The sequence below is a fragment of the Geodermatophilus sp. SYSU D01186 genome (assembly GCF_054050215.1).
This window is the reverse complement of the sequence record NZ_JBJGYW010000025.1, coordinates 1-82,802: the sequence shown is the minus strand read 5'-3', so window position 1 is coordinate 82,802 and position 82,802 is coordinate 1. Positions and strand designations below refer to the sequence as shown.

At 75.1% G+C, this 82,802-nt stretch carries 81 protein-coding genes and 1 pseudogene; 41 read left to right on the top strand and 41 right to left on the bottom strand.

Features of this window, described 5'->3' with window-relative positions:
• The 3 genes from ACI784_RS18005 to ACI784_RS17995 form a co-directional block, all read right to left on the bottom strand.
• Nucleotides 1–125, bottom strand: a 125-nt coding sequence (locus tag ACI784_RS18005; protein WP_456923886.1) for a CoA-transferase, incomplete at its 3' end; no start/stop codon positions are given.
• Between the two features lie 29 nt (nucleotides 126–154).
• Complete coding sequence (locus ACI784_RS18000; RefSeq protein ID WP_456925155.1) at nucleotides 155–1,396, bottom strand: MFS transporter; 1,242 nt, start codon at nucleotides 1,394–1,396, stop codon at nucleotides 155–157.
• Nucleotides 1,393–2,202 carry an IclR family transcriptional regulator domain-containing protein gene (locus ACI784_RS17995; RefSeq protein WP_456925154.1) on the bottom strand — a complete coding sequence of 270 codons (810 nt, stop codon included), beginning with the start codon at nucleotides 2,200–2,202 and terminating at the stop codon, nucleotides 1,393–1,395. Before ACI784_RS17995 ends, ACI784_RS18000 begins: the two co-directional genes overlap by 4 nt.
• Nucleotides 2,203–2,422: 220 nt before the next feature.
• Here ACI784_RS17995 and ACI784_RS17990 point away from each other — a divergent pair, with 220 nt between their 5' ends.
• From ACI784_RS17990 to ACI784_RS17970, 5 genes are all read left to right on the top strand, one after another.
• Nucleotides 2,423–2,578, top strand: a complete 156-nt coding sequence (locus tag ACI784_RS17990; RefSeq protein ID WP_457014388.1) for a hypothetical protein — start codon at nucleotides 2,423–2,425, stop codon at nucleotides 2,576–2,578.
• Nucleotides 2,575–3,435 carry an ABC transporter permease gene (locus ACI784_RS17985; RefSeq protein ID WP_456925153.1) on the top strand — a complete coding sequence of 287 codons (861 nt, stop codon included), beginning with the start codon at nucleotides 2,575–2,577 and terminating at the stop codon, nucleotides 3,433–3,435. The genes ACI784_RS17990 and ACI784_RS17985 overlap by 4 nt, the downstream gene beginning before the upstream one ends.
• On the top strand, nucleotides 3,435–4,208 hold the full coding sequence (locus ACI784_RS17980) for an ABC transporter permease (RefSeq protein WP_456925152.1): 774 nt from the start codon (nucleotides 3,435–3,437) through the stop codon (nucleotides 4,206–4,208). Before ACI784_RS17985 ends, ACI784_RS17980 begins: the two co-directional genes overlap by 1 nt.
• 49 nt (nucleotides 4,209–4,257) lie before the next feature.
• The gene (locus ACI784_RS17975) at nucleotides 4,258–5,073 is read left to right on the top strand and encodes an ABC transporter ATP-binding protein (RefSeq protein ID WP_456925151.1); all 816 of its coding nucleotides are present in this window, start codon (nucleotides 4,258–4,260) and stop codon (nucleotides 5,071–5,073) included.
• 162 nt (nucleotides 5,074–5,235) lie between these two features.
• Nucleotides 5,236–6,447: a cytochrome P450 gene (locus ACI784_RS17970; RefSeq protein WP_457014387.1), complete on the top strand. Its 1,212-nt coding sequence runs from the start codon at nucleotides 5,236–5,238 to the stop codon at nucleotides 6,445–6,447.
• Nucleotides 6,448–6,697: 250 nt separating this feature from the next.
• On the opposite strand, the gene ACI784_RS17965 is transcribed toward ACI784_RS17970, so the two are convergent.
• From ACI784_RS17965 to ACI784_RS17945, 5 genes are all read right to left on the bottom strand, one after another.
• Nucleotides 6,698–7,687 carry an ABC transporter substrate-binding protein gene (locus tag ACI784_RS17965; protein ID WP_457014386.1) on the bottom strand — a complete coding sequence of 330 codons (990 nt, stop codon included), beginning with the start codon at nucleotides 7,685–7,687 and terminating at the stop codon, nucleotides 6,698–6,700.
• Nucleotides 7,688–7,802: 115 nt separating this feature from the next.
• The gene (locus tag ACI784_RS17960; protein ID WP_456925148.1) at nucleotides 7,803–8,570 is read right to left on the bottom strand and encodes an IclR family transcriptional regulator; all 768 of its coding nucleotides are present in this window, start codon (nucleotides 8,568–8,570) and stop codon (nucleotides 7,803–7,805) included.
• A gap of 13 nt (nucleotides 8,571–8,583) precedes the next feature.
• Complete coding sequence (locus ACI784_RS17955; RefSeq protein ID WP_456925147.1) at nucleotides 8,584–9,441, bottom strand: 5-oxoprolinase subunit C family protein; 858 nt, start codon at nucleotides 9,439–9,441, stop codon at nucleotides 8,584–8,586.
• Complete coding sequence (locus tag ACI784_RS17950; protein ID WP_456925146.1) at nucleotides 9,438–10,049, bottom strand: 5-oxoprolinase subunit B family protein; 612 nt, start codon at nucleotides 10,047–10,049, stop codon at nucleotides 9,438–9,440. The genes ACI784_RS17955 and ACI784_RS17950 overlap by 4 nt, the downstream gene beginning before the upstream one ends.
• Nucleotides 10,049–10,810, bottom strand: coding sequence for a LamB/YcsF family protein (locus tag ACI784_RS17945; protein WP_456925145.1), 762 nt, complete (start codon nucleotides 10,808–10,810; stop codon nucleotides 10,049–10,051). Before ACI784_RS17945 ends, ACI784_RS17950 begins: the two co-directional genes overlap by 1 nt.
• Before the next feature lie 60 nt (nucleotides 10,811–10,870).
• Here ACI784_RS17945 and ACI784_RS17940 point away from each other — a divergent pair, with 60 nt between their 5' ends.
• On the top strand, nucleotides 10,871–11,662 hold the full coding sequence (locus ACI784_RS17940) for a putative hydro-lyase (RefSeq protein ID WP_457014385.1): 792 nt from the start codon (nucleotides 10,871–10,873) through the stop codon (nucleotides 11,660–11,662).
• A gap of 109 nt (nucleotides 11,663–11,771) precedes the next feature.
• Here ACI784_RS17940 and ACI784_RS17935 read toward each other — a convergent pair whose 3' ends face one another.
• Complete coding sequence (locus ACI784_RS17935; protein WP_457014384.1) at nucleotides 11,772–13,301, bottom strand: acyl-CoA synthetase; 1,530 nt, start codon at nucleotides 13,299–13,301, stop codon at nucleotides 11,772–11,774.
• Nucleotides 13,298–14,161: an amidohydrolase family protein gene (locus ACI784_RS17930; RefSeq protein ID WP_457014383.1), complete on the bottom strand. Its 864-nt coding sequence runs from the start codon at nucleotides 14,159–14,161 to the stop codon at nucleotides 13,298–13,300. The genes ACI784_RS17935 and ACI784_RS17930 overlap by 4 nt, the downstream gene beginning before the upstream one ends.
• A gap of 70 nt (nucleotides 14,162–14,231) precedes the next feature.
• Here ACI784_RS17930 and ACI784_RS17925 point away from each other — a divergent pair, with 70 nt between their 5' ends.
• From ACI784_RS17925 to ACI784_RS17890, 8 genes and pseudogenes are all read left to right on the top strand, one after another.
• Nucleotides 14,232–14,687 (top strand): MarR family winged helix-turn-helix transcriptional regulator, encoded by a 456-nt coding sequence (locus ACI784_RS17925; RefSeq protein ID WP_457014382.1) that lies wholly within the window; start codon nucleotides 14,232–14,234, stop codon nucleotides 14,685–14,687.
• Nucleotides 14,688–14,781: 94 nt separating this feature from the next.
• A complete protein-coding gene (locus ACI784_RS17920) occupies nucleotides 14,782–15,756 on the top strand; it encodes an ABC transporter substrate-binding protein (protein WP_456925140.1) in 975 nt (324 codons plus the stop codon).
• 9 nt (nucleotides 15,757–15,765) lie between these two features.
• Nucleotides 15,766–17,004, top strand: coding sequence for an MFS transporter (locus ACI784_RS17915; protein ID WP_457014381.1), 1,239 nt, complete (start codon nucleotides 15,766–15,768; stop codon nucleotides 17,002–17,004).
• 94 nt (nucleotides 17,005–17,098) lie between these two features.
• On the top strand, nucleotides 17,099–18,172 hold the full coding sequence (locus tag ACI784_RS17910; protein ID WP_456925138.1) for an aromatic ring-hydroxylating dioxygenase subunit alpha: 1,074 nt from the start codon (nucleotides 17,099–17,101) through the stop codon (nucleotides 18,170–18,172).
• Complete coding sequence (locus tag ACI784_RS17905) at nucleotides 18,169–18,486, top strand: hypothetical protein (protein WP_456925137.1); 318 nt, start codon at nucleotides 18,169–18,171, stop codon at nucleotides 18,484–18,486. Before ACI784_RS17910 ends, ACI784_RS17905 begins: the two co-directional genes overlap by 4 nt.
• A 48-nt stretch (nucleotides 18,487–18,534) precedes the next feature.
• Nucleotides 18,535–19,521, top strand: a pseudogene (locus ACI784_RS17900) (PDR/VanB family oxidoreductase); the annotation flags it as partial.
• The gene (locus ACI784_RS17895) at nucleotides 19,518–20,360 is read left to right on the top strand and encodes an IclR family transcriptional regulator (RefSeq protein WP_456925156.1); all 843 of its coding nucleotides are present in this window, start codon (nucleotides 19,518–19,520) and stop codon (nucleotides 20,358–20,360) included. The pseudogene ACI784_RS17900 and the gene ACI784_RS17895, both read left to right, overlap by 4 nt.
• Nucleotides 20,361–20,385: 25 nt before the next feature.
• A complete protein-coding gene (locus ACI784_RS17890; protein WP_457014380.1) occupies nucleotides 20,386–21,489 on the top strand; it encodes an NAD(P)-dependent alcohol dehydrogenase in 1,104 nt (367 codons plus the stop codon).
• A gap of 47 nt (nucleotides 21,490–21,536) precedes the next feature.
• Here ACI784_RS17890 and ACI784_RS17885 read toward each other — a convergent pair whose 3' ends face one another.
• Nucleotides 21,537–21,944, bottom strand: a complete 408-nt coding sequence (locus ACI784_RS17885) for a four-helix bundle copper-binding protein (RefSeq protein ID WP_456925135.1) — start codon at nucleotides 21,942–21,944, stop codon at nucleotides 21,537–21,539.
• A 130-nt stretch (nucleotides 21,945–22,074) separates the two neighbouring features.
• Here ACI784_RS17885 and ACI784_RS17880 point away from each other — a divergent pair, with 130 nt between their 5' ends.
• The 10 genes from ACI784_RS17880 to ACI784_RS17835 all read left to right on the top strand — a co-directional run bounded on the left by ACI784_RS17880 (nucleotide 22,075) and on the right by ACI784_RS17835 (nucleotide 33,251).
• Nucleotides 22,075–24,525 (top strand): molybdopterin oxidoreductase family protein, encoded by a 2,451-nt coding sequence (locus ACI784_RS17880; protein WP_457014379.1) that lies wholly within the window; start codon nucleotides 22,075–22,077, stop codon nucleotides 24,523–24,525.
• Entirely contained in the window at nucleotides 24,522–25,004 is a 483-nt protein-coding gene (locus tag ACI784_RS17875) for a hypothetical protein (protein WP_457014378.1), read from the top strand. Before ACI784_RS17880 ends, ACI784_RS17875 begins: the two co-directional genes overlap by 4 nt.
• Nucleotides 25,004–25,666 carry a hypothetical protein gene (locus tag ACI784_RS17870; protein ID WP_457014377.1) on the top strand — a complete coding sequence of 221 codons (663 nt, stop codon included), beginning with the start codon at nucleotides 25,004–25,006 and terminating at the stop codon, nucleotides 25,664–25,666. Before ACI784_RS17875 ends, ACI784_RS17870 begins: the two co-directional genes overlap by 1 nt.
• Before the next feature lie 144 nt (nucleotides 25,667–25,810).
• Nucleotides 25,811–26,698, top strand: coding sequence for a diacylglycerol/lipid kinase family protein (locus ACI784_RS17865; protein WP_457014376.1), 888 nt, complete (start codon nucleotides 25,811–25,813; stop codon nucleotides 26,696–26,698).
• A 124-nt stretch (nucleotides 26,699–26,822) separates the two neighbouring features.
• The gene (locus tag ACI784_RS17860) at nucleotides 26,823–27,941 is read left to right on the top strand and encodes a glycosyltransferase family 4 protein (protein WP_456925130.1); all 1,119 of its coding nucleotides are present in this window, start codon (nucleotides 26,823–26,825) and stop codon (nucleotides 27,939–27,941) included.
• Nucleotides 27,938–28,909 carry a Gfo/Idh/MocA family protein gene (locus ACI784_RS17855; protein ID WP_457014375.1) on the top strand — a complete coding sequence of 324 codons (972 nt, stop codon included), beginning with the start codon at nucleotides 27,938–27,940 and terminating at the stop codon, nucleotides 28,907–28,909. The genes ACI784_RS17860 and ACI784_RS17855 overlap by 4 nt, the downstream gene beginning before the upstream one ends.
• 11 nt (nucleotides 28,910–28,920) lie before the next feature.
• Nucleotides 28,921–30,030, top strand: coding sequence for a zinc-binding dehydrogenase (locus ACI784_RS17850; RefSeq protein WP_456925128.1), 1,110 nt, complete (start codon nucleotides 28,921–28,923; stop codon nucleotides 30,028–30,030).
• Between the two features lie 112 nt (nucleotides 30,031–30,142).
• Nucleotides 30,143–30,754 (top strand): hypothetical protein, encoded by a 612-nt coding sequence (locus ACI784_RS17845; protein ID WP_456925127.1) that lies wholly within the window; start codon nucleotides 30,143–30,145, stop codon nucleotides 30,752–30,754.
• 43 nt (nucleotides 30,755–30,797) lie between these two features.
• The gene (locus ACI784_RS17840; protein ID WP_457014374.1) at nucleotides 30,798–32,222 is read left to right on the top strand and encodes an NADP-dependent succinic semialdehyde dehydrogenase; all 1,425 of its coding nucleotides are present in this window, start codon (nucleotides 30,798–30,800) and stop codon (nucleotides 32,220–32,222) included.
• Between the two features lie 63 nt (nucleotides 32,223–32,285).
• On the top strand, nucleotides 32,286–33,251 hold the full coding sequence (locus ACI784_RS17835) for a quinone oxidoreductase family protein (RefSeq protein WP_457014373.1): 966 nt from the start codon (nucleotides 32,286–32,288) through the stop codon (nucleotides 33,249–33,251).
• Here ACI784_RS17835 and ACI784_RS17830 read toward each other — a convergent pair.
• Entirely contained in the window at nucleotides 33,241–34,146 is a 906-nt protein-coding gene (locus tag ACI784_RS17830; protein WP_457014372.1) for an alpha/beta fold hydrolase, read from the bottom strand. The genes ACI784_RS17835 and ACI784_RS17830 overlap by 11 nt on opposite strands.
• Before the next feature lie 69 nt (nucleotides 34,147–34,215).
• On the bottom strand, nucleotides 34,216–35,067 hold the full coding sequence (pdxY, locus tag ACI784_RS17825) for a pyridoxal kinase PdxY (RefSeq protein ID WP_456925123.1): 852 nt from the start codon (nucleotides 35,065–35,067) through the stop codon (nucleotides 34,216–34,218).
• Between the two features lie 95 nt (nucleotides 35,068–35,162).
• On the opposite strand from pdxY, the gene ACI784_RS17820 reads away from it, so the two are divergent.
• The 3 genes from ACI784_RS17820 to ACI784_RS17810 all read left to right on the top strand — a co-directional run bounded on the left by ACI784_RS17820 (nucleotide 35,163) and on the right by ACI784_RS17810 (nucleotide 37,806).
• On the top strand, nucleotides 35,163–36,338 hold the full coding sequence (locus ACI784_RS17820; RefSeq protein WP_457014371.1) for a cysteine--tRNA ligase: 1,176 nt from the start codon (nucleotides 35,163–35,165) through the stop codon (nucleotides 36,336–36,338).
• Nucleotides 36,339–36,415: 77 nt separating this feature from the next.
• Nucleotides 36,416–36,925, top strand: coding sequence for a hypothetical protein (locus tag ACI784_RS17815; RefSeq protein WP_457014370.1), 510 nt, complete (start codon nucleotides 36,416–36,418; stop codon nucleotides 36,923–36,925).
• Between the two features lie 191 nt (nucleotides 36,926–37,116).
• Nucleotides 37,117–37,806: a response regulator gene (locus tag ACI784_RS17810; protein ID WP_456925120.1), complete on the top strand. Its 690-nt coding sequence runs from the start codon at nucleotides 37,117–37,119 to the stop codon at nucleotides 37,804–37,806.
• Nucleotides 37,807–37,832: 26 nt separating this feature from the next.
• Here the strand turns inward: ACI784_RS17810 and ACI784_RS17805 are convergent, their stop codons facing one another.
• The 4 genes from ACI784_RS17805 to ACI784_RS17790 form a co-directional block, all read right to left on the bottom strand.
• Nucleotides 37,833–39,557, bottom strand: coding sequence for a GAF domain-containing protein (locus tag ACI784_RS17805; RefSeq protein ID WP_456925119.1), 1,725 nt, complete (start codon nucleotides 39,555–39,557; stop codon nucleotides 37,833–37,835).
• Nucleotides 39,558–39,605: 48 nt separating this feature from the next.
• Nucleotides 39,606–40,097 carry a pyridoxamine 5'-phosphate oxidase family protein gene (locus tag ACI784_RS17800; RefSeq protein WP_457014369.1) on the bottom strand — a complete coding sequence of 164 codons (492 nt, stop codon included), beginning with the start codon at nucleotides 40,095–40,097 and terminating at the stop codon, nucleotides 39,606–39,608.
• 188 nt (nucleotides 40,098–40,285) lie between these two features.
• Nucleotides 40,286–40,813: a flavodoxin domain-containing protein gene (locus ACI784_RS17795; protein ID WP_457014368.1), complete on the bottom strand. Its 528-nt coding sequence runs from the start codon at nucleotides 40,811–40,813 to the stop codon at nucleotides 40,286–40,288.
• Nucleotides 40,814–40,826: 13 nt separating this feature from the next.
• Nucleotides 40,827–41,720, bottom strand: a complete 894-nt coding sequence (locus ACI784_RS17790; protein ID WP_457014367.1) for a universal stress protein — start codon at nucleotides 41,718–41,720, stop codon at nucleotides 40,827–40,829.
• 225 nt (nucleotides 41,721–41,945) lie between these two features.
• Here ACI784_RS17790 and ACI784_RS17785 point away from each other — a divergent pair, with 225 nt between their 5' ends.
• A complete protein-coding gene (locus ACI784_RS17785) occupies nucleotides 41,946–42,839 on the top strand; it encodes a universal stress protein (RefSeq protein WP_457014366.1) in 894 nt (297 codons plus the stop codon).
• Here ACI784_RS17785 and ACI784_RS17780 read toward each other — a convergent pair.
• Nucleotides 42,796–43,476 (bottom strand): phosphatase PAP2 family protein, encoded by a 681-nt coding sequence (locus ACI784_RS17780; protein WP_457014365.1) that lies wholly within the window; start codon nucleotides 43,474–43,476, stop codon nucleotides 42,796–42,798. The two genes, ACI784_RS17785 and ACI784_RS17780, sit on opposite strands and share 44 nt — an antisense overlap.
• Nucleotides 43,473–45,872, bottom strand: coding sequence for a phosphatase PAP2 family protein (locus ACI784_RS17775; RefSeq protein WP_457014364.1), 2,400 nt, complete (start codon nucleotides 45,870–45,872; stop codon nucleotides 43,473–43,475). The genes ACI784_RS17780 and ACI784_RS17775 overlap by 4 nt, the downstream gene beginning before the upstream one ends.
• Nucleotides 45,873–46,170: 298 nt before the next feature.
• Between ACI784_RS17775 and ACI784_RS17770 the strand changes: the two genes are divergently transcribed.
• The 3 genes from ACI784_RS17770 (at nucleotide 46,171) to pgi (ending at nucleotide 50,310) form a co-directional block, all read left to right on the top strand.
• Nucleotides 46,171–47,715 carry a DUF4389 domain-containing protein gene (locus ACI784_RS17770; protein WP_457014363.1) on the top strand — a complete coding sequence of 515 codons (1,545 nt, stop codon included), beginning with the start codon at nucleotides 46,171–46,173 and terminating at the stop codon, nucleotides 47,713–47,715.
• A 132-nt stretch (nucleotides 47,716–47,847) separates the two neighbouring features.
• The gene (locus ACI784_RS17765) at nucleotides 47,848–48,591 is read left to right on the top strand and encodes an ANTAR domain-containing protein (RefSeq protein ID WP_457014362.1); all 744 of its coding nucleotides are present in this window, start codon (nucleotides 47,848–47,850) and stop codon (nucleotides 48,589–48,591) included.
• 75 nt (nucleotides 48,592–48,666) lie between these two features.
• Entirely contained in the window at nucleotides 48,667–50,310 is a 1,644-nt protein-coding gene (gene pgi, locus ACI784_RS17760) for a glucose-6-phosphate isomerase (RefSeq protein ID WP_457014361.1), read from the top strand.
• 12 nt (nucleotides 50,311–50,322) lie between these two features.
• On the opposite strand, the gene ACI784_RS17755 is transcribed toward pgi, so the two are convergent.
• From ACI784_RS17755 to ACI784_RS17720, 8 genes are all read right to left on the bottom strand, one after another.
• Nucleotides 50,323–51,945, bottom strand: coding sequence for a peptide chain release factor 3 (locus ACI784_RS17755; RefSeq protein ID WP_457014360.1), 1,623 nt, complete (start codon nucleotides 51,943–51,945; stop codon nucleotides 50,323–50,325).
• Nucleotides 51,946–52,123: 178 nt separating this feature from the next.
• On the bottom strand, nucleotides 52,124–52,561 hold the full coding sequence (locus tag ACI784_RS17750; RefSeq protein ID WP_457014359.1) for a VOC family protein: 438 nt from the start codon (nucleotides 52,559–52,561) through the stop codon (nucleotides 52,124–52,126).
• A 38-nt stretch (nucleotides 52,562–52,599) separates the two neighbouring features.
• On the bottom strand, nucleotides 52,600–53,766 hold the full coding sequence (locus tag ACI784_RS17745) for an alpha/beta hydrolase family protein (protein ID WP_456925370.1): 1,167 nt from the start codon (nucleotides 53,764–53,766) through the stop codon (nucleotides 52,600–52,602).
• Nucleotides 53,767–53,788: 22 nt separating this feature from the next.
• The gene (locus ACI784_RS17740) at nucleotides 53,789–54,541 is read right to left on the bottom strand and encodes an SDR family NAD(P)-dependent oxidoreductase (protein ID WP_456925371.1); all 753 of its coding nucleotides are present in this window, start codon (nucleotides 54,539–54,541) and stop codon (nucleotides 53,789–53,791) included.
• Nucleotides 54,538–55,500 carry a fumarylacetoacetate hydrolase family protein gene (locus ACI784_RS17735; RefSeq protein ID WP_457014358.1) on the bottom strand — a complete coding sequence of 321 codons (963 nt, stop codon included), beginning with the start codon at nucleotides 55,498–55,500 and terminating at the stop codon, nucleotides 54,538–54,540. Before ACI784_RS17735 ends, ACI784_RS17740 begins: the two co-directional genes overlap by 4 nt.
• Nucleotides 55,500–56,438 carry a VOC family protein gene (locus ACI784_RS17730; RefSeq protein ID WP_456925373.1) on the bottom strand — a complete coding sequence of 313 codons (939 nt, stop codon included), beginning with the start codon at nucleotides 56,436–56,438 and terminating at the stop codon, nucleotides 55,500–55,502. The genes ACI784_RS17735 and ACI784_RS17730 overlap by 1 nt, the downstream gene beginning before the upstream one ends.
• Before the next feature lie 88 nt (nucleotides 56,439–56,526).
• Complete coding sequence (locus ACI784_RS17725) at nucleotides 56,527–57,657, bottom strand: FAD-dependent oxidoreductase (RefSeq protein ID WP_457014357.1); 1,131 nt, start codon at nucleotides 57,655–57,657, stop codon at nucleotides 56,527–56,529.
• An 11-nt stretch (nucleotides 57,658–57,668) separates the two neighbouring features.
• Nucleotides 57,669–58,676 carry a cyclase family protein gene (locus tag ACI784_RS17720; RefSeq protein WP_457014356.1) on the bottom strand — a complete coding sequence of 336 codons (1,008 nt, stop codon included), beginning with the start codon at nucleotides 58,674–58,676 and terminating at the stop codon, nucleotides 57,669–57,671.
• A gap of 86 nt (nucleotides 58,677–58,762) precedes the next feature.
• Here ACI784_RS17720 and ACI784_RS17715 point away from each other — a divergent pair, with 86 nt between their 5' ends.
• The 3 genes from ACI784_RS17715 (at nucleotide 58,763) to ACI784_RS17705 (ending at nucleotide 62,014) form a co-directional block, all read left to right on the top strand.
• The gene (locus ACI784_RS17715) at nucleotides 58,763–59,683 is read left to right on the top strand and encodes a LysR family transcriptional regulator (protein ID WP_456925376.1); all 921 of its coding nucleotides are present in this window, start codon (nucleotides 58,763–58,765) and stop codon (nucleotides 59,681–59,683) included.
• A gap of 121 nt (nucleotides 59,684–59,804) precedes the next feature.
• Entirely contained in the window at nucleotides 59,805–61,049 is a 1,245-nt protein-coding gene (locus ACI784_RS17710) for an MFS transporter (protein WP_457014355.1), read from the top strand.
• A gap of 212 nt (nucleotides 61,050–61,261) precedes the next feature.
• The gene (locus tag ACI784_RS17705) at nucleotides 61,262–62,014 is read left to right on the top strand and encodes a glycerophosphodiester phosphodiesterase (protein ID WP_457014354.1); all 753 of its coding nucleotides are present in this window, start codon (nucleotides 61,262–61,264) and stop codon (nucleotides 62,012–62,014) included.
• A 35-nt stretch (nucleotides 62,015–62,049) separates the two neighbouring features.
• Here ACI784_RS17705 and ACI784_RS17700 read toward each other — a convergent pair whose 3' ends face one another.
• The 5 genes from ACI784_RS17700 to ACI784_RS17680 all read right to left on the bottom strand — a co-directional run bounded on the left by ACI784_RS17700 (nucleotide 62,050) and on the right by ACI784_RS17680 (nucleotide 67,007).
• A complete protein-coding gene (locus tag ACI784_RS17700; protein ID WP_457014353.1) occupies nucleotides 62,050–63,549 on the bottom strand; it encodes a flavin-containing monooxygenase in 1,500 nt (499 codons plus the stop codon).
• A 25-nt stretch (nucleotides 63,550–63,574) separates the two neighbouring features.
• On the bottom strand, nucleotides 63,575–64,390 hold the full coding sequence (locus ACI784_RS17695; protein WP_457014352.1) for an alpha/beta fold hydrolase: 816 nt from the start codon (nucleotides 64,388–64,390) through the stop codon (nucleotides 63,575–63,577).
• 142 nt (nucleotides 64,391–64,532) lie between these two features.
• Complete coding sequence (locus tag ACI784_RS17690) at nucleotides 64,533–64,658, bottom strand: hypothetical protein (protein WP_457014351.1); 126 nt, start codon at nucleotides 64,656–64,658, stop codon at nucleotides 64,533–64,535.
• A gap of 91 nt (nucleotides 64,659–64,749) precedes the next feature.
• Nucleotides 64,750–65,313 carry a TVP38/TMEM64 family protein gene (locus tag ACI784_RS17685; RefSeq protein WP_456925382.1) on the bottom strand — a complete coding sequence of 188 codons (564 nt, stop codon included), beginning with the start codon at nucleotides 65,311–65,313 and terminating at the stop codon, nucleotides 64,750–64,752.
• An 8-nt stretch (nucleotides 65,314–65,321) separates the two neighbouring features.
• Nucleotides 65,322–67,007 carry a ribonuclease J gene (locus ACI784_RS17680; protein ID WP_456925383.1) on the bottom strand — a complete coding sequence of 562 codons (1,686 nt, stop codon included), beginning with the start codon at nucleotides 67,005–67,007 and terminating at the stop codon, nucleotides 65,322–65,324.
• 70 nt (nucleotides 67,008–67,077) lie between these two features.
• On the opposite strand from ACI784_RS17680, the gene ACI784_RS17675 reads away from it, so the two are divergent.
• Entirely contained in the window at nucleotides 67,078–67,614 is a 537-nt protein-coding gene (locus ACI784_RS17675) for an N-acetyltransferase family protein (protein WP_456925384.1), read from the top strand.
• On the opposite strand, the gene ACI784_RS17670 is transcribed toward ACI784_RS17675, so the two are convergent.
• Nucleotides 67,560–68,618 (bottom strand): NAD(P)H-dependent flavin oxidoreductase, encoded by a 1,059-nt coding sequence (locus tag ACI784_RS17670; RefSeq protein ID WP_457014350.1) that lies wholly within the window; start codon nucleotides 68,616–68,618, stop codon nucleotides 67,560–67,562. The genes ACI784_RS17675 and ACI784_RS17670 overlap by 55 nt on opposite strands.
• Nucleotides 68,619–68,777: 159 nt before the next feature.
• On the opposite strand from ACI784_RS17670, the gene icmF reads away from it, so the two are divergent.
• Both icmF and ACI784_RS17660 read left to right on the top strand, forming a co-directional pair.
• Nucleotides 68,778–72,023, top strand: a complete 3,246-nt coding sequence (gene icmF / locus ACI784_RS17665) for a fused isobutyryl-CoA mutase/GTPase IcmF (RefSeq protein ID WP_457014349.1) — start codon at nucleotides 68,778–68,780, stop codon at nucleotides 72,021–72,023.
• A 2-nt stretch (nucleotides 72,024–72,025) separates the two neighbouring features.
• The gene (locus tag ACI784_RS17660; protein WP_457014348.1) at nucleotides 72,026–72,781 is read left to right on the top strand and encodes a helical backbone metal receptor; all 756 of its coding nucleotides are present in this window, start codon (nucleotides 72,026–72,028) and stop codon (nucleotides 72,779–72,781) included.
• A gap of 4 nt (nucleotides 72,782–72,785) precedes the next feature.
• Here the strand turns inward: ACI784_RS17660 and ACI784_RS17655 are convergent, their stop codons facing one another.
• The 4 genes from ACI784_RS17655 to ACI784_RS17640 all read right to left on the bottom strand — a co-directional run bounded on the left by ACI784_RS17655 (nucleotide 72,786) and on the right by ACI784_RS17640 (nucleotide 74,804).
• Nucleotides 72,786–73,016 (bottom strand): hypothetical protein, encoded by a 231-nt coding sequence (locus ACI784_RS17655; RefSeq protein WP_457014347.1) that lies wholly within the window; start codon nucleotides 73,014–73,016, stop codon nucleotides 72,786–72,788.
• A 22-nt stretch (nucleotides 73,017–73,038) separates the two neighbouring features.
• Complete coding sequence (locus tag ACI784_RS17650; RefSeq protein ID WP_457014346.1) at nucleotides 73,039–74,106, bottom strand: DUF2332 domain-containing protein; 1,068 nt, start codon at nucleotides 74,104–74,106, stop codon at nucleotides 73,039–73,041.
• The gene (locus tag ACI784_RS17645) at nucleotides 74,103–74,246 is read right to left on the bottom strand and encodes a hypothetical protein (RefSeq protein WP_457014345.1); all 144 of its coding nucleotides are present in this window, start codon (nucleotides 74,244–74,246) and stop codon (nucleotides 74,103–74,105) included. Before ACI784_RS17645 ends, ACI784_RS17650 begins: the two co-directional genes overlap by 4 nt.
• 90 nt (nucleotides 74,247–74,336) lie before the next feature.
• Complete coding sequence (locus ACI784_RS17640) at nucleotides 74,337–74,804, bottom strand: VOC family protein (protein ID WP_457014344.1); 468 nt, start codon at nucleotides 74,802–74,804, stop codon at nucleotides 74,337–74,339.
• A 180-nt stretch (nucleotides 74,805–74,984) separates the two neighbouring features.
• Here ACI784_RS17640 and ACI784_RS17635 point away from each other — a divergent pair, with 180 nt between their 5' ends.
• Nucleotides 74,985–76,115, top strand: a complete 1,131-nt coding sequence (locus ACI784_RS17635) for a serine hydrolase domain-containing protein (RefSeq protein ID WP_457014343.1) — start codon at nucleotides 74,985–74,987, stop codon at nucleotides 76,113–76,115.
• A gap of 1 nt (nucleotide 76,116) precedes the next feature.
• On the opposite strand, the gene ACI784_RS17630 is transcribed toward ACI784_RS17635, so the two are convergent.
• Nucleotides 76,117–76,572 (bottom strand): MaoC family dehydratase, encoded by a 456-nt coding sequence (locus ACI784_RS17630; protein ID WP_457014342.1) that lies wholly within the window; start codon nucleotides 76,570–76,572, stop codon nucleotides 76,117–76,119.
• A 54-nt stretch (nucleotides 76,573–76,626) separates the two neighbouring features.
• Between ACI784_RS17630 and ACI784_RS17625 the strand changes: the two genes are divergently transcribed.
• The 3 genes from ACI784_RS17625 (at nucleotide 76,627) to ACI784_RS17615 (ending at nucleotide 80,001) form a co-directional block, all read left to right on the top strand.
• On the top strand, nucleotides 76,627–77,781 hold the full coding sequence (locus tag ACI784_RS17625) for a CaiB/BaiF CoA transferase family protein (protein WP_457014341.1): 1,155 nt from the start codon (nucleotides 76,627–76,629) through the stop codon (nucleotides 77,779–77,781).
• 50 nt (nucleotides 77,782–77,831) lie between these two features.
• Nucleotides 77,832–78,596 (top strand): crotonase/enoyl-CoA hydratase family protein, encoded by a 765-nt coding sequence (locus tag ACI784_RS17620; RefSeq protein ID WP_457014340.1) that lies wholly within the window; start codon nucleotides 77,832–77,834, stop codon nucleotides 78,594–78,596.
• A gap of 112 nt (nucleotides 78,597–78,708) precedes the next feature.
• The gene (locus tag ACI784_RS17615) at nucleotides 78,709–80,001 is read left to right on the top strand and encodes an MFS transporter (RefSeq protein ID WP_457014339.1); all 1,293 of its coding nucleotides are present in this window, start codon (nucleotides 78,709–78,711) and stop codon (nucleotides 79,999–80,001) included.
• 3 nt (nucleotides 80,002–80,004) lie between these two features.
• On the opposite strand, the gene ACI784_RS17610 is transcribed toward ACI784_RS17615, so the two are convergent.
• The 3 genes from ACI784_RS17610 to ACI784_RS17600 all read right to left on the bottom strand — a co-directional run bounded on the left by ACI784_RS17610 (nucleotide 80,005) and on the right by ACI784_RS17600 (nucleotide 82,668).
• On the bottom strand, nucleotides 80,005–80,379 hold the full coding sequence (locus ACI784_RS17610) for an ester cyclase (protein ID WP_456925397.1): 375 nt from the start codon (nucleotides 80,377–80,379) through the stop codon (nucleotides 80,005–80,007).
• A gap of 63 nt (nucleotides 80,380–80,442) precedes the next feature.
• Nucleotides 80,443–81,684, bottom strand: coding sequence for an acyl-CoA dehydrogenase family protein (locus ACI784_RS17605; RefSeq protein WP_456925398.1), 1,242 nt, complete (start codon nucleotides 81,682–81,684; stop codon nucleotides 80,443–80,445).
• A 153-nt stretch (nucleotides 81,685–81,837) separates the two neighbouring features.
• A complete protein-coding gene (locus ACI784_RS17600) occupies nucleotides 81,838–82,668 on the bottom strand; it encodes an IclR family transcriptional regulator domain-containing protein (protein ID WP_456925399.1) in 831 nt (276 codons plus the stop codon).
• Nucleotides 82,669–82,802: the final 134 nt, after the last annotated feature.

The following is an 82,802-nucleotide window of genomic DNA, read 5'->3' as shown; positions in this document are numbered from 1 at the left end:
CGCTCCAGGAGCGCGTCGATCAGCGCGTACGGGATCCCGCACAACCCGAACCCGCCCACGGCCAGCACCGCACCGTCCGGGATGTCGGCCACCGCCGCGGCCGCACTCTCCACCACCTTGTCCATGCGCTCCTCCTCGTCGGTGTTCCGCTCGCTCAGGGTCGTGCGGTGGCCGGCTCCTCGGCCGCCACCGGCGATCTCTCGGTGACCAGGCGCGGCCGGCCGGCGTACACCCCGGCGGCCATCTGGAGGCCCAGCAGCACCAGCAGCAGGACCAGTCCGGGCCGCCACCCGCCGAGCGCGTCGTGCAGCAGGCCGACGGCCAGCGGGCCGGTGGCGGCCAGCAGGTACCCGGCGCTCTGTGCGGCGGCCGACAGCCGGCCGGTCTGGGCGACGTCCCGCGTGCGCACCAGGACCAGCGTCATCGCCAGCGGGAAGCACAGGCCGGTGCCGAGGCCGTAGAGGACCGCCCACAGCACGGGGGCCGCGGTGGGTGCCAGCAGCAGGCCGACGATCCCGACCGCGGTCGGCAGCGAGCCGCCGATCACCCAGGGGACCTGGCTCGGCCGCCGGGCGGCCAGCGGGGGGACGACGAGCGCGCAGGGGGCGCCGAGCGCGGCCGCGGCGGCGACGATGGCGCCGGCACCCACGGCCGTGACGCGGGCGTCGTCCTCGAGGACGTCGGCCATCCAGGTGAGCATCGCGTAGAACGACAGCGACTGGAGGCCGAAGAACACGGTGACCGCGATGGCCACCCTGTCCCGGAGGACGGCGACGACCGGCAGCCGGGTGGCCGCGGAGCCCGGAGGCCGGCGCCGGCGCGCGGCGAGCACGCCGACGCACGCGGTGGCGGCCACCACCGGGACCAGCCACAGCGCGAGGCCCGCGACCGCGCTGCCGGCGGCGGTGGCCATCGGCTGGGCCAGGCCCGCACCGAAGCTGGCCGACAGGGCCATCGAGGCCGTCGTCGCGCCCAGGACCGGGGCGCTGCGCGGCCCGTACTCCGCACGGACCGCCGCGGGCAGCAGCACGTTGACCACCGCGATCCCGCCGCTGAGCAGGACGGTGCCCGCGAACAGGCCCCAGGTGCCGGCCAGCCGCAGGGCCACGCCGGCGGTGAGCAGGAGGGCCCCGGCCAGGACGGCGCGGTGCACACCGAGGCGCGCCGCGAGTGCCGGGACGGTGGGGGAGAGCAGGCCGAAGCAGATCAGCGGCAGCGCGGTCAGGACCGCCAGGGCCGAGGTCGAGACGGCGAGCTCCTCGCTGAGCTCGCCGAGGAGCGGGCCGACGGCGGCGAACGGCGCCCGCAGGCACAGCGCCATGAGGACCAGGACGGCGGCGGGGGCGAGCCACACCCACCAGGGGCGGGGACGGCGGCCGGGTGCGGGCGGGGTCACGACCCGGGACGCCGGGTGCGCTTGAGGTCCAGCTCGATGTCCTGCGCCGTCTCCAGCAGGGTCGGGACCAGCTCGTGCTCCAGCTCCGCCATCGACGTCCGGCTGGCGTGGACGGAGACGTTGAGGGCGGCGACGACCTCGCCGTCGGCGTCCCGGACCGGCGCGGCGGCCGACCGCAGGCCGTGCTCCAGCTCCTGGTCGACGACGGCGTAGCCCTGCCGGCGGACGAGCTCGACGGCGGCCCGCAGCTCGACCGGGTCGGTGACGGTGTGCTCGGTGAAGCGCGTGAACACCGCGCGCTGCAGGTAGGCGGCGAGCTCGTCGTGGGGCAGGCCGGACAGCAGCACCCGGCCCATCGACGTGGCGTGCGCGGGGAATCGGGTGCCGACGGCGATGAGGACGGTCATGATCCGCTTCGTGGGGACCCGGGCCACGTAGACGATGTCGTCGCCGTCGAGCACCGACAGCGACGAGGACTCGTGCACCCGCGACACGAGCGTCTCCAGGTGCGGCTCGGCGACCTCCGGCAGCGTGAGACCGGACAGGTAGGAGTACCCGAGCTCCAGCACCCGTGGCCGGAGGGAGAACTCGCGGCCGTCCACCCGGACGTAGCCCAGCTGGACCAGGGTCAGCAGGAAGCGGCGGGCCGCAGCGCGGGTCAGGCCGGTGGCCCGCGCGACGTCGGAGAGGTTCAGGCGCGGGTGCTCGGCGTCGAAGGCGCGGATCACGGCCAGTCCTCGGTCGAGCGACTGCACGAAGGTACTGTCGCGCGCCGGCAGGGCGGCCTGCTCCTCGGCGGTCTCCAACGCAGTTCCTCCTGAAGGCTGTGACGCCGGTCGCGTCTGTGGGACATTGTGCGCAGAGTGAACCGCTGTTCGGCAAGCGTCGGTTACAGGCGATCACGGCGTGGTCACGGCCACGGTGCCGCGCTTGACGGTGAGTGGGGTCACCTGTTTCCGTTCTCAGGAAGAACAGTGGTTCGCGCTGCGAACACAAGCCACCCGTCCGACTCACCGTGGAGCCTCCATGCGCCGACCGGTCACCGCCCTCGCGGCGGGCCCCCTGTTGCTCCCCGCCGCGCGCGGCGGGCCCGACGCCGACGGCGGTGCCGCCGGAGGCCGCGGAGCCCCAGAGGGCGCACACTGCGACCACACCCCGGACCTGGAGGGCTTCCTGCCGTGACCGAGTCCCCCGTCACCGTCTACGAGCCGGCCGCCGACAACGCGGCCGCCGGCGTCGCCCCCAAGCCACCGGCCCGCCGCTCGTACGGCAGCTCGCCGGTCCTGCTCGGCACCATCGGCCTGGTGGGCCTCGTCCTGCTCTTCGAGATCCTGCCCCGCATCGGCGTCCTGCCCCACCAGTTCTTCCCGACGTCGTCGGAGATCGGTGCCGCGCTGCTCGACCAGCTCGCCGATCCCGCCTTCTGGACGGCGCTGCTGGACACCATCTACGGCTGGGCCCTGGGCCTGGTCATCGCCGCGGTCGCCGGCGTGGTCCTCGGCATCGTCATCGGCAGCTCCCACTTCCTGCGCGAGCTGACCGCCTCGACCATCGAGTTCCTCCGGCCCATCCCGTCGGTGGCCCTGATCCCGCTGGCGGTGCTGCTGTTCGGCACCGCGATCGAGAGCAAGCTCCTGCTGGTCGTCTACGCCTCGTTCTGGCCGGTGCTCATCCAGGTGCTCTACGGCGTGCAGGACGTCGACCCGGTCGCGGCGGACACCGCGCGGGCCTACCGCTTCCCGCTCGTCGCCCGCATCCGGTACGTCATCTGGCCGACCGCGCTGCCCTACATCATGACCGGGCTGCGGCTGTCGGCCGCGGTCGCGCTGATCCTGGCCGTGACGTCCGAGCTGGTCATCGGCAACCCGGGCATCGGCAACCGGATCGCAGTCGCGCAGAGCAGTGGCGCGATCGAGGCCACCTACGCCCTCGTGGTCGTCTCCGGCATCCTCGGCGTGATCGTCAACCTGGTCTTCCGGTACATCGAGCGACGGACCCTCAGTTGGCACCCGTCCCAGCGAGCAGAGGTGGCGCTCTGATGGCAATCCTCCGGCGCCTTGGCTTCGCCCTCGGCCTGCCCCTCGTCCTGTTCGCCCTGTGGTGGGTGACGTCGGCGAACAGCACGAACTTCTACTTCCCGCCGCTGTCGAAGATCATCGACAGCCTGGTCGCGGAGTGGTTCGGACCACGACTGGCCGACGACGTCCTGCCGAGCCTGCTGCGGCTGGCGGCCGGCTACTTCCTGGCCGCGCTGATCGGGATCACCCTCGGCGTGCTGATCGGCACCTACAAGCGGCTGCGCGACCTGCTCGAGCCGGTTCTCGAGTTCTTCCGGGCCATCCCGCCGCCGGTCATCGTGCCGATCCTGATGCTGATCTTCGGCATCGAGAACACCATGAAGATCGTGGTGATCGCCTTCGGCTGCATGTGGCCGATCCTGCTGAACACCGCCGAGGGTGTGCGGGCCGTCGACAGCGTGCTGTCCGACACCGCCCGGACCTACCGCATCTCCGGTGCGGCCCGGCTGCGGAACCTGATCCTGCCGGCGGCCAGCCCGCAGATGGCCGCCGGTCTGCGCCAGGGCCTGTCGGTCGCGATCATCCTGATGGTCATCAGCGAGTTGTTCGCGGCCAGCGACGGCCTGGGCTTCGCGATCGTCCAGGCCCAGCGCAGCTTCGCCATCCCGGAGATGTGGGCGGGCATGATCATGCTCGGCCTGCTCGGCTTCCTGCTGTCCCTCCTGTTCCGCCTCGTCGAGAACCGCTGGCTGGCCTGGTACCACGGCCTGCGCCGCGCCCAGCGCGCGGGATGACGGCCGTGCAGACCCTGTTCCTGAACCCCCGATCGGAAGGCGCAACACGATGCTCGAGGTGAACGGCGTCAAGAAGGTGTACGAGGGCAAGTCGCGCACCGTCGAGGCCGTGCGCAACCTGACCTTCACGCTGCAGGAGGGCGAGTTCGCCTGCCTCGTGGGACCGTCCGGCTCCGGCAAGACGACCCTGCTCAAGATCATGTCCGGGCTGCTGGACCCCACGGCCGGCGAGGTCCTCCTGAACGGCAAGCGGGTCGACGGCCCGCCGCCGGGCATGGCCATCGTCTTCCAGGAGTACGGGCGCAGCCTGTTCCCCTGGATGAGCATCCGGGAGAACGTCGAACTGCCGCTCAAGCAGAAGAAGGTCCCGGCCGCCCGCCGCAAGGAGCTCGTCGACGAGTCGATCGCGGCGGTCGGCCTGGCAGACGTGCACACCGCCTACCCGTGGCAGCTGTCCGGCGGCATGCAGCAGCGCGTCGCGATCGCCCGCGCGATCGCCTACGAGCCGCAGGTGCTGCTCATGGACGAGCCGTTCGCCGCGGTCGACGCGCAGACCCGCGCGGACCTCGAGGACCTCGTCCGCGACCTGTGGCACCGCTTCAAGGTGACCACCCTCTTCGTCACGCACGACATCGACGAGTCGGTCTACCTCGGGCAGCGGGTGATCGTGCTGTCCAGCTCGCCCACGGTCATCCGCGACGACGTCGCCATCGACCTGCCCGACGAGCGCAACCAGTTGCACACCCGGTCCTCCCCGCGGTTCGCCGAACTGCGTGCCCGGGTCTTCGAGCAGATCCACCGGCCGAAGGAGGAGACCCCCGGCGCGGTCGACCCGCACGCTCCGGCGGTCATCGGCCAGAGCTGAGCCCGAGCGCACCCGCACCGGCCCCCGTCCACCCCTGGTGGGCGGGGGCCGGCGCGTTCCCCCGGTGCGCTCCTCTCATTGGTCGAGAGAGGGCTGGGGGAGCCCGGTGACGGCGGTCACGCTGGACGCAGCCGCGACCCCCGAGCCGCACCGGAGTGCCCCGTGACCGTCGACAGCCCGCCCACCACCGACGTCCCCGTGCTGGACGACGACCCGTTCGGCACCGAGGTGCTGACCGATCCCTACGACTTCCACCGCCGCCTGCGCGACGCCGGCCCGGTCGTGTACCTCGAGCGCTACGGCATCTACGCGATGGGCCGCTTCGAGCACGTGAAGGCCTCCCTCGTGGACTGGGAGACGTTCGTGTCCAGTCGCGGTGCGGGGCTGGCCGACTTCGCCAAGGAGAAGCCCTGGCGGCCGCCGAGCCTGCTGCTGGAGGCCGACCCGCCGGACCACACCGTCGTCCGGACGGCGATGAACGGCGTCATCTCCCCGCGCGGCATGCGGGCGCTGCGGGACCGGTTCGCCGCCCCCGCCGCGGAGATCGCCGACCGGCTGGTCGAGCAGGGCACCTTCGACGTGGTGGCCGACCTGGCCGAGGTCTACCCGCTGCGGGTGTTCCCCGACGCCGTGGGCCTGCCCGAGGAGGGGCGGGAGAACCTGCTGCCCTACGGCGGCCTGGCCTTCAACGCCTTCGGCCCGGACAACGAGCTGCGCCGCAACGCGCTGGCCACGGCCGCGCCCGTGCAGGCCTGGATCTGGGAGCAGTGCCAGCGGGAGAACCTCGCCCCCGGCGGCTTCGGCGCGCTGATCTGGGAGGCCGCCGACCGCGGCGAGATCAGCCACGAGCAGGCGCCCATGCTGGTCCGCTCACTGCTGACCGCCGGGGTGGACACCACCGTCTACGGCATCACCAACACCCTCTACGGCCTGTCCCGGCACCCCGACCAGTGGGCGCAGCTGCACGCGACCCCTGCCAAGGCCAAGTTCGCCTTCGACGAGGCGCTGCGCTGGGAGTCCCCGGTGCAGACCTTCTTCCGCACCACCTCCCGCGAGGTGGAGGTCGCCGGGACGGTCATCCCCGAGGGCACCAAGGTGCTGCTGTTCCTGGGCTCGGCCAACCGCGACCCGCGCCAGTGGGGCGAGGACGCCGACGTCCTCGACATCGGCCGCCGCGCCGCGGGCCACGTCGCCTTCGGCATGGGCATCCACCAGTGCGTCGGCCAGCCGGTGGCCCGGTTGGAGACCGAGCTGGTGCTCACCGCTCTCGCCGAGCGGGCCCGCGCCCTCGAGCCGGCCGGCGACCCGGTGCCGAAGCTCAACAACACCCTCAAGGGCTGGGGGAGCGTGCCGGTCCGCGTCACGCCGGCGTGAGTTCGACAGCGAGGTGACTCGCGGGTGGAACGAGGGCTCTCACGGTGTTGCGCACGCTCGTGCGGCACCGCAGCGCCGCACGAGCGTGGAGGACACCGCGGGACCTCGGCCGCACCGGAGTCCGGTGAGGTGCCCGACGTCTTCTCCCACCTCGACGTCATCCCGCTGCCGAACTCACGCCGGCCCGAGCCCACACGGCGGCGGCCCCGGAGGGAGATCCCCCCGGGGCCGCGTCGTCGTGAGGAGGGGGCTACTCCGCGATCATCGTCTCGACGTCGAACTCCTCGCTGATGATCCCGTACTCGAGCATCAGGTCGCTCATCTTCTGCAGCTGCTCGGCGTCGACCTCGGCGTCCCACTCCGGCAGCTCCACCTGCTCGACCACCTCGGCCGGCACCTGGCTGTAGGTGGGCACCAGCCGGACCAGCTCCTCGCGGTTGCCCTGCAGCTGCTCCATGGACGCCGCCATCGCCGTCCGGAAGCTCTCGATGACCTCCGGGTTCTCCTCGGCGTACTGCGCGGTGGTCAGCCAGCCGGCGACGGGCATGTCCTCGACCGGGCCGCTGAACAGCGGGAACAGCACGCGGGCCCCGCTGGCCTTGGCCGCCGCCTGGAACGGCTCGACCTGCCAGATGGCGTCGACGTCCCCGGAGTCGAGGGCGGCGGCCATGTCCGGCAGGGGCAGCTCGACGAACTGGATGGTGGAGATGTCGACGCCGGCGTCCTCCAGGACCGCGTTGACCGCGACGGTGCCGATGTTCTGCAGGTTGTTCACCGCGATGCGGGCCCCGGCCAGGTCCGCGGCGGACTGGTAGGGGGAGTCGGCCGTGACCATGATCGCGTGGTCCTCGGCGCCGACGTCGTTGCCGGCGATGATCTGCACGGGCAGCCCCTGCTGGGCGGCCAGCAGCGCCGAGGTGTAGTTGCCGTAGGTGATGTCGTACTCCCCGGCGATCAGTGACGGGATCGCCTGGGCGCCGCCGGAGGTCTGCTCCAGCGTGACGTCGAGGTCCTGCTCCTCGAACAGCCCGGCCTCGTCGGCGTGGACGGCGCTGGCGGTGTGCACCAGCGGGAAGTAGCCGACCGTCAGCTGGGCCGGGCCCTCCCCGCCACCGGAGGAGGTGCCGCCCTCGTCGTCGGAGCCGCACGCGGCCAGCGCGAGGGTGGCGACGCAGCCGAGCGCGAGGCCGGTGAGGCGGCGGGGGACACGGCGTCCGGTGGGTGCGGGCGCAGCGGTCAAGGAGGGGCTCCCTTCGGTGCTCCGCAGGCGACGGCCGCCTGCGGACGTGACGGGGATCATGCGATCCCCGTCACAGCCGCTCCCAGTGTCCTCTCGAAGAGTGAGAGTCGCCGTCTCAGCGCAGCCCGGCCTGCGGCCCCGCCGACAGCGACCGGGTCACCCCGCGCGCCGCGGCGAGCAGGGCCGGCACCTGGGCGGCGGCCCGGCCGTCGTTGGGCACGATCACCGAGAGCGCGGCCACCACCTCCTGCAGGCCGTTGCGCACCGGCACGGCGACCCCGGTGGCGTCCGGGTGCACGTGCCCCGGGGTGATCACGTAGCCCTGCCGGCGGACGTCGGCGAGCGTCGCCCGCAGCCGCTGCGGGGTGGTGATCGTGTCCGGGGTGTGCGGCTCCAGCGGCCGGGACACGATGCGCTCCTGCAGCTCCGGCGGGCCGTAGGCGAGGAGGACCAGGCCAGAGGAGGAGATGTGCAGCGGCAGCCGGCCGGCGATGCGGGAGAAGTTGACGACCGCGTCGCGCGCCGACAGCCGCTCGAGGAACAGGACGTCGTCGCCGTCGCGGACCCCGAGCTGCGCGTGGTGGCCGACCACGGCGTGCAGGTCCTCCAGGTAGGGCATGGCGGCGTCCCGGAGGGAGAGGGTCAGCGAGGCCCGGGAGGCCAGCTCCCACATCCGCACGCCGACCCGGACCTCGCGGTCGGGGCCCCGCTCCAGCAGCCCGTGGGAGACCAGCTCGGCGATGAGCCGGGAGGCGGTGGCCACGTGCAGGTCGGTGCGCCGGGCGATCTCTGACACCTGGAGCACCTTCTCCTCGGGGGAGAAGGCGTCGAAGATGCGGATCGCCCGGGACAGCACCGACTCCCCGGTCTTGACCCGCCCCACGCAGGGCAGTGTCTCATCTGCCGAGAGGCGCTCCCCGGAACCGCAGGGCCTGCCCCGGTCGCAGCTGCCCGCAGCGGTCGACGTCGGCGTCGTCGACGTAGCCGACCACCGGGTAGCCGCCGGTGACCGGGCCGTCGGCGAGGAAGAGCACCGGCAGGCCGGACGGCGGCACCTGCAGCGCGCCGCGGACCATGCCCTCGCTGGCCAGCTCACCGGTGCGCACGCGTTCCAGCGGCGGCCCGTCGAGGCGCAGCCCGATCCGGTTGCTCTCCCCGGTGACCGTCCAGGTGGTGCCGGTCAGCACCGCGACGGCGTCCTCGGTGAACCAGTCGGTGCGCGGACCGGGCAGCACCCGCACGGTCACCTCGCCGCCGGGCGGGTCGGCGACGGGGGCGAGGTCGACCCCGGGCAGCGGCCCGCCCGCCTCCCCGACGGGCAGGACGTCGCCGGCGGTGAGCACGGGCGGGCCCAGCCCCGAGAGCAGGTCGGTGGCGCGGCTGCCCAGCACCGGCTCGACCGCGATCCCGCCGCGGACGGCGAGGTAGGTGCGCAGGCCGGTCGCGGGCAGGCCCAGCCGCAGCTCGTCGCCCGCCGCCAGCCGGTGCGGGGCGTTGTGCGCGGGGGAGCCGGGGCAGCGCGCGCCGGTGGTGGCGACCAGCAGGTCGGTGTCGGCGCGCAGGGCCAGCCCGCCGAGGGTCACCTCGAGCACCGCGGCGTCCGGGGCGTTGCCGACCAGCCGGTTGGCGAGGGCCGCCGCGCCCCGGTCGCACACCCCGGAGCGGCCGATGCCCAGTGCGCCCTGCCCCGGCCGGCCGGCGTCCTGCACGGTCGTGAGCGGGCCGGGGGCCAGCACCGTCAGCGCCCGGCTCACGACGCCGCCACGAACCGCACCCGCACCCCGGGGCGCAGCAGCGCCGCGGGGTCGCGGGACAGGTCGAACACCGGCACGTCGGTGCGGCCGATCAGTTGCCAGCCGCCGGGGGACTCCCGCGGGTAGACGCCGCTGAACTCCCCGGCCAGGGCGACCGCCCCGGCCGGCACCCGGGTGCGGGGGGACTCCCGGCGCGGCACGTGCCACGGCTCCCCGTCGGGGGTGCAGTAGCCGAAGCCGGGGGCGAAGCCGCAGAAGGCCACCGTCCACCCGGTGCCGGTGTGCCGGCGCACCACCTCGTCGGGCGTGACGCCGAGGTGCGCCGCGACGTCGGCGAGGTCCTCCCCGTCGTAGACCACCGGCAGCTCGACGTGCTCGGCGTGCCCGGCGCGGTCCGCCCGTGGACGGCGCCCGCGCACCGCCCGCTCGACGGCGCCGAGGGTGGTCCGCGCCGGGTCGACGACCAGCAGCACGGTGCGGGCCGCGGGGACGACGTCGACCACGCCGTCCACCGGCTCGTCGGTGAGCGCGGTGTACAGCCCGAGCACCTCGTCGAGGTCGGCGAGCTCGACCAGCAGCGCGGTGGAGCCGCTCGGCAGGACGCGCATCAGCCCGTGAACGGCGCCGGCTCGACGCCGGCGTCGGTGAGGGCCGCCCGGACCCGCCGCGCGATCGCCACCGCGCCCGGGGTGTCGCCGTGCACGCAGATCGAGTCCGGACGGACCAGCAGCGGGTCGCCCTGGACGTCGCGGATGGGCTCCCCGCGAGCCATGGCGACGCAGCGGGCGGCGATCTCGTCGGGGTCGTGCAGCACCGCGCCGGCCAGCCGGCGGGAGACCAGCGCCCCCTCGGGGGTGTAGGCCCGGTCGGCGAAGGCCTCGCGGACGGCGGTCAGGCCCGCCTCCTCCGCCAGCCGCAGCCACGCCGACCCGGGCAGGCCCAGGACCGGCAGCGTGCGGTCGTACTCGACGACGGCCCGCACGACCGCGGCCGCCTGCTCCTCGTGGCGCACGATCGCGTTGTACAGCGCGCCGTGCGGTTTGACGTAGCGCACCCGCCCGCCGGCGACCCGGGCGAAGGCCTCCAGCGCGCCGAGCTGGTACAGGACGTCGGCGGTCAGCTCGTCGGGCTCGACGTCCATGAACCGGCGGCCGAAGCCGGCCAGGTCGCGGTAGGAGACCTGGGCGCCGATCGCCACGCCGGCCTCGACGGCCCGCGCGCAGACCCGCCGCATGATCGTCGGGTCGCTCGCGTGGAAGCCGCAGGCGACGTTGGCGCTGGTGACGATGCCGAGCAGCGCGTCGTCGTCCCCGAGCTGCCACTGGCCGAAGCCCTCACCGAGGTCGGAGTTGAGGTCCACGGGGTCCATCCTGCTGGCCGGACGGCGCGACGACCGGTCGAGACGCCTCCCGGGGGGCAGCATGGCGCCATGACGCAGCAGACGGTGTCCGCGGCCGGCCCGGCCGAGGTCCGGGCGGCCTGCCGGGACGGGGCGGCGGTGCCCACCTCGGGGCTGGCGCCGGGGTTCACCCAGGCCAACCTGGTGGTGCTGCCCCGCGACTGGGCCTACGACTTCCTGCTGTTCGCTCAGCGCAACCCGCAGCCGGTGCCGCTGCTCGACGTCACCGACGCCGGGTCGCCGCGCACCGCCCTCGCGCCCGGCGCCGACCTGCGCACCGACCTGCCGCGCTACCGGGTGTGGCGGGACGGCGAGCTGGCCGACGAGCCGACCGACGTGGCCGGCCTGTGGACCGACGACCTGGTCGCCTTCCTCGTCGGCTGCAGCTTCAGCTTCGAGGCCGCGCTGCTGGACGCCGGCGTCCCGGTGCGCAACATCGAGCAGGGCCGCAACGTGTCGATGTACCGCACGGACCGCGCCTGCCGGCCGGCCGGGCGGCTGTCCGGGCCGCTGGTGGTCACCATGCGGCCGGTCCCGGGCGAGCTGGTGACCACCGCGGTGCAGGTGACCGCCCGCATGCCGCAGGTCCACGGCGCGCCGGTGCACGTCGGCCCGCCGGAGGCACTGGGCATCGCCGACCTCGCCCGCCCGGACTTCGGGGACCCGGTCGATGCCGCCCCCGGCGACGTCCCGGTGTACTGGGCCTGCGGGGTCACCCCGCAGGCGGCGCTCATGGCCTCCCGCCCGCCGTTCGCGATCACCCACGCGCCCGGCCACATGTTCGTCACCGACGTCCCGGACGCCGCCTACCGCCGGCTGTGAGCCCTCAGCCGGCGAGCCGGCCGAGTGTGCAGTTGTCGTCATCGCAGGCGGCGTGTCGGCACGCGTCGACGACGGCAACTGCCCACTCGCGACTGACCGGGGTGAGCCCTCAGCCGGGGAACCGCTCCCGCAGCTCGGGCTTGCGGATCTTCCCGGTCGCGGTCTTGGGCAGCTCGTCGACGAACTCCACGTGCCTGGGCACCTTGAAGCCGGCCAGCCGCTCCCGCAGCGCGGTCCGGACCGCCTCCGCGTCCCGGTCCGCTCCGGGCGCCGGGACGACGACCGCCATCCCGACCTCGCCCCACCGCGGGTCGGGGACGCCGATGACCGCCGCCTCCACCACGCCGGGCAGCTCGAGCAGGGCCGACTCCACCTCGGCCGGGTACACGTTCTCCCCGCCGGAGATGATCATGTCCTTGTAGCGGTCGCGGATGTAGAGGAAGCCCTCGGCGTCCAGCGACCCGGCGTCCCCGGTGTGGTACCAGCCGTCGCGCAGCACGGCGGCGGTCTGCTCGGGGTCCTCCCAGTAGCCGGCCATGACGTTGGGACCGGAGACGACGACCTCGCCGATCTCGTCGACGTCGGCGTCGGTGCCGTCGGGGCGCACCACCTTGACGTCGGTGAAGAACACCGGCTTGCCGGCCGAGCCCACCTTGCGCTCGGCGTCGGCGGAGTCGAGGACCGTGCAGCCGGGTGCGGCCTCGGTCATGCCGTAGGCCTGCTGCATCGTGACGCCGCGGTCCAGCCAGGTGCGCAGCGTCGGCAGGGGCACCGCGGCGCCGGCGGCGCCGATCGAGCGCAGCGAGGACAGGTCGCGGCCGGCGAAGCCGGGCTCGCGGCTCATCGCGTCGAGCATCGTGGGGACGGCGAAGAACGAGGTGACCCGCTGCTCCTCGATGACCTGCAACGTGCCGGCCGGGTCGAACCGCCGCACGATCACCGCGCAGCCACCGCGCAGCAGGGTCGGGTTGACCGTGCCGTTGAGCCCGCCGATGTGGAACAGCGGGGCCAGGGCCAGGGTGCGCTCGTCGGCGGCGAAGTCGAAGCCGAGCAGCTGGTTGGTCGCGTTCCACGTCATGTTGCCGTGGGTGAGCACCGCGCCCTTGGGCCGGCCGGTGGTGCCCGAGGTGTACATGACCAGGCACGGGTCGTCGAGCGCGACCGGCTCGTCGCGGGCCTCCGGCGAGCTGTGCGCGAGCAGCTCCTCGTAGGGCAGCGAGCCGGCGCCCCCGGCGACCGGCGGCTCGGCGGCGATCCACGCGCCGACGCCGGGCAGCCGGTCGTGCAGGGCGTCGGCCAGCTCGCCGTGGTCGCGGCCGTGCACCACGACCGAGGCGCCGGAGTGCTCCAGCACGTACTGCGCCTCGGGGGCGGTCAGCCGGGCGTTGACCGGGACCCACACGGCACCCAGCTGGCCGCAGGCGTAGAGGGTCTCCAGCGCCGAGGGGTGGTTGGTGCCGGTCCACGCGACCCGGTCGCCGGAGCGCACGCCGAGGGCGGCCAGCGCGCCGGCGGTGCGGCGGACGCGGTCGGCGAACCCGCGGTGGGAGGTCGTCGTCCCCTCGAACGAGATCGCGTCGCGGTCGGGGGAGATGCGCAGCCGGCGCTCCGGCCAGGAGCCGAGCCCGGCGTTCCTCACTGGAGCCCCAGCGCCCGGATCGCGTTCTCCTTCATGACCAGCGGGCGGACCTCGTCACGGATCTCCAGCGCCGCGAAGTCGCGGATCCAGCGCTCGGGGCTGATCAGCGGGTAGTCCGAGCCGAACAGGACCTTCTTCATCAGCAGCGTGTTGGCCGCGCGGACCAGCTGCGGCGGGAAGTACTTCGGCGACCAGCCGGACAGGTCGATGTAGACGTTGGCCTTGTGCTGGGCGACGGAGATCGCGGCGTCCTGCCACGGCACCGAGGGGTGGGCCATGATGATCGTCAGACCAGGGAAGTCGGCCGCGACGTCGTCGAGCAGCATCGGGTCGGAGTAGCGCAGCTTGATGCCGCGCCCGCCCGGCAGGCCCGAGCCGATGCCGGTCTGGCCGGTGTGGAACAGCGCCGGGACGCCGAGGCTCTCCAGCTCCTCGTACAGGGGGTAGACGCGCCGGTCGTTGGGCTCGAAGGCCTGGATCGACGGGTGGAACTTGAACCCGCGCACCCCGTGCTCGGTGACCAGCTTCCGGGCCAGCCGGACGCCGGAGCGCCCCCGGGCCGGGTCGATCGAGCCGAACGGGATGAGCACGTCGGGGTGGGCCGCGGCGGCGTCGGCGATCTCCTCGTTGGACAGCGTGGGGTGCCCGGTGGCCAGCTCGCTGTCGACGGTGAACACGACGGCGGCCATCTGCTGCGCCCGGTAGTGCTCGGCGATCTCGGGCACGGTCGGGTGGTGCGGCTCGCCCTTGAAGTAGGCGGCCGCGGCGTCCAGCAGCTCGTCGTCCATCGACAGGTGCCCGTGCAGGTCCTGCTCGACGTGCACGTGCACGTCGATGGCGACCAGGGTCGAGAGGTCCACGGCTGGCTCCAGGCGCGAGAGAGGGAGTGTGACGCACGACGCTAAGCCGTTATCGTGGAGGACGTCAACGATGGAGGTCCTCATGGACGACACGCTCACCGACGACGTCGGGTACCTGCTCACGCGCGCCAGTGCCCTGCTCGTCCGCGCCACGAACGCCGCGCTCGCCGACCACGGGCTGCGGGTGCGTTCCTACTCCGCCCTGCTGCTCGCCTGCGACTCCAGGGACGGCATGTCCCAGCGGGACCTCGCCGAGGCGCTCGGCCTGGACCCGAGCCAGGTGGTCCTCCTCGTCGACGAGCTGACCACCGCCGGCCTGGTCGAGCGGCGTCCCTCGACGACCGACCGGCGGGCCAAGCTCGTCTGCGCCACCGCGGCCGGGCGCGCGGCCCGCGCGTCGGCCCAGCGGGCCGCGGCCGCCGCGCACGCCGAGCAGTTGCAGGAGCTCAGTGACGACGAGCGCGACCAGCTGCGGGGGCTGCTGGGGCGGCTGGTGCGGGCCGCGCAGCCGACGGTGCCCGGTTGATCGGGGTGGGGACTTGTCCCCGGACCCTGTGACGTGCATCATCCCGAATGTCAACCGTTGAGGTTGTCACCGATTTCTAGTCTGGGAGAACGCAATGCTCCGCAAGTGGGTGCCCCTGCTGGCCGCGTCGACGCTGGTCCTCGCCGCCTGTGGGGGAGGCGACGAGGAGGCCGCCTCGGGTGGCTCGGCCGGCGGCAGCGGGGAGCTGCGCCAGGTGACCGCCGGCCTGCTCCCCGTGGCGGTGACCGGCGCGCTGCAGGGCGGCATCGAGCAGGGCTTCTTCGAGGACCACGGCATCGAGGTCACCATCGAGACCGGCCAGGGCGGCGCCGCGCTGCTGCCGGCGGTCGCCTCCGGCCAGATGGAGTTCGCGACCAGCAACCCGGTCTCCCTGCTGCAGGCCCGCGACCAGGGCCTCGACGTCCGGGTCATCGGCCACTGGACCTCCACCCACGCCGAGGGCGAGGACGTCAACGGCGTCGTCGCCGGCACGAACTCCGGCATCACCTCCGCGGCCGGCCTGGCCGGGAAGCGGATCGCGGTCAACACCCTGAACGGCATGGGGCAGCTGACCATCGACGAGGCGGTGCGCAACGACGGTGGCGACCCGTCGGGCATCCAGTACGTCGAGCTGGGCTTCCCCGACATGCCCGCGGCCCTGGACGCCGGCAACGTCGACGCGGTCTGGGTGCCCGAGCCCTTCCTGTCCCAGCTGCTGTCGTCCGGGCACCCGCTGGCCAGCTACTCCAGCCAGGAGTCGGTGCCCGGTCACCCGACCCAGCTGTTCTTCACCTCCGGCCAGCTGGCCGAGTCCGACCCGCAGCTGGTCGAGGACTTCACCGCCGCCCTCGAGGAGACCCTCGAGTGGGCCGACGCCAACCCCGACGCGGTCCGCACCGAGGCCGAGGAGTTCCTCCAGACTCCTGCCGGGGCGCTGGCGGAGGTGGGGATCGAGGAGTTCGGCACCGACCTGCGCCGCGAGCAGCTCGAGCAGATGGCCCAGCTCATGGTCGAGGCCGGCCTGCTCGACAACGACCCCGACCTCGACGGTCTCCTCCCGCAGGAGTAGTTCTCAGGGGTGCCCTCGGAACCTCTGTCGCAGGCCCGTCCGGACTCCCGGGCGGGCCTGCGGCCGTCCCGCGCCCCGGGCGGCCTGCTGCTGGCCGCCGTCCTGCTGGCCGGCCTGAACATGCGCGGCGCGATCGCCGCGGTCTCGCCGGTGCTGCCGGAGATGCGCGCCGAGCTCGGCCTCTCGCCGACGCTGGCGGGCCTGGTCACCACGCTGCCGGTGCTGTGCTTCGCCGTCCTGGCGCCGCCGGCCGCCTGGCTCGGCCGGCGGATGGGCGCCGAGGCGGCGGTGTGCGCCGGTCTCCTCGCGATCGCCGCCGGCACGGTGCTGCGCGCGGTCGACGGCGCCCCGCTGCTGCTGGTGGGGACCTCCGTCGTCGGCGCCGGCATGACGCTGGGCAACGTGCTGCTCCCCGCCGTCACCAAGCGGGAGTTCGGCGCGCGGGCCGGGACGGTCACCGGGCTCTACACCGCGGCCCTGTGCGCCGGGGCGGCCCTGACGGCCGCGCTCACCGCGCCGCTGGCCGCCCTCACCGACTGGCGGACGGCGCTGGCCGCGTGGGCGGCCCTCGCGGTCGCGGCCGCAGTCCTCTGGGTGCTCGCCACCCGCCGGCGGGGGGACGGGGCGCACGCCGAGAGCGGGCCGCTGACGGCTCCGGCGGTGTCGGCCGCCCCGGTCTGGCGCTCGCCCGTCGCGTGGGCGGTGGCCACCGTGCTCGCCCTCCAGTCGGTCCTCTACTACGCGATCACCGCCTGGCTGCCGACGCTGCTGCTCGACGAGCTGGGCCGGGGGCTGCGGCCCGGGGCGGTGGCCGCCGCCCTGTTCCAGGTCCTGGGCATCGCCGGGAGCCTGCTGGTGCCGGCCGTCCTCGCCCGGCGGTCCCGGGAGGGACAGAGCGGCCTGGGTGTCGTCGTCGCGGCGTCCTGGGCCGTGCTGGTGCTGGGGCTCTGGATCGCCCCCGGTCTCTGGGTCCTCTGGGCGGCGCTGGGCGGCGTCACCCAGGGTGCGGGCATCGCGTTCGCCTTCACCGTCCTGGTGCTGCGCTCCGCCGACGACGCCGCGGCCCGTCGGCTGTCGGGCATGGCGCAGCTGGTCGGTTACGGCGTGGGCGCCACCGGGCCGCTGGTGGTGGGCGCGGTGTACGCGGCCACCGGCGGGTGGGCCGCGCCCCTGGCCCTCCTGCTGGGGGTGGCCGCCGTGCTCACGGTGGCGGCGGCGCTGGCCGGCCGCCCGAGGACGGTCGGCTGACATCGACTTCCACAATGTGGAAGTCGGCTATCCGGGGCCGGGTGATGGCGGTCACCGTGGGTATGAGCTGTGGAGCCCGAGCCTGGAGGCATGCATGACGTCGATCGTCCAGAACCAGTGGTACGTGGCCGCGTACGGCCGCGAGATCGGTCGCGAGCTGTTCAGCCGCACCATCTGCGGTGAGTCGATCCTGTTCTGGCGGACCGAGGCCGGACAGGTCACCGCGATGAGCGACCGCTGCGTGCACCGCCGGTTCCCGCTGTCGGAGAAGCCCAGCCACCTCAACGGCGACACCGTCGTCTGCGGGTACCACGGCTTCACCTACGGCGCCGACGGTGTCTGCGTCGCCGTCCCCGGCCAGAAGCGCGTCCCGCGCACCGCGCGGCTGAAGTCCTACCCCGTCGTGGAGCAGGACTCCTTCGTCTGGGTCTTCATCGGTGACCCGGACAGGGCCGAGAGCACCCGGATCCCGCGGGTGCCGTGGCTGGACCAGGAGGGCTGGACCGTCGTCAGCGGCATGGAGCCCCTCAAGGCCCGCGCCAGCCTGCTGATCGACAACCTCATGGACCTCTCCCACGAGACCTACCTGCACGGCGGGTACATCGGCACCCCCGAGGTCGCCGAGACGCCGATCACCACGGAGGTCGACGAGGAGGCCGGCATCGTCTACGTCAGCCGGCACATGGCCGATGCGGAGTGCCCGCCGTTCTACTCCAAGAGCACCGGCATCCAGGGCCGCATCACCCGCTGGCAGGACATCGAGTTCACCCCGCCGTGCCTCTACAAGCTGCACAGCCGGATCGCCCCGGTCGGCGTGCTGCCCAACGAGGACGGCACCGACCCGGACGCCTTCCACGTCGAGGTCGTCTACGCGATCACCCCGGAGACCGAGAACTCCACCCACGACTTCTGGGCCGTCGCGCGCGACTTCGCCCTCGACGACGAGGAGGTGTCGGACTTCCTGCGCGAGAACAACCGCACCGTCGTCCTGCAGGACGTCACCGCCCTCGACGTGCTGGAGCAGGTCCTGACCGGTGAGCCGGACGGCTACCAGGAGCTGTCGATCAACATCGACACCGGTGGTCTGGCCGCCCGCCGGCTGATCGCCGCCATGGCCGCCGAGGCCTCCGGCACCCCGGTCGAGCAGCCGGCGGCGACCGCCCGGTGAGCTCGGCCAACGGCAGCAACGGCACCGGAGGGAACGGCATGACCCTGCCCCCGCCGCGCGAGGTCCTCGTCGGTGAGAAGGTGTTGCGGATCAACTGGCTGCCCGGCTCCGACCGGCTGCGGGGCCTGTGCCACTGCGGAGCCGAGGCCGAGGGGGAGGACCCGATCGAGATGTGGGAGTGGCTGCTCGCCCATCCGAACCACCCCGCCGGCGGACCGACGGTGACCCCGTTGCCCGACGTGCTCCCACCCCCGCCGGCACACCGGGTGACCGATCCGTCCATCATCCGGACACGGACACCGGTCCTGGTCTGAGCACCCCCGTCCCCGGTCCGCCACCACGGCGGGCCGGGGACGTCGCCTGCCTACATCGAACGGAGTGACACCGTGCACAGCACGCACGACGAGGTGGACCTGCGGCTGCAGGTCGCGTCCCGCACCGAGGGGGCCGAGGGTGTCGTCGTCCTCGAGCTCCGCGACCCCTCCGGTGCCGACCTGCCCGCCTGGGCCCCGGGGGCCCACCTCGACCTCGAGCTGCCCAACGGGCTCACCCGCCAGTACTCGCTGTGCGGCGACCCCGACGACCGGTCGGTCTGGCGGATCGGGGTGCTGCGTGAGCCCGAGGGCCGCGGCGGCTCGGCGTACGTGCACGACGAGCTGACCGAGGGCGTCGAGATCGACGTCCGCGGGCCGCGCAACAACTTCCCGCTGGTTCCCGCGCCGCGCTACGTGTTCATCGCCGGCGGCATCGGGATCACCCCGATCCTGCCGATGATGGCCGCGGCCCAGGCCGCCGGCGCGGAGTGGGAGCTGCACTACGGCGGGCGCAGCCGCCGGTCGATGTCGTTCCTCGAGTCCCTGGAGGAGCTCACCGGCACCCACGTCACCCTGCACCCGCAGGACGAGGTCGGCCTGATCGACCTCGAGGCGATCCTCGGCACCGCGAAGCCGGACACCCTCGTGTACTGCTGCGGGCCCGAGCCGCTGCTGCAGGCGGTCGAGAAGCAGTGCGCCACCTGGCCCCAGGATGCGCTGCACGTGGAGCGGTTCAGCCCCAAGGAGTTCGGCGAGCCGCTGCTCCAGGGCGCCTTCGAGGTCGAGCTGGCGACCAGCGGCATGACCCTCACCGTGCCCCCGGACAAGTCGATCCTCGAGGTGGTCGAGGAGGCCGGCGTGCCGGTGCTGTCCTCGTGTCAGGAGGGGACGTGCGGCACGTGCGAGACGCCGGTGCTGGAGGGCGAGGTCGACCACCGCGACTCCCTGCTGACCCCGGCGGAGCAGGAGGCGAACGACACGATGTTCATCTGCGTGTCCCGGGCGGCCTGCCCCAAGCTGGTGCTGGAGCTCTGACACCGGTCCGTACGCCCGACGTCGACGCCGTCGCCGGGGCCGCGGCCCGGGCACGGACGTCGGGCGGCAAGCTGCTCGCCGTCCTCGACGCGTTCACCCGCGAGCGGCCGGCGCTCACCCTGTCCGAGATCGCCCGCATCGTGGACGTGCCGCTGTCCACCGCGCACCGGCTGGTCGCCGAGCTGCGCCGCTGGGGCGGCCTCGAGCGGGACGCCGACGGCCGCTTCCGGGTCGGGCTGCGGCTGTTCGAGCTCGGCGCGCTGGCTCCCCGCGGCCTCGCGCTGCGGGAGGCCGCGCTGCCGTTCATGGAGGACCTCTACGAGGTCACCCACCAGAACGTGCAGCTGGCCGTGCGCGAGGACGTCGAGGTGCTCTACGTCGAGCGCTTCGCCGCCCGCGACGCGGTCATGGTGCTCACCCAGGTCGGCGGCCGGTTCGCGCTGCCGCCGACCGGGGTGGGCCTGGTGCTCCTCGCGCACGCGCCGCTGGAGGTCCAGGAGCGGGTGCTGGCCGCCCCGCTCAAGCGCTACACCCCGCACACCATCACCGATCCGCGCCAGCTGCGGCGGGTGCTCGCCGAGGTGCGGCGCACCGGCGTGGCGGTCAGCGACCGGCAGGTCACCAAGGACGCGGTCTCGGTGGCCGCGCCCATCGTGGGCCCGGACGGCGTCGTGGCGGCGCTGTCGGTCGTGGTCCCCGGTGACTCCGCGGCCGCCGTCCGCGCGGTCACCCCCGGCGTCCGGGCCGCCGCACGCGGCATCTCCCGGGTGCTCACCCAGTCCGCCGGCGGCGGGTGGCCGGTGGGGACACCGGCGTCCGCAGCCGACGAGGTCCGCTGAACCCACCCTGCTGAGAGGAACCCGCGTGGAGATCACCGCTGCCGTCGTCGAGGAGCTGCACGGCCCGTTCGTCATCCGGGACGTCGAGATCGACGAGCCAGGTCCCGGCGACGTGCTGGTGAAGGTGGCGGCCACCGGCTTCTGCCACACCGACGGCATCGCCCGCGACGGCGACCTGCCCTTCCCGCTGCCGGGCGTGCTCGGCCACGAGGGCGCCGGCACGGTGGTCGCGGTCGGCGAGGGCGTCACCGGCGTCCGGGAGGGCCAGGCCGTCGTCCTCGGCTGGCCGTACTGCGGCGACTGCCGCAACTGCCTGGCCGGTCAGCCGCGCTACTGCCTGCGCACGGGCGAGCTCGTCGGCGGCGGCACCCGGCTCGGCGGTGCCTCCGCGCTGCGCACGCGGGACGGCAAGCCGCTGGCCAGCCACTTCTTCGGCCAGTCGTCGTTCGCCACCTACTCGATGACGACCGCGTCGTCGCTGGTGCCGATCCCCGCCGGGCTGCCGGTGGAGCTCATGGGCCCGCTCGCCTGCGGCCTGGCCACCGGGGCGGGTGCGGTGCTCAACACCCTCCGCCCGGAGCCGGGCAGCTCGATCGTCGTCTACGGTGCCGGCACCGTGGGGCTGGCCGCGGTGATGGCCGCCCGCAGCTCCGCGGCGACGACGATCATCGCCGTCGACCGGCACGCCTCCCGGTTGCGGCTGGCCACCGACCTCGGCGCCACGCACGTCGTCGACGCCACCGACACCGACGCGGTGCAGGCGGTGACCGACATCTGCAGCGGCCCGGCCGACGCGGCGCTGGACTGCACCGGCGCCCTCCCCGTCATCCGCCAGGCCATCGACTCGGTCGGCATGCTCGGCACGGCGCTGCTCATCGGCGGGGCGCCGGCGGGGGCGGAGTTCAGCGCCGACCACATGACCACGCTGTGGGGCAAGACGATCCGCGGCACGCTCGGCGGCAGCGGGCACGGCCAGGTGCTGATCGCCGCGCTCATGGAGCTGTACGCCCAGGGCCGGTTCCCCTTCGACCGCCTCGTCGAGTACTTCCCGCTCGACCGCATCGAGGACGCCGTCGAGGCCTCCTACAGCGGCGCCGTCGTCAAGCCCGTCCTCCGCATGCCGGAGTGATCGGCGCCCGGGGCAGGGGCCGCACCGTCCCTGCCCCGGGGCGCGGGTCACCCGAGGGACGCGATGAGGTCGCGGCAGGCCTGCTCACAGCGGCGGCACACCTCGGCGCAGACGCGGCAGTGCTCGTGCATCTCCGCGTGGCGGGCACACTCGTCTCCGCACGCTCGGCACGCGACCGCGCACGCCTCCAGCACCGCGCGGGTCAGGTTCGCGTCGTAGCCGGTGTGGCGCGACAGCACGCGCCCGGTCGTGTCGCAGACGTCGGCGCAGTCGAGGTCGGTGCGGATGCACGTCCGGAGCTCGGCGACCATCTCCTCGCCCAGGCATGCGTCGGCGCAGGCGGTGCAGGCCTGGGCGCACTCGACGCACGCCTCGATGCAGGCCCGCAGCCGCTCCCGGTCGATCGCGCCGAGGTCCTGCGGGTACGTGTCGAGCATCCGGTCGACGACGGTCATGGCTGTCCTCTCGACGTGGAGCAGGGCGAGCCGGGCCCCTACCCGGGACACCGACGGGCACGCCCGCCGTCACGAACCCGTCATGTGCGCAGCGGGGGAGCAGCGGCGCGAGTCGGGTAGGGCAACGGTCATGTCACGCATCGACCGGATCGCCGAGCCATGGGGGACGCGGACGCCGTACGGGCCGGGGGAGACCTGGCCGACGCGGGTGGACTCCTACCTCGACGACGGCCTGACCGAGGACGACGTCGACCGGTGGGTGCAGTCGGCGACGATCCTGCACAGCAACGGCGACGGCCTGGACATCGCGGTGAAGGACGGCCGGATCGTCGGCGTCCGCGGCCGGGCGGTGGACCGGGTGAACCACGGCCGGCTGGGACCCAAGGACCTGTTCGGGTGGCAGGCCAACAACTCACCCGACCGGCTCACCCGGCCGCTCGTCCGGCGGGACGGCGAGCTGGTGGAGACCGACTGGGACACCGCGATGGACGCCGTGGCCGGCCGCTGCCGCCAGCTGCTCGACGAGCTCGGCCCGAGCTCGATCGCGTTCTACACGACCGGGCAGCTGTTCCTCGAGGAGTACTACACCCTCGGGCTGATCGCGCACGGCGGGATCGGCACCAACCACGTCGACGGCAACACCCGGCTGTGCACCGCCACGGCGGCCGCGGCGCTCAAGGAGTCCTTCGCCTGCGACGGGCAGCCCGGCTCCTACACCGACATCGACTCCGCGGACGTCATCGCCCTGTACGGGCACAACATGGCCGAGACCCAGACGGTGCTGTGGACCCGGGTGCTCGACCGGCTGGCCGGCCCGAACCCGCCCGCGGTCGTCTGCGTCGACCCGCGGGAGACCCCGGTGGCCCGGGCGGCGACCGTGCACCTGGCGCCCCGCCCGGGGACGAACGTGATGCTGATGAACGCCCTGCTGCACGAGATCGTCGGCAACGGCTGGATCGACCGGGCGTACGTGGACGCCCACGCCGTCGGCTTCGCCGAGCTCGAGAAGCGGGTGGCCGACTACACCCCCGAGGTGGCCGCCGAGGTCTGCGACGTCCCGGTGGGGCAGATCCGCGAGGCCGCGCGCGTTATCGGGCAGGCCGAGCGGCTGGTGTCCACCGTGCTGCAGGGCTTCTACCAGTCGCACCAGGCCACCGCGGCCGCCGTGCAGGTCAACAACGTGCACATCCTGCGCGGGATGCTGGGCAGGCCTGGGTGCGGGATCCTGCAGATGAACGGCCAACCGACCGCGCAGAACACCCGGGAGGCCGGGGCGGACGGCGACCTGCCGGCGTTCCGCAACTGGTCCAACGAGTCACACGTCCAGGACCTGGCGCGGGTGTGGAACGTCGACCCGATGGACATCCCGCACTACTCACCGCCCACCCACGTGATGCAGCAGCTGCGCTACATCGAGGAGGGGTCGATCCGGTTCTTCTATGTCACCGCCACCAACCCGGTGGTGTCGCTGCCGGAACTGCGCCGGGTGCGCGAGCTGCTGAGCCAGGAGCGGCTGTTCCTCGTCGTGCAGGACGTCTTCCTGTCCGAGACCGCGCAGCTGGCCGACGTCGTCCTGCCCGCGGCGACCTGGGGGGAGAAGACCGGCACCTTCACCAACGTCGACCGCACGGTCCACCTGTCGGAGAAGGCCGTCGACCCGCCCGGCGAGGCCCGGCCCGACCTGGACATCCTCATCGACTTCGCGCACCGCCTCGGCCTGCGGGACGAGGACGGCGCCCCGCTGGTGAAGTGGACCGACCCGGAGGGAGCCTTCGAGGGCTGGAAGGAGTGCTCCCGCGGCCGGCCCTGCGACTACACCGGGCTCAGCTACGACAAGCTGCGCGGAGGCAGCGGCATCCAGTGGCCGGTCACCGAGCAGCACCCGGACGGCACCGAACGCCTCTACGCCCACGGCCGGTTCTGGGCCGACCCCGACCACTGCGAGAGCTACGGCCGCGACCTGGTCACCGGGGCGCCCCTGGACGAGACGGAGTACCGGGCGCTCAACCCGTCGGGCAGGGCGGTCCTCAAGGCCGCCGAGTACCTGCCGCCGCACGAGCTGCCGAGCCAGGGGTTCCCGTTCCAGCTGATCACCGGCCGGACGCTGTACCACTTCCACACCCGCACCAAGACCGGCCGCGCGCCGCAGCTGCAGGCCGCCGCTCCGGAGGTGTGGGTGGAGATGGCCGCCTCCGACGCCGCCGACCGTGGCTGGGCCGAGGGCGACCTGCTGGAGGTGACCACGCCGCGGGGCAGGGTGGTCGTGCGGCTGCGGATCAGCGGCATCCGCCCCGGAGTGCTGTTCCTCCCGTTCCACTACGGGTACTGGGACGGGCCGGGCGGTCACGAGCCGGAGGGCACCGGACGGGCGGCCAACGAGCTCACCCTCACCGACTGGGACGCCTGCTCGAAGCAACCCGTCTTCAAGACGGCGGCGGCGCAGGTGGGGCTGCTCGAGCGTGGGACGGGGGGACCCGCGCCCGCGCCCACGACGACCGGCTCCCGGCCGGTCACCGGGGACGTGCCGCCGACCCGCGGCGGCGAGGCCGCGCTCGCGACCGAACAGGAGGTGGCCGGGTGAAGCTCCACCTGGCGATCGAGGAGTTGCACCGCTCGGAGAACCACCTGCACCGGGTGCTGCTGGCGGTCTCCGACCGGCACAAGGCCGACCACGAGGTGTTCTACGTGGCCCGCGACATCGCCCGGTGGTCCGGCCGGCACGTCACCGAGCTGGCCCGCATCGGCACCGACTTCGGCCTCGACCTCGATCCGGAGCCGGTGGGCGAGCCGGGGATCCTGGAGCGGGTCCAGCAGGCCACCTCGGACCTGCTCGGCCGGCGCCCCGAGCCGGGTCTCCTGCTGCTGGCCGACCTGCGCCACGTCCACCGGGAGGCCGCCGGGGTGTCGCTGGACTGGGAGCTGCTCGCCCAGGCTGCCCAGGGCGCGCGCAAGCGCGAGCTGCTGGCGCTGGCGGAGCGCTGCCACCCCGACACGCTGCGGCAGATGCGCTGGGCGAACGCCAAGCTCAAGGAGTCCGCGACCCAGGCCCTGGTGAGCTGATGGGGGAGCCCCAGACCCGCGTCGTCCTGCGCCCGGTTGCCACGCCTCTCCCGCTGGGCTTCCTCGCGCTCGCCCTGGCGACGGTCGTCTTCGCTGCCGTCCAGCTCGGCTGGGTCACGCCGGACCAGGGCCGCATCGCCGGCTTGACCGCCCTGGCGGCCACGGTGCCACTGCAGCTCACCGCCGCCCTCGTCGGCTTCCTGGCCCGTGATCCGGTCGCCGCCACGGGCATGGGCGTGCTGACCGGCACGTGGGCCACGGTCGCCCTCGCGACGCTGACCTCGCCGCCAGGGGCGACCAGTGCCGGCCTCGGCGTCCTGCTGCTGACCGCCGGACTGGCCATGCAGGTGCCGGCCGTGTCCGCCGCGGCCGGCAAGCTCGTACCAGCGGCGGTCATGTGCCTGGCCGGGATCCGCTTCGCCGTCACGGGGACCTACGAGCTCACGGGCTCGGCGGCGTGGCAGGCGGCAGCCGGCTGGGTCGGGCTCGCGCTGGGGGTGCTGGCGCTGTACGCGGCGCTCGCGCTGGAACTGGAGGGCAGTGAGGGCCGCACCGTGCTGCCGCTCGGCCGGCATGGCGCCGGGCGGGCCGCCGTCCGCGGAGAGGGGCCACTGGCTCCCACGGACCTGGCCGCCGAGGCCGGGATCCGCCCGCAGCTGTGACCTCGTCGCAGGCGTGGCGGCGGAAGGCAGGACGGGTACCGCGCGGGGGAGGACCAGCGGCGCCGTCCCTACGTCCTTCTTCCGGACGCCGATCGACGCGGGGCCAGTGCGGCTGCGCTGACCGGACCGGGGTAGGAGCGGGTGGTGCGCCGGCTGCTCGTGGTCGTCAACCGGTCGGCGGGCACCGCGGACGACGAGGCGGTGGCCGCCGCCGTGGCCGAGCTGCGCCGGGACGCGGACGTCACGGTCGCCGCCACCGGGGACGAGGACGACCTCGACGAGGCCGTGGCCGCGCGCGGCGACCGCGGGGTCGTGGTCGTGGGCGGGGACGGGTCCGTGCACGCGGTGGTGCGCGCACTCGACCGTGCCGGGGCCCTCGACCCTGCCGACCCCCTCGGGATCGTCCCCCTCGGTACCGGCAACGACCTCGCCCGGGCCCTGGGGCTCCCCCTGGACCCGGTCGAGGCGGCAGCGCTGGTCCGCACGGGCGTACGACGGCCGCTGGACCTCCTGCGGGACGACGCGAGGGGTCTCGTGGTCAACGCCGTCCACGCGGGCGTCGGGACGCGGGCCTACGCCGCGGCCGCCCGGGTGAAGCCCGTGCTGAAGCGGGCGTCCTTCCCGGTCGGGGCGGTGTTCGCCGGGATGACGACGACCGGCTGGGCCCTCCGGGTGGAGGTCGACGGCCGGGCAGTCGGCACCGGGGCCGGACGCGTCCTCATGGCAGCGGTGTGCAACGGCCCCACGATCGGCGGCGGCCGGCCGCTGGCCCCGGACGCCAGGCTCGACGACGGCCTCGCCGACGTGGTCCTCTGCGCGGCGACCGGGCCGGTCGCCCGGGCCGCGTTCGCGCTCGCACTGCTCTCCGGCCGGCACACCGCGCGGGACGACGTCCTCGTGGTGTCCGGCCGCGAGATCACGATCGCCGGCGAGCCCGTCGCGCTCGACGCGGACGGCGAGCTCGGGGACCCGGTCCCGTCCCGGACCTGGCGCGTGCACCGCTCCGCCTGGGCGGCGATCACGCCGCGCTGACCGCCCGGCCGGTGCGTCCGGCCGGCCGCTGGGCGTGTCGGTGATCCCGCCGTGCGACGGCCTCCGGACGGCGATAGCTTCCACGTCCCGGAGCCGACGGGCCGCCGGGCCGGAGGAGGTGCCGATGCCGGGCCGACGATCGATCTGCCTGTACACGCCCTCGACCGACCCCTCGGGCATGGGCGCGCACATGGTGGACCTGCTCGCCGAGTACGCCGGGACGGCGGACCTGGCGCTGATGATGCGGCCGACGACCGGGGGGCGGCGGCTGCTGGACCGGGCCGCCGAGCTGGGCTCCCGCACCGTCGAGCTGCCCTCACCGCGCGACCCGGCCTTCGCCGAGGTGGTGACCGGGTTCCTCACCGAGCACCCGGCCGACGTCTTCCACTGCCACGTCGGCACCGGCGCCGAGGACTGGGACGGCGTCCGGCTGGCCCGCCGCGCCGGCTGCCGGGCGGTCCTGCAGACCCAGCACCTGCCCTACCTGGTGGCGCACCCCCGCAAGCGGCGGGCCTACTGGCACGGGATCGAGGAGGTGGACCGGCTGATCGCGGTCTCCGAGGGGCTGCGCCGCACCTACCACCGGATCGGCGTGCCGCCGGAACGGTTCACCACCGTGCCCAACGGCGTCGCGCCGCTGCGCGACCGGATCGGCCGGGACGCCGCCCGCGCCGCCCTCGGCCTGGACCCGCGGCAACCGGTCGTCATGACCCTCGGCCGGCTGACCCACATGAAGGGCCAGTGGCACCTGGTCGACGCGGTGCCCGGGCTGCTGGCCCGCTTCCCCGACCTCGCCGTCGTCCTGGTCGGCGACGGGCCGCTGCGGCAGGCGCTGGAGAAGCGGGCGGCCGCGCTCGGCGTGGCCGGCGCCGTCCGGTTCGCCGGGCACCGGACCGACGCCCGGCAGCTGCTGGACGCCGCCGACGTCTTCGTGCTCCCGTCGCGACACGAGGGGATGCCGCTGGTGGCGCTGGAGGCGATGGAGGCCGGCCTGCCGGTCGTGGCCACCCGGGTCATCGGCAGCGAGGAGGTCGTCGTCGACGGGCGGACGGGGGCGCTGGTCCGGCCTGGGGACCCGCAGGCGCTCGGTGCCGCGCTCGCGCGGCTGCTGGCCGACCCCGGCCTGCGTCGCCGGCAGGGCGCCGCCGGCCGGTGCCGCTACCTGGCCGCGTTCACGCGCCAGCGGATGGCCGCGGACACCGCGGCGGTCTACGAGGCGACCCTGCGCGGGGCGCGGCGGTGAGCCGGCTGCGGGTCGGGGTCGTCGGCACCGGGTTCATCGCCGGCCGGCACCTGGCCGCGCTGGCCGGGTTCGACGACGTCGAGGTCGTCGCCGTCGCCGACCCGGTGCGCGAGCGGGCCGAGGTGGCGGCCGCCCGCGTCGGTGCCCGCAGCCACGCGGACGGGGCGACGCTGCTCGACGCCGAGGAGCTCGACGCGGTGTGGCTGTGCGTCCCCCCGTTCGCGCACGGTCCGCTGGAGGCGGCGGCCGCCGCCCGCGGCCTGCCCTTCTTCGTCGAGAAGCCGCTGGCCCTCGACCTGGACACCGCCCGCGCCGTCGCCCGGCAGGTCGAGGACGCCGGCCTGACCACCGCCGTCGGCTACCACTGGCGGCACCTGGACGTCGTCGCGCGGGCCGCGGAACTGGTGCCGCCCGACGCGGTCGCCCTGGTCACGGGGTCGTGGCTGGACCGGACCCCCGCGGCGCCGTGGTGGTCGCGCCGGAACGGGTCGGGCGGGCAGGTGGTCGAGCAGACCACGCACCTGTTCGACCTGGCCCGGCTGCTGGCCGGCGAGGTGGTGTCGGTCGCGGCCGCCGAGCGGCCGGCCGCGGTCGACGGCGAGGTGCCGACGGCCGCGGCCGCGGTGCTGACCTTCGCCTCGGGAGCGGTGGGCAGCATCGCCTCGACGCGGGTCCTCGGCCGGCGGCACGCGGTGGGCCTGCAGGTGGTCGCCGAGGGGCGCGTGGTGGAGCTGTGCGAGCGCAGCCTCGACGACCACGAGCTGCGGGTGGTCACCTCCGACGGCGAGGAGGTGCACTCCACCGGGGCCGACCCCGTCGCCCTCGAGGACCGGGAGTTCCTCGACGTGCTGCGGGGCCGGGCCGAGCGGGTGCGGGTGCCCTACGACGAGGCGTTGCGGACGCACGCGCTGGCCTGCGCCGCCGACGAGGCCGCGCGCAGCGGGGCGTCGGTCCGGCCGGACTGCTGAGGGAGCGGGGCATGGGGGAGCGGCCGATCCGGTCGATCGGCGTGGTGGCGCCGGGGCGGCCGGAGCTCATCGACGACGTCGAGCCCGAGCCCGGGCCGGGGCAGGCGTGGGTGCGCACCGAGTGGAGCGGGGTCAGCGCAGGCACGGAGGTGGCGCTGGTCCGCGGCACCGATCCGCAGCACCGGCTGCACTGGGACCCGGAGCTGCGCGTCTTCGACCCGGACCGGGAGCCCGCGCCGTACCCGGTGCGCTCCCTCGGCTACATGGAGGTCGGCCGGGTCACCGAGAGCCGCACCCCCGCCCTGACCGAGGGCGCCCTCGTCGCCATGGCCTACGGGCACCGCACCGGCCGCTGCGCCGACCCGGCCCGCGTGCCCGTGCTCCCGGTGCCCGACGACCTCGACCCGGTCCTCGGCGTCTACCTCGCCCAGATGGGCCCCATCTGCGTCAACGGCCTGCTGCACGCCGCCGCCGACCTGGCCGGCCCCGCCGCCGGGGTGGACGCCGGCGTGCGCGACCGCTGCGTGCTGGTCACCGGCGCCGGGGTCATCGGGCTGCTGACCGCGCTGCTGGCGGTGCGGCACGGGGCCGCGGACGTGGTCGTCGCCGAGCCGTCCGCCGCGCGCCGCGCCGTCGCCGGGACCCTGGGCCTGGCCACCCTGGACGATGCCGGCGGGACGGCCTGGCGGGCGGTGAAGCAGCGGTGGCGGCACGGTCCGGGGGACGCCGGCGCCGACGTCGTCCTGCAGTGCCGGGGCCACGACGCCGCGCTGGCCACGGCGCTCAAGGCGCTGCGCCCGCAGGGCACCGTCGTCGACCTGGGCTTCTACCAGGCCGGGGCCGAGGCGGTGCGACTCGGGGAGGAGTTCCACCACAACGGCCTGGCCGTCGTCTGCGCGCAGATCGGCCGGGTGCCCCGGGGCATGGCCGACGCCTGGCCGCGGGCCGCCCTGGCGGAGGTCACCCTCGACCTGCTGCGCGCCCGCGGCGACGACGTCCGCACGCACCTGGTCACCGACGTCCTCCCGTTCGAGGAGGGCCCGCGGCTGCTGGCCGACCTGGCCGGGCGCCGCCTGGCCGCGCCACCCCTGCAGGCGGTGCTGCGGTTCCCGCCCGGCTGAGCGTCCCGTGACGGACCCACTTGTTCCGGATTCTCCGAAGGGGGATCGTCCGTGCCAACGCCGCGGACGCCGGGGTGCCGGGCTGCGCGGCGGCTCCAGGGGAGGGGCCGTCATGGGGTGGGGCATCGCCAGCGTCGTCGGCTTCGCGCTCGCCACCGGGCTGGTGATCGTGCTGGCCCGGAGCAACACCGCCCGGTGGGAGCGGGACCGCCGTGCGGCCCGGGCCACGGTACCGCCACCGGAACCCACCTGGCCGCAGCTCGCCACGGCGCGCCTGCAGGCCGGCCTGGCGCACCGGGTCCACCTGCCGCACGTCCCGCACCCCCGGCTCCACCTGCCGCACGGGCGGATCCCGGTGCGCCTGCACCGGCCGCACCTCCCGCACGGGCGGCTCGCACTGCACCTGCCGCACCTGCCGCACGTCCCCCACCCGGTCCTCCGGGTGCCGCACCTGGCGGTCCGGCGGCCGCACCTCCCGCGCGGGCTGCACCTGCCGCACCGGCCCTCCGCGCGTGTGCGCCCGGGCCGATCGGGGAACCGGACCGGCATGTCGAAGAAGCCCAACCAGGAAGAGCAGCAGGCGGCGGCCCGCCAGGCGAAGAAGGAGGGGATGTCGCCGAGCGAGGCCGGCGCGACCACGGGAGCCTCGAAGCAGATCCGCCACGTCGAGCACGGCGAGGACCGGCACGAGCACTCCAGCGCCCAGGGCAAGAGCAAGACCTGAGCCTGGAGACGCCGGCACCAGCAGCACCCGACGAGAGGACCCCATGGCCATCGCCACCATCAACCCGGCCACCGGCGAGACGCTCAAGACCTACGAGCCGCTGACCGACGAGGCGCTGGAGGACAGGCTCGCCCGCGCCGCCGCCGCCTTCGCCGGCTACCGGCTGACCACGGCGGCGCAGCGCGCCGGCTGGCTGCGGGCCGCGGCCGACGTGCTCGAGGCCGACACCGACCAGGTCGCCGAGCTCATGACCACCGAGATGGGCAAGACGCTGGCCTCGGCGAGGGCCGAGGCCACCAAGTGCGTCTCGGCGCTGCGCTACTTCGCCGAGCGCGGCGAGGAGTTCCTGCAGCCGCGGCCGGCGGACGCGCGGAAGGTCGGGGCGGTCGAGGCCTACGTCGTCCACCAGCCGCTGGGCGTGGTGCTGGCGGTCATGCCGTGGAACTTCCCGCTGTGGCAGGCGATGCGCTTCGCCGCGCCCGCGCTCATGGCCGGCAACGTCGGCCTGCTCAAGCACGCCAGCAACGTGCCGCAGACCGCGCTGTACCTGGAGGAGCTGTTCCGCAAGGCCGGCTTCCCCGCCGACGTCTTCCAGACGCTGCTCATCGGCTCCGGCGCCGTCGAGCGGGTGCTGCGCGACGACCGGGTGGTGGCCGCGACGCTGACCGGGAGCAACGCGGCGGGCGAGGCGGTGGCGCGGGTCGCCGGGGACGTCGTGAAGAAGACGGTGCTCGAGCTCGGCGGCAGCGACCCGTTCATCGTCATGCCCTCGGCCGACCTCGACAAGGCCGCTGAGGTGGCGGTCACCGCGCGCTGCCAGAACAACGGGCAGAGCTGCATCGCGGCCAAGCGCTTCTTCGTGCACACCGACGTCGCCGAGGAGTTCACCCGCCTGTTCGCCGAGAAGCTGGCCGCCCTGACCGTGGGCGACCCCATGGACGACGGCACGAAGGTGGGCCCGCTGGCCACCGAGTCGGGGCGCGACGACGTCGAGCGCTACGTGCAGGACGCCGTCGACAAGGGCGCGACCGTGGTCACCGGCGGGAAGCGGGTGGACCGGCCGGGCTGGTTCTACGAGCCCACCCTGGTGACCGGCGTGACCCCGGAGATGGCGATGTACTCCGAGGAGGTGTTCGGCCCGGTGGCGGCGCTGTGGACCGTCGCGGACCTCGACGAGGCGCTGCGGATCGCCAACGACCACGTCTACGGCCTGGGTGCCAACCTGTGGAGCGAGGACCACGGCGAGCGGCTGCGGTTCATCCGCGACGTCCAGTCGGGCATGGCGTTCGTCAACGGCATGACCACGAGCTACCCCGAGCTGCCCTTCGGCGGGGTGAAGCAGAGCGGTTACGGCCGCGAGCTGACCGAGGTCGGCATGTACGAGTTCACCAACGCCAAGACGGTGTGGATCGGCCCGCCCAGCCGCCAGCAGGGCGAGGGGGACACGGGCGCGGCGGCCTCGGAGTGACGTCGTCCCCGGTCCCCGCGGGGGCCGGGGAACAGCGTGCCGGACGGCGCGGTTGGCGCGCGCATGACCGCTGTCGTGCTGGCCCCCGCCTACGGCGGGCCCGAGGTGCTCTCCGTCGTCGACGAGCCGGTGGGTGACCCCGGCCCGGGCGAGGCCCGGATCGAGGTCCGTGCCGCGGGGGTGAACCCGGCGGACTGGAAGAGCTACGCCGGCGCCTACGGCACCGACCCGGCGCTGTTGCCGCGGCGCCTCGGCTTCGAGGCGGCGGGGGTGGTGACCGCGGTCGGGCCGGACGCCGTCGGCCCGGCCGGCCCGGTGTCGGTGGGCGACGAGGTCATCGGCTTCCGGCTCAGCGGTGCCTACGCCGCGGAGCTGGTGACGCCCGCGGCGACGCTGGTCCCCAAGCCGGCGTCGCTGGGCTGGGAGCAGGCCGGTGGCCTGATGCTCGCCGGGGCCACGGCGGTGCACGCGCTCACCGCCACCGGGGTGGGCGCCGGCGACACCGTGCTGGTGCACGGCGCGGCCGGGGGCGTCGGCCTCATGGCCATCCAGCTCGCCGCCCTGCGCGGGGCGCGCGTCATCGGCACGGTCGGAGCTGACAGCGGCGACAGCGGCGACAGCGGTGACCTGGTGCGCCGGTTCGGCGCGGAGCCGGTGCGCTACGGGGAGGGGCTGGCCGGCCGCGTCCGGGCCCTGGCCCCGGACGGCGTGACCGCGGCCGTGGACGCCGTGGGCACCGACGAGGCCGTGGACGTCTCCCTGGAGCTGGTGCCCGACCGGGGGCGCATCGCCTCCATCGCCGCGTTCGCCCGGGGCGCGGCGGAGGGGATCCGGCTGCTCGGCGGGGGCCCCGGGGCCGACCCGGGCACCGAGCTGCGCGCCGCCGCCCGCACCGAGCTGGCCGAGCTGGCCGGCGCGGGCCGCCTCCAGGTGGTGGTGGCCGGCACCCACCCGCTGGCGGAGGTCGCGGCGGCCCACCGCGAGGGCATGGCCGGGCACACCCACGGGAAGCTGGTGCTCATCCCCTGACACGCAGCCAGTCGAGGATGCGCTGCGCCGTCCCGGCGGCGTCCTCCAGGTGCGGCAGGTGGCCGACGCCGGGCAGCACCTCCAGGCGCCAGTCCGGCCGGGTGGCGGCCAGGGCGCGGGCGGCGGCGACCGGTGCCAGGGGGTCGTCCTCGCCCTGCAGGTAGAGCGTGGGGGCGGGCACGCGGGCGACGGTCGCGCGGAACCGCCGGGGGCGCATGAGCAGGGCCATCGTGTCGGTGATCCCGCGCCACTGGACCGCCTGCGCGGCCGCGGCGTCCGGCCGGGCGGCCCGCTCCCGGGTCTCGGCCACCACGGCCGGTGCCAGGTCGGCCGGGAGGCGATCTGCGTGCGTCGTGGCCTGGCGCACCTGCTGGGCGACCACCTCCTCCGGGGTCATCCGGCGCAGCCGGGCGGCGACGGCGCGCTCGACCGGCGGCAGGCGGAGGAACGCCCGGCGGGCGGCCAGCACGGGGTCCAGTGGCAGCCGGGTCGGGCGGGGGACCGGTGGCCCGATCAGCACCAGCCGGTCCACCGTCTCCGGCGCCCCTGCCGCGTGCAGCAGCGCCAGGACGCCGCCCATCGACTGGGCCACCAGGACGACCGGCTCGCCGACCACCCGCTCGACGACCCGGCCGATCAGCCGCCGGTTGCCGGCCGCGGTGCCGGCCGCCGAGCGGCCGTGCCCCAGCAGGTCGACGGCGAGGACCCGGCGGTCCCGGGCCAGCAGCGGGCCGAGCAGGCCGAACCCCAGCGCGGAGGAGCCGAGGCCGTGCACGCACAGCACGGGAGGGGCCCCGGCCGGCCCCGCGAGCTCGAGCAGGTGCACGCGGTCCCCGGCGAGCTCGACGGAGATCGACCGGGTCCCCGCGGGCCAGGGTGCGGGGTGCGGGTCCACGGCCCTCCCTCCGCCCGGCCCACCGCAGGATCCCGCCGCGAGCGAGCGGTGGGGGGCGGGGGGCCTCTCTCAGACCTCCACGACGTCGAACGTGCGCGAGGGTGTCACGTACTCCTCCTGCGCGGCGACCAGCAGGATCTCCCGCGACCCGGCGTCCTCGGTGCGCTTGAGCAGCCCGTACACCGACGCCGCAGCCCGGCCCAGCGCCTGCCCGGCGTCCCGGGTGTCGAGCCAGTGCGCGAGGAACAGCGCCGCGATCGCGTCACCGGCACCGTTGACCGCGACGTCCAGCCGCGGGGTGCGCACCCGGAAGTGCCGGCCCCCCTCTGAGGCCAGCAGGTCGACGGCGTCGTCCGGGGTGTCGTCGGTGACCAGGGACGTCGTCAGCACCACCCGGGGCCCCAGCGCCTGGACGGCGGCCACCGCCTCGGTCACGTCCGCGAGGGTGCGGGTGGTGCGGCCGGAGAGCGCGTCGAGCTCGTAGTGGTTGGGCGTCACGACGTCGGCCGCGGGGACGGCGACCTCGCGCATGAACTCCGGGATGCCGGGGCGGACGAACACGCCGCGGCCGACGTCCCCGATGACCGGGTCGCAGCAGTAGACCGCCGCCGGGTTGGCGTCGCGGACCCGCTGCACGGTCTGGACGACGGCGTGGCCGATGTCGGCCGAGCCGAGGTAGCCGGAGAGGACGGCGTCGCAGCTGCCGAGCACGCCGCGCTCGCTGATGCCCTGCACGACCTCCTCGATCGCCGGGCCGTCGAAGACCCGGCCCCGCCACTCGCCGTAGCCGGTGTGGTTGGAGAACTGCACCGTGTGCACCGGCCACACCTCGATGCCGAGGCGCTGCAGGGGGAACACGGCCGAGGCGTTGCCCACGTGCCCGTAGGCGACGTGCGACTGGATGGAGAGGACGGCGACCATGGGCAGAACCGTCGCACAGGCACCCGCCGCCGACGACGGCCGAGGTGTCCGCCCTCCTGCGGGCCCCCGGCAGGTGGGACGGGCAGGATGGCGGCATGGCCCACCCACCCCTCCGCTCCTCCGGTGTCGTCGGCGTCGCCGGCCGGATCGACGAGCCGGTCGACGTCCGCACCGGCGACCTGCGCCTGGCCGGCCGGCCGCTGCCGGTGACCAGCCCGGCGCGGGTCTACGTCTGCGGCATCACCCCCTACGACGTGACCCACCTCGGGCACGCGGCGACGTTCGTGTGGGCCGACGTGCTCGGTGCGGTGCTCCGGATGGCCGGCGCCGACGTGGTGGCCAGCCGCAACGTGACCGACGTCGACGACGTGCTGACCCGTGCCGCCGACGCCCGCGGCCGGCACTACGACGAGTTCGCGCTCAGCCAGGAGTTCGCGTTCGAGCAGGACATGCGCGCCCTCGGCGTCCGGCCGCCGACGTACGCGCCGCGCGCCCGGCACCACATCCCGCACGTGCAGCAGCTGGCCGCGGCGCTGCTGCGCACCGACCGCGCCTACGTCCGCGAGGGGCACGTCTACTTCCGCGCCGGGGACGTCGCCACGCGCTCCGGGCTGGACCCCGCGCGCGCCCGCGAGCTGGCCGCCGAGTTCGGCGACACCCCCGACGACCCGCTGCGCGAGGACCCGCTGGACGTGCCGGTGTGGCGGCCCTCCGGGGACCGCGACCCGGCCTGGCCGAGCCCGTGGGGCTGGGGGCGGCCGGGCTGGCACGCGGAGTGCGCGGCCATGGCGACGGCGACCCTCGGCCACGGCGTCGACGTCCTCGTGGGCGGGGCGGACCTCGCCTTCCCGCACCACGCGCACCAGACGGCGATGGCGGAGGCCGCCTCCGGCGTCGGGCCGTTCGCGCGGGCGCAGGTGCACGTCGGGGCGGTGTCGCAGGACGGCGCCAAGATGGCCAAGTCGACCGGGAACCTCACGCTCGTCGCCGACCTGCTGCGGGTCACCACGGGCCCGGCGCTGCGCCTGCTGGTGCTCGACCGGCCGTGGTCGCAGCCGTGGGAGTACCGCCCGTCGCTGCTGGAGGGGGCGCAGGCGCGGCTCGACGAGCTGTTCTCCGCCGCGGGCCGGCCGTCGTCGTCGTCCGCGGCCGGGCGCGAGGTCACCGACCGGCTGCTCGACGACGTCGACGTGCCGGGCGCCCTGGACGTCGCCGTCGCCGACGGCGGGGACGCCGCGCGGCTGCTGATCCGGGTGCTCGGGCTCGGCTGACGGGCAGTGGTCTGGCCCGGAGGGCGGGCTCCTGCCAGGCTGGGCCGGCCCGTCGCCCCGCCGACCGGAGGTCGTCCATGGACAGGCTGCGTCCCGCCGATGCGCCCGAGCCCGCGCCGCGCCGCGGTGAGGTGGTCGGGTTCGGCCCGCCCGTGGAGCGGGGCGGCGTCACCGTCATCACCGCGACGGCGTCCCGCGCGCACACCGCGACCCGCCGCGACGGCCGGTCGGCCGACGCCGGCCTCGACGCCGAGATGGCGGGGGCGCGGCCGCTGGGTGCCTTCGTCGTCCGCGACGGGCGGGTGCGCTGGCGGCCGGCCGTGGACGTCACCCGGCTGCTCACCACCGCCGAGGTGGTGGTCGGCGGCGTGCTCGTGGCCCGGCAGCTGGCGCGCCGGCCGAGTGCCGCGAAGGCGCGGGTCTCGATGGGCCCCGGCGGCTGGGTGAGCATGAAGGGCGGCGTGATGGCGGTGCGTCCCGCCGAGCACGCCTGGCGCCGCCGGCGCCCGCTGCCGCCGCGGGTGCGCCGCCCGTGGTGGGCGCGGCTGCTGGCCGCGGTGACCCTGGAGTCGCTGGTCGACCGCTGAGGCGCCGGCCCGTCGCTGGCGGCCCGCCATCCGATCGACAGCAGGGGAGGACGGGGCGGGACGCGGGTCAGCGCGTGGGCAGGGAGAGGTCCACGAGGGACGTTCGACTCTGCGCCCGGAGGCCGATCGGCGCCCTAGCCTGTGCCGGAGCGGTCCCACGGGGGCCAGGGCGTGGAACGGACGGTGGCCCGGTGGACGACGACGATCGGCAGCGGCGCCGGATCCGGGTCTTCCTGCTCGACGACCACGAGGTGGTCCGGCGCGGGGTGGCCGACGTCCTGGAGAGCGACCCGGACATCACCGTCGTCGGCGAGGCGAAGAACGCTACGGAGGCGCTGGCGCGGGTGCCCGCACTCCGCCCGGACGTCGCCGTCCTCGACGTCCGGCTGCCCGACGGGGACGGCGTCTCGGTCTGCCGGGAGCTGCGGTCGAGGATGCCCGAGCTCCGGGTGGTGATGCTGACCAGCTACAGCGACGACGAGGCGCTCTTCGAGGCGATCATGGCCGGGGCATCGGGCTACCTGCTCAAGCAGATCCTCGGGCAGGACCTGGTCGCCGGCATCCGCGCCGTCGCCGAGGGCGGCTCGCTGCTCGACCCCACCGCGACCACGGCGGTGCTGGAGCGGCTGCGCCGGGTGGCCGAGCCGGCCGGTCCGCTGGCCAAGCTCAGCGACCAGGAGCGCACGGTCCTGGAGCTGATCGGCGAGGGGCTGACCAACCGGCAGATCGGCGAGCGCATGTTCCTCGCCGAGAAGACGGTGAAGAACTACGTCTCCCACCTGCTGGCCAAGCTGGGGCTGGAGCGCCGCACGCAGGCCGCCGTCCTCGCGACCGAGCTGCGCGGCACCGGCAGCAGCAGCGGGGCGGCCCGCCCCGTCTGAGCCGCGCGGGCGCGGGTGCCGGCGGGTCAGCGCAGCGGCGCCCACCAGCGCAGCCGGGTCCCACCCTCGGGCAGCGGCTCGACGGTGGCCGCACCACCGCGGCGGCGCGCCCGGTCCTCCAGGTTGCGCAGCCCGCTGCGCGCGGCCCGGGGGTCGATGCCGCGGCCGTCGTCGACGACCTCCAGCACGACCTCCTCGGCCACGTCGAGGGTGACGGTGACGTGGTCGGCGCCGGAGTGCCGCGCGGCGTTGCTGACCGCCTCTCGGGTGACGGCCTCCAGGTCGGCGGCGAGCTCGCCGGCCACCAGGCTGTCGACGGCGCCGGACATCCGGACGGTGGGGTGCAGGTGGCGGCCCGCGGTCTCGGTGACGATGTCGAGCAGCCGCCGGCGCACGCTGACCGGCTGGTCGCCGTCGCTGGTGGTGTGCAGGTCGAAGATCGTGGTGCGGATGTCGCGGACGGTCTCGTCCAGCTGGTGCACGACCTGCCGGATCCGCCGCTGGGTCTCGGGGTCGGAGACGCGGGGGAGCACCGACTGCAGGCTCAGGCCGGCGGCGAACACCCGCTGGATGACGTGGTCGTGCAGGTCCTGCGCGATGCGGTCGCGGTCGGCGTAGACGTCGAGCTGGCGGGCCAGCCGCTGGCGGGCGGCCATGTCGAGCGCGACCGCGGTCTGCTCGGCGAACGTGCGCACGAGCGGTTCGAGGGCGGCGGGGAACCGCGGGGCGCCGGCCCGGCGGGCGGCGATGAGGACGGCGTCCTCGGCGGCGCCGACCCGCAGCCGGACGCCGGTGCACGGACCCCAGGCGACCTGCGGGTGCGGCCCCTCCCAGTCCAGCCCGCTGCTGTCCACGCTGACGCTGAGGACGGCGTCGGGCCCGGTCAGGGCGTCGAGCACGGGGTTGGACCCGGGGCCGAGGCGGACGCCGGTGGCCGGCTCCAGCCCGTCGCCGCACTGCGCGCGGATCACGTAGCAGCTGTCACCGGGGTCGGGGCCGATGAGCAGCCACGTGGCGTCGGCGCCGGTCAGCTCGGTCACCCGCTCGGCGACCAGGGCCAGCGCGTCCTCGGCGGAACCGGTGCCGAGCAGGCAGGCGCGGACGTCGGACACCGCGGCGGTCCACTTCCGGCGGGACTCGCCCTCCTCGTACAGGCGGGCGTTGTCGATCGCGATGCCGGCCGCGCCGGCCAGCGCGGTCAGCGCCGCCTCGTCCTCGGCGGTGAACTCGCCGTGGCGCTTCTCGGTGAGGTAGAGGTTGCCGAAGACCTCGCCGCGCACGAGCACCGGCACCCCGAGGAAGGAGTGCATCTCTGGGTGGTGCGGTGGGAAGCCCACCGACGCGGGGTGCCGGCTCAGCTCGGGGATGCGCAGCGCGCGGGGCTCGGTGATGAGCTGCCCGAGCACGCCCTTGCCCTGGGGCAGGGAGCCCATCCGCGCCGCGAGCTCGTCGTCGATGCCGACGTGGACGAACGCGGCGAGGCCACCGGCGGAGGACAGGACGCCGAGCGCCCCGTAGCGGGCGTCGACCAGGTCGACGGCGGCCTCCACGATGCGCTTCAGGGTCGACTCGAGGGCCAGACCGGTGGAGACGCTGAGGAAGGCGTCGAGCAGGTGCTGCACCCGGGTCTGGGTGCGCGCCACCGCGGCCAGACGGTCCTGCACCTCCTCCAGCAGTTCCGTCAGCCGCATCCCGGCCAGCGGCGACGCCTGGATGGCCGGTGCGGCGTCCGCACCTGGCTCAGGCGGCATGAGCGGCCCCATTCCCTCGGCAGTTCCGAGACTGCCACGGCCGCTCGGTCAGGGGAAGGCGCTGCGGCGCCTCTCGACGGACGCGGGCCGTCCGTTCCCCGCCGGCGCCGGCACGGGGACGTCGCGGTCCGGGCCGGCGCGCCAGCCGGCGACCAGGCCGATGCCGATGCTGATGTAGCAGCGGTCCGGCCACCGCGCGGAGTGCGGCCAGGGCAGCTCGTCCAGGGCGGCGATCTCCGCGGGGTCGGTGACCGACCGGGAGGGGCCGACGACGGTCACCGTCCACCCGGTGCAGGTGTCGGGGTCCAGGGAGTCGACCTGGAAGGCCACGACGGCTCCGCTGGTGCCCGGGACCAGGGAGCTGCACGACCGCGAGGGGATGACCACCTGGTCGGCGTGCACGCAGAACGACACCGGGGCGATCGCCGGGAGCGCGTCCCTGGTGTAGCCGAGCCGGCCGATGCGGGCGGTCCTCAGCAGGGACCGGCAGTCGGGGTCGTCGAGGTCCTCGACCACGTGGTCCAGGGCGGGGGTCGGCACGGAGGCCTCCTGCTCGGGGCGCGTGGGGCGCGCGGTCGATCCCGCCGATGGTTCGAGGGACCTGGTCCGACTCTGCGTGCCGCGGGCCGCCGGGCAGAGGGACCTACGTCCTGACCCGGACGGCCAGTCGTCCCCGGCCACCCGTGCGCATCGGCCCAGGCCCGGGCCCCGGCCGGCCACCAGCGGGCTCACCCGCGCTGGCCGGCGAGCTCCGCGGCGACCTCCTCCGCCCACCGCCGCACCAGGGCCCAGTCGCGGAAGTCGCCGACGGGGGCGCGCATCGCCGTGGCCATCGCCCGCTCCCCGAAGCTCAGCAGCGACAGGTCCAGCCGGCCGGGGAAGACCCGGTGGCCGCGGGCGCCGACCAGCGCCGAGGTCGGTGCGACGTCGTGCGGCTCGTCCGGCGGGAAGGGCGCCGGCCCGATCGGGCCGCTGGAGAACAGCCACACCGCGCGCTCGCGCAGCGCGCCGGTGTGCGCGGCCGCGTACTCCCGCGCCGGCTCCAGCCAGCGTCCGGCGTAGACCGCGCTCCCCAGCACGACCGCGTCGAACGGCCCCGGGTCGGGCCGGGACTCCACGGGCGCGAGGACGGCGGACAGCCCGGCGGCCTCGCCGGCCGGCGTCCCGGGCAGGTCGCGGGCCAGGGCGGCGGCGATCTCCTGGGTCGCCCCGTGCCGGGTGGCGACCGTGACCAGCACCCGCGGACCGGCGGTCACCGGGTCCCGCCGGTCATCGGCCCGCGCCGGTCACGGGGACGACGGCCACCGGGCAGCGCGCCCGGTGCAGCACGGCGTGCGTGGTGGAGCCCAGCCGCGCCAGGCGCCGGCGGCGGTGGCCGACGACGAGCAGCTGCGCGGTGAGGCCAGCGGCGACCAGCGCGGCCGCGGTCCTGTCGCGGACGACGACCTCCCGCACGTCGACGCCGGGTGCCCGCTCCCGCCACCCGGCGAGCGCCTCGGCCAGCAGTCGTTGCTCGTCCGCGGCCACCCCCGCCCAGTCGACCAGGGGGCCCAGCGTCTGCAGCGAGGGCTCCTGGGCGACGTCCCTCCAGGCGTGCACGGCGACCAGGTCGGTGTCCCGGGCGGCGGCCTCGGCGAAGGCCAGGGCGAGGACGGCCTCGTCCCCGGGCCGGCCCTCCACGCCGGCGACGACCGAGCGTCGTCCGGTCACGAACGCGTCGGTCTCGTCCGGCAGCACGACGACCGGGCAGGGGGCCTCCAGCGCCAGGGCGGTGGCGGTGGAGCCCAGCAGCAGGCCGGCCACGCCGCCGGTGCCGCGGGCGCCGACGACGACCAGTTGCGCGCCGGCCCCGGCCGCCCGGAGCGCCTCGACCGGGTCGCGATCGTCCACCGCCCAGCGCACCCGGCCGGCGCCGAGCGTGGCTGCCGCCGCGTCGGCCGCCGCACGCAGCGCGGACTCGGCGGCGGTCCGCAGGAGGCGGGGCAGGTCGGTGTCGCCGACGGTGGGGACGGGCAGGGCCGTCGTGGGCCAGGACGCGGCGGTCACCAGCAGCAGCGGTGCGTCGCGCAGCCGGGCCGCCTCGACCCCGAACGGCACGGCGCGGGCCGCGGCCTCCGAGCCGTCGACGCCCACGACGACCGGTGCCGCGCCGGGCGCGGTCACGCGACGCTCCCCGGGCGGACGGCCGCTGACGTCGTGTCGACAGGTGCGGGCACGGGACCTCCTCGCCGCGGGTCCCCGACGCTAGGGGCGCGCCGGCGCCGGGCCAAGGGCCGGCCGGGTGGTGGGCGGCGCGACCAACGTCCTGGCCGGCCGGGACGCTCGGCCTCCTGACACCGCCCGCCGACCGCGGCCAGGGTGGACGCCGCCCGGGGGAAGGGAGCCGCCATGGACACCGCCGCGGACCGCCGGGTGGTCGTCGGCGTGGACGGCTCGCCGGGCGCGCGCGGCGCGCTGGCCTGGGCGGTGGCCGCCGCCGGGCGCACCGGGGCGCGCCTGGAGGTGCTGAGCGCCTTCGCCATGGACCTCTCCTGGGCCGATCCGCAGCTGGCCGCGCCCGGCCGGGTCGACGCCGTCCGCACCGACACCGCCGAGCGGGCGCGGGCGCTGGTCGCCGAGGTCCGGCAGGAGGTGGCCGGCGGCGCCGACGTCCCGGTCGAGGTGGGCGTGGTCGCCGGGGCCGCCGCCGCGCACCTGGTCGCGCGGTCGGCGGGGGCCGAGCTGCTGGTGGTCGGCAGCCGGGGCCGGGGCGTGGCGGCCAGCACCCTGCTCGGCTCGGTGGCGCTGCACTGCACCGCGCACGCCCGCTGCGCGGTGGTCGTCGTCCACCCGGTGCCCGCGCCGCCGCAGCCGCGCGTCGTCGCCGGGCTGGACGACACGCCGGCCGCGCACCGGGCGCTGGCCCGCGCCGCCGAGGAGGCGGCGCGGCTGGGCGCGCGTCTGGAGGTCGTCGCGGTCCGCCGGGGGCCGGAGACCTGGGGCGACCCGCCCCCGGCGCCCCCCGCACCGGCCGGGACGCGGGTGCGGGAGGTGGTGGAGCACGTCCTCGGTGGGTGGGCGGAGCTCACCGGAGCGGAGGTCGTCGTCGACGTCGAGGAGGGCGCCCCCGCGGACGTGCTGGTCCGCCGGGCCGAAGGGGCCGCGCTGCTGGTGGTGGGCAGCCGCAGCCGCAGCCGGCTGCCCGGGCTGGTGCTCGGCTCGGTGGCGCTGCGCTGCGTGGTGCACGGGCGCGGGCCGGTCATGGTGGTGCACCCGCAGGAGCCCGCCGCGGGGCGGGCCTGACCGGCACCCCGAGCAGCAGGTCGAGCGCGCCCCCGATCGCCACGCCGAGGGCGGCGCCGCCGACGACGTCCAGCGGCGCGTGCGCGCCGAGGTACACGCGGGCCAGGCACACCAGCACGGCGAGGACGACGAGCAGCGCCCGCCACCGCCGCCGCAGGTACGGGGCGAGCAGGACGACCGTGCCCGCGGCGACCACGGCGTGCCCGGAGGGGTAGGCGACCCCCGCGGACGGCACGTCGCGCAGCACCGCGCCCGGGATGACCGACCCCGGGCGCTCCCGCTGCACCAGCCCCTTCACCAGCTCGCCGTGCACCAGCAGCTTGAGCGGGACCAGCAGGACCAGTCCCAGCGCCAGGCGCCACCGCCGCAGCGCCAGCGCCGGGACGGCGACCAGCAGCGGCAGCCCGAGGACGCCGAGCAGCTGCACCGCCCACAGCGGCCGCTCCCAGGCGTCGGGGAGGCCGTTGACCCAGGTGAACACCGCCCGCTCCGCCGGCCCGACCCCGCCGGAGGCGACCGCCCACGAGCACAGCGCCGCGACACCGGCGCCGCACAGCGCGAGCGCGGCGTCGACCGGCCGGCGGCGGTACCCGGTGACGGGCCGGGGGCCGCCCGGCCGCGGGCCGCCGGTGGTCACGCGCCGAAGCGGTGCTCGAGGCGCGCGGTCAGCAGCCCGCCGACCAGGGCCGGCAGCCAGAACGTGAGCACGCGGAACGCGAGGGCCGCCGCGCACGCGCTGGCCAGGGGCGCGCCGAGGGCGGTGAGGGCCAGCAGCAGGGCGACCTCCGCGGCACCCGGCGCGCCGGCCACCGGCAGCACCGACCACAGCAGGTGCAGGGCGGCGTAGACGCTGGCGGTGGCCAGCAGCGGCACCGAGCCCCCGGCGGCGTGCATCGTGGCGGCCAGCGCCCCGGCCTCCAGGAGGACCCCGGCCGTGGACCAGCCGAACTGCGCACCCCGCCGCCACTGGACGCCGACCGGCACCCGGGCCAGCGTCGCCAGCAGGGCGGCCAGCCGCCGCGGGCGGGGACTGGGGTCGTTCCGCCGGGCCAGCCACTGGCCGGTGAGCACGAGGGCCCACGCGGCGAGGCCGAGCGCGACGGCCGGCACGAGGGCCTCGGGGGCGTCCCAGTCGCCGAGCCGGCCCTCCGCCGCGGCCATGACCAGCATCCCGCCGGCGACGACGACCGCGGCGACGACCGCCCCGAGGACGTACCGGTCGGTCGAGCGCCGGGCGTCGGCGGGCAGCACGCCCGCGCGCTCGAGGAACCGGGCCGCGGACCGGCGCGAGCCCTCGCCGCCGTGCAGCAGCGACGCGGACTCCGCGACGAGCGAGGCGGCGTAGGTCCGCCCGAGCGCCAGCCGCCGCTCGACGGTCAGCAGGGCCGCCGCCGCGTTCGCCGCGCGGGCGAGCACCGCCAGCGCGAGCGCGGCGCCCAGCCAGCGCCAGCCGCCGTCCTCCAGCACGTCGAGGAACTCCGTGGCGCCGGCCAGCAGCGGGACGCCGACGAGCACCAGCGCGGCGCCCGCGGCCACGGCGAGGCGGGCCGCGGTGCCGGGCGGGCCGAACTCCGGCCGGTCGGGGTCGGGCAGGCCCAGCCGCTCCCGGAGCGCGCGGCGCAGCGCCTCCAGCCGAGGACGGTCCTCCCGCAGCGCGGCGCGGGTGGCCGACGTGAGGCTCAGCGGCGTCAGCTCCGGCAGGGCCGCGGCCACGACGTCCGGACCCAGCACGTCGACCGCGCAGCCGACGACCGGCGCGGGGTCGGTGCGCAGCGCGAGGGAGGCCAGCAGCTCGGCGACGTCCGCGGCCATCGCGTCGTCCGAGGCGCCGGTCAGCGCGTTGCCGAAGTCGACCACCCACGGCCGGCCGCCGGGGTCGACCAGCACGCTGGCGGTGCCCAGGTCGTGGTGGGCGACCCGGGCCGCCCGCAGCAGCGCCACCTGCCGCCACACGTCGGTCAGCAGCTCCGGGGTCAGCTCCTCGGCGGCCAGCCGGTCGAGCCCCCGGCCGGTCAGGTGCTCCTGGACGACGAGGGCACCGCGGTCCTTGCCGCGGGCCAGCAGCACCCGCGGCACGTGCACCCCGCGCTCCCGGGCGATCATCGCCGCGACCGCCTCGTGCTCTGCCTGCTGGCCCAGCGGCGCGACGGCGTCGGCGTCCTTGACGTCGCGGACGGCCAGCAGCCGCCACAGGCGGTAGAGCCAGTCGCGCTCGCGGCGGTCGGGCTCCAGCCACTTCACGTACAGCCGGCGGCCGCGCTCGTCGACGGCCTCGAACGGGACCGAGCTGCGCGCCTGCACGTCGGCCGGCCGCACGTCCCGCACCGGCAGGCCGTAGTGCCGCAGCCACCGCTCGACGCGGTCGGGCGGCACCTCCAGCCGCGGGACGCCGAGCACCCAGTGCACCAGCGAGCCGATCGCCCAGCCGACGCCGAGCCCGCCCAGGATGTCCAGGGGCAGGTGGGCGCCGACGTAGACGCGGGCCAGGGCGACGCACCAGGCCAGTGCCCAGGCCGCGCGCCGGGCCCGGCGCGGCACGTAGGGGACGACGGCGGTGGCGAGGGCCGCGGCGACCGCCGAGTGGCCGGAGACGAAACCCAGCCCGCCGACCGGGCCCTCCGGGAAGTGGGCGTCGAGGGGGAACCCGCTCGGGCGCTCCCGCTGCACCACGCTCTTCACCAGGTCGGCGGCGAGGTAGGCCAGGACACCGGAGATCAGCATGTCCCGGGCCATCCGCACCCTGCGGGTCAGCGCGGCGATCGCGGCGAGCACCGGCACCGCCACGACGTTGCCGAGCTGCATGACCGCCCACACGACCGGGAAGATCTCGGGGGGCAGGTCGTTGACGACCTGGAACAGGTTGCGCTCGAACACCGGCAGCCGGCCGCGCTGGGCGATGAGCAGGCCCAGGCCCAGCACGGCGAACCCGAGCACGACGCGCACCAGGTCGCCGGAGTGCCGCTGGACCGGGCGGCGGGCGGTGCGCGGCGGCCGCACCGCCGCCGCGCCCGGCGGCGCGACGCGGGAGGTCATGGCCCGGCCCGGACCCCGGCGCCCCCCTGCCGCGGGACGGGCGCCGCCGACCGGCGTCGTGCCATGCCGATCCCTCCTCGACCGCGCCGTCCCCGACCGCCGGCTGCCAGCATGCCCGGCCGCGGGGGGCCGTGGGGAGGGTGCCGGCGGGCCGCGCGGGCAGCAGGGACCTCCGGCACCGTCGGGACGACGACGGAGGGTGGTGTCGGCGCGACCGGCCCCGGCCCAGGCTGGGCGGCGTCCGCCGACGGCCGGCGCACCACGCGCGGCCGGGGCGGGCGGAGCGGAGGTCCTCCCGGTGACCGAGCAGCAGACGCCCTACCCGGTGCGGGTCGACGCGCGGGTGGACCCGCCGCTGTCGCGCTGGCTGTGGCTGGTCAAGTGGTTCCTGCTGATCCCGCACGCCGTCGTCCTGGCGTTCCTGTGGGTGGCCTTCGTCGTCCTGACCACGGTCGCCTGGTTCGCCATCCTGATCACCGGCCGCTACCCCCGGGCGCTGTTCGACTTCGACGTCGGGGTGCTGCGGTGGTCGTGGCGCGTGCACTACTACGGCTACGCGGGGCTGGGCACCGACCGGTACCCGCCGTTCACCCTCGCCGACGTCCCCGACTACCCGGCGCGGCTGGACGTGCCCTACCCCGAGCGGCTCTCCCGCGGGCTGGTGCTGGTGAAGTCCTGGCTGCTGGCGCTGCCGCACTGGCTGGTGCTGGCGCTGTTCGTCGGGGGTGGCCTCTGGCTCACCGGGCAGGACGGGTGGGAGGACTCCGGCTGGGCCGGTGGCGGCCTGGTCGGGCTGCTGGTGCTGGTCGCCGCGGTCGTGCTGCTGTTCACCGGCCGCTACCCGCAGCCGCTGTACGACTTCGTGCTCGGCATGGACCGCTGGGTGCTGCGGGTCGCCGCCTACGCGGCCCTGATGACCGACCGCTACCCGCCGTTCCGGCTCGACATGGGTGGCGCCGACCCCGCCACCGCGGCGGCCGGGCCGCTCCCGCCGCTCCCGCAGGGGCCGGCCCGCGCGGTGCCGGGCGGCTGGAGCGCCGGCCGCGTCGTCGCCCTCGTGGTGGGCGTGCTGCTGATGCTGGTGTCCACCGGCCTCCTGGCCGGGGGCACCGGCCTGGCGGTGGCCGACACCACGCAGCGCGAGGACGGCTACCTGTCGACGCCGACCGCCGAGCTCACCACGTCCCGGTACGCGCTGGTGACCGGCTCGATCACCCTCGACGTCGCGGGGGACGAGTGGCTGGTCGACGACGTGCTCGGCGACGCGCGCCTGCAGGTCACCCCGGCCGACCCGGCGGTGGCGGTCTTCGTCGGCGTGGCCCGCACCGGTGACGCCACGCGGTACCTGTCGGGTGTGGGGCACCGGCGGATCGACGACCTCGGCTCCGACGGCGGCCGCGTGCGGGGCGTGGACGTCGCCGGCGGCGCACCGCAGAGCGCGCCCGGTGCCCTCGACATCTGGGAGGTCCAGGTGCAGGGCACGGGGACGCAGACCCTCGACTGGACGCCGTCCGACGGCAACTGGACCGTGGTGGTCATGCGGGCCGACGGCACCGCCGGGGTGGACGTCGAGGCGCGGGCCGGCGTCACCGCTCCCGCCCTGCCGTGGCTGTGGGGCGGCCTGCTGATCGTGGGCGCCGTCCTCCTGGTGGGCGGTGCGGTGCTCGTCGCGCTCGCGGTGCACCGCGCGTCGTCGTCCCCGGGGCCCGGCGGTGTGCCCGCGCAGCCGGTCCCGCCGCCTGGGCCGTCCGTGGCCCCGCCCGGGCCGCCGCCCGCGCCGCCGGCGCCGCGCACCGCCCCGGTCACGGACCAGCCGGTGCGCGACCCCGGGCCCGCGGGCTGACCCGCCGCCGTCGGCTGCGATCCTGCGGCGCCGCGCGCGAAGGTCTGTCGCCGCGGCGCCGGAGACGGCACGGTGGGCGCCGTGGTCCCCAGGTGCGAGGGGCGGCCGGACGCAGCAGATCGAGGTCTTCCCATGGTGGTCCACGAGCGGAGCCGCGCCACGGCGCGGGATCCGGGGGAGGCGTTCGCCGCGCTCACCCGGTTGCGTGTCGCCACCCAGCCGCTCGTCGAGACCCTCGGCCGGATCGCCGAGCTGGCGACGGCGGTGCTGCCCGGCCCGGCGGAGGCGGCGGTGGCCCTGCAGGGTGCCGGGCACGACGTCGTCCGCGGGGCGACCGCACCGCTGGCGGCCGCGCTGGACGGGTGGCTGCACGCCGCGGGCCGCAACCGGCGCGCGGGCGGCGCGCCGGTGCTCATCCCGGACACCGCCCGCGAGCCGGCGCTGCGGGAGTTCGCCGCCCACGGGGTCACCAGCGTCCTGTCGGTCGGGCTGACCGTGGAGGGGCGCACCGTCGGCTCGCTGACCGTCGTGCGCACCGGCGGCGGCCCGTTCGACGTCGCGGCGGTGGAGCTGGCCCGGGCGTTCGCCGCGGTCGCCGCCGGGGCGGTGGCCCGCGCCGGTGAGCACGCGACGGCGGCGGAGACGGCGCGGACGCTGCGCCTGGCGATGGAGTCCCGGGCGGTCATCGAGCAGGCCAAGGGCGTGCTGATGGGGCGGCACCACTGCTCGGCGGAGGAGGCGTTCCGGCTGCTGTCCACCGAGTCGCAGCGCACCAACCGCAAGCTGCGCGACCTCGCCGCGGACCTGGTGGGCGCCGTGCAGCGGCGGCCGGCCCGGCCGCGGGGAGCCGCCGTCCCGGGGCGCGGGCCGGGCTAGTGCCGGACGGCGCGTTTGTGCTGGTGGTGCCCGGCGCACCAGGCTGAGGGGATCCCGACCGCGCCCGGAGGCAGCATGGACACCAGCCTGGACATCACGGCGACCCCGGAGTGGGCCGCTCTGGCCGAGCACCACCGCGCCCTCGCTGGCCGGCACCTGCGAGAGCTGTTCGCCGAGGACCCCGACCGCGGACGGCGGCTGACCGCCCGCGCCGGCGACCTGTACCTCGACTGGTCCAAGCACCGGGTGACCGACGAGACGCTGCGGCTGCTGGTCGCCCTCGCCGAGCGGGCCGGCCTGCGGGAGCGGATCGACGCCATGTTCCGGGGTGAGCACGTCAACCCCACCGAGGACCGCGCCGTCCTGCACGTGGCGCTGCGGGCGCCGGCCGGCGCCGCGCTCACCGTCGACGGGCAGGACGTGACCGGCGACGTGCACGCGGTGCTGGGGCGGATGCGCTCCTTCGCGCAGCGGGTGCGCTCGGGGGAGTGGGTGGGGCACACCGGGCGGCCGATCCGGGCGGTGGTCAACATCGGCATCGGCGGCTCCGACCTCGGCCCGGCGATGGCCTACACGGCCCTGCGCGCCTACAGCGACCGCGACCTGACTGCGCGGTTCGTCTCCAACATCGACCCGACCGACTTCGCCGAGGCCACCCGCGACCTCGACCCGGCCGAGACGCTGTTCGTCGTCTCGTCGAAGACGTTCACCACGCTGGAGACGCTGACCAACGCCACCGTCGCCCGCGACTGGCTGCTGCGCGGGCTGGGCGGCGACGAGTCCGCGGTCGCGAAGCACTTCGCGGCGGTGTCGACCAACACCGAGGCGGTGCGCGAGTTCGGCATCGACCCGCAGAACATGTTCGAGTTCTGGGACTGGGTGGGTGGCCGGTACTCCTTCACCTCGGCCATCGGCCTGTCGCTCATGGTCGCCATCGGCCCCGACGCCTACGACGAGATGCTCGCCGGGTTCGCCACCATCGACGAGCACTTCCGCACCGCGCCGTTCGAGGCGAACCTGCCGGTGCTCCAGGGCCTGCTGAACGTCTGGTACACCGACTTCTTCGGCGCCCAGACCCACGCCGTGCTGCCCTACAGCCAGTACCTGTCGCGGCTGCCGGCCTACCTGCAGCAGCTGACGATGGAGAGCAACGGCAAGTCGGTGCGGTGGGACGGGCAGCCGGTGACGACGGCGACCGGCGAGGTCTACTGGGGCGAGCCGGGCACCAACGGCCAGCACGCCTTCCACCAGCTGCTGCACCAGGGGACGTCGCTGGTGCCGGCGGACTTCATCGGCTTCGGCGAGCCCAACCACGACATCGGCGAGATGCACGACCTGCTGATGGCCAACATGTTCGCCCAGTCGGCGGCGCTGGCCTTCGGGAAGACCGCCGAGGAGGTCGCCGCCGACGGGACGCCGGCCGAGCTGGTGCCGCACAAGGTCATGCCCGGCAACCGGCCGTCGACGACGATCCTCGCGCCGAGGCTGACGCCGTCCACGCTCGGGCAGCTGGTGGCCCTCTACGAGCACACGGTCATGACCCAGGGCGTCGTGTGGCAGATCGACTCGTTCGACCAGTGGGGCGTCGAGCTGGGCAAGGTGATGGCCCGCGAGCTGGCCCCGGCCCTGACCGCCGCGCAGGCGCCGCAGCTGGACCAGGACGCCTCGACCTCCGCCCTCGTCGCGCACTACCGGCAGCTGCGCGGCCGCCGCGTGTGAACCGGCCCGGCGTCAGCCGAGGTCGGCGGCCACCATCGGGACGAGGGTGAGGTGCGGCTTGTTCTGCTCGAGCACCCGCAGCGACCACTTGTCGGTGAACAGCGCCAGCAGCTGCCCGTCGGGGCGCGCCAGCACCTCGGCGTTGCGGTGGGCGGCGAGCTCGGCGGCCGACTCCGCGTCGGTGATCCGCGCCAGGTTGTAGGGCAGCGGCTCGAGCGAGATCCGGGCGCCGAACTCGTGCTCCATCCGGTGGCTGGCCACCTCGAACTGCATGGGCCCGACGACGGCGAAGACGGGGGCGCCGTCCCCGCGCCGTTCGGAGACCAGCACCTGGACGACGCCCTCGCCGGCCAGCGTCTCGATGCCCTTGCGGAACTGCTTGTACCGGCTGGTGTCGGCCACCCGGGCGACCGCGAAGTGCTCGGGCGCGAACGTCGTCACCGGCGGGTAGGTGACCGGCCGGCCGGCGTGGAGGGTGTCGCCGACGCCGAGCGCCGCGGCGTTGACCAGGCCGACGACGTCCCCGGGATAGGCGGTCTCGATGGTCTCCCGGTCGCGGCCGAAGACCTGCTGGGCGTACTTGGTGGCGAACGGCCGGCCGGTGCGCGCGTTGGTGACGACCATGCCGCGCTCGAAGACCCCGGAGCAGACCCGGATGTAGGCCAGCCGATCGCGGTGGCCGGTGTCCATGCCGGCCTGCACCTTGAAGACGAAGGCGCTGAACGGGGCGTCGAGCGGGTACGGCTCGCCGTCGGCGTCGGGGCGCGCGGTGGGCGCCGGGGCGAGGTCGACGAGGACGTCGAGCAGCTGGCCGACGCCGAAGTTGGAGACGGCGGAGGCGAACAGCACCGGCGTCGTGGCCCCGGCCAGGAACAGCTCCTGGTCGTGCTCGGCGCCGGTCTCGGCGAGCAGGTCGGACTCCTCGACCGCCTGCTGCCAGGCGTCCCCCTCGCGGGCGGCCGCCGCGGCGGCGGGGAAGACCTGCTCGGGGGCGACGGTGGCGCCGCCCGCGGTGCGGGTGAAGTGCCGGTAGGTGCCGTCGCGCCGGTCGAGGACGCCGCGGAAGTCGCCGGCGATGCCCACCGGCCAGGTCAGCGGCGTGGGGGTGAGGCCGGTGCGCTCGGTGATCTCGTCCATCAGCGCGAGGGCGTCCATGCCCGGCCGGTCCCACTTGTTGACCACGGTGATCACCGGGATGCCGCGGTGCTTGCAGACGGCGAACAGCTTCATCGTCTGCGCCTCGAGGCCCTTGGCGGCGTCGACGAGCATCACCGCGGCGTCGACCGCGGTCAGCACCCGGTAGGTGTCCTCGGAGAAGTCCGCGTGGCCGGGGGTGTCCAGCAGGTTCACCACGCAGTCGCGGTAGGCGAACTGCAGCGCCGCGGAGGTGATCGAGATGCCGCGGTCGCGCTCCATGTCCATCCAGTCGGACACGGTGCCGCGCCGGCCGGCCTTGCCGTGCACCGCGCCGGCCGAGCCGATCACGCGGGCGTGCAGGGCCAGGGCCTCGGTGAGCGTCGACTTCCCGGCGTCCGGGTGGCTGATCACCGCGAACGTCCGCCGCCGCGCGACCTCCCCGACGATCCGGTCGTCCGCCGGGCGTGCGCCGGCGGTGGCCATGGGGGACGAGCTCACGGGGGGACTCCTGGGTACGCGGGGCGGGCGGGGCCGCCGTTCCCGGACCGCTGGGCTGCGGAGACCGCGCGCGGTTCCGGGGCGCCCCTCCCTCCGACGTTACGGCACGCAGGGGTGCCGGGGGCGCGCCGTGCCGGTCACCTCCGTCACGCGGTGGTGCCGGCGCCCGGGGTGTCGGTCAGCGGAGTTGCTCGACCAGTCCGATGACGACGCCCGCGGGGCCGCGGACGTAGCAGTACCGGTAGGCGTCCCCGTACTGCGCCACCTCCCCCACCAGTTCGGCGCCGTGTGGGCGCAGGCGGGCGAGGACGTCGTCGACGGCGTCGACGGCGAACGTGAGGCGGGGGATGCCCGGGGTGTTGATCGGCGCCCACGGAGCACCGCTGGTGGCCGTCGGCGCGGAGAACGTCGACAGCTCGACCCGGCCGCGGCCGTCCGGGGTCCGCAGGAAGGCCAGGTCCGCCCGGACGCCGTCCAGCCCGACGAGCTGGTCCACCCACGTCCCCTCGACCGCGGTCTCGCCCTCCAGTTCCAGGCCCAGGTCGACGAAGAACGCGATGGCCGCGGCGAGGTCCTCGACCACGACGCCGGCGTGGTCCATCCGGTAGACCGTCATGCCCCCGCAACGTAGGGGAACGAGGACCTCAGCCGAACTCACCCGCGCCCGAGCTCGGCGAAGGTGTCGGCCACCCAGTCGGCGACGAACGTGCTCACGTACGGCAGGTGGTCCAGCCCGATGTGCTCGGTCGCGCCCTCCTCGGGGGTGAACACCCGCAGCTCGCGCTTGGGCGAGTTCACCGCCTGGTCGTACGAGCGGTGCGCGTACTCCAGCGGGATCTGCCGGTCGTTGGCGCCGTGAGCGATGAGGAAGGGCACGGTGATGTTCTCGACCACGCCGTCGAGGTGGACGTCGTCGGCGAACTCGATGAACCGCTGCAGGTCCTCGTGCCCCCACACCCACAGCACGTGCTCCCAGTAGTGGGGGACCGGCCGCTCGCCCTCGCGCTCCAGCCGCCGGCGCTGCACCGCGCCCCAGTCGTGGTTGGCGCCCCAGGCCACGCACAGGGCGAACCGCTTCTCGAACGCGGCCGCGCGCGGGGCGTAGTAGCCGCCCAGCGACCAGCCGACGATGCCGATCCGCGCGGCGTCGACGTCGGGCCGCTGCTCCAGCCAGTCGACGGCCGCGCCGGCCCAGGCCTCGGTGTCGATGCGGGCGGTCAGCCCCTGCAGCCGCAGCGCCTCACCGGTGCCGGGCTGGTCGAGCATCAGGCAGGAGATGCCGCGGGCGGCGAGCTCGGCCCAGTGGTCCGAGGAGTACATGTGCTCCTTGGTCGAGTCCAGCCCGTTGACCAGCACGATCACCGGGGCGGGCCCGTCGTCGGTGGCCGGCGCCGCACTGAAGTAGGCCGGCAGCGTCGTCCCCTCGTAGGGGATCTCGACGCGGGAGACGCGGGGGCTGTGCAGCTCGAAGGCCTTCTGCGCCAGCTCCAGCAGCCGCCGGTAGGTCGGGATCCGGTTCGGGTCGGAGTGCGCGAGCATCCGCTCGGCCTGGGCCAGGTAGTTGCTCGCGCGGGAGTAGAGCTGGCCGGCGGTACGGGTGTGGCCGGCCTTCTCGGCGTCCTCGGCTTGGCCGACGAGCTGGTCGGTCAGCGCCGTCCAGGCCCGGAGGAAGTCCGGGGTGCCGGCGTCCTCCCCGGCGTTCGCGGCGTCCTTGATCGGCCGGCAGGCGCGGTCGACCTCGTCGATCAGCCCGCCGGAGTTCAGCGTCGCGACGACGCTGAGGTTCCAGGTGTAGGGGCCGGTGGGGAAGTACTCGAACACGGTGGGGTTCCTCTCGGGTGGTTCAGGAGGCGGCGCGGACGGCGTCGCTGATGCTCTTCACGCCGCCGTGGGCGGTCATCCCGCCGTCGACGGGGATCTCGGCCCCGGTGATGAAGGAGGCCTCCTCGCTGAGGAGGAAGGCCACCAGCGGGGCGACCTCGTCGACGGTGCCGGTGCGGCCGAGCGGTGTCTCGGCGACGTTGGCGGCGCGGAACTCCGCGGCCGCCGACGCGGTCATCGGCGTCTCGATGTAGCCGGGGTGCACGGTGTTGACCCGGATGCCGTGCGGGCCGAGCTCCAGGCACGCGGCCTTGGCCAGGCCGCGCAGCGCCCACTTCGACGCGGTGTAGGCGACCGGGAAGTGGCCGGTCAGCGCGGCGACCGAGCCGACGACGACGACCGACCCGCCGGCGGTCATCAGCGGGGTGAGCGCCTGGATGCCCAGCAGGGTGCCGGTGACGTTGACGTCGGCGACGCGGGTGAGGTCGGCCGGGTCGAGGTCGGCCAGCCGGGCCCGCCAGGTGACCCCGGCGTTGGCGACCAGCCCGTCGACGACGCCGTACCGGGCCCGCAGGTCGTCGGCGAGCGCGGCCCAGCCGTCGGCGTCCGTGACGTCGAGCTGCCGGTACTCCACGCCCGGCAGTTCCTCGGCCGGCTCCGGGGTGCGGTCGCAGCCGACCACCGTGGCGCCCTCGGCCGCGAGCAGTCGCGCCTCGGCCGCGCCCTGTCCCTGGCCGGCGCCCGTGACGACGACGACCTCGCCCCGCAGCCTCATGCGGGTCGCTTGCGCAGCCGTGGCCGCGGCCGGGCCGGGCGGACCGGGGGCAGCTCGCGGCCCTCGACGACGCGGTTGCGGAGGGTGCCGATGCCCTCGACGGTCATCTCCACGACGTCGCCGGGGCGCAGCGGGGGCGGGGTCTGCTCGCCGCGGCGGCCCCACAGCTCGGCCAGGCAGCCGCCGTTGCCGCAGGTCCCCGAGCCCAGCACGTCGCCGGCGCGGACCTCGGTGCCGCGGGAGGCGTAGGAGATGAGCTCCTCGAACGGCCAGCCCATGTTGCTCAACAGGTCCTGGCCGACCTCCTCGCCGTTGACCGAGACCCGCATGTCCAGGGCGAGGAAGCCCTCGTCGTCCCGGTAGGCCTCCAGCTCGTCGGCGGTGACCAGCCAGGGGCCGAGGGTGGTCGCGGAGTCCTTGCCCTTGGCCGGGCCGAGCTTGACCGCCATCTCCCGGAACTGCAGGTCGCGGGCGGACCAGTCGTTGAGCACGGTGTAGCCGAAGACGTGCTCGCGGGCCTGCTCCGGCGTCAGCGACGAGCCGTCCTGGCCGACGACGACGGCCACCTCGAGCTCGAAGTCGAAGCGCTGGGAGCCGGGCGGGACCGGCACGTCGTCGTGGGCCCCGACGAGCGCGTACGGGTTGGTGAAGTAGAACGTCGGCGCCTGGTACCACTCCGGCGCGACCGCCTCACCGCTGGGCGCGACCATCCCCTCGACGTGTTCCTCGAACGCGACGAAGTCGCGCACCGTCGGCGCCGCCAGCGGCGGCAGCAGCCGGACGTCTCCGATCGGCACGGCCGGCCGGTCCAGGGCGAGCGCGCCGAGGTCGAGCGCGGCGGGGAGCCCCGCGCGGACGAGGTCGAGCACCGTCGTCCGCGCGGGGAGCTCGTGCAGGCCGGCGTCACTCACGACGCCGGCGCGGACCGCGCCGTCCGCCTCCCAGGTGGCGAACCGCATCAGACCGGCGGGGCCACGAACAGGCCCTTGTCCGGGTCGTTGAACGACTTCGCGGCGACGAACTCGTTCATGGCGTTGGCGGTGCCCCACTGGTCGGAGACTTCCGGCCGGGTGAAGTCGTAGACGTGCGGGTGCCAGGTGTCCTCGTCGAGGACCTCCAGCTCGGTCGTGTACTCGACGGTGTTGCCGTGCGGGTCGAGGAAGTAGGAGAAGGTGTTGTTGCCGGCCAGGTGCCGGCCGGGGCCCCAGATCTTCTCCACGCCCGCGCGCAGCAGCCGGCCGGTGCCGCGCATGTACTCGTCGATGCCGCGCAGCTCGAAGCTGGCGTGGTGCAGCGAGGGGTGCGGGCCGCGGGCGATCGCCATCGAGTGGTGCCAGGCGTTGGTGCGCAGGAACCACATCATGCTGCCCATCCGCGGGTGCATGAGGGTGTCCGACAGGGAGAAGCCCAGGTGCCTGTCGTAGAAGGCGACGGTGCCCTCGGGGTCGGCGGAGTTGACCACCACGTGCGACAGCCGCACCGGGATCGACTCACCCGCCTCGACCGGGCGGTGCTGCCGCACGGCGACGTCCGAGCTGACCTCGACGGTGCGGCCCTCGTTGTCGAAGAACCGGAAGCCGTAGCCGCCGCCGGGGGTCTGCAGGGTGCCGGGCTCGGTCACCAGCTGCACGCCGTCGGCGGCCAGCCGCCCGGCGAGGGTGTCGACGTCGGCGGCGTCCTTCGCGCCGAAGGAGATGAGGTCGATCCGCTTGTCGGCGGACTCCCGCAGCCGGACGACGTACTGCTCGGGGCTGCCCTCGGCGGCGAGGAAGGTGAGGCCGGAGTCGGTGTGCTCCTCCTTCAGGCCCCAGGTGTCGGTGAAGAACCGGCGTTGGACGGCGAGGTCGGGCACGGCCAGGTCGACGTGCCGCAGGTGGGTGATCAGGCGCTGGGGCATGGTGGTGTCACTTTCTTCCGATCATGACGGCCCTCCTGCAGGGGCCCGGCGCGAGCTCGCGAGCGCTGGGGGCAGGAGGGTCCTCTTGTCAGGCGGGCTGGCTGGTCAGCTGGGCGATGCGGCGCATCACGCCGGGGACGTCGCCCTGGACGTGGTCGAGCTGCCACTGGGCGACCTGGTTGGAGGCCTCGACGACGGTGCTGGCGCGCTCGAACCGGCGGGCGGTGAAGGCGTCCCACAGCGCGTCGTCGACGGCGTCGCGGGTGAGCAGCAGGTCGGTGAGTGCGTAGGCGTCCTCGAGTGCCTGCGCGCCACCCTGGGCGACGGTGGGCGGGCAGGTGTGCGCGGCGTCGCCGACGAGCACGACCCGGCCGCGGTTCCACGGGGCGGGCAGGACGTGGGTCTCGAACCAGGTGTAGTTCACCCGGCTCGGGTCGGTCAGCGTCTCGCGGATCTCGTCCCACGGGCCGTGGTAGGCCTGCGAGAGCTCCTTCATCGTGGCCAGCTGCTGCTCGGGCGTCAGGGGAGAGCGGTCCTGGGCGGGCTCGACGATGTAGGCGTAGAGGCTGTCCTCGCCGGTGGGGCAGTAGCCGGCGATGAACGAGGGCCCGCCGTAGAACAGGTCGGTACGGGTCACGCTGGCCGGCCGGGGGCCGAAGACCCGCCAGATGCCCATGCCGACCGACGTCGTCTCGAGGTCGATGCCCAGCGCCCGGCGGGTCCAGGAGCGGACGCCGTCGGCACCGACCACCAGCTCGTAGCGGTCGGTCGAGCCGTCGGCGAAGGAGACGTCGACACCGTCCGCGTCCTGGCGCAGCTCGGTGTGCGTCGTCCCGAACCGGACCTTGACGCCGACCGCGACCGCGCGGTCGACGAGGATCCGGGCCAGCTCCGGGCGGGACATGCCCATGGCAGCGGGCAGGTCCGGGCCGCCGGTCCGGGCGTCGGGGATCTCGGCGACCACCGTGCCGGCCGGGTCGGGCGCCCGGATGCCGGTGACGTCGAAGGCGTAGCCGGCGGCCCGCACCTGCTCCCAGACGCCGAGGGTGCGCAGCTCGCGCAGCGCGTTGCCCTGCAGCGTGATGCCCGAGCCGAGCGCGGTGGTCTCGGGCTTGATCTCCACGAGGTCCACGGCGACGCCGGCCTCGGCGAGGCGGATGGCGGTGGCGGTGCCGGCCAGGCCGGCGCCGACCACGAGGACCGAGTTCACGGCGGGCACGGGCGTGCTCCTCACTTGACGGCGATCGGGTTGACCGGGGCGCCGACGGCGCCGGTCACGGGCAGGGGAGCGGCGGTGAGGAAGAAGTCCCACCGGCCGTCGGCGGCGCAGTCGGCCGCGAGCGCGTCGAGGTCCCACATCTCGCCGATGAACAGGCCCATGTTCGGGATGGCGACCTGGTGCAGCGGCTGGAAGGCGACGTCGAACTCGTTGGGCCGGACCTCGAAGCCCCACGTGTCGGTGGCGACGCCGGCGATCTCGGTGCCGTGCAGCCAGTCGGCGGTGGTGAAGCTCAGGCCGGGGGAGGCGCCGCCGGCGTAGTCGCCCCAGCCGCGGCCCTCGGCGATGTCGCGGCGGGCGCGGGCGAGCCGGCCGGTGCGCACGAGCAGGAGGTCGCCGCGGTGGACCCGGGCGCTCTCGCCCTGGGCGGCGATGGTGGCCTCGAGGTGCGCAGGCGTGATGGCGAAGCCGTCGGGCAGCTCGCCGTCGGTGCCGAGGGCCCGGCCGACGTCGAGCAGGACCCCGCGGCCGGCGATCAGCGAGGCGACGGTCTCGATGCCGGTGACGGCGTCGCCCTCGCTGGTGACGACGTCGCCGGCGCGGCGGCCGTTGTAGGCCATCCCGTGGTCGAAGATGTGGCCGAGGCCGTCCCACTGGGTGGAGGCCTGCAGCGGCATGAAGATGACGTCGTCGGCCCCGCCGATCCCGTGCGGGAAGCCCTGGGTGCCGCGCTCGGCGTCCACGCCGGTGTCGGTCATCGTGTGCACCGGGTTGACCCGCCGCCGCCAGCCCTTCTGCGGGCCGTCCGTGTCGAAGCGCTGGGCCAGCGAGAAGCTGGCGCCGCGGCGCACCAGCCGGGCGCCCTCGACCCGCTTGGCCTCGTCGAGGAAGTTCAGCGTGCCGAGCACGTCGTCGGCGCCCCAGCGGCCCCAGTTGGAGCAGCGCTCGGCGGCGGCGGCGATGGCGCCCTCGGGGTCGGCGGGGTCCAGCGGCGGGACGTCGGTGGTGGTGCGGGTCACGCCGTCCACGGTCGCGGGCGACCGGGTATCAGGGAAGACCGAAAGGGTGATGTCGGTCATCGATGGCATCTATAGGCTGCGCGACCGTGAACCTGGCCAACCTCGACCTCAACCTGCTGGTGTCGCTGGACGCGCTGCTCGGCCAGCGCAGCGTCACGCGGGCGGCACAGCAGCTGGGGCTCAGCCAGCCCGCGCTGTCGGCGTCCCTGGCCCGGTTGCGTCGGCACTTCGGCGACGAGCTGCTGTCGCGGGTGGGCAACAGCTACCGGCTGACGCCGCTGGCCGCGCAGCTCAGGCCGCGGGTGCGGCTGGCGCTGGACGGCGTGGAGCGGGTGTTCACCGCGCAGCCGGACTTCGACCCGGCCGGGTCCACCCGCGAGTTCTCCGTGCTGATCAGCGACTACAGCTGCGCCGTCCTCGGCGACACGCTGGCCCAGCTGTTGGAGGAGGAGGCGCCGGGGGCCCGGCTGCGGCTGGCGCACAACACCCCGGACGCGGTCGACCAGGCCCACCAGACGTTGCTCAACACCGACCTGATGGTGCTGCCGCGCGGCTTCCTCTCCGACCTGCCCTACGCCGACCTGCACCGCGACCGGTGGGTGCTCGTCGTCTCCTCCGACAACGCCGAGGTGGGGGAGTCGCTCACCGTCGAGCAGCTGCAGACGATGCCGTGGGTGGCCACGTACCACGGGCCGACGGCGTCCACCCCGGCCGCGCGGCAGATGCGGATGCTGGGCATCGAGCCGAGGGTCCAGGTGGTGACCGAGAGCTTCCTGACCGTGCCGGGGCTCGTGGCCGGCAGCGGCCGGATCGCGTTGCTGCAGGAGCGACTCGTCCGGTTGCTGCCGTTGGACGCCGGCATCCGGGCGCTGGCGCCGCCGTTCGAGGTGGGGCCGCTGCTGGAGGCGATGTGGTGGCACCCGCTGTACGACGGCGACCCGGAGCACATGTTCTTCCGGGACCTGGTGCTGCGGGCGGCGCACCAGGCGACCGACCCGGTCGGGTGAGACATCAGCCTCGCTGATAGGGCGCATCAGGACTTCGCCGTTCCCTGATGGACGTCGGCGTCCGCACACTCCTCCGCCAGTGACGCCGGTCACGGGACCGGCGCCCGATCGAGGAGTGCCCGTGTCGGAACGTGTCCTCAACTCGCCCGCGCCCGGAGCGGAGTCGCTGGCCGGCGAGGTCGCCGTCGACCCCGCCACGGGGCGACCGGCCGGCCTGCCGCAGGCGCTGGTCCTGCTGCTGTCCAGCTGCCTCGGCGTGCTGGGGTCGGTGCTGCTGGCGCCCGTGCTGCCCCGCATCCAGGACGCCTTCGCCGGCACGCCGGGCGTGGAGGCCCTGACCCCGATCGTGCTCACCGCGCCGGCGCTGGTCATCGGCCTGACCGCGATGGTGGCCGGCCGGATCGTGGACCGGGTCGGCCGCAAGCGCCTGCTGGTCGGTGCCCTGGTCGCCTACGCGCTCGCCGGCACCGCGCCGCTCTGGCTGGACTCGCTGCAGCTGATCGTGGCCAGCCGCGTGCTGGTGGGGCTCACCGAAGCAGCGATCATGACCTGCTGCACCACGCTGCTCGGGGACTACTTCCACGGCTCGCAGCGGGAGCGCTACTTCGGCCTGCAGGTCGTGTCCACCACCGTCGCGGCCACCGTCTTCTTCGGTCTCGGCGGCGCCCTGGGCGCCCAGGACTGGCGCACGCCGTTCTGGCTGTACGCGGTCAGCCTGCCGCTGGCGGTGCTCGCCGCGAAGTACGTGTGGCAGCCGACGCCGGTCGCGCGGACCGAGAAGCTGCCGCCGATGCCGTGGCGGCAGATGGCCGGCCCGGTCGGCGTCACGCTCTTCGGTGGCCTGGTCTTCTACGTCCTCATCGTCGAGCTGTCGTTCGTCCTGGACGGCATCGGCGTGGAGTCCACCGGGACCATCGGCGCGGTCAGCGCCATCGCCTCGCTGGGCACGGCGGTCGGCGGGTTCCTGTTCGCCCGGGCCGCCCGCCTCGGCCCCGCCGTCACCGTGCCGGCGGCCTTCGCCCTCTCCGGGGTCGGGCTCCTCGGGCTCGGGCTCGCGAGCTCGGTGCCGATGGTGGTGGTGTTCGCCGTGGTCACCGGGTTCGGCAACGGACTGCTGCTGCCCGCGATGCTCAGCTGGGCGCTCGGGTCGCTGAGCTTCGAGCAGCGCGGCCGCGGCACCGGCGTGTGGACCTCGGCGATGTTCATCGGCCAGTTCGTCTGCCCGCTCGTGGTGCTCGGCCTCAGCGGTGCGATCAGCGGGCTGGGGTCGGCGCTCGTGGTCATCGGCGCCCTCGCCGTGGTCGCGGCGGTCGGTGTGCGGCTGGCCCGGCCGTCCGCGGCGGCCGACCCGGCGCTCACCCACTGACTCCTCCCACCCTCGGTCTCCCCGGCCGGCCGCGCCCCTCCTCCGAGGGGTGCGGCCGGCCGGAGGCGGCGGTCGGTCGCCTCGTCGACAGGTCGACCCCGCGACTGGTCGAGGTGTCGACACGGGGCCCGCCGTCGGACCTTCACGGGCCGGACACCCGCGGCTCGTGTCGGCGTCACGGGGCCGCCGCCCGGCGTCGACAGCGTGCGGGCATGCGCGTCATCGGCCATCGCGGCACGCCCACCTGCCCGTCTCATCCCGAGAACACCCTCGCCGCCGTCCGCGCCGCCCTGGAGGCCGGCGCCGACGGGGTCGAGGTCGACGTCAGGAGCACCGCGGACGGCGTCCTCGTCGTCTCCCACGACCGCGACCTCGGGCGCGTTCTCGGCACCGGCGCCGGCACCGGGCCCGTGGTGGCCCAGACCTCCTCGGCCGAGATCCTGGACGTCGAGCTCCCCGGCGGCACCGTCGTCCCGACCCTGGGTGCGGTGCTGGACCTCGCCGCGGTGTTCGGGGCGCACGTCCTCACCGAGGTGAAGCCGGAGGCCGGTGGGCCGGAGGCCTGGCGGACGGCGAACCTGCTGGCCGCCCACCTGATCGACCGCCGCCGCCGGCTGCCCCGCGCCGACCGCGTCACGACCACGTCGTTCGACCTGACCACCGCCGCGTCGCTGTCCGGGTGCGGCACCGTGTCCAGCGCCCTCATCGTCGCGCCGGAGGTCGACCCCGACCGGGCCGCCCGTCAGGCCCGGGAGCGCGGGCTGACCGACGTCCACCTGTCGCCTCTGCACGTGCGGGCGGACCCCGGGGTGGTCGCCCGCGTCCGCGCGCTCGGCCTGCTGGTCGGCGTCGGCGTCGTCGACGAGCCGCAGCTCGTGGCCGCCCTGGCCACCGAGGGGGTCGACATGGTCTGCACCGACGACCCGGCAGGCCTCGTTGCCGCACTCACGCCGGCCGCTGCCTGAGTGGGGGCGGGCGCGCCGTCCTGCCCGCCGGGGCTCTAGACCCCGGCGGCCACCAGCTCGTAGTCGCCGAGGTCCAGCTCCGAGGTGCGCTTGCGGTAGTCCTCGACGCTGCCGGACCAGTTGTTCGTGATGCGACCGTCAGGCGTCTTGTACCAGCTGTTGCAGGGGCCGGCGAAGGAGGTGCCGCGCAGCTCGTCCTGCAGCTGTGCGTTGTAGTGCTCGAGCACCTCCGGCCGGAGGTCCAGCGCGGCGCGCTCCTCCCTGCTCACCTCCAGGGCGCGGAGGACGTAGTCGAACTGGCACTCGAGCATCGCGATGATCGAGTTGTGGCCGAGGTTGGTGTTCGGCCCGTAGAGGATGAACAGGTTGGGGAACCCCGACACCGTCATGCCGAGGTAGGCCTCCGGCCCCTCCCGCCAGGCGTCCCGGAGCGAGACCCCGTCACCGCGGCGAGGCGGCCAGCTCTTCGGTGATCGGCCGACGATGTCGACGTGGCCGACGAAGGACAGCGTCTCGAAGCCCGTGGCGTAGACGATCACGTCCATCTCGTGCAGCCGGCCGTCCCCGGTGCGCACGCCGGCCGGCTCGATGCGCTCGATCCGCTCGGTGACCAGGTCCACGTTGTCCCGCATGAGCGCCGGGTAGAAGGTGTCGGCGATCAGCAGCCGCTTGCAACCGATCGGGTACTTCGGCCACAGCTTCTCGCGCAGCTCGGGGTCGGGGACCTGGCTCTCCAGGTGCTCCCGGGCGATCCGGGTGAACTCCTGGGCGACCGGGTTGTCCTCGAGCTTCATCGCCCCGATCCAGCCCTCGTGCTCCCAGTAGTAGCCGTCCCGGCTCTCCTGCAGCTTCGCCGGGTCCTCCAGGAACATCCTCCGCTCCTCGTCGGTGTACGGGCGGTCCAGGCGCGGCACGCAGTAGTTCGGCGTCCGCTGGAAGACCGTGAGGTGCCCGGCTACCTCGGCGACCTCGGGGATGAACTGGACGGCGCTGGCGCCGTTGCCGATGCTGGCGACCCGCTTCCCCCGCAGGTCGACGTCGTGACGCCAGCGGGCCGAGTGCCACGACGTGCCCTCGAAGTGCTCGCGGCCCTCGATGCCCTTGAAGCTCGGCCGGTTCAGCTGGCCCCACGCCGCCACGAACGCCCGTGCCCGGATCTGCTCACCGGAGAGGGTGGTGATGACCCACTGCGCGGTCTCCTCGCTCCACGCGGCCTCGGTGATCTCGGCGCCCAGGCGGATGTGGGAGTTCAGGCCGCGCCGAGCGACGAGGCGTTCGATGTTGGCCTGGATCTCCGGCTGGAACGCGAAGACGCGGCTCCAGTCCGGCTGCTCGTCGAAGGAGAACCAGTACAGGTGCGACTGGACGTCGCAGCTGGCGCCGGGGTAGCTGTTGTCCCGCCAGGTGCCCCCGACGCGGTCCTCCTTCTCGAGGATCACGAAGGACTCCTCGCCGGCCATCTTCAGCTTCATGCCCATCCCGAGCCCGGCGAGGCCGGCTCCGAGGATGGCGACCTCGTACACCTCGGTGTCCATGCGTCCCCCTCTGTGTGGTGCGCGCTCAGCGCTGGATCGGGTGCTGGTCCAGGAAGTCGGCGACGATGCGCAGCAGGTCGTCGGGCCGTTCGATGTGCAGGCCGTGGCTGGACCCGGGGCCGGTCACGAGCTCGTAGCGGGCCCCGGGGATCCGGTCGGCGACCGCCTTGGACTGCCACTGCGGGGTGAGCAGGTCCTGCTCACCGACGACCACGAGCGTCGGGACGGTGATGCCGCCCAGCCGGTCCAGCGTGTCGTGCGCCAGGTCGGCGTCCCACTGCTCGGTGGTCACCGCCATCTGCGCCTCGTCCTGCGGGAAGGCCGGCAGCATCGGCTCGAGGAGCTGGAGGAAGTCCGGGCGGTCCAGCAGTTGCGGGGAGAACGCGAGCCCCGCGGCGCCCAGCGCCGCCTCCATGTCGCGGGTCGCGTAGGGATGCCGGAGCGCGGTGAACACCGACCGCTGGTGGCCGTCGCAGCGTCCCCACGTCGCGTAGAGCACGGCCGTCGCCACCTGCCGGGGGTGGGCCAGCGCCATCTCCTGGGCCACGGCCGACCCGAGGGACCAGCCCATGACGTGGGCGGAGGGCACCTCCAGCGCCTCCAGCAGGGCGGCGGCGTCGTCGGCCAGGGACGCCGCGGTGATCGGACCCTCGCCCCGCTCGCTCCCGCCGAGGCCCCGGTTGTCGAACGCGATGACCCGGTACCGCTCGGCCAGGCGGGGGACGACCTCACCCCACAGGCCGATCGAACCCGAGGTGCCCATCACCAGCAGGAGCGGATCGCCCTGCCCCGCCGTCTCGTAGTTCAGCCGGACGCCGGTCCGGACGGCCTGCTGTGGCATGGGGACCCCTGAGGACCGGGGCGCGGCCTCGTGGCCGTCGCGTGACCTCGGTCACAGGCTCCGAGTCTGACACGCGCCTCGGAACGGCGACCAGCCCGCCCGGACGAGGTCCGGACGGGCTGGTCGGTCGATCGCCTGCGGGTCAGGCGGCGCGCTGTACCTGCCGGCCCACCCGCTCCGGGGCGTTCCAGCGCATCTCCATGTGCCGGCGCCCGGACGCGTCCACCACCGACACCCACCGGCACTCGGGACAGTTCTCGCTTCGCACGGCAGCCACCTCTCGTTCACCTGTTGTTCACCTTCTCGTCAGGGAACGGTCAGATCACACCCGCGCGGGCGGATCGTGATCGATTCGTGACCTAGAGCCAGCCCAGCACCGAGGCGCCGACGCCGACGTGCAGCACCGCTCCCGGCACCACGCCGACCGCCGTGCCCAGGGCGTGCGGCACCCAGCGCACGCTGGACAGCCCCGCCGCGTAGCTGACCACCCAGAACGGCACCGGGCTCACCCGCGCGGTGAGCACCGCGAGGAACCCGCGGTCGCGCAGCAGCCGGTCCGCCCGCGCCAACCACCGGCCGGTCAGCCGGGAGACGGCGTCGCGGCCCAGCCGCCGGCTCAGTGCGAAGCCCGCCAGCCCGCCGAGCAGGCCGGCCCCCACGGCCACCGCGAGCCCCGCGGGGAACCCGGCCGCGGCACCCAGCAGCAGCGACAGCGCCGTGCGCGGCACCGGCGTGCACAGCGCCAGCGCCACACCGCCGACCAGGAGGCCCCAGCCGCCCGGCCCCGTGTCGTGCAGCCAGGAGCGCAGCGCCGGGACGCCGGGCCGCTCCACGGTCAGCGCGAGGACGAGGCCGGCTCCGAGCAGCACGCCGAGGACGGCGGCCCGCAGCCGCCAGGCCGGTGCGGGCCCGTCACCCGGCACCGCCCGGCTCAGGCGTCGACGACGATCGGGATGATCATCGGGCTGCGGCGGTAGGTCTTGTTCGCCCACGAACCCACCGCGCGGGCGATCAGCTGCTCCAGCTGCACCGCCCCGCCGACGCCCTCCTCGGCCGCCCTCGCCAGCGCCTTCTCGATCACCGGGATCGCCGTCTCGAACGTCGCCTCGTCGTGCACGAAGCCGCGGGCGAGGAAGTCCGGCTCCTCGGCCAGGGCGCCGGTGTCGGCGTCCACGATCGCCACCACGGTGATGACGCCCTCCTGGGCCAGCGTGCGACGGTCGCGCAGGTGCGCCTCGGTGGCCTCGCCGACGGTGGCGCCGTCGACGTAGACGTTGCCCGCGGGCACCTTGCCGGTGATGCGCACCTTGCCGTTCACCAGGTCGACGACGACGCCGTCCTCGGCGATGACCACGCCGCGCGGGTGCACGCCGGTGCGGATCGCGATGTCGGCGTTGGCCCGGAGGTGCCGCCACTCGCCGTGCACCGGCATGACGTTGCGCGGGCGGACGACGTTGTAGCAGTAGGCGAGCTCCCCGGCGCTGGCGTGGCCCGAGACGTGCACCTTCGCGTTGCCCTTGTGGACGACGTTGGCGCCCCAGCGGGTCAGCTCGTTGATCACCCGGTAGACGGCGTTCTCGTTGCCCGGGATCAGCGAGCTGGCCAGCAGCACGGTGTCGCCGTCGGTGATCCGGATGACGTGGTCCCGGTTGGCCATGCGCGACAGCGCGGCCATCGGCTCGCCCTGGGAGCCGGTGCAGATCAGGCAGACCCGGTCGGCGGGGAGCTTCTCCAGCTCCTTCATGTCGACCAGCAGGCCGGGCGGCACGGTGAGGTAGCCGAGGTCGCGGGCGATGCCCATGTTGCGGACCATCGAGCGGCCGACGAAGGCGACCTTGCGCCCGTGCGCGGCGGCGACGTCGAGGATCTGCTGGATGCGGTGCACGTGGCTGGCGAAGCTGGACACGATGACCCGCTTCGGTGCCGTGCGGAACACCGTCTCGATCGCCGGCACCAGCTCGCCCTCGGAGGTGGTGAACCCCGGCACCTCGGCGTTGGTGGAGTCGGTGAGGAAGAGGTCGACCCCCTCCTCGCCGAGCCGGGCGAACGCGCGCAGGTCGGTGATGCGCCGGTCCAGCGGGAACTGGTCCATCTTGAAGTCGCCGGTGTGCAGCACCATCCCGGCCGGGGTGCGGATGGCGACGGCGAGCGCGTCGGGGATGGAGTGGTTGACCGCCACGAACTCGCAGTCGAACGGCCCGAACGTCAGCTCGTCGCCCTCGCGCACCTGGCGGGTCGCCGGCCGGATGCGGTGCTCCTTGAGCTTGGCGTCGACGAACGCCAGCGTCAGCTTCGACCCGACCAGCGGGATGTCGGGGCGCTCGCGCAGCAGGTAGGGCACGCCACCGATGTGGTCCTCGTGCCCGTGGGTGAGCACGATCGCCTCGACGTCGTCCAGCCGGTCCCGGATCGAGGTGAAGTCCGGGAGGATCACGTCGACCCCCGGCTGGTGCTCCTCGGGGAAGAGCACCCCGCAGTCGACGATCAGCAGCTTCCCGGCGAACTCGAAGACCGTCATGTTGCGGCCGATCTCCCCGAGGCCGCCGAGGGCGACCACCCGCAGGCCGCCGTCCGGGAGCGGCGGGGGTGTGCGGAGCTCGGGGTGTGCGTGACTCATGCCGTCAACGCTACGGCGGCGGTCCGGTGCGCCTGCGCCGACCGGCCGGAACCCGGGTTGGATGGGCCCGGTGAGCACGGGATGGCTGGTCAGGGACGCGACCGTCGACGACGCCGCGGCCTGCGCGGAGCTCTACGCCCCCTACGTCCGCGACACCGCGATCTCCTTCGAGACCGAGCCCCCGACGACCCCGGAGATGGCGACCCGGATCACCGCGGCCCTCGCCACGCACGCCTGGGTGGTGTTGGAGGACGGCGGCCGGGTCGCCGGCTACGCCTACGGCGCGCCGTTCAACGCGCGGCCCGCCTACCGCTGGTCGGTGTCGGTCAGCGTCTACACCGAGGAGGGACGCCGCCGCCCCGGGGCCGGCCGAGCGCTCTACGCCGCCCTGTTCGACCGGCTGGCCGCCCGCGGCTACCGGATGGCCCTCGCCGGCATCGCGCTGCCCAACGACGCGAGCACCGGCCTGCACCGGGCGCTGGGGTTCGAGCCGGTGGGCACCTACCGACGGGTCGGCTGGAAGCACGGCCGCTGGCACGACGTCGCCTGGTGTCAGCGCCCCCTCGGCGACGTGGACGCCGACGGCGAGCCGGAACCGCCACGCTGAGTCGGCGCGACGACATCGCCGCGCGGTGACTCCCCGACACCGGAGCCGAGAGCCTGGTCCGCCCAGGTCGCCACCTCGGCGACCACCTCGGCGGCCGGCCGGATCGCGGTCACGTCACCGACCCCCTCCCCGGCGTACAGGGCCATCGCGTCGACCGATCCGGACACCGCCGCGATCGGGGGCATGCCCGCTCCGCGCGGGAGGGGCACCTCCGCACCGCGCGCCCGGAGGGTGCCGACGAACTCACCGTCGAACCGGGCCGCCCGCTCCACGGCGCTGCGCAGCACCCGGGCCCGCGGGCTGGTCGCGCACAGCGGGCACTCCACGGCGAAGGAACCGGTCACCACGGTCGACCCGGCGGAGGCGCCCACCAGGGCCCGCCGGTAGTCCGGATGGGCCCCGGACTCCTCGGTCGCGACGAACAGCGTGCCGATCCGGGCGCCTGCTGCGCCGGCCCGGAGCACCGCGGCGAGCGCGGGCCCCGACGCGATGCCGCCGGCGGCCAGCACGGGCACCCGGACGGCGCCGAGCACGTCGTCCAGCAGCACGCGCAGCGGTTGCGCGCCCCGCACGTGGCCACCGGCCTCGGTGCCCTGCACCGTCACCAGGTCGCACCCGGCGTCCTCCGCGGCGCGCGCCTCGCCGACCGAGCCGACCTGCCAGCCCACCAGTGCGCCGGCGGCGTGGGCCAGCTCCACCAGCCGCGTCCGGGGGGTCAGCCAGAAGAAGTCGAGCAGCCGCACCCGCTCGGCTGCGGCGGTGACGACCTCCTCGTCGACGTCCTCGGTGAGGACGTTCACCGCGATGACGCCGGCGGTGCGCGCCCGCACCCCGTCGACGGCCCGGACCACCTGGTCCGCCGTCATGCCGATCGCGCCCACCGTCCCCACGCCGCCGGCCTCGGCGACCGCGGCGACGAGGGCGGGTGTGGACACCGCCCCCATCGGCGCCTGTTGCACCGGCACGGAGCAGCCGGTGAGCTCGGTGAAGCGGGTCGTTGCCATGGCGCCTCCTCGGCCGGCCGGGCCCCGACCGTCCCGCCGCGCCGGCGGCGGCTCCAGGGCCCTTCGTCGGTGCTGGACACCGGCCCTCTGCGGGCGAGATACTAGGACGTCCAACTAATTCGGCCCGGGGTCTCCGCGGGCCGGAGACCAGGGAGTGGCATGCCCGCCTCGGCGTCCGACCTGCACGTCCCCGTCCACCCGGTGCGGTTCGTGACCGCGGCCAGCCTGTTCGACGGCCACGACGCGGCGATCAACGTGATGCGGCGGCTGCTGCAGGCCCAGGGCGCCGAGGTCGTGCACCTCGGGCACGACCGCAGCGTGGACGCCGTGGTGCGGGCGGCCCTGGAGGAGGACGTGCAGGGCGTGGCGATCTCCTCCTACCAGGGCGGGCACGTCGAGTACTTCACGTACCTGAGGGAGCGGCTGGCCGCCGCGGGCGCCGGGCACGTGCAGGTGTTCGGCGGCGGTGGGGGCGTGATCGTGCCCGAGGAGATCGCCCTGCTGCGCGAGCGGGGGGTCACCATCTTCTCCCCGGAGGACGGCCAGCGGCTCGGCCTGCCCGGGATGATCAACGAGCTGATCCGCGCCTGCGACGTCGACCTGACCGAGCGGGGGCCGGACGTCGAGGCGCTGCTCACCGGCGACCCCGCGGCGCTGGCACGGGCGATCACGGTGCTCGAGGCCGGCCGCGACGAGGGGCTGGCCACCCGGCTGCGGGAGGCGGCCGCGACGCGCACGGTGCCGGTCCTGGGCATCACCGGCACCGGCGGCTCGGGCAAGTCCTCGCTCACCGACGAGCTGCTGCGGCGGCTGCGCACCGACCAGGAGGACAAGCTGCGGGTCGCCGTCCTGGCGATCGACCCGACCCGGCGCCGCGGGGGAGGGGCGCTGCTCGGCGACCGGATCCGGATGAACGCCCTGGAGACCGGCGAGGGCTCACACACCTTCTTCCGCTCGCTGGCCACCCGCTCGGCCGGCGCGGAGACCCCCGAGCACCTCGACGACGTGCTGTGCGCGGTCAAGGCCGCGGGCTTCGACCTGGTGGTCGTCGAGACGCCGGGCATCGGGCAGGGCGACGCCGGCATCGTGCCGTTCTCCGACGTCGCGCTGTACGTGATGACGCCGGAGTTCGGCGCCGCGTCGCAGCTGGAGAAGATCGACATGCTCGACTTCGCCGACGTCGTGGCGATCAACAAGTACGAGCGCCGCGGGGCCGAGGACGCCCGCCGCGACGTCGCCCGCCAGATGCTGCGCAACCGCGAGGCCTTCGGGTCTCCGTGGGAGGAGATGCCGGTCTACGGCACGAGCGCCGCCCGGTTCAACGACGACGGCGTCACCGCGCTCTACCAGCACCTGCTCGGGCTGCTGGCGGAGAGGGGGCTGCCGGTCGGAGCGGGCGTGCTGCCGCGGGTCGACGTGCGCGCCTCCTCCGGGCTGAGCTCGGTGGTGCCGGCGCAGCGCTCGCGGTACCTGGCCGAGATCGCCGAGGCGGTCCGCGCCCACCACGCGACCACCGAGCAGCAGGCCGAGGTGGTCGGCCGCCGGCAGGCGCTGCGCACCACCGCCGACCTGCTGGGGGACGACCCGGCCACCGGGCGGGTGCGGGAGCTGCTGGAGGCCGCCGACAGCGAGCTGCTGCCCGAGGTCCGCTCCCTGCTGGAGGAGTGGCCGGACCGGGTCGAGGACTACTCCGGCGACGAGTACGTCTACACCGTCCGTGGCAGGGAGATCCGCACGCCGCTGACCCGCGAGACGCTCTCGGGCAACCCCGTGCGCCGGGTCGCGCTGCCGCGGACCAAGGACGAGGCGGAGCTGCTGCGCTTCCTGCGCCGCGAGAACCTCCCCGGCTTCTACCCGTTCACCGCCGGGGTGTTCCCGTTCAAGCGGGCCGGCGAGGCCCCGGCGCGCATGTTCGCCGGCGAGGGCGACGCCTTCCGCACCAACCGCCGCTTCAAGCTCCTCTCGGCCGGCAGCGAGGCCACCCGGCTGTCGACGGCGTTCGACTCGGTCACCCTCTACGGGCGCGACCCCGACCCGCGGCCGGACGTCTACGGCAAGGTCGGCACCTCCGGGGTCTCCATCGCGACGCTGGACGACATGCAGGTCCTCTACTCCGGATTCGACCTGTGCAGCCCGACGACCTCGGTGTCGATGACGATCAACGGCCCGGCGCCGGCGATCCTGGCGATGTTCCTCAACACCGCGATCGACCAGCGGCTGGAGGCCTTCCGCGCGGAGGAGGGCCGCGAGCCCGACGCCGCCGAGGCCGAGGAGATCCGGGCGTGGGTGCTGGCCAACGTCCGCGGCACGGTGCAGGCCGACATCCTCAAGGAGGACCAGGGCCAGAACACCTGCATCTTCTCCACCGAGTTCGCGCTGCGGTGCATGGCCGACATCCAGGAGTGGTTCATCGACCACTCGGTGCGCAACTTCTACTCGGTCTCGATCTCCGGCTACCACATCGCCGAGGCCGGGGCGAACCCCATCAGCCAGCTGGCCTTCACCCTCGCCAACGGCTTCACCTACGTGGAGTCCTACCTGGCGCGGGGCATGGCCATCGACGACTTCGCGCCCAACCTGAGCTTCTTCTTCTCCAACGGCATGGACGCCGAGTACTCGGTCATCGGCCGCGTCGCCCGCCGCATCTGGGCGGTGGCGATGAAGGAGCGGTACGGAGCGAACACCCGGTCGCAGCAGCTCAAGTACCACGTGCAGACGTCGGGCCGGTCGCTGCACGCGCAGGAGATGGACTTCAACGACATCCGGACGACGCTGCAGGCCCTCTGCGCCATCTACGACAACGCCAACAGCCTGCACACCAACGCCTACGACGAGGCGGTGACCACACCGTCGGAGCACTCCGTCCGCCGGGCCCTGGCCATCCAGATGATCATCGACCGCGAGTGGGGACTGGCCGGCAACGAGAACCCGCTGCAGGGCTCCTTCGTCATCGACGAGCTCACCGACCTCGTCGAGGAGGCGGTGCTCACCGAGTTCGACCGGATCGCCGAGCGCGGGGGAGTGCTGGGCGCCATGGAGACCGGCTACCAGCGCGGCCGGATCCAGGACGAGTCGATGCTGTACGAGCACCGCAAGCACGACGGGTCCCTGCCGATCGTCGGGGTCAACACCTTCCTCGACCCGCACCGCGACGACACCCCGCCGAAGCCGCTGGAGCTCGCCCGCGCCACCGAGGCGGAGAAGGAGTCGCAGCTGGCGCGGCTGGCGGACTTCCACGCCCGGCACGCCGACGAGGCGCCCGCGGCGCTCGCCCGGCTGCAGCAGGCGGCGACGGAGGGCGGCAACGTCTTCGCCGAGCTGATGGACGCCGTCCGCGTCTGCTCGCTCGGCCAGATCTCCGACGCGTTCTTCGAGGTGGGCGGCCAGTACCGGCGCAACGTCTGACGGTGCTCACCGACGACCTGGGGACGGACGTCGACCTGCCGCGGCCGCCGCGGCGGGTGGTCTCGCTGGTGCCCTCCCTCACCGAGGCGCTGGCGGTCACCGTGCCCGACCGGCTGGTCGGCGCCACCGACTGGTGCACCCACCCGGCCGGCCTCGACGTCGCGCGGGTGCGTGGCACGAAGAACCCCGACCGGGCGGCGGTCGAGGCGCTGCGCCCCGACCTGGTGGTCGCCAACCAGGAGGAGAACCGGAGGCTGGACGTCGACCGGCTGCGGGCGGCCGGCGTCCCGGTGTGGGTGACGGTGATCGAGTCGGTCGACCAGGCACTGGCCTCGATGCGCCGGCTGTTCGCCGAGGTGCTCGACGTGGGAGAGCCGGGCTGGCTGGCCGACGCGGCCGCGGTCTGGGCCGAGCCGGCGGCGGAGATCGGGCTGCGGGTCGCCGTCCCCGTCTGGCGGGACCCGTGGATGGTCGTCGGCGCCCGTACGTTCACCGGCGACGTCCTGGCCAGGATGGGTCTGGTCAACGTGTTCGCCGGAGCTGACGCCCGCTATCCGCGGGTCGAGGTGGAGGAGATCACCGCGGCCGCGCCGGACGTCGTCGTCCTGCCCGACGAGCCCTACGTCTTCACCCCGGACGACGGCCCCGAGGCGTTCCCCGGCACCCGCTGCGCGCTGGTCTCCGGCCGCGACCTCACCTGGTACGGCCCCTCGCTCGCCCCGGCCCGCGCCCGGCTGCTGGCGGCCGTCGGGGCGTGAGCCGTCAGCTCTGCCGCCGGTCGTCGGCCGGTCCCTCGGACGCCCTCAGTCCCCACCACGCGCCCACGCCCATCGCGGCGTTGACGACCGCGACCAGCAGCGCCGCGGCACCGATGACCCGCTGGTCGTCCCCGTGGGCGAGCACGAGCACGCCGAAGGCCACCATGACGACCGCCGCGCCCACGTGTGACCAGAAGACGCCGCGCGGACTGTCGAGCGCTCGCCACCACCGCACGGGGACAGTCCCGCGCGGGGGGTCACGCCAGCCACGCCAGCAGGCGGCCCCGTGACCAGCAGCGGCCGACGGCCTCGGCGTGCAGGGCCGGCCCGTCGAACACCGCGAGGCCCAGGGTGCTGTGGCCGGAGGCGCGGCGGTCGCCGAGTGTCGGGATCGCCGGCGCGACCCCCACTCCCTCCGCCGACACCCACGCCACCGTCCGGCCGGCCGCCACCTCGTCCAGGCGGTGCAGGAAGCGCAGGCGGCGCTCGAGCGGGAACTGCGACAGCGCCCACGTGGTGGTGACGACGGGCAGGGCGTCCGCGGGCACACGGGTGAGGGCGTCGGGCAGCAGCTCGACGGCGTCGCCGCGCACCAGCTCCGGAGGGTCCGCCGCCGCCACCGCGATCGCCGCGTCCAGCCGCGCGGCCCGTTCGGTGTCGTCGGGTGGCAGGCAGGCGCGCAGCCACCGGACGTCGTCGGCGTCGCTCACGTCGACCGGGTGGGGGCCGACGCCGACCCGGGCCACGACCTCGGGGACCGCCGCCGTCGGGACCGGCCGCCTCCCCACGACCGTCGTCGCCAGCTGCACGGGGGACGACGGGTCGCCCAGCGACCGCCCGTCGCCGTACGCGATGCCGACGCGGTCGACGAGCACGTTCAGCCCGGCCGGCGAGCCCACGTCGACCAGCCCGACCGCGTTCGCGCCCACCCGGCGCGCCGCCTCGGCGACGGCCGGGTACAGCACGGCGCAGTGCGCGGTCTCCAGGGTCCGGATCCGCCGGCGCGCGGCGGTGGCCACGACCGCGTCGGTCATCCGCAGCAGCGTGTCGACCGCAGCGGCGGCGGCAGCGTCGGTGTCGGAGGCGGTCCAGGCCGCGGCGAGCGCCGGGGCGCGTCCGGCGAGGGCGAGGTCGTGCAGCGCGGCGAGGACCACCGCGGGGTGCCGCTGGCGCGCCGGCGCCGCGCCGATGGCGTGCACCGCCTCGTCCGACTCGCTCAGGGCGACGGCGATCCGCGCGTACAGCGGTGAGGTGCCGGTGGCGTCGTCCTCGCCGAAGCGCCGGTACACCTGGGCGAGGCCGGCTCCGGCCGCTCGGCGCGTCACAGGGGGTGCACGCGGGGACGACCCTCGACCGAGCCGGGCGGCGTCTGGTCGTAGGCGGCCGGCCCGGTGCCCATCCCGATCGAGCACGCCGAGCCGGGAGGCGTCAGCTGCACGACCCGCACGGCCAGTTCGAGCTCCATCTCCGTCGTGCGCTCCTCCTCGGCAGGGCTGGTGGCCTCAGCCTGAACGGACCGTTCGACCGGGGCGGCGCCGGCCGGCCACGCGTCGACTCAGGCCGGGGCGTCGGCGTCCTGAATCGAGGCCGCGACCGCCTCGGGACCCCGCTCCGCCGCCGGATCCATCCACATGACCTGCCAGCCGTGGCCGTCGAGGTCGAAGAAGCTGCGTGAGTACATGAAGCCGTGGTCCTCGGCGCCGTCCGCCTCGGTGCCGCCCGCCGCGAGCGCAGCGGCGCTGACCGCATCGACCTCGTCGCGGGAGGAGACGCTGAAGGAGTACAGCGCCAGCGTGTGTGTGGTGGGGTCGGCGATCGGCAGCTTGGCGAACTCCGCGAACCTCTCCCGGCTGAGCAGCATGACGAAGGCGTGCTCGCCGACCAGCATGCACGCGGCGGTCTCGTCGGTGAACGAGGGGTCGAAGCCGAACCCGAGCTCGCTGAAGAACGCCGTGCTGCGCTCGAGGTCCGCGACGGGGATGCTCACGAAGAGCATGCGGCCGGGGTGTGCGGGGCTGGTCATGCCGGGTCTCCACTCGGTGGCTCGACGGCGTACGTCCTGGTGGACCGGCCCACCCCGCGGAACTCATCGGTGGCTCGCGCCCGGGGGCCGCCCCCGGAGTCCGCAGCGGCTCAGGCGATCTCGGACGGGGATCCGACGGAGGACCGATGAGTACCGGGGCCGGCGGGGGTCGACACCGGCATGAGCCTGCGCCTCGGACCCGTCCGTGCCGTGCTGCAGCGGCAGGTCGACAGCGGCCGGCTGCCCGGCTTCGTCGCCGCCGTGCGGCACGGCGGGCGGACCGAGGTGCTCACGGGCGGCACCACCGCGGTCGGGGGGACGGCGCCGATGCGCGAGGACACCCTGTTCCGGCTCGCCTCGGTGACCAAACCGTTCGCCGGGGCGCTCGCGCTCACGCTGGTGGAGGACGGCGTCCTCGGCCTCGACGACCCGGTGGACCCCTGGCTGCCGGAGCTGGCGTCACCGCGCGTCCTGCGCGACCGGTCGGGCCCCCTGTCGGACACCGTGCCCGCGCAGCGGCCGATCACCCTCCGGCACCTGCTGACCAACACCCCGGGCTTCGGCGGTCTCTGGGACGGCAGCCCGCTGGACCGCGCCGTCGAGGAGCGGCAGATCGGGCCCGGCCCGTGGTCGCCGGCGGTCGAGCCGGACGAGTACCTGCGGCGGCTCGGCGAGCTCCCGCTGGCCGCGCAGCCCGGCGACGTCTGGCTCTACCACCTGGCCAGCGACGTGCTCGGCGTCCTGCTGGCCCGGGCCACCGGCCGGTCGGTCTCCGACCTGCTGGCCGAGCGGGTCACCGGGCCACTCGGGCTCGTGGACACCGCCTTCTGGACGCCGCACCCGGACCGGCTGGCCACCTGCTACGTATCGACCGACGCCGGTCTCGAGGAGGTCGACGCGCCCGGCGGCCTCGGCCGGCCGCCGCGGTTCGAGGGCCTGGCCGCGGGCCTCGTGTCGACGGCGCCCGAGGTGCTGGCCTTCCACGCCGCGCTGGCCGACGGCGGTGCCCCGCTCCTGCCGGCCGGCGCGGTCGCCGCGATGACCGCCGACGCCCTGAGCAGCGCGCAGCGGGCCGCCGCGGCCGGCTCCCTCGGGCCCGGGATCTCCTGGGGCCTGCAGGTCGGCGTCTGCGTCGAGCACGTCCGCTCCTGGGCGCCGCCCGGCCGGTGGGGCTGGGACGGCGGCACCGGGACCAGCGCGTGGGCCGACCCCACCCGCGACCTGGTCGCCGTCCTGCTCACCCAGCGGCTGTGGGGCGGCCCGGAGGACGAGCCGGTCGAGTTCTGGCGGACCCTCGTCGACTGCCTGTGACTCAGGCCGCCGGGCGGGCGCGGACCAGGTTCATCGCCACCATGCTCAGCACGACCACGCCGTCCTGGTCGATCAGCTCGATGCGCGTGCGCACCAGGCCGCGGTCGGGCTTGGAGCGCGACCGCCGGGCCTCCTCGACGGTGGTCCGCAGGGTCAGCTCGTCGCCGGGCCGCACCGGCGCGATCCAGCGCAGCTCGTCGACGCCGGGGGAGCCGAGGCTGGAGGCGGGGGAGAGGTACTCGTCGGCGAACAGCCGCATCATCAGCGCGCAGGTGTGCCAGCCGCTGGCGATCAGCCCGCCGAACGGCCCGGCCGCGGCGGCCTCGGCGTCGACGTGGAACGGCTGCGGGTCGAAGCGCCGGCCGAAGTCGACGACGTCGGCCTCCTCCACCTGCAGTCGGCCGACCTCCGCGGTCGTCCCCGGCACGTAGTCCTCGAACCAGCGCTCGCTCCCCACCGGCCCGAACGTAGTGGCCGGTGGCCGCCGTCACAGGTTGCTAGCGTGACCGGCGTGCCGTCCCCCTCCGGCCCCCTCGCGGGCATCCGCGTCGTCGAGCTGGCCGGGCTGGGCCCCGCTCCCCACGCCTGCATGCTGCTGGCCGAGCTGGGCGCCGACGTCGTCCGTGTCGACCGCCCCGGCGGTGGCACCCAGCTGGTGTCGCCGGCCAAGGAGGCGCTGCACCGCAGCCGCCCGTCGGTCGCCGTCGACCTCAAGAGCCCCGACGGCCGCGACCTCGTCCTCCGGCTGGTCGAGTCCGCCGACGTGCTCGTGGAGGCGCTGCGGCCCGGCGTCACCGAGCGGCTGGGCCTGGGCCCCGACGACTGCCTGGCCCGCAACCCCCGGCTGGTCTACGCGCGGATGACCGGCTGGGGCCAGGACGGTCCGCTGGCCGCCCGCGCCGGGCACGACATCAACTACCTCGGCCTCACCGGCGCCCTGCACGCCATCGGGACGGCGGACAAGCCGATCGTCCCGCTCAACATCGGCGCCGACTTCGGCGGCGGGGCCATGTTCCTCATCGTGGGTGTGCTGGCCGCGCTGCTGGAGCGCGGCAGCAGCGGGCAGGGCCAGGTCGTGGACGCCGCCATGGTCGACGGCGCGAGCTCCCTGGTCACGATGGTCTACGGGATGCTCGGGGCCGGCATGTGGCAGGACCGGCGCGCGGTCAACCTGCTCGACGGCGGCGCCCCGTTCTACGACACCTACGCCTGTGCCGACGGCCGGCACGTGGCGGTCGGGGCGATCGAGCCGCAGTTCTACGCCCAGTTCCTCGCCGGCCTCGGGCTGACCGGCGACCTGCCCGGCGGGCAGTACGACGTCGACCGGTGGCCCGAGCAGCGGGAGATCATCGCCGAGGTCCTCGCCACCCGCAGCCGCGACGAGTGGACGGCGGTCTTCGCCGACACCGACGCCTGCGTCACCCCGGTGCTGGGGCTGACCGAGGCGCCGTTCCACCCGCACATGGCCGCCCGCGGCACGTTCACCGACGCCGGCGGGCACCCCCAGCCCGGCCCGGCGCCCCGGTTCTCCCGCACCCCCGGCGCGGTGCGCGGCGCCCCCCGCGGCCCCGGGCAGGACACCCGGACGGCGCTGCGGGCCTGGGGCGTCCCCGACGACGAGGTGCAGCGGCTGCTGGACGCCGGCGCCGTCGTCCAGGCCGACTGACCCGACCCGGCCCGGGCCGGCGAACCCCAGACGACTCCGGAGGAGGTCCCGTGACGGACGAGGTGCTGGTCGAGCGGCGCGAGGACGTCCAGGTCATCACGATCAACCGGCCGGAGGCGCGGAACGCGCTCACCCGGTCGGTGGCCGAGGCGGTGGCCGCGGCGGTCGACGAGCTCGACGCCGACGACGGGCTGCGGGTCGGCGTCCTCACCGGCGCGGGCGGCACCTTCTCCGCCGGCATGGACCTCAAGGCCTTCCTGCGCGGGGAGACCCCGGCCATCGAGGGCCGCGGGCTGTGCGGGATCACCCAGACCCCGCCGCGCAAGCCCTTCCTCGCCGCCGTCGAGGGCTGGGCGCTGGCCGGCGGTTTCGAGCTGGTGCTGGCCTGTGACCTCGTCGTCGCCGCGGAGGACGCCCGCTTCGGCGTCCCGGAGGTCAAGCGCGCACTCGTCGCCGCCGGCGGCGGCGCGCTGCTGCTGCCGCGACGGGTGCCGCCCAACGTGGCGATGGAGATGCTGCTGACCGGCGACCCGCTGGGCGCCCGGCGCGCGGCCGAGGTGGGGCTTGTCAACCGGCTGACCCCGCCGGGCGGCGCGCTGGACGGCGCCCTGGAGCTGGCCGCCACCATCGCCGCCAACGGGCCGCTGGCGCTGGCGGTCACCAAGCAGGTCGCCCGCGGCAGCGCCGACTGGACGACGGAGGAGGGCTGGGCCCGGCAGGCGGAGCTGGTCGCGCCGGTGTTCACCAGCGCCGATGCGCGCGAGGGCGCCACCGCGTTCGCCGAGAAGCGGACGCCGGTCTGGCAGGGCCGCTGAGCGGGGGCGGGCGGAGACGTCGTCCCCGTGCCGGAAGGGCAGTCGGGGCCGGTGCCGCCGCGGTGGTAGACCGGCAGGGTGCAGGCGGAGGGTCTGCCGGATCGAGGGGGACATGAGCGCGGAGACCACGCCGGACCCGGGGGTCGCCACCGCGCAGCCGGCGACCCCGCCACCCCTGGGGGCGCTGGCGATCCTGCGCATCGGCGGCTTCCTCGTGCTCTACCTCAACGCCGCCGCGGTGTTCCTCGGCGTCATGGGGCAGGCCATCGCCCGCAGCTGGCTGGCCTTCGAGCTCACCGGCTCCAACGCGGCCCTCGGCGGGGTGCTGCTCTCCTTCGGCATCGCGCTGCTGATCGCGACCCCCTGGGGCGGGGTGGCCGCCGACCGGCTGCCCAAGCGGCTGGTGCTGCAGCTGTCGGTGCTGATCCTCGCCGCCTCGAGCGCGTGGATCGGCCTGGCCGTCGTCTTCGACGTCATCCAGTACTGGATGCTGCTGGGCGCCGGCGTCCTGCAGGCGGTCGGGTTCGCGCTGTTCAACCCCGCCCGGATGGCGTTCCTGTCCGAGCTCGTGCCGCGCGGGTCGGTGCCGCAGGCGGTGTCGCTGCTGCTGGTCAACGCCGAGGTCAACAGGGTGGTCGGCCCCGCGCTGGCCGGTGTCGTCGTCGGCGCGGTCGCCTGGGGCACGGAGGCGGTGTTCCTCGCCAGCGCCGGGCTGGCCACCGTCGGCGTCCTGCTCACGGGGGCGCTCCCGCCCGGTCGCCGGCGCGGGGAGCCGTCGGACCGCTCGCCGCTGGGGGAGCTGGCCGACGGCGTCCGCTACGTCCGCCGGCACCCCGAGCTGTCCGCGCTGACCTGGTGCGGCATCGGCGTCACGATGTGCGGGATGCCGTACCTGGCGTTCATGCCGACCATCTCCAGCGACCTGTTCGGGCTCGGCTCGGTCGGCTACGGCGTGCTCTCGGCGATGTCGGCCGTCGGCGGCGTCACGGCCGGCCTGCTGCTCGGCCGGCGCTCGTCCCGGGCGCGGGAGGGCCGGGTGTTCGCCGGCTCGGGGGCGCTGTTCGGCCTGGCCATCTGCGCCCTGGCGGTGACCCCGAACGCCGCCGTCGCGGTCGCCGTCCTGCTGCTGATCGGCGGGGCGATGCTCGCCTTCCAGACGACCAACCAGTCGCAGCTGATCGCGCTGTCGGACATGGAGTACCACGGCCGCGTGCAGTCGCTGATCATGCTCAGCTTCGGTGCCTTCGGCATCGCCGCGCTGCCGCTGGGCCTGCTCGCCGACGTCATCGGCCTGCGCTGGACGCTCACCGGGATGGGCGTCGGCGTCCTGCTGTTCGTGCTGCTCTACGTGCTCGTCAGCCGCCGCCGGGTGCGCCGCGCCCAGCAGCTGCGCGACCTGGGCTGACGGTCAGCGCCAGTCCACCCCGGGCAGCGTCGCGCTCCAGGACTCCACGATCCGCCCGTCGGCCACCCGGTGCACCACCAGCCAGGTGACCACCGAGGTGTCGCCGGTGTCCAGGTTCACCCCGGTCGTCGTGGCGCGGGTCCACACCCGGTCGCCCTCGGTGACCTGGTCGTCGACGGTCGTGGCGGGGTCGTGCAGCAGCTGCCAGGAGTTGGCGACCTCGCGCTTGAACTCCGCGCGGGTCAGCGACCGGGTGCCGGCCGAGGAGTGCCGGACGTAGGGCTCGCCGATCAGCTCGTCGATGACGCCGAGCTCCCGCCGGTTCCACAACCCGTCCCAGTACCGCCGCACGATCCCGGTCACCGCCTGCTGCTCCACGAGCGGAACCTTAGAGGCGGCCCCCGGCACCGCCCTTCCACGGCACCGGGACCCGCCCGCCGATCACTCGACGACCACCCGGCCGGGGGGCAGCAGCGGCTCCCGCTTGAGCTCGGCGCGGGCGATCGACCGCAGGTGCACCTCGTCCGGGCCGTCGAACAGCCGCATCGCCCGGTGCCAGGCGTACATGGCCGCCAGCGGCGTCACGTCGGTCATGCCGGCACCGCCGTGCACCTGGATGGCGCGGTCGATGACGCGGGTCGCCGCCCGGGGCACGGCGACCTTCGCCATCGCCACGAGGTCCTTCGCGGCCTTGTTGCCCAGCGTGTCGATGACCTGGCAGGCACGGTGGCACAGCAGCCGGGCCTGCTCGATCTCCAGCCGCGACTCCGCGACCGCCTGCTGGACGACGCCCTGGTCGGCCAGCGGGCCGCCGAACGCCACGCGCTCGTTGGCGCGCGCGGTGAGCAGCGCCAGCGCGCGCTCGGCCGCGCCGAGAGCCCGCATGCAGTGGTGGATGCGGCCGGGGCCCAGCCGCGCCTGCGCGGCGGCGAACCCGCCGCCCTCCTCGCCGACCACGTTGGCCGCGGGCACGCGGACGTCCTCGAAGCGGACCTGGGCGTGGCCGTGCTGGTCGTGGTGGCCCATCACCGGGTAGTCGCGGACGACGGTCACGCCGGGGGTCTCCCGCGGCACGATCACCATCGTCTGCTGCCGGTGCGCCGGCGCCGTCGGGTCGGTCTTGCCCATGGTGATGAACAGGGCGCAGCGGGGGTCCATCGCGCCGCTGGTCCACCACTTGCGGCCGTTGATCACGTACTCGTCGCCGGACCGCTCGATGCGGGTGCCGATGTTGGTGGCGTCGCTGCTGGCGACGTCCGGCTCGGTCATGGCGAAGGCCGAGCGGATCTCGCCCTGAAGCAGCGGCTCCAGCCACTGCTTCCTCTGCTCCTCGGTGCCCAGCAGGTGCAGCAGCTCCATGTTGCCGGTGTCGGGGGCGGCGCAGTTGATCGCCTCCGGTGCGAGGTCGAGGCTCCACCCGGACAGCTCGGCGATGGGGGCGTACTCGAGCTGGGTCAGCCCGGACTCCGCCGGCAGGAACAGGTTCCACAGCTCCCGCTCGCGCGCCTTCTGCTTGAGGGTCTCGACCACCGCGGGCACCTCGTGGCCGTGGGGGCCGGCCTCCCGGCGGGCGGCCAGGTACTCCGCCTCGGCCGGCAGCACCTCCTCGCGCATGAAGGCGACCATGCGGTCGTAGAGCTCGCGGGCGCGCGCGGAGGGCGGGGGCAGCTCGTTGTGCGACATGGCATCTCCTGTCGGACCGGCGGGGGGCTCCGCCTCGACCGTAGGGACTCCCGCCGCCGCCCGCGCGGGGGGTCGGGCGCTGACCCGGGCCACTCCCCGCCCCGGTCCGCTCCTCGCTCGCCGGCGCTCGCTGCGATGCTCCCGCGGCCGTCGTCAGGCGCTCGCGGTGCCGCCCTCGGCCACCCGCGCGACGTCGCGGTGCGGGCGGGACTGCCACACCGCCCACTCCGCGCTGACGTCCCCCGCGGTGCGCAGCAGCTTGGGCAGGTGCTCGCCGAGCAGGTGCGCCGTCGAGGTCTCCGCCGCGTGCACGGTGACGTTCATGGCGGCGCGCACCGCGCCGGAGGCGTCGCGCACCGGGACGGCGACCGAGCGGATCCCCGGGGCGAGCTCCTCGTCGGCCAGCGCCCAGCCCCGCGCCCGGACGTCGACCAGCTCCTCCCGCAGCTGGTCCGGGGCGCGGCCGATGTAGGCGGGCAGCCCGGCGCGGCTGGGCTCGGCCAGCGTCGCCTCGAGCTCGGCCGGCGTCAGGGCGGCCAGCAGGACCTTGCCCTGCGAGGTCTGCACCGCCGGGAACCGCGTCCCGATCTCCACCCGCAGCGTGATCAGCTTGGGCACCGACACCCGGGCCACGTACACGACGTCCGAGCCGTCGAGCTGCGTCATGGACGACGACTCGCCGGTCCTGGCGACCAGCGCCTCCATGTGCGGCCGGGCGATGTCCCACAGGCCCAGGGCGCCGACGTAGGCCATGCCGAGGGTGAGCACCTTCGGGGTGAGCTGGAAGGCGTTGCCGACCGCGCGGACGAAGCCGAGCTCCTCCAGCGTGAGCAGCAGCCGGCGTGCGGTGGGGCGGGCCAGCCCCGCCGCCGTGGCCACCTCCGACAGCGTCATGCTCCGGTGGTCGGCGTCGAAACAGGCCAGCACGTCCAGGCCCCGTGCCAGTGCCTCGACGAAGTCCGGTCCGGTACCGCGACCCGCCATCGTGTGTTCCCCCTGTCTCCGGCGAGATCGTCGATCTCGCACGTGTACGGCGGCGGGGCCGGGGGGGGGTGCCGGTCATGCGCCGGCCCCCCGCGCCGGCCGGCAGCGCCCCCCGGCCCACGGCTCCCCGCCGG

Bases quoted from the DNA above. Each gene is read 5' to 3' on its own strand.
- ACI784_RS17990 (WP_457014388.1), top strand. From the start codon at position 2,423: ATGCGCCGACCGGTCACCGCCCTCGCGGCGGGCCCCCTGTTGCTCCCC.
- ACI784_RS17980 (WP_456925152.1), top strand. From the start codon at position 3,435: ATGGCAATCCTCCGGCGCCTTGGCTTCGCCCTCGGCCTGCCCCTCGTC.
- ACI784_RS17975 (WP_456925151.1), top strand. From the start codon at position 4,258: ATGCTCGAGGTGAACGGCGTCAAGAAGGTGTACGAGGGCAAGTCGCGC.
- ACI784_RS17950 (WP_456925146.1), bottom strand. From the start codon at position 10,049: ATGCGCGTCCTGCCGAGCGGCTCCACCGCGCTGCTGGTCGAGCTCGCC.
- ACI784_RS17945 (WP_456925145.1), bottom strand. From the start codon at position 10,810: ATGGACCCCGTGGACCTCAACTCCGACCTCGGTGAGGGCTTCGGCCAG.
- ACI784_RS17940 (WP_457014385.1), top strand. From the start codon at position 10,871: ATGACGCAGCAGACGGTGTCCGCGGCCGGCCCGGCCGAGGTCCGGGCG.
- ACI784_RS17925 (WP_457014382.1), top strand. From the start codon at position 14,232: ATGGAGGTCCTCATGGACGACACGCTCACCGACGACGTCGGGTACCTG.
- ACI784_RS17920 (WP_456925140.1), top strand. From the start codon at position 14,782: ATGCTCCGCAAGTGGGTGCCCCTGCTGGCCGCGTCGACGCTGGTCCTC.
- ACI784_RS17910 (WP_456925138.1), top strand. From the start codon at position 17,099: ATGACGTCGATCGTCCAGAACCAGTGGTACGTGGCCGCGTACGGCCGC.
- ACI784_RS17885 (WP_456925135.1), bottom strand. From the start codon at position 21,944: ATGACCGTCGTCGACCGGATGCTCGACACGTACCCGCAGGACCTCGGC.
- ACI784_RS17880 (WP_457014379.1), top strand. From the start codon at position 22,075: ATGTCACGCATCGACCGGATCGCCGAGCCATGGGGGACGCGGACGCCG.
- ACI784_RS17870 (WP_457014377.1), top strand. From the start codon at position 25,004: ATGGGGGAGCCCCAGACCCGCGTCGTCCTGCGCCCGGTTGCCACGCCT.
- ACI784_RS17860 (WP_456925130.1), top strand. From the start codon at position 26,823: ATGCCGGGCCGACGATCGATCTGCCTGTACACGCCCTCGACCGACCCC.
- ACI784_RS17850 (WP_456925128.1), top strand. From the start codon at position 28,921: ATGGGGGAGCGGCCGATCCGGTCGATCGGCGTGGTGGCGCCGGGGCGG.
- ACI784_RS17845 (WP_456925127.1), top strand. From the start codon at position 30,143: ATGGGGTGGGGCATCGCCAGCGTCGTCGGCTTCGCGCTCGCCACCGGG.
- ACI784_RS17840 (WP_457014374.1), top strand. From the start codon at position 30,798: ATGGCCATCGCCACCATCAACCCGGCCACCGGCGAGACGCTCAAGACC.
- ACI784_RS17835 (WP_457014373.1), top strand. From the start codon at position 32,286: ATGACCGCTGTCGTGCTGGCCCCCGCCTACGGCGGGCCCGAGGTGCTC.
- pdxY (WP_456925123.1), bottom strand. From the start codon at position 35,067: ATGGTCGCCGTCCTCTCCATCCAGTCGCACGTCGCCTACGGGCACGTG.
- ACI784_RS17820 (WP_457014371.1), top strand. From the start codon at position 35,163: ATGGCCCACCCACCCCTCCGCTCCTCCGGTGTCGTCGGCGTCGCCGGC.
- ACI784_RS17815 (WP_457014370.1), top strand. From the start codon at position 36,416: ATGGACAGGCTGCGTCCCGCCGATGCGCCCGAGCCCGCGCCGCGCCGC.
- ACI784_RS17805 (WP_456925119.1), bottom strand. From the start codon at position 39,557: ATGCCGCCTGAGCCAGGTGCGGACGCCGCACCGGCCATCCAGGCGTCG.
- ACI784_RS17785 (WP_457014366.1), top strand. From the start codon at position 41,946: ATGGACACCGCCGCGGACCGCCGGGTGGTCGTCGGCGTGGACGGCTCG.
- ACI784_RS17775 (WP_457014364.1), bottom strand. From the start codon at position 45,872: ATGACCTCCCGCGTCGCGCCGCCGGGCGCGGCGGCGGTGCGGCCGCCG.
- ACI784_RS17765 (WP_457014362.1), top strand. From the start codon at position 47,848: ATGGTGGTCCACGAGCGGAGCCGCGCCACGGCGCGGGATCCGGGGGAG.
- pgi (WP_457014361.1), top strand. From the start codon at position 48,667: ATGGACACCAGCCTGGACATCACGGCGACCCCGGAGTGGGCCGCTCTG.
- ACI784_RS17750 (WP_457014359.1), bottom strand. From the start codon at position 52,561: ATGACGGTCTACCGGATGGACCACGCCGGCGTCGTGGTCGAGGACCTC.
- ACI784_RS17740 (WP_456925371.1), bottom strand. From the start codon at position 54,541: ATGAGGCTGCGGGGCGAGGTCGTCGTCGTCACGGGCGCCGGCCAGGGA.
- ACI784_RS17735 (WP_457014358.1), bottom strand. From the start codon at position 55,500: ATGCGGTTCGCCACCTGGGAGGCGGACGGCGCGGTCCGCGCCGGCGTC.
- ACI784_RS17730 (WP_456925373.1), bottom strand. From the start codon at position 56,438: ATGCCCCAGCGCCTGATCACCCACCTGCGGCACGTCGACCTGGCCGTG.
- ACI784_RS17705 (WP_457014354.1), top strand. From the start codon at position 61,262: ATGCGCGTCATCGGCCATCGCGGCACGCCCACCTGCCCGTCTCATCCC.
- ACI784_RS17700 (WP_457014353.1), bottom strand. From the start codon at position 63,549: ATGGACACCGAGGTGTACGAGGTCGCCATCCTCGGAGCCGGCCTCGCC.
- ACI784_RS17695 (WP_457014352.1), bottom strand. From the start codon at position 64,390: ATGCCACAGCAGGCCGTCCGGACCGGCGTCCGGCTGAACTACGAGACG.
- ACI784_RS17680 (WP_456925383.1), bottom strand. From the start codon at position 67,007: ATGAGTCACGCACACCCCGAGCTCCGCACACCCCCGCCGCTCCCGGAC.
- ACI784_RS17670 (WP_457014350.1), bottom strand. From the start codon at position 68,618: ATGGCAACGACCCGCTTCACCGAGCTCACCGGCTGCTCCGTGCCGGTG.
- icmF (WP_457014349.1), top strand. From the start codon at position 68,778: ATGCCCGCCTCGGCGTCCGACCTGCACGTCCCCGTCCACCCGGTGCGG.
- ACI784_RS17645 (WP_457014345.1), bottom strand. From the start codon at position 74,246: ATGGAGCTCGAACTGGCCGTGCGGGTCGTGCAGCTGACGCCTCCCGGC.
- ACI784_RS17640 (WP_457014344.1), bottom strand. From the start codon at position 74,804: ATGACCAGCCCCGCACACCCCGGCCGCATGCTCTTCGTGAGCATCCCC.
- ACI784_RS17635 (WP_457014343.1), top strand. From the start codon at position 74,985: ATGAGCCTGCGCCTCGGACCCGTCCGTGCCGTGCTGCAGCGGCAGGTC.
- ACI784_RS17615 (WP_457014339.1), top strand. From the start codon at position 78,709: ATGAGCGCGGAGACCACGCCGGACCCGGGGGTCGCCACCGCGCAGCCG.
- ACI784_RS17605 (WP_456925398.1), bottom strand. From the start codon at position 81,684: ATGTCGCACAACGAGCTGCCCCCGCCCTCCGCGCGCGCCCGCGAGCTC.
- ACI784_RS17600 (WP_456925399.1), bottom strand. From the start codon at position 82,668: ATGGCGGGTCGCGGTACCGGACCGGACTTCGTCGAGGCACTGGCACGG.